General features: G+C 56.5%; 104 protein-coding genes and 6 tRNA genes (2 of these 110 cut by a window edge). 53 read left to right on the forward strand and 57 right to left on the reverse strand.

Going from position 1 to position 115343, the window contains the following annotated elements; translation table 11 throughout:
• Positions 1–1029 carry the 3' portion of an MFS transporter gene (locus HP564_RS07370; RefSeq protein ID WP_371242016.1) on the forward strand. It extends 192 nt beyond the left edge of the window, so only the last 1029 of its 1221 coding nucleotides appear in the window; the start codon falls outside the window, past its left edge; its stop codon occupies positions 1027–1029.
• Between the two features lie 57 nt (positions 1030–1086).
• On the opposite strand, the gene HP564_RS07375 is transcribed toward HP564_RS07370, so the two are convergent.
• Entirely contained in the window at positions 1087–1962 is an 876-nt protein-coding gene (locus HP564_RS07375) for an SMP-30/gluconolactonase/LRE family protein (protein ID WP_371241620.1), read from the reverse strand.
• 263 nt (positions 1963–2225) lie between these two features.
• On the opposite strand from HP564_RS07375, the gene HP564_RS07380 reads away from it, so the two are divergent.
• Positions 2226–2354, forward strand: coding sequence for a hypothetical protein (locus HP564_RS07380; RefSeq protein WP_371241622.1), 129 nt, complete (start codon positions 2226–2228; stop codon positions 2352–2354).
• 73 nt (positions 2355–2427) lie between these two features.
• Here HP564_RS07380 and HP564_RS07385 read toward each other — a convergent pair whose 3' ends face one another.
• From HP564_RS07385 to HP564_RS07400, 4 genes are all read right to left on the reverse strand, one after another.
• Positions 2428–2709, reverse strand: a complete 282-nt coding sequence (locus tag HP564_RS07385; protein WP_371241624.1) for a hypothetical protein — start codon at positions 2707–2709, stop codon at positions 2428–2430.
• 249 nt (positions 2710–2958) lie between these two features.
• On the reverse strand, positions 2959–3762 hold the full coding sequence (locus HP564_RS07390) for a hypothetical protein (protein ID WP_371241626.1): 804 nt from the start codon (positions 3760–3762) through the stop codon (positions 2959–2961).
• A 10-nt stretch (positions 3763–3772) separates the two neighbouring features.
• Positions 3773–4225, reverse strand: a complete 453-nt coding sequence (locus tag HP564_RS07395) for a universal stress protein (RefSeq protein WP_371241628.1) — start codon at positions 4223–4225, stop codon at positions 3773–3775.
• Positions 4226–4231: 6 nt separating this feature from the next.
• Positions 4232–5017, reverse strand: coding sequence for an IclR family transcriptional regulator (locus HP564_RS07400; RefSeq protein WP_371241630.1), 786 nt, complete (start codon positions 5015–5017; stop codon positions 4232–4234).
• Positions 5018–5163: 146 nt separating this feature from the next.
• Here HP564_RS07400 and HP564_RS07405 point away from each other — a divergent pair, with 146 nt between their 5' ends.
• From HP564_RS07405 to ypdK, 3 genes are all read left to right on the forward strand, one after another.
• Positions 5164–6765, forward strand: a complete 1602-nt coding sequence (locus HP564_RS07405) for an MFS transporter (protein ID WP_371241632.1) — start codon at positions 5164–5166, stop codon at positions 6763–6765.
• Positions 6766–6772: 7 nt separating this feature from the next.
• A complete protein-coding gene (locus tag HP564_RS07410) occupies positions 6773–7801 on the forward strand; it encodes an HlyD family secretion protein (protein ID WP_371241634.1) in 1029 nt (342 codons plus the stop codon).
• A gap of 200 nt (positions 7802–8001) precedes the next feature.
• Positions 8002–8073 carry a membrane protein YpdK gene (gene ypdK, locus HP564_RS07415; protein WP_006120362.1) on the forward strand — a complete coding sequence of 24 codons (72 nt, stop codon included), beginning with the start codon at positions 8002–8004 and terminating at the stop codon, positions 8071–8073.
• Positions 8074–8112: 39 nt separating this feature from the next.
• Here ypdK and alaC read toward each other — a convergent pair whose 3' ends face one another.
• On the reverse strand, positions 8113–9348 hold the full coding sequence (gene alaC / locus HP564_RS07420) for an alanine transaminase (protein ID WP_371241636.1): 1236 nt from the start codon (positions 9346–9348) through the stop codon (positions 8113–8115).
• A gap of 122 nt (positions 9349–9470) precedes the next feature.
• Entirely contained in the window at positions 9471–9995 is a 525-nt protein-coding gene (locus HP564_RS07425) for a GNAT family N-acetyltransferase (RefSeq protein WP_371241638.1), read from the reverse strand.
• Between the two features lie 265 nt (positions 9996–10260).
• On the opposite strand from HP564_RS07425, the gene HP564_RS07430 reads away from it, so the two are divergent.
• Both HP564_RS07430 and HP564_RS07435 read left to right on the forward strand, forming a co-directional pair.
• Positions 10261–11949 (forward strand): LytS/YhcK type 5TM receptor domain-containing protein, encoded by a 1689-nt coding sequence (locus tag HP564_RS07430; protein ID WP_371242017.1) that lies wholly within the window; start codon positions 10261–10263, stop codon positions 11947–11949.
• Positions 11946–12671, forward strand: coding sequence for a LytR/AlgR family response regulator transcription factor (locus HP564_RS07435; protein WP_371241641.1), 726 nt, complete (start codon positions 11946–11948; stop codon positions 12669–12671). The genes HP564_RS07430 and HP564_RS07435 overlap by 4 nt, the downstream gene beginning before the upstream one ends.
• A 28-nt stretch (positions 12672–12699) precedes the next feature.
• Here the strand turns inward: HP564_RS07435 and glk are convergent, their stop codons facing one another.
• A complete protein-coding gene (gene glk / locus HP564_RS07440) occupies positions 12700–13665 on the reverse strand; it encodes a glucokinase (RefSeq protein WP_371241643.1) in 966 nt (321 codons plus the stop codon).
• A 157-nt stretch (positions 13666–13822) separates the two neighbouring features.
• On the reverse strand, positions 13823–15475 hold the full coding sequence (locus HP564_RS07445; RefSeq protein WP_371241645.1) for a thiamine pyrophosphate-binding protein: 1653 nt from the start codon (positions 15473–15475) through the stop codon (positions 13823–13825).
• A 217-nt stretch (positions 15476–15692) separates the two neighbouring features.
• Between HP564_RS07445 and mgrA the strand changes: the two genes are divergently transcribed.
• Entirely contained in the window at positions 15693–16682 is a 990-nt protein-coding gene (gene mgrA / locus HP564_RS07450) for an L-glyceraldehyde 3-phosphate reductase (RefSeq protein WP_371241647.1), read from the forward strand.
• 173 nt (positions 16683–16855) lie between these two features.
• The gene (locus tag HP564_RS07455) at positions 16856–17203 is read left to right on the forward strand and encodes a DUF2502 domain-containing protein (RefSeq protein WP_371241649.1); all 348 of its coding nucleotides are present in this window, start codon (positions 16856–16858) and stop codon (positions 17201–17203) included.
• Positions 17204–17257: 54 nt separating this feature from the next.
• Here the strand turns inward: HP564_RS07455 and HP564_RS07460 are convergent, their stop codons facing one another.
• Both HP564_RS07460 and HP564_RS07465 read right to left on the reverse strand, forming a co-directional pair.
• Positions 17258–17839, reverse strand: coding sequence for an NAD(P)H-dependent oxidoreductase (locus HP564_RS07460; RefSeq protein WP_371241651.1), 582 nt, complete (start codon positions 17837–17839; stop codon positions 17258–17260).
• Between the two features lie 135 nt (positions 17840–17974).
• A complete protein-coding gene (locus tag HP564_RS07465) occupies positions 17975–19213 on the reverse strand; it encodes an Nramp family divalent metal transporter (RefSeq protein ID WP_371241653.1) in 1239 nt (412 codons plus the stop codon).
• 368 nt (positions 19214–19581) lie between these two features.
• Between HP564_RS07465 and HP564_RS07470 the strand changes: the two genes are divergently transcribed.
• The 5 genes from HP564_RS07470 to HP564_RS07490 all read left to right on the forward strand — a co-directional run bounded on the left by HP564_RS07470 (position 19582) and on the right by HP564_RS07490 (position 25220).
• On the forward strand, positions 19582–20772 hold the full coding sequence (locus HP564_RS07470; protein ID WP_371241655.1) for a NupC/NupG family nucleoside CNT transporter: 1191 nt from the start codon (positions 19582–19584) through the stop codon (positions 20770–20772).
• A gap of 189 nt (positions 20773–20961) precedes the next feature.
• Positions 20962–22047, forward strand: a complete 1086-nt coding sequence (locus tag HP564_RS07475) for an LLM class flavin-dependent oxidoreductase (protein ID WP_371241658.1) — start codon at positions 20962–20964, stop codon at positions 22045–22047.
• Positions 22047–23027, forward strand: coding sequence for an ABC transporter substrate-binding protein (locus tag HP564_RS07480; protein WP_371241660.1), 981 nt, complete (start codon positions 22047–22049; stop codon positions 23025–23027). The genes HP564_RS07475 and HP564_RS07480 overlap by 1 nt, the downstream gene beginning before the upstream one ends.
• Complete coding sequence (locus HP564_RS07485) at positions 23024–23614, forward strand: cysteine dioxygenase (protein WP_371241661.1); 591 nt, start codon at positions 23024–23026, stop codon at positions 23612–23614. The genes HP564_RS07480 and HP564_RS07485 overlap by 4 nt, the downstream gene beginning before the upstream one ends.
• The gene (locus HP564_RS07490; RefSeq protein ID WP_371241663.1) at positions 23607–25220 is read left to right on the forward strand and encodes a rhodanese homology domain-containing protein; all 1614 of its coding nucleotides are present in this window, start codon (positions 23607–23609) and stop codon (positions 25218–25220) included. The genes HP564_RS07485 and HP564_RS07490 overlap by 8 nt, the downstream gene beginning before the upstream one ends.
• A 108-nt stretch (positions 25221–25328) precedes the next feature.
• On the opposite strand, the gene HP564_RS07495 is transcribed toward HP564_RS07490, so the two are convergent.
• Together HP564_RS07495 and HP564_RS07500 are read right to left on the reverse strand one after the other, a co-directional pair.
• Positions 25329–25404: transfer RNA gene (locus tag HP564_RS07495), tRNA-Ala, on the reverse strand.
• Positions 25405–25449: 45 nt separating this feature from the next.
• Positions 25450–25525: transfer RNA gene (locus HP564_RS07500), tRNA-Ala, on the reverse strand.
• 354 nt (positions 25526–25879) lie between these two features.
• On the opposite strand from HP564_RS07500, the gene HP564_RS07505 reads away from it, so the two are divergent.
• A complete protein-coding gene (locus tag HP564_RS07505) occupies positions 25880–26668 on the forward strand; it encodes a formate/nitrite transporter family protein (protein ID WP_371241665.1) in 789 nt (262 codons plus the stop codon).
• A 110-nt stretch (positions 26669–26778) separates the two neighbouring features.
• The gene (locus tag HP564_RS07510) at positions 26779–27132 is read left to right on the forward strand and encodes a YfeC-like transcriptional regulator (protein ID WP_371241667.1); all 354 of its coding nucleotides are present in this window, start codon (positions 26779–26781) and stop codon (positions 27130–27132) included.
• Positions 27133–27167: 35 nt separating this feature from the next.
• On the opposite strand, the gene gltX is transcribed toward HP564_RS07510, so the two are convergent.
• Positions 27168–28583, reverse strand: a complete 1416-nt coding sequence (gene gltX, locus HP564_RS07515; protein ID WP_371241669.1) for a glutamate--tRNA ligase — start codon at positions 28581–28583, stop codon at positions 27168–27170.
• A gap of 272 nt (positions 28584–28855) precedes the next feature.
• Between gltX and HP564_RS07520 the strand changes: the two genes are divergently transcribed.
• The 5 genes from HP564_RS07520 (at position 28856) to HP564_RS07540 (ending at position 30163) form a co-directional block, all read left to right on the forward strand.
• Positions 28856–28931 (forward strand) — tRNA-Val (locus tag HP564_RS07520).
• A 38-nt stretch (positions 28932–28969) separates the two neighbouring features.
• Positions 28970–29045 (forward strand) — tRNA-Val (locus HP564_RS07525).
• 41 nt (positions 29046–29086) lie between these two features.
• A tRNA-Val gene (locus HP564_RS07530) sits at positions 29087–29162 on the forward strand.
• Positions 29163–29166: 4 nt separating this feature from the next.
• A tRNA-Lys gene (locus tag HP564_RS07535) sits at positions 29167–29242 on the forward strand.
• 588 nt (positions 29243–29830) lie between these two features.
• Positions 29831–30163: a FlxA-like family protein gene (locus HP564_RS07540; protein ID WP_371241671.1), complete on the forward strand. Its 333-nt coding sequence runs from the start codon at positions 29831–29833 to the stop codon at positions 30161–30163.
• On the opposite strand, the gene HP564_RS07545 is transcribed toward HP564_RS07540, so the two are convergent.
• Complete coding sequence (locus HP564_RS07545; RefSeq protein WP_371241673.1) at positions 30160–31080, reverse strand: LysR family transcriptional regulator; 921 nt, start codon at positions 31078–31080, stop codon at positions 30160–30162. The two genes, HP564_RS07540 and HP564_RS07545, sit on opposite strands and share 4 nt — an antisense overlap.
• A gap of 95 nt (positions 31081–31175) precedes the next feature.
• On the opposite strand from HP564_RS07545, the gene HP564_RS07550 reads away from it, so the two are divergent.
• Entirely contained in the window at positions 31176–32189 is a 1014-nt protein-coding gene (locus HP564_RS07550) for a bile acid:sodium symporter family protein (protein WP_371241675.1), read from the forward strand.
• Between the two features lie 27 nt (positions 32190–32216).
• Here HP564_RS07550 and HP564_RS07555 read toward each other — a convergent pair whose 3' ends face one another.
• From HP564_RS07555 to zipA, 3 genes are all read right to left on the reverse strand, one after another.
• Positions 32217–32435, reverse strand: coding sequence for a DUF3820 family protein (locus HP564_RS07555; protein WP_371241677.1), 219 nt, complete (start codon positions 32433–32435; stop codon positions 32217–32219).
• Position 32436: 1 nt separating this feature from the next.
• The gene (ligA, locus tag HP564_RS07560) at positions 32437–34455 is read right to left on the reverse strand and encodes an NAD-dependent DNA ligase LigA (RefSeq protein WP_371241679.1); all 2019 of its coding nucleotides are present in this window, start codon (positions 34453–34455) and stop codon (positions 32437–32439) included.
• A gap of 68 nt (positions 34456–34523) precedes the next feature.
• The gene (gene zipA, locus HP564_RS07565) at positions 34524–35618 is read right to left on the reverse strand and encodes a cell division protein ZipA (protein ID WP_371241681.1); all 1095 of its coding nucleotides are present in this window, start codon (positions 35616–35618) and stop codon (positions 34524–34526) included.
• Between the two features lie 218 nt (positions 35619–35836).
• On the opposite strand from zipA, the gene cysZ reads away from it, so the two are divergent.
• From cysZ to crr, 5 genes are all read left to right on the forward strand, one after another.
• Positions 35837–36604, forward strand: a complete 768-nt coding sequence (gene cysZ, locus HP564_RS07570) for a sulfate transporter CysZ (RefSeq protein WP_371241683.1) — start codon at positions 35837–35839, stop codon at positions 36602–36604.
• A 143-nt stretch (positions 36605–36747) separates the two neighbouring features.
• Positions 36748–37719 carry a cysteine synthase A gene (cysK, locus tag HP564_RS07575; protein WP_371241685.1) on the forward strand — a complete coding sequence of 324 codons (972 nt, stop codon included), beginning with the start codon at positions 36748–36750 and terminating at the stop codon, positions 37717–37719.
• 389 nt (positions 37720–38108) lie between these two features.
• The gene (gene ptsH / locus HP564_RS07580) at positions 38109–38366 is read left to right on the forward strand and encodes a phosphocarrier protein Hpr (protein WP_007889063.1); all 258 of its coding nucleotides are present in this window, start codon (positions 38109–38111) and stop codon (positions 38364–38366) included.
• A gap of 159 nt (positions 38367–38525) precedes the next feature.
• Positions 38526–40253: a phosphoenolpyruvate-protein phosphotransferase PtsI gene (gene ptsI, locus HP564_RS07585; protein ID WP_371241687.1), complete on the forward strand. Its 1728-nt coding sequence runs from the start codon at positions 38526–38528 to the stop codon at positions 40251–40253.
• A 42-nt stretch (positions 40254–40295) separates the two neighbouring features.
• Positions 40296–40799, forward strand: a complete 504-nt coding sequence (crr, locus tag HP564_RS07590) for a PTS glucose transporter subunit IIA (protein ID WP_033753703.1) — start codon at positions 40296–40298, stop codon at positions 40797–40799.
• A 57-nt stretch (positions 40800–40856) separates the two neighbouring features.
• Here the strand turns inward: crr and HP564_RS07595 are convergent, their stop codons facing one another.
• From HP564_RS07595 to HP564_RS07640, 10 genes are all read right to left on the reverse strand, one after another.
• Positions 40857–42221 (reverse strand): ATP-binding protein, encoded by a 1365-nt coding sequence (locus HP564_RS07595; protein WP_371241689.1) that lies wholly within the window; start codon positions 42219–42221, stop codon positions 40857–40859.
• Positions 42218–42898: a response regulator transcription factor gene (locus tag HP564_RS07600; RefSeq protein WP_371241691.1), complete on the reverse strand. Its 681-nt coding sequence runs from the start codon at positions 42896–42898 to the stop codon at positions 42218–42220. Before HP564_RS07600 ends, HP564_RS07595 begins: the two co-directional genes overlap by 4 nt.
• A 152-nt stretch (positions 42899–43050) precedes the next feature.
• Complete coding sequence (gene cysM, locus HP564_RS07605; protein ID WP_371241693.1) at positions 43051–43932, reverse strand: cysteine synthase CysM; 882 nt, start codon at positions 43930–43932, stop codon at positions 43051–43053.
• 75 nt (positions 43933–44007) lie between these two features.
• Positions 44008–45096, reverse strand: a complete 1089-nt coding sequence (gene cysA / locus HP564_RS07610; protein WP_371241695.1) for a sulfate/thiosulfate ABC transporter ATP-binding protein CysA — start codon at positions 45094–45096, stop codon at positions 44008–44010.
• Entirely contained in the window at positions 45086–45961 is an 876-nt protein-coding gene (cysW, locus tag HP564_RS07615; protein WP_371241697.1) for a sulfate/thiosulfate ABC transporter permease CysW, read from the reverse strand. The genes cysA and cysW overlap by 11 nt, the downstream gene beginning before the upstream one ends.
• Positions 45961–46797, reverse strand: a complete 837-nt coding sequence (gene cysT, locus HP564_RS07620) for a sulfate/thiosulfate ABC transporter permease CysT (protein WP_371241699.1) — start codon at positions 46795–46797, stop codon at positions 45961–45963. Before cysT ends, cysW begins: the two co-directional genes overlap by 1 nt.
• Positions 46797–47813, reverse strand: coding sequence for a sulfate ABC transporter substrate-binding protein (locus tag HP564_RS07625; protein ID WP_371241701.1), 1017 nt, complete (start codon positions 47811–47813; stop codon positions 46797–46799). The genes cysT and HP564_RS07625 overlap by 1 nt, the downstream gene beginning before the upstream one ends.
• Before the next feature lie 178 nt (positions 47814–47991).
• Positions 47992–48609 (reverse strand): RpoE-regulated lipoprotein, encoded by a 618-nt coding sequence (locus tag HP564_RS07630; RefSeq protein WP_371241703.1) that lies wholly within the window; start codon positions 48607–48609, stop codon positions 47992–47994.
• A gap of 64 nt (positions 48610–48673) precedes the next feature.
• Positions 48674–49135, reverse strand: coding sequence for a DUF2919 domain-containing protein (locus HP564_RS07635; protein ID WP_371242018.1), 462 nt, complete (start codon positions 49133–49135; stop codon positions 48674–48676).
• Positions 49131–49556 (reverse strand): GNAT family acetyltransferase, encoded by a 426-nt coding sequence (locus HP564_RS07640; RefSeq protein ID WP_371241705.1) that lies wholly within the window; start codon positions 49554–49556, stop codon positions 49131–49133. Before HP564_RS07640 ends, HP564_RS07635 begins: the two co-directional genes overlap by 5 nt.
• Positions 49557–49753: 197 nt before the next feature.
• Here HP564_RS07640 and amiA point away from each other — a divergent pair, with 197 nt between their 5' ends.
• On the forward strand, positions 49754–50632 hold the full coding sequence (gene amiA, locus HP564_RS07645; RefSeq protein WP_371241707.1) for an N-acetylmuramoyl-L-alanine amidase AmiA: 879 nt from the start codon (positions 49754–49756) through the stop codon (positions 50630–50632).
• A gap of 32 nt (positions 50633–50664) precedes the next feature.
• The gene (hemF, locus tag HP564_RS07650; RefSeq protein ID WP_371241709.1) at positions 50665–51567 is read left to right on the forward strand and encodes an oxygen-dependent coproporphyrinogen oxidase; all 903 of its coding nucleotides are present in this window, start codon (positions 50665–50667) and stop codon (positions 51565–51567) included.
• Here the strand turns inward: hemF and maeB are convergent.
• A complete protein-coding gene (maeB, locus tag HP564_RS07655) occupies positions 51562–53841 on the reverse strand; it encodes an NADP-dependent oxaloacetate-decarboxylating malate dehydrogenase (RefSeq protein WP_371241711.1) in 2280 nt (759 codons plus the stop codon). The two genes, hemF and maeB, sit on opposite strands and share 6 nt — an antisense overlap.
• Before the next feature lie 370 nt (positions 53842–54211).
• Between maeB and tal the strand changes: the two genes are divergently transcribed.
• The 3 genes from tal to ampH all read left to right on the forward strand — a co-directional run bounded on the left by tal (position 54212) and on the right by ampH (position 58546).
• Positions 54212–55162, forward strand: a complete 951-nt coding sequence (gene tal, locus HP564_RS07660; RefSeq protein ID WP_371241713.1) for a transaldolase — start codon at positions 54212–54214, stop codon at positions 55160–55162.
• Positions 55163–55231: 69 nt separating this feature from the next.
• On the forward strand, positions 55232–57232 hold the full coding sequence (gene tkt, locus HP564_RS07665) for a transketolase (protein WP_371241715.1): 2001 nt from the start codon (positions 55232–55234) through the stop codon (positions 57230–57232).
• A gap of 144 nt (positions 57233–57376) precedes the next feature.
• Complete coding sequence (gene ampH / locus HP564_RS07670) at positions 57377–58546, forward strand: D-alanyl-D-alanine-carboxypeptidase/endopeptidase AmpH (protein WP_371241717.1); 1170 nt, start codon at positions 57377–57379, stop codon at positions 58544–58546.
• On the opposite strand, the gene HP564_RS07675 is transcribed toward ampH, so the two are convergent.
• From HP564_RS07675 to HP564_RS07690, 4 genes are all read right to left on the reverse strand, one after another.
• Positions 58543–59610 carry a DUF1176 domain-containing protein gene (locus tag HP564_RS07675; protein WP_371241719.1) on the reverse strand — a complete coding sequence of 356 codons (1068 nt, stop codon included), beginning with the start codon at positions 59608–59610 and terminating at the stop codon, positions 58543–58545. The two genes, ampH and HP564_RS07675, sit on opposite strands and share 4 nt — an antisense overlap.
• A gap of 245 nt (positions 59611–59855) precedes the next feature.
• Positions 59856–60434: a GDP-mannose pyrophosphatase NudK gene (gene nudK, locus HP564_RS07680; protein ID WP_371241721.1), complete on the reverse strand. Its 579-nt coding sequence runs from the start codon at positions 60432–60434 to the stop codon at positions 59856–59858.
• 116 nt (positions 60435–60550) lie between these two features.
• Positions 60551–62047, reverse strand: a complete 1497-nt coding sequence (ansP, locus tag HP564_RS07685) for an L-asparagine permease (protein ID WP_371241723.1) — start codon at positions 62045–62047, stop codon at positions 60551–60553.
• A 276-nt stretch (positions 62048–62323) separates the two neighbouring features.
• Positions 62324–62596: a YdgH/BhsA/McbA-like domain containing protein gene (locus HP564_RS07690; protein WP_371241725.1), complete on the reverse strand. Its 273-nt coding sequence runs from the start codon at positions 62594–62596 to the stop codon at positions 62324–62326.
• 257 nt (positions 62597–62853) lie between these two features.
• On the opposite strand from HP564_RS07690, the gene narQ reads away from it, so the two are divergent.
• The 3 genes from narQ (at position 62854) to acrD (ending at position 68527) form a co-directional block, all read left to right on the forward strand.
• Positions 62854–64545, forward strand: coding sequence for a nitrate/nitrite two-component system sensor histidine kinase NarQ (gene narQ, locus HP564_RS07695; protein WP_371241727.1), 1692 nt, complete (start codon positions 62854–62856; stop codon positions 64543–64545).
• Positions 64546–64607: 62 nt separating this feature from the next.
• A complete protein-coding gene (locus tag HP564_RS07700) occupies positions 64608–65240 on the forward strand; it encodes a response regulator (protein ID WP_371241729.1) in 633 nt (210 codons plus the stop codon).
• Between the two features lie 170 nt (positions 65241–65410).
• The gene (gene acrD, locus HP564_RS07705) at positions 65411–68527 is read left to right on the forward strand and encodes a multidrug efflux RND transporter permease AcrD (RefSeq protein WP_371241731.1); all 3117 of its coding nucleotides are present in this window, start codon (positions 65411–65413) and stop codon (positions 68525–68527) included.
• Positions 68528–68624: 97 nt separating this feature from the next.
• On the opposite strand, the gene ypfM is transcribed toward acrD, so the two are convergent.
• Positions 68625–68687 carry a protein YpfM gene (ypfM, locus tag HP564_RS07710; protein ID WP_143806259.1) on the reverse strand — a complete coding sequence of 21 codons (63 nt, stop codon included), beginning with the start codon at positions 68685–68687 and terminating at the stop codon, positions 68625–68627.
• Between the two features lie 383 nt (positions 68688–69070).
• Between ypfM and HP564_RS07715 the strand changes: the two genes are divergently transcribed.
• From HP564_RS07715 to HP564_RS07725, 3 genes are read left to right on the forward strand one after another with little or no spacing between them, the layout of a single operon-like run.
• On the forward strand, positions 69071–69439 hold the full coding sequence (locus tag HP564_RS07715) for an ArsC family reductase (RefSeq protein ID WP_371242020.1): 369 nt from the start codon (positions 69071–69073) through the stop codon (positions 69437–69439).
• 1 nt (position 69440) lies between these two features.
• Entirely contained in the window at positions 69441–70568 is a 1128-nt protein-coding gene (dapE, locus tag HP564_RS07720; protein ID WP_371241733.1) for a succinyl-diaminopimelate desuccinylase, read from the forward strand.
• Positions 70569–70591: 23 nt separating this feature from the next.
• On the forward strand, positions 70592–70780 hold the full coding sequence (locus HP564_RS07725) for a YpfN family protein (protein WP_371241735.1): 189 nt from the start codon (positions 70592–70594) through the stop codon (positions 70778–70780).
• A gap of 48 nt (positions 70781–70828) precedes the next feature.
• Here the strand turns inward: HP564_RS07725 and ypfH are convergent, their stop codons facing one another.
• From ypfH to dapA, 6 genes are all read right to left on the reverse strand, one after another.
• Positions 70829–71509, reverse strand: coding sequence for an esterase (gene ypfH / locus HP564_RS07730; RefSeq protein WP_371241737.1), 681 nt, complete (start codon positions 71507–71509; stop codon positions 70829–70831).
• Positions 71510–71582: 73 nt separating this feature from the next.
• Positions 71583–73556, reverse strand: coding sequence for a tRNA(Met) cytidine acetyltransferase TmcA (locus HP564_RS07735; RefSeq protein WP_371241739.1), 1974 nt, complete (start codon positions 73554–73556; stop codon positions 71583–71585).
• On the reverse strand, positions 73556–74413 hold the full coding sequence (locus HP564_RS07740; protein ID WP_371241741.1) for a neutral zinc metallopeptidase: 858 nt from the start codon (positions 74411–74413) through the stop codon (positions 73556–73558). Before HP564_RS07740 ends, HP564_RS07735 begins: the two co-directional genes overlap by 1 nt.
• Before the next feature lie 125 nt (positions 74414–74538).
• Complete coding sequence (gene purC / locus HP564_RS07745; protein ID WP_371241743.1) at positions 74539–75252, reverse strand: phosphoribosylaminoimidazolesuccinocarboxamide synthase; 714 nt, start codon at positions 75250–75252, stop codon at positions 74539–74541.
• A gap of 132 nt (positions 75253–75384) precedes the next feature.
• Complete coding sequence (gene bamC / locus HP564_RS07750) at positions 75385–76416, reverse strand: outer membrane protein assembly factor BamC (protein ID WP_371241745.1); 1032 nt, start codon at positions 76414–76416, stop codon at positions 75385–75387.
• Positions 76417–76430: 14 nt separating this feature from the next.
• Complete coding sequence (dapA, locus tag HP564_RS07755) at positions 76431–77309, reverse strand: 4-hydroxy-tetrahydrodipicolinate synthase (protein WP_371241747.1); 879 nt, start codon at positions 77307–77309, stop codon at positions 76431–76433.
• 143 nt (positions 77310–77452) lie between these two features.
• Here dapA and HP564_RS07760 point away from each other — a divergent pair, with 143 nt between their 5' ends.
• Both HP564_RS07760 and bcp read left to right on the forward strand, forming a co-directional pair.
• The gene (locus HP564_RS07760; RefSeq protein ID WP_371241749.1) at positions 77453–78031 is read left to right on the forward strand and encodes a glycine cleavage system transcriptional repressor; all 579 of its coding nucleotides are present in this window, start codon (positions 77453–77455) and stop codon (positions 78029–78031) included.
• 143 nt (positions 78032–78174) lie between these two features.
• Positions 78175–78642: a thioredoxin-dependent thiol peroxidase gene (gene bcp, locus HP564_RS07765; protein ID WP_371241751.1), complete on the forward strand. Its 468-nt coding sequence runs from the start codon at positions 78175–78177 to the stop codon at positions 78640–78642.
• A gap of 42 nt (positions 78643–78684) precedes the next feature.
• On the opposite strand, the gene HP564_RS07770 is transcribed toward bcp, so the two are convergent.
• The 3 genes from HP564_RS07770 to HP564_RS07780 form a co-directional block, all read right to left on the reverse strand.
• Positions 78685–80253: a diguanylate cyclase gene (locus tag HP564_RS07770; protein ID WP_371241753.1), complete on the reverse strand. Its 1569-nt coding sequence runs from the start codon at positions 80251–80253 to the stop codon at positions 78685–78687.
• 260 nt (positions 80254–80513) lie between these two features.
• Positions 80514–81122 (reverse strand): DsrE family protein, encoded by a 609-nt coding sequence (locus HP564_RS07775; RefSeq protein ID WP_371241755.1) that lies wholly within the window; start codon positions 81120–81122, stop codon positions 80514–80516.
• Between the two features lie 32 nt (positions 81123–81154).
• Positions 81155–81760 (reverse strand): DsrE family protein, encoded by a 606-nt coding sequence (locus HP564_RS07780; protein WP_371241757.1) that lies wholly within the window; start codon positions 81758–81760, stop codon positions 81155–81157.
• Positions 81761–82483: 723 nt separating this feature from the next.
• Between HP564_RS07780 and HP564_RS07785 the strand changes: the two genes are divergently transcribed.
• Together HP564_RS07785 and arsC are read left to right on the forward strand one after the other, a co-directional pair.
• The gene (locus tag HP564_RS07785) at positions 82484–83947 is read left to right on the forward strand and encodes a M48 family metalloprotease (RefSeq protein WP_371241758.1); all 1464 of its coding nucleotides are present in this window, start codon (positions 82484–82486) and stop codon (positions 83945–83947) included.
• 6 nt (positions 83948–83953) lie between these two features.
• Complete coding sequence (arsC, locus tag HP564_RS07790) at positions 83954–84295, forward strand: arsenate reductase (glutaredoxin) (RefSeq protein ID WP_371241761.1); 342 nt, start codon at positions 83954–83956, stop codon at positions 84293–84295.
• On the opposite strand, the gene hda is transcribed toward arsC, so the two are convergent.
• From hda to upp, 3 genes are all read right to left on the reverse strand, one after another.
• The gene (gene hda, locus HP564_RS07795) at positions 84292–84993 is read right to left on the reverse strand and encodes a DnaA inactivator Hda (protein WP_371242021.1); all 702 of its coding nucleotides are present in this window, start codon (positions 84991–84993) and stop codon (positions 84292–84294) included. The genes arsC and hda overlap by 4 nt on opposite strands.
• 91 nt (positions 84994–85084) lie before the next feature.
• On the reverse strand, positions 85085–86368 hold the full coding sequence (uraA, locus tag HP564_RS07800; protein ID WP_371242023.1) for a uracil permease: 1284 nt from the start codon (positions 86366–86368) through the stop codon (positions 85085–85087).
• A 68-nt stretch (positions 86369–86436) separates the two neighbouring features.
• Positions 86437–87063, reverse strand: coding sequence for a uracil phosphoribosyltransferase (gene upp / locus HP564_RS07805; RefSeq protein ID WP_120457591.1), 627 nt, complete (start codon positions 87061–87063; stop codon positions 86437–86439).
• Positions 87064–87301: 238 nt separating this feature from the next.
• Between upp and purM the strand changes: the two genes are divergently transcribed.
• Both purM and purN read left to right on the forward strand, forming a co-directional pair.
• On the forward strand, positions 87302–88342 hold the full coding sequence (gene purM, locus HP564_RS07810) for a phosphoribosylformylglycinamidine cyclo-ligase (RefSeq protein ID WP_371241763.1): 1041 nt from the start codon (positions 87302–87304) through the stop codon (positions 88340–88342).
• On the forward strand, positions 88339–88977 hold the full coding sequence (purN, locus tag HP564_RS07815) for a phosphoribosylglycinamide formyltransferase (protein WP_371241764.1): 639 nt from the start codon (positions 88339–88341) through the stop codon (positions 88975–88977). The genes purM and purN overlap by 4 nt, the downstream gene beginning before the upstream one ends.
• Positions 88978–89175: 198 nt before the next feature.
• On the opposite strand, the gene pstB is transcribed toward purN, so the two are convergent.
• Genes pstB through HP564_RS07830 form a run of 3 tightly spaced genes read right to left on the reverse strand, consistent with a single transcriptional unit; the run spans position 89176 to position 93668 of the window.
• Positions 89176–89949 carry a phosphate ABC transporter ATP-binding protein PstB gene (pstB, locus tag HP564_RS07820; RefSeq protein ID WP_371242025.1) on the reverse strand — a complete coding sequence of 258 codons (774 nt, stop codon included), beginning with the start codon at positions 89947–89949 and terminating at the stop codon, positions 89176–89178.
• A 6-nt stretch (positions 89950–89955) separates the two neighbouring features.
• Positions 89956–91587 (reverse strand): phosphate ABC transporter permease PstA, encoded by a 1632-nt coding sequence (gene pstA, locus HP564_RS07825; protein WP_371241766.1) that lies wholly within the window; start codon positions 91585–91587, stop codon positions 89956–89958.
• Positions 91584–93668 (reverse strand): ABC transporter permease subunit, encoded by a 2085-nt coding sequence (locus HP564_RS07830; RefSeq protein ID WP_371241768.1) that lies wholly within the window; start codon positions 93666–93668, stop codon positions 91584–91586. The genes pstA and HP564_RS07830 overlap by 4 nt, the downstream gene beginning before the upstream one ends.
• Positions 93669–93819: 151 nt before the next feature.
• On the opposite strand from HP564_RS07830, the gene ppk1 reads away from it, so the two are divergent.
• From ppk1 to HP564_RS07860, 6 genes are all read left to right on the forward strand, one after another.
• Positions 93820–95880: a polyphosphate kinase 1 gene (gene ppk1, locus HP564_RS07835; protein ID WP_371241769.1), complete on the forward strand. Its 2061-nt coding sequence runs from the start codon at positions 93820–93822 to the stop codon at positions 95878–95880.
• 3 nt (positions 95881–95883) lie between these two features.
• Positions 95884–97410 carry an exopolyphosphatase gene (gene ppx, locus HP564_RS07840; RefSeq protein WP_371241770.1) on the forward strand — a complete coding sequence of 509 codons (1527 nt, stop codon included), beginning with the start codon at positions 95884–95886 and terminating at the stop codon, positions 97408–97410.
• A gap of 33 nt (positions 97411–97443) precedes the next feature.
• Positions 97444–98040: a tellurite resistance methyltransferase TehB gene (tehB, locus tag HP564_RS07845; protein WP_371241772.1), complete on the forward strand. Its 597-nt coding sequence runs from the start codon at positions 97444–97446 to the stop codon at positions 98038–98040.
• 124 nt (positions 98041–98164) lie between these two features.
• Positions 98165–98356: a YfgG family protein gene (locus HP564_RS07850; RefSeq protein WP_371241773.1), complete on the forward strand. Its 192-nt coding sequence runs from the start codon at positions 98165–98167 to the stop codon at positions 98354–98356.
• A 123-nt stretch (positions 98357–98479) separates the two neighbouring features.
• Positions 98480–99913 (forward strand): magnesium transporter, encoded by a 1434-nt coding sequence (mgtE, locus tag HP564_RS07855; protein ID WP_371241774.1) that lies wholly within the window; start codon positions 98480–98482, stop codon positions 99911–99913.
• A gap of 415 nt (positions 99914–100328) precedes the next feature.
• On the forward strand, positions 100329–100508 hold the full coding sequence (locus HP564_RS07860) for a DUF2158 domain-containing protein (protein ID WP_371241776.1): 180 nt from the start codon (positions 100329–100331) through the stop codon (positions 100506–100508).
• 16 nt (positions 100509–100524) lie between these two features.
• On the opposite strand, the gene HP564_RS07865 is transcribed toward HP564_RS07860, so the two are convergent.
• The 5 genes from HP564_RS07865 to guaB form a co-directional block, all read right to left on the reverse strand.
• Positions 100525–101304: a DUF3750 domain-containing protein gene (locus HP564_RS07865; RefSeq protein WP_371241777.1), complete on the reverse strand. Its 780-nt coding sequence runs from the start codon at positions 101302–101304 to the stop codon at positions 100525–100527.
• 379 nt (positions 101305–101683) lie between these two features.
• Entirely contained in the window at positions 101684–102547 is an 864-nt protein-coding gene (locus HP564_RS07870) for an ATP-grasp fold amidoligase family protein (protein WP_371241778.1), read from the reverse strand.
• Positions 102544–103794, reverse strand: a complete 1251-nt coding sequence (locus HP564_RS07875) for an oligosaccharide flippase family protein (RefSeq protein WP_371241780.1) — start codon at positions 103792–103794, stop codon at positions 102544–102546. Before HP564_RS07875 ends, HP564_RS07870 begins: the two co-directional genes overlap by 4 nt.
• 742 nt (positions 103795–104536) lie before the next feature.
• A complete protein-coding gene (gene guaA / locus HP564_RS07880; RefSeq protein WP_371241781.1) occupies positions 104537–106117 on the reverse strand; it encodes a glutamine-hydrolyzing GMP synthase in 1581 nt (526 codons plus the stop codon).
• A gap of 71 nt (positions 106118–106188) precedes the next feature.
• Positions 106189–107655, reverse strand: coding sequence for an IMP dehydrogenase (gene guaB / locus HP564_RS07885; RefSeq protein WP_371241782.1), 1467 nt, complete (start codon positions 107653–107655; stop codon positions 106189–106191).
• A gap of 170 nt (positions 107656–107825) precedes the next feature.
• On the opposite strand from guaB, the gene xseA reads away from it, so the two are divergent.
• Genes xseA through HP564_RS07900 form a run of 3 tightly spaced genes read left to right on the forward strand, consistent with a single transcriptional unit; the run spans position 107826 to position 110601 of the window.
• The gene (gene xseA / locus HP564_RS07890; protein ID WP_371241784.1) at positions 107826–109199 is read left to right on the forward strand and encodes an exodeoxyribonuclease VII large subunit; all 1374 of its coding nucleotides are present in this window, start codon (positions 107826–107828) and stop codon (positions 109197–109199) included.
• A gap of 47 nt (positions 109200–109246) precedes the next feature.
• Positions 109247–110260 carry a M4 family metallopeptidase gene (locus tag HP564_RS07895; protein ID WP_371241785.1) on the forward strand — a complete coding sequence of 338 codons (1014 nt, stop codon included), beginning with the start codon at positions 109247–109249 and terminating at the stop codon, positions 110258–110260.
• The gene (locus tag HP564_RS07900; RefSeq protein WP_371241786.1) at positions 110257–110601 is read left to right on the forward strand and encodes a protealysin inhibitor emfourin; all 345 of its coding nucleotides are present in this window, start codon (positions 110257–110259) and stop codon (positions 110599–110601) included. The genes HP564_RS07895 and HP564_RS07900 overlap by 4 nt, the downstream gene beginning before the upstream one ends.
• Positions 110602–110681: 80 nt before the next feature.
• On the opposite strand, the gene HP564_RS07905 is transcribed toward HP564_RS07900, so the two are convergent.
• The 3 genes from HP564_RS07905 to bamB all read right to left on the reverse strand — a co-directional run.
• On the reverse strand, positions 110682–113114 hold the full coding sequence (locus tag HP564_RS07905; protein ID WP_371241788.1) for a glucose/quinate/shikimate family membrane-bound PQQ-dependent dehydrogenase: 2433 nt from the start codon (positions 113112–113114) through the stop codon (positions 110682–110684).
• Between the two features lie 381 nt (positions 113115–113495).
• On the reverse strand, positions 113496–114983 hold the full coding sequence (gene der / locus HP564_RS07910; RefSeq protein WP_371241790.1) for a ribosome biogenesis GTPase Der: 1488 nt from the start codon (positions 114981–114983) through the stop codon (positions 113496–113498).
• A 164-nt stretch (positions 114984–115147) separates the two neighbouring features.
• Positions 115148–115343, reverse strand: partial view of an outer membrane protein assembly factor BamB gene (gene bamB, locus HP564_RS07915; protein ID WP_371241791.1) — the final stretch only. The gene runs 986 nt beyond the window's last position; only the last 196 of its 1182 coding nucleotides appear in the window; the start codon falls outside the window, past its right edge — the gene reads right to left on this strand; the stop codon is at positions 115148–115150.

The following is a 115343-nucleotide window of genomic DNA, read 5'->3' on the forward strand; positions in this document are numbered from 1 at the left end:
GCCTCCTCCCTGGCAGGCAAACTGCAGGAGCGGTTTGGCGTGCGTCGGGTGGCTATCGGTGCAGGCATTCTGATGGCGCTGGGTTTCTGGCTCACCGCGCACGCTGACAACCTGATGATGCTCTATCTCAGCGCGGGCATTATGGTCGGACTGGCGGATGGCGCTGGCTATCTGATGACGCTGTCGAACTGCGTAAAGTGGTTTCCAGAGCGTAAAGGGATGATTTCCGCCTGCGCGATCGGTGCTTACGGACTGGGTAGCCTGGGCTTCAAATTTATCTGCGGCGCACTGTTGGGTGCGGTCGGCCTGGAGCAGACCTTTATTATCTGGGGCGTGGCGGCAATGGCCATGATCATCGTCGGCGCCCTGCTTATGCGTGATGCGCCCGTTCAGCGTGCCGCCGTTCAGTCAGCCCAGCCGTCGCGCGACTACACGCTGGCGCAGTCGGTGCGTCTGCCTCAGTACTGGATGCTGGCCATGATGTTTTTGACCGCCTGTATGAGTGGCCTTTACGTGATTGGCATTGCGAAAGATATCGGCGAAAGCCTGGTGCATCTCAGTACGCAAACGGCAGCCAGCGCGGTCACGGTTATCGCTATCGCTAACCTGAGTGGTCGTCTGGTGCTGGGTGTGTTATCTGACAAAATGGCGCGTATCCGCGTAATTTCACTGGCGCAGATTATTTCACTGACCGGTATGGGCATTCTGCTTTTTACCCGCATGAATGAAACCACCTTTTTCGTATCACTCGCCTGTATCGCCTTTAGCTTCGGCGGCACGATTACCGTTTTCCCGTCGCTGGTCAGTGATTTTTTTGGTCTCAACAACCTGACGAAAAATTACGGTCTGCTCTATCTCGGCTTTGGTATCGGTAGCGTACTTGGCTCGCTGGTGGCCTGGGTGTTTGGCGGCTTTACGGTGACCTTCAGCCTGATCATGACGCTGCTGGTCATGTCACTGTTACTGTCGCTGACCATACGTCTGCCGCAGCGCCAGCCCGCAGCAGAACCCCTCCTGCAGCGCAGCTGAGCCCCACAGGCAGGTCAGGCACCGTGCCAGCACAGTAGCACGGTGCCTGACCGGTTTTTACCCCGGGAAACGCGGTTCCGCGATGCCCGCCACCTCCAGCTCGACGGCAAAAATATCGCCAGACTGCGGGTAGCGTGCCAGCTCTTCCGCCGTACGATCCTCACGTGAACTGGTGATATAGAGCGTTTTCAGATCGGGGCCGCCAAAAGCCACCATCGTCGGCCAGCGCACCGGTAACGCAATCTCATCCACAATCTGTGCAGTGACCGGATCGATTCGCACAACGCGGCCACCGTCGAACTGTGCGGACCAGTAAAAGCCTTCACTGTCCACCGCCGCGCCGTCAGGCAGCCCGCCGTTCGCATCAAACTGGCGAAAAACTTCACGCATGCCCGGCTCACCGTTTTCATCCAGCGGATAGCGATAGAGCACCTTGTTCGGCGTATCGCTGTGATACATCCAGCGCCTGTCAGGAGAAAAAGCCACCCCGTTTGAGATTTTGATATCGCGCGCTTTCACCTCCAGCTCCAGCGAGGGTGTGACGCGACACAGCAGTGCGCCGTTTTTGTCCTGCGGCTCCCACAGACTGCCGCACCAGAAGTTACCCCAGGGATCAACGCGCCCGTCGTTAAAGCGGCTCTTTGCCGCCTCGCCTGGATTATTTGCAATTTTGCGCTGCGGCCTGCCCTGTTCATCCAGCAACCAGACGCCGCTGCGTAACGCAGCGATCACGCCACCCTGCTCACGCAGACCAATACAGCCCACCTCTTCCTGCTGCGGAAAACGCGTCAGTGTGCCGCTGTGCGGGTCAAAGCGATGGATAGCCGGAGCAAGAATATCTACACACCACAGTACCTGTTCGCGCACAGACCAGGTGGGGCACTCCCCCAGTTCTGCCTGTAACGCCAGCACGTTTTTAACTTCACGCTTCATTTTTTCTCCTTGTTAATGCGGTCTCAGCATACTGTAGTCTTAATTTGCCCCGCCGGGTGAAAAGCGGACGCTTGCTTTTCAGAATCATCCTGACGATAATCATTTTTATTCAGTGCATTCCGATAGGTTTAATCAGACACCCTTTATTTTCCAGTATCGCTGAAATATCCTGTAATACCTCTCTAAATAACTCTACATTTGCTGCATCTTCACTCCACTATTCCAGCGTAATGTCATACCCACTGGAAAAGAGGAGGCTGTCTTTGAAGAAACTGGCTAAAACTGCAACCGTTATTGCCGTTATCACTATGCTGAGCGGGTGCATTATCGACAGAGGGCATGACAGAGGATGGCACCACGGTCATCACCATGGCTGGCATCATCACCGCTAAGGGCAAAGATTTCACACAGCATATATAAAAAAAAGGGCGGGATATTACCCGCCCATTTTATTTGGTGTACAGATTAACTTTTTATTGCGTAGTTACACTGGAACCAGCTGGTTTTCAGCCCTGGAATATGGCTGTCTTTCGGGCTCAGCGCCTCAACTTTATCAAATCCCTTATTGCTGCAATAATTCGCCAAATCGAGTTCCAGCGCATCTTTATTTAGTTTTTGCGGATCGTAGCGATACTGCACGGTATTTGAGCTGGGATCTTCATCAACGCGTTCAAATCCCCCTGGTTTATTGACGCTACAGCCCGCCAACAATAACAGCGCTACTGCGCCAACCATTACTGATTTCATTTTGTTTCCTCATCGTGTCGCGGCAGTGTAAGGCCTCATACCAGTGACGGCTATCAGATAACTGCCCGACTTAATACTATAAATGCAAGCTTTTGCCGATTAAATTGATAAGACCAAATGGCTATAGCTATCGAAAAAAGGGTGAGAGGATGGAACCAGACAAAACAGCGTCTGCACCACACCAGGTGAAAATAAAGAAAATAATCTGACCCCCATTGAGCCCGCGCTGAGCGGGCTTTTTTTTGCCTGTCAGCCGGAAAGGGTGACCATTCTACGCAGCAGATTTGCGGCCTGCTTGTCCGGTAATGCGAGGATAGCGCTGTAGAGATCGACTGACATGCCACACATTGATGAGCGATCGACGGCGGCATCCGCGGGCATGTTAAGTTGCTGGAGTTTATCGCCCCACTTCCTGTAAAGCGTAGCGACAATGCGCTGAAGATCCTGCTGGGCCTGCGGCTGATCCACTGGTAAATCCGCGCCGCGGCTGGCCAGCAACAGCTGCTCCATGGCCTCTGCGTCCTGCGCGTTGAGCGCAGGCGACAGCGACGTGGCCAGATTAACGCCGCCGCTCACCTGGGGGAAAAGAAAGCGAAAACAGAGCTGCGGATCGCGCTGGCCGAGCGCCTGCATCGCCTTTACCGAGACGCGAACATAGTTAACGACGGCCGCATCTGGCGCACGCATCAGACGCTGGTTAATGACGTCCGCCAGCCAGCCGCGCAGCTCGCCTACCGCCTGCGCCGGCGCTTCACCGGACCGCACCTTGTGCTGTAACTCTTTTACCAGAAGCTGCCATAACGCAGGCTCCTGAGTTTGTAGCACGCGGTAGCCGGGCGTCTGGGCCAGATAGTCGATGGCTGCCTGCTGTTGCGCGACGCGCTGCTGCTGCGGCTTCAGCCAGCTAAACCAGAGCAGATTGGCCAGCAGCAGCGGCAACAGGAAGAGCAATACGCCCTGCCAGGCGCGCAGCCGGGTCGTTTTAATCAGCACCACGATAAGAAGCGCCAGCAGCGCAAAGGCGGCCAGCGTGACGATCCACAGCGAAGTCATGCGAAGTTATTTAATCCTTGCGAACGTCAATAAGTACCGGGCAGTGCGCACGCTCAATCACTGCTGCGCTCACTGAACCTTTTAACAGGCGATTAAAGGATGAAAGATGGCGACGACCCATAATAATCATTTTGGCCTCAAGCCGCTGCGACTGGGCGACAATAGTCTCGGCGGCTTCACCCGCCACAATGAGTCCGCGCGCCTCGACGCCAGCGCGAAGTAGCGGAGCAAGTGCGTGTCGCACCACCAGCTCGGCGGTGTTTTGCTCATCCTGCGCCACCGCAAAATCTTCCGGATCTTCGCCAGCAGTAATTTCGATCGGCTGGTTACAGGATGAGTAAGCGGGATCGACACAGCAGAGCACCACAACCTGTGCCTGGTGTGCCAGGGCTTCCTCTATTGCCGTTGCGATCACCTTTTGGGCAACCGGGGAGTTATCAACAGCCATCAGCAGGGTTTTCATCAGGATTTATCCTTCAACAGCGGCGATTTTGCCAATTTCGCGTATCAGCTTCTCTTTGCTTTTCAGCATCTCCTCACGGTAAGCGTCTTCATTTTTCTGAAAACGGGACGTGGGCACCAGCAGAGAAACAGAGAAGCGACCAAATAACGTGTCCAGCGCAACCGCCATGGTGGAGATACCTTCCAGCGTTTCGCCGCGATCGTAGGAGAGGCCGGTTTTCCGTACCTCATTGATAAGCGCCATTAACTGTGGGAGCGTCTTGACGGTATTTTCGGTCAGCTCCCGATAGGCTTCGCCAACCATAACGCGGACATCATCGTCACACTCCAGCGCCAGCAGCGCGCGGCCCCCTGAGGTACTGTAAAGCGGCAGGTTCAGCCCCATGCGCGGCACCACGCGTAGCTCGCGTGACGCTACCACATAGTGAATGATGGTGAGCTGTGTGCCGCTGGCCCGCGACAGTGAAACCGTTTCGTTGGTCGCGGCGCACAGGGCTTCCAGCTCAGGGCGAACCAGGTCAACCACGTCGGTATGTACGCTGGAGATCAGTTTCAGCAGCGCCGGGCCAAGCCGCAAACCGCCTGCGCCGCTGCTGCGTACCAGCTGGGCGTTGTCGAGCGCAGCCACGATGCGCTGTACCGTCGAGCGCGGCAGATCAACCGCCTGGGCAATTTCGCCCAGGCTCATACCGCCAGGATGTTCTCCCAGCGCGTTAAGAATGTTTGCCGCACGCGCGATAACCTGAATACCGCCGGTTTTTTCATCCTCGCGGCTGGATGGAAGTTTTGCCATGGGTCGTCCTTTTCAGCTGCCCTACTCTACCGCGAAAAAGGCACAATTTACAGCCTGTACCACATTGCAATACAGCATATCGAAATGTAAAATCGCGTCCTGTATCACATCGCAATACACTGCATCATAATAATGAGAAACCTGCTATGACTGCTCAGCCAACTGCTGCGCCGAGCCTGCATCCTTTTACATTTCGCCTCGCTATGGGACTGGCTGGCGTGCTTATCGCCGCACTGACGTCAGGCCTTAACGATCGCGTTACGGATATCGCACTGGCCGATATCCGCGCGGCCATTGGTGTCAGCTATGACCAGGGCAGTTGGATCGTCTCTGCCTACCAGGCCGCCGAAGTGGCAGCGATGATGATCGCGCCCTGGTTCGCTGTGACCTTTTCACTGCGTCGCTTTTCGCTGGTGGTTTCCACCGGCTTTATGCTGTGCGGCATTCTGCTGCCGCTGGCTCCCTCGCCCGGCAGCTTTATCGCGCTGCGCGTGCTGCAGGGGCTGTTTGGCGGCGCGCTGCCACCGATGCTGATGACCGTCGCGCTGCGTTTTCTGCCGCCGCCGCTGAAGCTTTACGGACTGGGTGGCTATGCGCTTACGGCGACCTTCGGTCCCAACATGGCGGCTTCACTGGCGGCTTTCTGGACGGATGACGTGAGCTGGATGTTTGTATTCTGGCAGGTGGTGCCGCTGATGCTGCTCGCCATGCTGCTGTTTGGCTGGGGCCTGCCGCAGGACCCGCTGCGTCTGGAGCGCTTTAAGCAGATCGATCTGTTCGGCATGATCACCGGATGCAGCGGCATGGCGCTGCTGATCCTGGCGCTGACGCAGGGTGAACGTCTCGACTGGCTGGCGTCACCGCTGTTCACCGCCATGCTGCTGACGGCGCTGCCGCTACTGTTGGTGTTTCTGATTAACGAATGGTTTCACCCGCTACCGCTGTTCCGGCTGCAGATGCTGTCGCGCCGCAACCTGACGCACGGGCTGCTGGCACTGGCAGCGGTGCTGGTGGTCTCGCTGTCCGGCTCTGCGCTGCCCTCTGCCTATTTTGGTCAGGTTGAAGGTTTTCGCACGCTGCAGTTCGCACCGCTGGCGTTGACCGTCGGTCTGCCACAGTTGCTGATTGCGCCGATGGTGGCCGCCGTTCTCAATATCCGCTGGATTGACTGCCGCTGGGTACTGATGACAGGCGTTGCGCTGCTGGTGACCGCCTGCCTGATGGGATCGCAGATCACCAGCGACTGGGCACGGCAGAATTTCTGGACGTTGCAAATTTTGCAGGCGTTTGGTCAGCCGATGGTGATCCTGCCCATTCTGATGAGCGCCACCAGCGTGGTTGCGCCACCTGAAGGCCCTTTTGCCTCGGCGATGTTTAACACCGTACGTGGCTTCTCCAGCATTGCGGCCTCGGTGCTGGTGGAGGTTTTCCTCAGCCATCGTGAAAAGATCCACTCCAGTATCCTGCTGGATCAGGCCGCCAGTCGCCCCTGGCTGATGAGCGCGCCTGACGGTAGCGCTGCCAGCGTCAGCCAGCCGCTGCTGATGGATGGCAGCGTCAGCAGCAGCGAGAATCTGAGCGGCTTTGCCACGCTGGTAAAACATCAGGCCACCGTATTGAGCCTGAGCGACAGCTGGCTGATGCTGATCGCCTTTGCCGCGCTGCTGTTACTGCTTACTGCCTGGCTGCCCCTGCGCGTCTGGCCACCGCAAACCCTGATTCAACCTGCCTCTTCGACATCGAGATAACAAGATTATGCGTGCATTAATAATGAGAAAAACCGTGCTGCTAAGCCTGCTGCTGCTGGTGCTGCTGGGTATGGCCTTTTTTATCTGGTCCGCGATAACCGGTAACGATCACCGCACCAACGATGCCTATGTGAACGCGGACTATACGCTGGTGGCACCAAAAGTGTCTGGCTATATCGCCGAGGTTAAAGTGCAGGATAATCAGCAGGTGAAAGCCGGTGACGTGCTGGCAACCCTGGACGACCGCGACTATCGCGTTGCGCTGGAGAGCGCTGAAGCGGATTTGCAGGTCAGTCAGGCAAAACTGCTCAGCAGCCAGGCGCAGCTTGAGCAGCATACGTCGGCGATTGCGCAGTCGAAAGCGACGCTGGCAGCGAACCAGGCCACGGCGCAATATGCGGGTCAGAACGCCGAGCGCTATAGCCGCCTCTATAAAAGCGGCACCATCGCTGCTGACGATCAGCAAAAGGCGAGCTCGACCCAGCGATCGGCTGCCGCCGCCGTGCGCCAGAGTCAGGCTGCCGTTGAATCGGCAGTGAAACAAACCAGCGTCTTACAGGCAGCGGTTCGCCAGGCGCAGGCGGATGTGGTTGTCGCCCAGGCCAGTGTGGATCAGGCGCGCCTGAATCTCTCCTATACGCGCATCGTTGCGCCAGTGGATGGCATGGTGGGCCAGCGTGCAGTGCGCGTCGGCGCTTATGTTTCTGCGGGAACGCGGCTGCTGGCGGTTGTGCCGCTACAACAAACCTATATCACTGCCAACTACCTGGAGACGCAGCTTAACGACGTTCGCCAGGGACAGCGGGTGCGCGTAACGGTTGATGCGCTGCCGGGCAAAAGCTTCACGGGCCATGTGGACAGCATTGCCCCTGCAACGGGCGCTACGTTTTCAGCAATTTCACCTGACAACGCGACCGGCAACTATACTAAGGTCGTCCAGCGACTCCCGGTCAAAATCGTGCTGGATAAGAACCAGCCCGGCCTGTCACAGCTGCGGGTTGGCATGTCAGCGATCCCTGAGATTGAAGCGCCCTAAAATTGTGATGAATATCTCAAGCTGGGCCTATTTATTTTAGGATCGATTACGCGTACATTAGCGCTCGATCCTGTTCTGAGTGACTCAGAACGACCTGAGAAAATGCCTGAGGCCAGGATGACCTGATGCGTTTTCCTCATTCTGTTTGCGTTGCGCTGGCCTGGGATCGCTATCGTCGTAACCGCTCAGAGGAGTTGTGTGTGAAATACGCCTTGATGGGAATCTCTTTCTTTGTGCTGCTGTGGGTCGGCACATTTGTGCTGATGCTGTAGCATTAGTCAGGGGCGACAGTGCTGTCGCCCCGATGCGTTTTATTCTGCTTCTTCTGTCGCTTTGACGCTGCCCGGCAAAACCCCTTCAGCACGGAACATCGCCTTAATTCCTCGTACCGCCTGACGAATGCGATCGCTGTTCTCTATCAGCGCGAAACGTACATGGGTATCACCGTAGTCGCCAAAGCCGATGCCCGGCGACACGCAGACTTTCGCCTCCTGCAGCAGCTTCTTCGCGAACTCCAGCGAACCGAGATGGGCGTAGCGATCGGGAATTTTTGCCCAGACGTACATCGAAGCTTTAGGATTATCAACCATCCAGCCTGCCTCATGCAGCCCTTTTACCAGCACGTCACGACGACGCTTGTACTGCTCCGCAATGTCACGCACGCACTGCTGATCCCCCTCCAGGGCCGCAATTGCCGCAACCTGCAAAGGCGTAAACGTACCGTAGTCGTGATAGCTTTTGATACGCGCCAGCGCAGAAACCAGCTCTTTGTTGCCGACCATAAAGCCGATACGCCAGCCCGCCATATTGTAGCTTTTGGAGAGAGTAAAAAACTCCACCGCCACGTCACGTGCGCCAGGGACCTGCATAATGGAGGGTGCCTTCCAGCCGTCATAGACGATGTCAGCATAGGCAAGATCGTGGATGACCAGCACGTTGTACTGCTTCGCCAGGGCGATAACCCGCTCGAAAAAGTCCAGCTCCACGCACTGCGCGGTCGGGTTCGACGGGAAGCCGAGGATCATCATTTTTGGTTTAGGGTAGCTTTCGCGGATGGCGCGCTCCAGCTCGGCAAAGAAATCCACGCCAGCCACCAGCGGCACGGAGCGCACCTGGGCTCCGGCGATCACCGCGCCGTAAATATGGATCGGGTAGCTGGGATTGGGTACCAGCACGGTGTCACCGTGATCCAGCGTGGCCAGCATCAGGTGCGCCAGCCCCTCTTTTGAGCCGATTGTCACAATCGCTTCCGATTCAGGATCGATCTCAACCTGATAGCGCTCGGCATACCAGCGTGAAATAGCGCGGCGCAGACGCGGAATACCGCGCGAGGTTGAGTAACCGTGCGTATCCTCCCGCTGCGCCACCTGACAAAGTTTTTCTACGATATGCGGCGGTGTCGCGCCGTCGGGATTACCCATTGAGAGATCGATGATATCTTCGCCGCGCCGACGCGCAGCCATCTTTAGCTCAGCGGTAATGTTAAAGACATAAGGAGGAAGGCGATCGATACGCGAGAAACGACGGGGTGTGCTGTTATCAGCCATAATGTCCTCTTGGATTACGTAAGCGCCCGGACCGTCCGAGCGACGCAGGCCACATTCTCTGTGACCGAAAAAAGAACATATCGCGCTGACGATAAGATTGTCGATAGCAGGAGAACGTTTTTTTAATTATCCGGATTCAGGCGGCCAAGCACCCAGTCGTTCACCCATTGACCTTTTAGCAGATAATTATCCCGTAGCGTGCCTTCGAGAGCAAAACCGTTCTTTTCCAGAATCCGGCGCGATGCCTGATTCCCCTCAACCACCAGCGCTTTCAGCTTATGGAAGCCTGCCGCCAGCAGAAAGTCACATAATCCAGCCAGCGCCTCGCTGCCATACCCCTTGCCACAGTAGCGGTGTAGCAGCATATACCCGACTTCTGCCTGGCGATAAGGCTGCCATTCAGGGCTACAGCCAAACAGGCCGATCGGCTCGCCGCTGTCGCGCAGACGTGCAACCACGCACAGCATATGAAAGCTGGTCACCTGCCAGGGCGCGAGCCGCTCATTAAAGCGCTGGCGTAAATCCTCTTCGTCGGGAATATCGCTCACCCAGGTCATGGTGGCCGCGTCTTCGTGTACCGCGCGAAACAGCCGCCAGTCTTCTGGCTGAAGGGTTTTCAGGGTAAGGCGTGGCGTAATTAACTGCATGAACCGGCTCCAGCTGCGGATAGCCACAATGGCAGTCAGAACATAACAAACTCATCTGTCACTCACCAGTCCGTAACCGGCAAAAATCTGTTCCCTGTTTTGTTACTCAGGCTTCCTCTTTTATTCACATTCGGATAAAGATTGATCCAGAGCAGGATATAGCCGCCTGTCTGTTTTCCCGGCTGGCGCATCGCGATCACATTTTTTATAGTAGGCACCTGACTTATTCATTTTCCCAGGGCTGGCCGTGATCTCCCACTTTGATATGCTTCTGGCGGTGTTTGACCGCGCCGCCCTGATGCTCATCTGCCTCTTTTTCCTGACCCGCACGCGCCTTTTCCGCCAGCTACTGCAAAAAGATGATCACTCGCCGCTGGAAAAAGCCGCCGTTATTGTCATCTTTTCGCTATTTGCGCTCTTCAGCACCTGGTCAGGCATTCACGTTGACGGATCGCTACTTAACGTGCGGGTTATCGCCGTGATGGCGGGCGGCATCTTGTTTGGCCCCTGGGTGGGCGTGATTACCGGGATCATTGCCGGGCTGCATCGCTTTCTGATTGATATCGACGGCGTCACCTCCGTACCCTGCCTTATCACCAGTATTGTGGCTGGCTGTGTTGCTGGCATCATTAACCGGCGCGTGCCGAAAGCGCAGCGCTGGCGCACGGGCATTATCGGCGGCATGCTGTGCGAAGCCCTGACCATGATACTGATTTTGATCTGGGCGAAACCGATGTCGCTTGGGCTGGCTATCGTATCGGAAATTGCGCTGCCGATGATTCTGGGCGCCTCCAGCATCGGCCTGATTGTGCTGCTGGTACAGAGCGTAGAGGGTGAAAAAGAGGCGATCGCCGCCCGCCAGGCGAAGCTGGCGCTGGAGATTGCTAACAAAACCCTGCCGCTGTTTCGTAACGTTAACAGCGACTCGCTGCGCCGCATCTGTGAGATTATTTGTCAGGATATCAACGCTGACGCCGTGGCGATCACTAACAAAACCCGGATTCTGGCCTATGTCGGCTACGGCGAGCACAACTACCAGAACGGTGACGAGGGCATCAGCCCGACCACGGCGCAGGCGATGTCCAGTGGTAAAATCATCATAAAAAATAACGATGAGGCGCATCGCACCAAAGATATTCACTCCATGATTGTGATCCCGCTGCGCGAGAAGGGCAACGTCACCGGCACGCTGAAAATTTACTACCGTCGCGCGCATCGTATTACCGGCTCACTTAAGGAGATGGCTATCGGCCTGTCGCAGCTTATCTCTACCCAGCTGGAGGTGTCGCGCGCTGAGCAGCTGCGTGAGATGGCCAATAAAGCGGAACTGCGCGCGCTGCAGAGCAAAATAAATCCTCATTTTCTGTTTAACGCGCTGAACGCCATTAATTCCTCGATCCGCCTGAATCCCGACACCGCTCGTCAGCTGGTGATCAATCTTTCGCGCTATCTGCGCTACAACCTTGAGCTGAACGATGATGAGACTATCGATATCAAGCGCGAGCTATGGCAGGTGAAAGACTATATCGCTATCGAACAGGCGCGCTTCGGCGACAAGCTGTCGATGATCTACGACATTGATGACGATTTGCATTTTTCTCTGCCCAGCCTGCTGATCCAGCCTCTGGTGGAGAATGCCATTGTGCACGGCATTCAGCCCTGCCGTGGTAAAGGCGTGGTCACGCTAAGCGTGAAGGCGTGCGGCGATCGGGTGCGCATTGCCGTGCGCGACACCGGACCCGGCATCAGCGATGAGGTGATGCGCCGCGTGGCGAGCAATGAGATGCCGGGCAATAAGATTGGCCTGCTGAATGTGCATCACCGCGTCAAACTTCTTACGGGGCAGGGACTGGATATTACCCGGCTGCAGCCTGGCACCGAGATCGCCTTTACCCTGAGCAAAAGCGGCCAGCTTGCTGTCTCGCCGCTTGCCGTCGCGGAGAGCACCTCATGAAAGCCATTATTGTTGAAGATGAATTCCTCGCGCAGCAGGAGCTCAGCTGGATGATCCAGCAGCACAGCCAGATCACCATCGAAGCCTGTTTTGACGATGGACTGGAGGTACTGAAATATCTGCAACAGCACCGCGTCGACGTCATTTTTCTTGATATCAATATTCCGTCTCTGGACGGCATGCTGCTGGCGCAGAACATTCACCAGTTTGCCCAGCGGCCGCTGATTGTCTTTATCACCGCGTGGAAAGAGCATGCGGTAGAGGCGTTTGAACTGGAGGCGTTTGACTATATCCTCAAGCCCTATCACGAGGCGCGCATCGTTACGATGCTGAATAAGCTGGAAGCGGCGGGACAGCAGCAGGCCGTGGCGCAGGTGCCCGCTGCCAGTCCACCGCAAACGGTCAATCTGGTAAAAGATGAGCGTATTATCGTCACGGATATTAACGATATTTATTACGTGGAGGCGCACGAAAAGCTGACGTTTGTCTACACGCGGCGCGAAGCCTATGTCATGTCGATGAGCATCAGCGAGTTCTGCACCCGTCTGCCAGAGCCGGGCTTTTTCCGCTGTCACCGCTCCTACTGCGTCAACCTGAGTAAGATTAGCGAGATAGAGCCGTGGTTTAACAATACCTACCTGCTCAGGCTGCGCGATCTGACCTTTCAGGTGCCGGTCAGCCGCAGTAAGGTCAAGCTTTTCCGCGAGCTGATGCGCCTGTAAAAAACGGCCCGCAGGCCGTTTTAACTGTTTACAGGACGCGTCCCAGCGTCTGACGCAGATGTGCGCCTGCGCCGAGCAGGCCCGGCTGATCGTGCGTGATCATATAGACCGGAATGCGGGAAACATAGTCGCGGAAGCGTCCCTTGTCCTCAAATGCGGCGCGGAAACCAGATGCCTTGAAAAATTCCAGGAAGCGCGGCACGATGCCGCCCGCGATATAGACGCCCCCAAAAGTGCCAAGGTTCAGCGCCAGATTGCCGCCAAACCGCCCCATGATCACGCAAAACAGCGACAGCGCGCGACGGCAGTCAGTACAGCTGTCGGCCAGTGCCCGCTCAGAGACATCTTTTGGCTTCAGGTTTTCCGGCACGCGGTTATCGGCTTTGACGATAGCGCGGTAGAGATTGACCAGACCCGCGCCGGAGAGCACGCGCTCTGCGGAAACATGTCCCAGCTCGGCGCGCAGCACTTCCAGAATCAAATCTTCTTCATCGCTGTTGGCGGCAAAATCGACATGGCCGCCCTCGCCCGGCAGGCTGACCCAACGGCGATCCACATGCACCAGATGGCTGACACCCAGCCCGGTGCCGGCACCGTAGATCGCGATCGGTTTGTCTTTTACCGGCTCGCCGCCGCCAAACTGAATCACATGGTCGGTGGTCAGCATGGGGATAGCCATTGAGACGGCCGTGAAATCGTTAATGATTTCCAGGTGTTCAAAGCCAAGGCTGGCTTTCATTTTGCTGGTGGAAAAAGCCCAGTCATGGTTGGTCATTTCGACCCAGTCTTCCGTAATCGGGCAAGCAATGGCGATGCAGCCGTCTTTCACGTCCTGCTGCTGCTCGCCAAGATAGTGGCGGATGACGGCTTCGAGGCTGTCATAATCAGACGTTGAGAATGTCTGGGCCTGGGAGATGCTGCCGGTTTCCACCTCACACAGGGCGAGTCGTGCGTTTGTGCCGCCGACGTCGCCGACCAGGGCATAGGTTGTCATTCTTTTGTTGCTCCGCTTGGGGTCCCTAAGATGCGGGACACTATAAAAGTCTGCCGGTAAAACAACAACGCTCACCGCGACAAAAGGCGAGCGTTGAAGGTAGTGTGCACAGCCTACCCGTCCGGCAAGAGGCTTTACAGCGGCAACACTCCGAATCTTATCCGCCGTTGCGCTGTGCCAGACAGGCCGTCACCTTACGTAGCAACGGTGGCAGATCGTCTTTATGCATTGTCACTTCCACCAGCGTCAGGCAGGCAGGTGACTGAAGCCGTGCCATCACCTCTTCCAGTTGAACAGATTCCGTTACGCGCCAGCTTTGCGTCTGTCCATGCAGACAAAACGCCTGGGGCAAAGCCGTCCAGTTCCACTGCGCGATGTCATTATAGCGTTGCGTCGCGCCATGAATGGCGCGCTCCACCGTATAGCCCTCATTGTTCAACAGAAAAATAATGGGCCGTTGTCCATCTCGCAACATGGAGCCTAGCTCCTGAATCGTGAGCTGCGCTGAACCGTCACCCACAATCAGAATTACCCGCTGCGCGGGGGCGGCGGTCTGCGCACCGAAGGCTGCGGGTAAAGTATAGCCAATAGAGCCCCACAACGGCTGTACCAGCAGCTGCGCGCCGGGGGGTAAACGCAGCGCGGCTGCGCCAAATGCCGCTGTCCCCTGGTCGGCAAGAATAATGTCGTCCGGCTGGAGAAAGTTTTGCATCAGATGCCAGAAGGCGCGCTGGCTGATTGCCGGTTCGGTGGGGGGAGGGTCAGCCGACGGCAGCGCGGGAGCCTGCGCCCAGTGTTCGCCATAACGGGTGAAAATCGCCACCAGCTCATCCAGCGCATCGGCCATGCTGAGCGGCGCAAAGCGCTTACCCGCGACGCTGGCGGCGGCAGGCTGGATATCGATTAACTGCGTAGCGGGTAGCTGCTGGGTAAAACCTGCGGTCAGGGTATCGGTAAAGCGTACGCCCACACAGATAGTCGCGTCGGCCTGTTCAATCGGTTCACACACGCCGCTTTCGCTGCCTGCAGCCGCATAGGTGCCCACATAGCCCGGATAGTGCTCATCCAGCACGCCTTTGCCCATCAGTAGCGTAGCGCAGGGAATAGCGCGCAGCTGGCGCAGCTGCGCCAGTTTCGCCTGCTGCTGGCAGCGCGCGGCAAGAAAATCAGCCAGAAGCGCTACCCGCCGCGCCCGGGAGAGATGATGTTCTGCAGCCTGGCGGAAGGCGCGACGCATCGGCTCGCTGGAAGGCACCACACCATCAAGGGGAGCGCCGGGAGGAGCGACTTCCGCTTCGGCAACATCTACCGCCATCATCAGGTAACCCGGCTGCCTGTTACGCAGCGCGGTGGTAATGACCCGGTCGATCTCAACCCTGGCATTGTCTGCGCTAAGCTGCGCGGTTGCGGCACTGACTTCACCCGCCATACGCAGAAAATGGCGAAAATCGCCATCACCCAGCGAGTGGTGCACACAGTCACCGCGCTTTTGCGCCTGACTGGCGGGTGCGCCCACGATGTGGATCACCGGCAGATACTCAGCAAAACTACCTGCAATGCCGTTAATGGCGCTCAGTTCGCCCACGCCAAAGGTGGTCAGCAGGGCCGCTGCGCCTCGACAGCGGGCATAGCCGTCCGCAGCGTAGGCGGCATTCAGTTCATTAGCGCACCCCACCCAACCGATTTCTGCATGTGCGATAACGCGATCGAGAAATTGCAGATTGTAGTCGCCGGGTACGCCAAACAGATGCCCTATCCCGACCTCTTTCAGGCGAGCCAGCAGATAATCGCCTACGGTAAAGCGTTGCATATGCCACTCCTCTTATCCGTTGTCTGTTTTGAGTATCCTCTATGCTGCTAAACCAGCATGAAAGCAGCGAAATCCTCTGAACAAAAAAGTGGCAACCTGCCGTTACGATGGCGGATAATTCTGTAATTCTGCGATCGGCAACGCTTTTTGACTGTGTGTAAGCGTATACACTGCTATCCTTCCACGCTAATCTTCTCCTCCGAGACAGGAACGCTCTATGATCTACTGCCCGCATCCAGACCGTTATCAGCAAATGGAGTATCGCCGTAGCGGAAACAGTGGGCTGAAGTTGCCCGCTGTCTCGCTCGGCCTGTGGCATAATTTTGGCGATAACACGCGCGTCGATAACAGCCGCGAGCTGCTGCGACACGCCTTCGATCGCGGTATTACCCATTTCGACCTCGCCAATAATTACGGCCCACCGCCCGGCTCCGCTGAGGAGAATTTTGGGCGTATCCTGCGGGAAGATTTTCACGGCTTTCGCGATGAGCTGGTGATCTCCACCAAAGCGGGTTACACCATGTGGGATGGCCCCTATGGTGACTGGGGTTCGCGGAAGTATCTGATTTCCAGTCTTGACCAGAGCCTGAAACGTATGGGGCTGGAGTATGTCGATATTTTCTATCACCACCGTCCGGATCCCGACACGCCGCTGGAAGAGACCATGCGCGCTCTGGATCAGGTGGTGCGTCAGGGCAAAGCGCTCTATGTGGCGCTCTCTAACTATCCCGCGGATCGGGCGGCTGAGGCGATCGCGATCCTGCGCGATCTGGGTACGCCCTGCCTGATCCATCAGCCGCGCTATTCCCTGTTCGAACGCGCTCCGGAAAACGGGTTGTTTGAAACCCTGGCCGATAACGGCGTCGGCTGTATTGCCTTCTCTCCGCTGGCGGGTGGCGTATTAACCGACCGCTATCTGCAAGGCATTCCAGAGGATTCACGTGTAGCAAGCGGTAGTAAGTTCCTGCGCGAAGAACAGCTTACCCCTGAGAAGATGGAGAAAGTTCGTCAGCTGAATGACATTGCCCACCAGCGCGGTCAGAAACTGGCTCAGATGGCGCTCGCCTGGGTGCTGCGCGATGTGCGCGTCACGTCGGTCCTGATTGGTGCCAGCAAAACTGCACAAATTGACGATGCGGTAGCGATGCTGACCCGCCGTCATTTTACGCTGGCTGAGCTTTCCGCCATTGAAAGTGTGTTGATGTAACCACCGGCTGGTCTGGCTGGTGCCGGGTATTTTTTTCGCCGGAATAGTCTCAATCCTCCTTTTCTTCAGATTTTCCTCACAATTGTCAGCGACACTCTGTTCGCAACACAAGCAATACGCGGGCACCACAGGGCCCGCGCCGCAGTGGTTCCGCCGCTGACAAGGAGAAAAAAATGAAATTTGCTGTTTTTGCTGCTTTGCTGACCTGCCTGTCGCCTTTGGCCATCACTGACGTTCAGGCCGCTGGTGCCTCTATTAACCTGGCACCGGGCGTCACGCTGAATCTGGGAGATCGCGATCGCCATGGTAACTACTGGGACGGAGGACGCTGGCGCGAGCCACGCTGGTGGCACGAGCGCTATCAGTACAATAATCATCGCTGGTGGCGTCATGAAGAGTGGCGTCGTCATCAGCAGTGGGAGCGGGAGCGACGCTGGCACGAGCGGGAACGCCGCCATCACTGGCATGAGGCGAAGCGTCATCACGATCGCCACGATCGTCATGACCACCACCATCACTGATCGCGCAGCAACACCGCCAGCGGTTGCCTTGCAACGCCGGTTACAGGCCAGCCTCTAACCGGCGAACAGCCGCCTTCCCGTCAGCCGCGCCGTTTCCAGATGCGCCTCCGGCGTGTCGGCCTCCGGCAGTAAGATCAGCTCTGAGCTTCTTACCGATGCGCCAACATAGTCGAAAATACCTTCATCGATCTGGGTGCGCATTGCGGCATAGTAGCCACGCCGCGCATAGGTGCGCAGATTTCCCCCGCCGACCCCCAGCAGATGCACCTGTAAACGCCCCAGCTTTTTATTAATTTTGCCGTCCGGCATTTCGTCATAGGCCCAGCCGTGGGTAAATACGCGGTCGATCCACCCTTTCAGCACGCCGGGAAAAGACCACCAGTAGACGGGATAAACCAGCACCAGGGCGTCCGCCCGGTCGATGCGCTGTTGCTCGGCCAGCACATCAGCAGGCGGCGCAGCGCGATGGCGGAACAGCGCCAGATCGGCAGCGCCATAGCGCGGATCAAAGCCTTCTGCCAGCAAATCGGCAACGTCAAAGGTATGCGGCGCACAGATCTCGTCCGTTACCGCGCGGGCAACGGCATGGGTGAAAGAATCACGATCGGGATGGGCCACCACTATCAATGCATGCATATTCTGACTCCTGTGAAAAAAGAGAAAGCGACTGCATATCGAGCGTAGATGAGCGGAGGTAAGCTGCCGGGTCCGCGGCACGTGAGGTTAAAAGCCGAGCTGGCCAGCGTAAATCGGGCCAGCCTTGTGGCAGCGTCAGAGGCCGAGCACTTCTCCAGCCAGCAGATAGCCGTTGAGGGCAACCACCAGCACGACAATCACGCGTCCGGCATTCTGCATCAGACGAGAGTTCACCATCTCGCCCATCAGCGCCCGGTTGCCGGTAAACACCAGCAGTGGCACCAGCGCCAGCGCAATTCCAAAGCTGAGCAAGACCTGGCTCATCACCAGAATGCGCGTCGGATCCCAGCCCGCCATGATGACAATGAATGAGGGTAGCATGGTGACTACGCGACGTACCCACAGCGGAATATGGAAGCGAATAAAACCCTGCATGACCACCTGACCCGCCAGCGTGCCAACGACGGTAGAGGAAAGCCCTGCAGCGACCAGACTCAGCCCAAACACGGTTGCGGCCGCATGGCCGAGCAGCGGCGTCAGCGTCAGATAAGCCTGATCGAGTTCGGCAATACCGCTGTGGCCACTAAAGTGGAAGGCAGCGGCAGCGGTTGCCATCATCGCCAGATTAACAAAACCCGCAATGGTCATGGCTATCGCTACATCCAGCTTGGTTGAAGAGTAACGCTGGCTTTTATTGCCGCTCGCCCCCCCCTGCGTAAGAGCCGAATGCAGATAGATAACGTGCGGCATGATCGTAGCACCCAGCACGCCTGCCGCAAGGAATACCGCATCCGACGTTGGGAGAGAAGGCAGCGCCATGCCTGTCACCAGCTCGCTGACTTTGGGCTGAGAGAAGAAAAGCTCAACGATATAGGCTGCCGCGACAAACAGCAGCAGACCGCCAATAACCAGCTCCAGCGGCTTCTGGCCGCGGCTTTGCAGCATCAGGATCAAGAAGGTTGCCACACCGGTCAGCACCGCCCCCTGTAGCAGAGAGATGCCCAGCAGTAGCTTGAAACCAAGGGCAGCGCCGATAAATTCCGCCAGATCGGTGGCCATAGCGATAATTTCTGCCTGCACCCAGTAGAACCATACTGCCGGGCGCGGGAAGCGATCGCGAATATGTTCTGCAAGGTTTTTACCGGTGGCGATGCCGAGCTTGGCGGACATCAGCTGGATGATCATCGCCATAATATTGGCCCAGACAACGACCCACAGCAGCTTATAGCCGTAGGCGGCCCCCGCCTGGATGTTGGTAGCGAAATTGCCCGGATCGATGTAGCCGATGGCGGCGATAAACGCTGGCCCCAGCAGCGCGAGCTTGATTTTTCTGGCTCCGCGAGCGGCACGCTCGGCGGTACGGCTCTCAAACATATTTTTCTACCTGTCTGAACGCGTCACACCATGGCAGCTTATGGCTCGATCGCGGAAAATGAAATGGGATTATCGTTATCGTTGTGATAGATGAAGCTATAAAGTATAGCCATTGCTATAACTCGAGGTAAAGCTACACTTGCTAAAAAAATGTGCAATAACGCTTACTCTAGGCTTTGGATGTATTATAGACAATAAATTTGTGGATATTTGATGTGAATATTTTGTGAACAGGCTGTGACCTGTGAGACTTTTCTGAGAAATGGGGTGATAGCGAATCCTTATAATGTGGATTTGATCTCGTTTTTAAGTAACGCGTTACATAGAATACGCAGCAAATTACAACTCTCCTCAAATTTGGAGCAATCATGTCCCATGTTTTGCACTTTCTTTTAGCACTAGTGGTGGTAGGCGTGCTGGCGTTACTTGTCAGCCATGACCGTAAGAGTATTCGAGTTCGCTACATTGTCCAGCTTCTGGTCATTGAAGTGCTTCTGGCGTGGTTCTTCCTGAATTCCGAAGCCGGACTTGGATTTGTTAAAGGCTTCGCGGGTCTGTTTGATCACCTGCTCAAATATGCGGGTGAAGGCACCAACTTTGTGTTCGGCAATATGAATGACAAAGGCCTCGCGTTCTTCTTCCTCAACGTCCTGTGTCCTATCGTCTTTATCTCTGCCCTGATCGGTATTCTGCAACACTTCCGCATTCTGCCCTGGGTGATCCGCGGCATCGGCACCGTGCTGTCAAAGATCAACGGTATGGGCAAGCTGGAGTCGTTTAACGCCGTGAGCTCTCTGATTCTGGGACAGTCAGAAAACTTTATCGCCTATAAGGATATTCTGGGCAAAATGTCGCAGCGCCGCATGTACACCATGGCCGCAACGGCAATGTCGACCGTTTCCATGTCCATCGTTGGCGCTTATATGACCATGCTGCAGCCTAAGTATGTGGTGGCGGCCCTGGTGCTCAACATGTTCAGCACCTTTATCGTGCTGTCGCTGATCAACCCTTACCGCGTCGACAGCGAAGAAGATTTGCAACTGCAGGATATTCATAAAGGCCAGAGCTTCTTCGAAATGCTGGGCGAATATATCCTTGCAGGTTTCCGCGTGGCGATTATCGTTGCCGCGATGCTGATTGGCTTTATCGCCCTGATTTCCGGTCTGAACGCGCTGTTTGACTTCATCTTCGGCATCAGCTTCCAGGGTGTGCTGGGTTACGTGTTCTATCCCTTTGCCTGGGTGATGGGCGTGCCGGCGCACGAGGCGCTGCAGGTGGGTAGCATCATGGCAACCAAGCTGGTTTCCAATGAGTTTGTGGCGATGATGGATCTGCAAAAAGTGGCGGGCCAGCTGTCACCGCACGCGGAAGGTATTCTCTCTGTCTTCCTGGTTTCCTTTGCCAACTTCTCCTCTATTGGTATTGTGGCGGGTGCCATCAAGGGCCTGAATGAAGAGCAAGGCAACGTGGTCTCGCGCTTCGGCCTGAAGCTGCTTTACGGTTCAACGCTGGTCAGCGTCCTTTCCGCTGCCATCGCCGGACTGGTACTGGCTTTCTGATGCCAGGGGCGAGACAGGTTCTCGCCCTTCTTCTTAATTATTCCTGCTTGTTATAACGCCTGCCTTTTCTGCTGCAGCCGCGCTGTACCGCCCTTCCCCGTTTAGCGCAATTCCTTTGCACAATATCGAATTTCATCTCGCGCCTGCTGCCCCGTAGTTTTTCTGATGACTTCACCTCAGGAGAACAGCATGAGCATTCAATTTCTCGGCATGATCGGCCATCGACTGGCCTCTGAAATCATTCCGGCCAGCGGGCCGCTATTCGATAAACAGTACATCGCCAGTTTTGCCCGCGCCCATGAAGAGGCAGGCTTTGACCGGATTCTGGTGGGTTACTGGTCCGATCAACCCGATGGCTTTTTAGTCACGGCGCACGCTGCTGCCAACACCTCACGCATTAAGTTCCTGCTGGCCCACCGGCCTGGCTTTGTCTCGCCAACGCTGGCGGCGCGCAAGCTGGCTTCGCTCGATCAGCTGACCGAAGGACGTCTGGCGGTGCACATCATCAGCGGCGGCAGCGACAGTGAACAACGCCGCGATGGCGACTTCCTCAGTAAAGCTGAGCGTTATGCGCGCACCGATGAGTTTCTGAGCGTACTGCACAAAAGCCTGACTTCGACAGAACCTTATGACCACCAGGGCGAATTTTACCGCGCTGAGCAGGCGTTCTCCGCCATTAAACCCCTGCAAAGCAAATTGCCGATCTACTTTGGCGGCTCCTCGCCGGAGGCGATTGACGTCGCAGCACGTCATGCAGACGTGTTTGCGCTGTGGGGCGAGCCGCTCCAGGGTGCCGCGGAGACCGTACAGACCGTGCGCGCCGCCGCTAAAAAGCAGGGACGAAACATCAAATTCAACATCTCCTTTCGCCCGATTATCGGCAAGACTGAAAAAGAGGCCTGGGAGCGCGCCGAGCATATCTACGAAACGGCGCAGAAGCAGCTGGCCGAGTCAGGCTACACTTTTGGCCTGCCTAAACCGCAAAGCGTGGGCGCGCAGCGTCTGCTGGCGGCGGCAAACGAAAGCGATCGCCATGACAAAGTGCTGTGGACCGGCGTGACAAAGCTGGTCAGCGGTGGCTATAACTCTACCGCGCTGGTAGGCACGGCGGATCAGGTCTCTGACGCGCTGCTTGATTATTACAACCTCGGTATCGACAGCGTGCTGATCCGCGGCTTCGATCCGCTAAACGATGCCGTGGAGTATGGTCGCGAACTGCTGCCGCTGACGCGGGAAAAAGTTGCTGCGCAGACGCGCGGCAAAAGGAGCGCCTGATGCGTCTCGCCGCCCTGTTTGCCAGCGTTACGCTGGCGTTAAGCCTCACCCACGCCTTTGCTGCGGAAAAAGTCACGCTGCGCCTCGGAGACGTTAAAGGCGATCGCTTTGCCTCGCTGCAGGCGTCCGGCGAGCTGAATAACCTGCCCTACAACCTGAAGCTCACCGCCTTCGACTCTGGCGCGCCGGTGCAGGAAGCGCTGAATGCGGGCGCGCTCGACGTTGGCTTTACCGGCGATCTGCCATTCCTGTTTGTTTATGCTGCGGGCGCGCCGGTGAAGGCCGTTGGCGCGTGGCAGAACAACCCGGACAGCATTGCGCTGCTGACCCGACCTGATGCCAACATTCACCGCCTGCAGGATCTGAAGGGCAAGCAGATTGCGGTTAACCGCGGCGGCTGGGGACACTATCTGATCCTCGGCCTGCTGGAGCGCGCGGGCCTGAAGCCCGATGACGTGACGCTGCGTTTCCTTGGCCCGGTCGATGGCCGTGCCGCGCTGACTTCCGGTGCGGTTGCTGCCTGGGCGCCCTGGGAACCCTATATCGCCACGTCAACGCAGGTAGATGGCACGGTGCGCGTGCCGCAGGGGGGCGGCAGCGGCATTATGTCCGGCTACTCCTATGCGCTGGCGCGTAAAGAGGCGCTGAACGATCCCGAAAAACGTAAGGCGATTGCCGATCTTCTGACCCGCCTGGCAAAGGCGCAGGTGTGGGCCGCACAGCATCCACAGCCGTTTGCGCAGGCGCTGGGCAAATCACTCAATATGCCGACGACCCTCACCCGCAGCTGGATTGACGACGCGCGCATCCGCCCGCTGGTGTTTGATGCGTCTATTATCGCTACGCTGCAAAAATCGGCGGACTTCTTCCATCGCTATCAGGTGCTGCCTGACGCGGTGGACGTCAGCAGCGCCTTTGATTTCAGCCTGGCAAACGGGGCAAATCAGGTGGCGAAGCAGTATCAGGAGAATAAATCGTGAGCGCTCTACAGCATCACCGCCTGCGTGATTTCGTCACGCAGCTTGCTGCCCTGCTCGACCAGCAGCCAGACGAGGCAACAATTCTGACGCACGGCAGCGCGCTGCTCCGCCCGCTGCTACAGCATGATGACTGGCTGGATGACACTTTTACCCAGCCCCATCCGCAGCATTATCAGCAATATCTGCTTTATGCCGACGCGCAACAGCGCTTCTCCGTGGTGAGCTTTGTCTGGGGGCCTGGCCAGCAGACGCCGGTTCATGATCATCGCGTGTGGGGATTGATCGGCATGCTGCGCGGCGCAGAAGTATCACAGGGCTTCAGGTCCGTTAACGGCGATCTGGTCGAGGATGGCGCACCGGTGCGCCTGGAGCCCGGTCAGATTGAGGCGGTGTCGCCGCGCGTCGGCGATATTCATCGCGTCCGTAACGCGTTCGATGACCGCGTCTCTGTCAGCATTCACGTTTACGGCGCCAATATTGGCGCGGTAAAGCGCGCCGTCTACCGTGAAGACGGCAGCGAAAAACCCTTTATTTCCGGCTACAGCAACCGCTATTTACCTAATATCTGGGATCTCTCACATGGCTAATCTTTTTCCTCTGCGCGATGCCGCAGAGATTCAGCAGGCGCTGCGTCAGCAGCAGGAAGTGGCACTGGTCGACGTGCGCGATGAGGCGCTCTATGCGCAAGGGCATCCGCTGTTTGCCATTAATATACCGCTGTCGAAACTGGAGCTGGAGTGGCTGGATCGCCTTCCGCGACGCGATACGGCCATTACGCTGTATGACAACGGTGAGGGCCTGGCACAGGCGGCGGCGGAACGGGCTACGGCGTGGGGCTACAGCAATATCACCCTGCTGAAAGGCGACCTTGCAGGCTGGACCGCTGCGGGAGGCGAGCTGTTTATCGACGTGAACTCGCCCAGCAAAGCCTTCGGCGAGCTGGTGGAACATCATAACCATACGCCATCGCTGGCCGCAGAGGAGGTCGATGCGCTGCTACGCAACAAGGCTGACGTTGTGGTGCTGGACGCGCGCCGTTTTGATGAATACCACACGATGTCGATTCCCGGCGGCATCAGCGTGCCGGGTGGCGAACTGGTACTGCGCGTGCGCGACATTGCTCCCTCACCGGATACCACGGTGATCGTGAACTGCGCGGGACGCACGCGCAGCATTATCGGCACGCAGTCGCTGGTGAATGCCGGGATCCGCAATCCGGTTTATGCGCTACGCAACGGTACGATTGGCTGGACGCTGGCGGGGCTGACGCTGGAGCAGCAGCAGAGCCGTCGCTATGGCGAGACCAGCGAAACCGCGCGTCGCCACGCCGTCGCGCAGGCGCGTCAGGTGGCGGAACAGGCGGGCGTGGCGCGCATTAACGCCGGTACGCTGACGCGCTGGCAGCAGGAGGCACGCACGACTTATCTGTTTGACGTACGCGACGCCGATGAGTACAGCGCCGGGCATCTGCCAGGCAGTCGGCACGTTCCGGGTGGCCAGCTGGTGCAGGAAACCGATCACTACGCCAGCGTGCGCGGCGCGCGTATCGTGCTGGTAGACAGTGACGGCGTGCGCGCCAGTATGACCGCCTCCTGGCTGGCGCAGATGGGCTGGGACGTTGCGGTACTCGACGGCGTGCAGCCGCAGGATTTTAGCGCTACGGGCAGCTGGTCGGCTCAGGTTCCGCCCTCTCCCTCTGCGCAGACGCTTTCCCCACAGCAGCTTGATGAGTGGCTCAGGCAGGGTGATACCCAGGTACTCGATTTCACCACCCGCGCCAATTATGTGAAAAGCCATATTCCCGGAGCCGCCTGGCTGCTGCGCTCGACGCTGCAACAGCGGGGCAACGCCTTGCTGCCCGATGCTGCGCGCTACGTGTTAACCTGCGGTAGCAGTCTGCTGGCGGGGTATGCGGTGGAACAGGTGCAGGTGCTTACCGGCAAGCCGGTTTACGTGCTACAGGGCGGTAATGCGGCCTGGCGCGAGGCGGGTCTCCCGACGGAAGCGGGCGAGAGCAGACTGCTGTCACCCGCGATCGATCGCTACCGTCGTCCCTATGAGGGAACCGATATTGAACCCGCGGTAATGCAGGCCTATCTCGACTGGGAGTATGGTCTGGTGGCGCAACTGGATCGCGACGGCACGCACGGCTTTCGGGTATTACAGCCGCAGGCAGAAAATGTGACGGCGTAAACAGCGCGTGCAAAATCTCAGGCGGCAGCGATGACGCTTTTTTTCAGGCGTGAAAATGCTAACGGAAGAAGGTTCTGGACTCTGCCTGAGAAATCAGGGCTTAGATAATGGTGGAGATAAGCGGGATCGAACCGCTGACCTCTTGCATGCCATGCAAGCGCTCTCCCAGCTGAGCTATACCCCCACATCTGGAATTGTTTTTTCAGTGCCAAACCGTTGGGAAGCGATTTGGTGGAGCTAAGCGGGATCGAACCGCTGACCTCTTGCATGCCATGCAAGCGCTCTCCCAGCTGAGCTATAGCCCCGAACCGAAAAAACCGTCGTGTTACTCGACGGACGGCATAATATGAAACCGTCCCCGGAGTGTCAACGGCAAAATGAAAAAGCGCGTGCGATCGCTGAAAAAGGCGGCAAGTCACGGATTGCGCTGTTTTTTCGCCGGGTTTTAGCTGCTGCCCACCAGCCCGGCAACAAAGCACGGCAATCCGGACTTCTTTCCCCCCTGCACAGGTTAAATTTCAGTTAATCACCCTTTAGGATTTTTCTTGTTTTCCGTTAAAAGCCGTGCAAAACTTAGCCCGCTAACTATGTGGTCCTCGCAAGCCACGCCTTTATACAACACCATTTCTGTCACAATAACTCATAATATTCGAGATACTATGTCGCTGCATTCACCTAAAGAAATCGCTCAGCTGGCGATTCAGGCTGGCGTCACTAAAAGCCGCGCCTCCATTCCGACGTTGCTCATTCTTGGCTTTATGGCTGGCGCTTTTATTGCTACCGGCTTCCTGCTCGATCTGCACGTCATCAATTCACTTCCGGCAGACTGGGGCTCATTCGGCGGTCTGCTGGGTGCAGCCGTCTTCCCGGTGGGCCTGATCCTGACCGTACTGGCGGGTGGCGAGCTGCTGACCGGCAATATGATGACCATGCCAGTCGCCTGGTTCGCACGCCGTATCAGCGGATTTGCCGTAGTGCGTAACTGGTTCTGGGTGACCATCGCCAACTTTATCGGCAGCCTGGCCGTTGCGTGGTTCTTTGGCCACATGCTGGGCATGACCGAAGGTGACTACCTGAAGAAGACTGTCGCTATCGCCAGCGCTAAAGTTAATGCTGACTTTATGCACGCCTTTATTTCCGGTATTGGCTGTAACTGGCTGGTCTGTCTGGCGGTCTGGCTGGCGTTCGCCAGTAAAGATGTGGTGGGCAAAATCTTCGGCATGTGGTTCCCGGTTATGGCGTTTGTTGCCATCGGCTTCCAGCACGTTGTTGCCAACATGTTTATCGTGCCTGCGGCTATTTTTGCGGGCCAGCTGAGCTGGGCAGAGTATCTGCCAAACTTTGCTGCCGTTTTCCTGGGTAATGGCGTAGGGGGTGCGGTTTTTGTTGGCCTCGCCTACTTCCTGGCTTTCCGCCCTTCTGCTGAAGCAGTGAGTTCGGCCCAGTAAGTTTTTTTGCCTTTTGTCACGAGGCAAAAGGCAATTTCCCTATGGGTTACTTTCACACGTAACGATTTGCTGTAATATGTAGAGCTAATGTATTAAACAGGGACAGCATCGTGAAAAAGGAATGGTTAACTCCGGAAGAGCTGGCAAATGAAACGGGTTACAGTCGTCAGACTGTGAATAAATGGATCAAACGTGAAAACTGGACCACAACGCCGAAGCCCGGCGTACAAGGTGGTAAAGCGAGATTGATTCATATTGATGAGCGTGTGAAGAGCTTTATTCAGTCCATGCGTAACCTGAACGAGCCTAACGCCTCCTACACTGCACAACAAAATTCTTTACCTGCGTTACTATTAAGTTCTGTACAGCAAATGACACAAAATGAGCAAGACCTGCTCGCTGCGATGATTCTGCGTGAAGGGATTAGTGGCGTACTGCAAAGGTTGGGAATTAGCGAAGAATAAAAAAACCGGAAGCGTTGTGCTTCCGGTTTTTTTTATCAGGCCTGTGCTTCGCGTTCTGCGATAAAGGCCAGCGCTTTTTCAATGCGCGCCACGCTGCGGCTGCGGCCAATAGCCTCAACGGTGACGTCCAGACCCGGCGACTGACCGGCTCCGGTAACGGCGACACGCAGCGGCATGCCGACCTTGCCCATACCGACTTCCAGTTCATCTGCCGTGCTCTGAATGGCATGGTGCACGTTTTCGGCCGTCCAGTCGGTAATGGCGTTCAGTTTGTCGCGCACGACTTCCAGCGGCTGACGCGCAACCGGGCGCAGGTGTTTCTTCGCCGCATCGGCATCAAACGCATCAAACTCTTCATAGAAGTAACGGCAGGATGCAGCCATCTCTTTCAGCGTCTTGCAGCGTTCACCCAGCAGCGTCACCAGCTTAGCCAGTTCCGGACCGGTGCGGGTATCGATCTTCTGCTGTTCAATGTGCCATTGCAGATGTGTCGCCACATATTCTGGTGCCAGGCTATTAATGTAGTGGTGGTTAAGCCACTGTAGCTTTTCGGTATTAAAGGCGCTGGCCGATTTGCTGACTGCTTCCAGCGTGAACAGCGCTTTCATCTCAGGAACAGAGAAGATCTCCTGATCGCCGTGAGACCAGCCCAGACGTACCAGATAGTTAAGTAGCGCTTCCGGCAGGTAGCCGTCGTCGCGGTACTGCATTACACCAACCGCACCGTGACGTTTAGACAGTTTCTTGCCGTCATCGCCCAGGATCATGGAGACGTGTGCATAAACCGGAACCTGCGCGCCAATGGCTTTAAGGATGTTGATCTGGCGCGGGGTGTTGTTGATGTGGTCTTCACCGCGGATAACGTGGGTAATGCCCATATCCCAGTCGTCGACAACCACACAGAAGTTATAAGTAGGCGAGCCGTCGGTACGGCGGATGATCAGGTCATCCAGCTCCTGATTACTGAATTCAATCGGGCCACGGATCTGGTCGTCAAAGATAACCAAGCCTTCCTGCGGGTTACGGAAACGTACCACGCAAGGTTCATCTGCCGCGTGATGTTCGTGGCTGTCGCGGCAGCGGCCGTCGTAGCGCGGCTTTTCGCCATTCGCCATTTGGGTTTCACGCAGCTGTTCCAGGCGTTCTTTAGAGCAGTAGCATTTATAGGCGGTACCCGCCTCCAGCATTTCGTCGATGACGTTGTTATAGCGATCGAAGCGTTTTGTCTGGTAGTACGGACCTTCGTCCCACTCCAGGCTCAGCCAGTTCATCCCATCCATGATGGCTTCAATGGCTTCCGGCGTTGAACGTTCCAGATCGGTATCTTCGATGCGCAGGACAAATTCACCCTGGTTGTGACGGGCAAAGAGCCAGGAGTAGAGCGCGGTACGAGCGCCGCCAACGTGCAGGTAGCCGGTCGGGCTGGGTGCGAAGCGTGTTTTGATTTTCATTCAGCAGTGCCTTAGATGCGCAGGTTTTGTGTCTGGATGACAAAAAACGGGTTAGACGCGAAAAAACAGTGCGCACATTCTAGCACCTGGCGTTGAATCCTCAATGACTGCGCACGGGCGCAAGCGGCTAAAGCCGCGGGTTTCTGCTAATAAAACCAGCACATTGGCTAAAAGCAGCGCGGGATGACTAATTTTAAAGCGAACGCGCATTTTAGTTTTAAAAAGCGTTGACTCACTTCGAAGGATCCCTATAATGCGACTCCACACAGCGGGGGTGATTAGCTCAGTTGGTAGAGCATCTCCCTTACAAGGAGGGGGTCGGCGGTTCGAGCCCGTCATCACCCACCACTCTCAAGGTGGCCCGCAGTGAACAAGAGATAAGATATGGGTGATTAGCTCAGTTGGTAGAGCATCTCCCTTACAAGGAGGGGGTCGGCGGTTCGAGCCCGTCATCACCCACCATATCTCAGTCAGATGACGCTCTTGTTAAGTAGTACCGAAGTGGGTGATTAGCTCAGTTGGTAGAGCATCTCCCTTACAAGGAGGGGGTCGGCGGTTCGAGCCCGTCATCACCCACCACTTCGGGTCGTTAGCTCAGTTGGTAGAGCAGTTGACTTTTAATCAATTGGTCGCAGGTTCGAATCCTGCACGACCCACCAATTCAGAGAAAAGCGCCTTATGGCGCTTTTTTCGTTTCTGCATGCTGTGAGTCTGCCCCTGTTGGTTTCTCTGCGCCACAGGTTTGATGGGTCGGATGAAAATCCGCGCAGAGACAACTGCATCACCGCCGCGATTCAGGCCGATGCGCAGTCTCACCCGCAGCGAAGCCGGGGATGGGCCGAGGCACTGCCCAGCAACTCTCCGGTTCAGAGAAAAGCGTCTTGTCGGCGCTTTTTATGTTTCTGCCCGCTAAAGCCGGGACCGTTACGTAAAGTCGGTGTGAACACGTTCGTGTGGTCTCGACCGCTGCCGCCCTGCGGCGGACGTTTTACCTCATGCCCCTTGCTTTGCACCTGTAGGTTATTCGGCTGCATGCTTTCAGAAAAAATCTGACCGATCTTTAGCGGCTTTGTAACGGATACGAACGCCCCGCCCCCCTGTTCCGCACCTCTACATCGTTTCGTTACGCAGCATTCATCGCTTTCAAAAAAACTTACGCCGCTTTTTCCGGACTTTAACGTTTTTCTGCCTCAAGTGATCGCTGCCTGAACCGATACTGATCTTGTCTAATTGTAGGGAGAACACCGATGTCAGCAATTTCCGCCTTATCCGGCAGTACCGGCAGCAGCGCCAGCGTGTCGTCGCAGATTTCCGCACTTAACAAACAGATTCAGAACATCACGAAACAGGTAAAAGAGCTGGCAGATAACCAGGAGCTAACCGACGAACAGAAATCTGAGATGGAACAGATGTACCAGTCGCAGATTACGATGCTTGAGGCGCAGATTGCCCAGCTTGAGCAGAAACAGACTGAAGCTGCGCAGCAAAGCAGTGAAGCTGAGCAGCAAACCGGAAGCGTGAAGGCGGCCGATGGCATTAATCGCCCGACCGAAAAGAATCAGGTTAACGTTTACATCTAAAAAGCGGGACTGGCTGCGCGTTGTTGCGTCAGCAGCCTGGCCTGCTGACGCACTTCTTGCCAGATCGCTTCAGAGGCGGGCGTCAGCGAGCGGTTTTTCCGCTTGATCAGCATCAGGCTGCGATTGATTTCAGGATAGAGACGACGAACCGTCAGCGCCCTTCCCGCCGGAAGCGGCAATGCCAGCGCAGGCAAAATACTGATACCAATGCCTGCATCCACCATCGGAAACAGCGTCGCCGGATGGCCAATATCCTGCACCACATTAATGTCGATCTGCTGCTGACGCAGCGCCGCGTCAATCAGCACGCGGCTGCCGGACGCGTAATCCTGCAATACCATGTCGCGTCCTGCCAGCATGCGCCAGTGCGCTTTCTCCACCGACGCAAGTGGATCATCACTGCGGCACAACAGCAGAAACGGCTCTTCCAGAACGGGCTGATAGTCGAGATCGTTATCACTAAGTGGACCAATGACAATGCCAAAATCAACCTCTGCATTGCGAACGCTCTGCAATACCACCTGCTGCATCCGATCGCGCAAAATCACCTGAATGTCGGGATAACTCCGCTGGCTGGCCGCCAGGCACTGCGGCATCAGATGAGCTGAGATGGTCTGGCTGGCGGCGATGCGCACCGTACCGCTTCGCTGTTCACCGTAGCTGCGGATGTCGAGCAGCGTAGAGTTCATCTCCTCCAGCAGACTCGCCATACGCGATGCCAGCTGCTGCCCCGCCGCGGTCAGAATGACCTCGCGCGTGGTCCGATCCAGTAGCCGTACCCCAATGACAGCTTCCAGCTCTTTAATACTGTGGCTGACCGCTGACTGACTCAGCCCTATTGCCTGTCCGGCCTGACTGAATCCACCGTGATGGGCTACGGCTACAAAGGTACGCAACTGACGCAGGGTATAATTCATCTAAATGGCTCATAGATTGATGCAATAAATCAATTTTATTTCTAAACCGACTTCACGCACAATCACAGTCTGTTATTTTTAACCGGATTTTAACAATGGGATTTCTGCGACTCGATCCGATGATGATCAAACTGATCATCACCGTGCTGCTGGCAACCTTCCTGCCCGCTAAAGGCGTCTTTGTCGATATTTTTGATTATCTGACCACCGCGGCCATTGCCCTGCTGTTTTTCATGCACGGGGCCAAGCTGTCGCGCGACAAGATCATTGCAGGCAGTAGCCACTGGCGGCTGCACCTGTGGATTATGTTCAGCACTTTTGTGCTGTTCCCGATCATCGGGCTACTGATTGTCTGGTGGCATCCGGTCAGCGTCGGCCCGGAAATCTATACCGGCTTTATCTATCTCTGTATTCTGCCCGCGACCGTCCAGTCTGCCATCGCCTTTACCTCAATGGCAGGCGGCAACGTGGCGGCTGCGGTATGCAGCGCTTCAGCATCGAGTCTGCTGGGCGTCTTTATCTCACCGCTGCTGGTAAATCTGGTCATGGACGTGCATAGCAGCGCACCGACCGACGGTTTTGAACAGGTCGGAAAGATTATGCTGCAGCTGCTGGTGCCCTTTGTGCTGGGTCATCTGTCGCGCCGCTGGATCGCTGGCTGGGTGGAGAGACACCGTAGCCTGATCGGTAAAACCGACCAGACCTCAATTTTGCTGGTGGTCTACTCCGCCTTTAGTGAAGCGGTAGTTAACGGTATCTGGCATCGCGTAGGTATCGATACCCTGCTGTGGATTCTGGCGGGCTGTATTCTGTTGCTGGCTCTGGTGCTGGTCATTAACTTTAGCGCCGCGCGTCTGTTTGGCTTCAGGCGCGCCGATGAAATCGTCGTACTGTTTTGCGGATCGAAAAAGAGTCTGGCGAACGGGGTGCCGATGGCAAATATCCTGTTCCCGGCGAGCACGGTGGGGATTATTGTGCTGCCCTTGATGATCTTCCATCAGGTTCAGCTTATGGTCTGCTCTTTCATTGCGCAGCGCTACAAAACCAGTCATGAGAAGCAGCTGAAGCAGCAGGACGTTAACGCGACCGTGATACAGTCCCAGAAGTAACAAAAAAGCCCGCAGAAGCGGGCTTTTTTACGCATTACGTTTTAGCGGCTTTACCAGCCCTTCCAGCCCTTCAACCTTGATGGCGAGGGTCATTTCCATCAGCTCACCTAAATGACCCGAAGGAAACTCGCCCTTACGCGCAAACCACAGCAGGTAAGGTTCCGGCAGATCGATAAGCAGGCAGCCTTTATATTTACCAAAAGGCATTGTTGTGTTGGCAATTTCAACCAGGAATGCCTTATCCATATCAGGCGTCCAGCAGGCGGATCATTTCGGCTTCGTCAATAACCGTAATACCCAGCTCCTGCGCCTTCACCAGCTTAGAGCCCGCCGCTTCGCCGGCAATCACCAGATCGGTTTTCTTCGACACGCTGCCGCTGACTTTCGCACCCAGCGCGGTCAGCCGGTCTTTTGCCTCATCGCGCGTCAGCTGCGTTAGCGAGCCGGTCAGCACCACGGTTTTACCCGCGAACGGGCTGTCAATTTCCTCGGCCCTGACCACGTTGATGGGCGGCCAGTGCACACCAGACTCCTCAATCAGCTGGCGAATAACGTCGCGATTGCTCTCTTCTTCCATAAAGTTGCGCACGTGCGTCGCCACGACGGTGCCTACATCCTGAACCGCAATCAGCGCGTCAAGATCGGCGTCCATCACTTTCTGCAGCTCGCCAAAATGGTTCGCCAGGTTTGCGGCGGTAGCCTCACCTACTTCGCGGATGCCAAGCGCATAGAGAAAGCGCGCCAGCGTGGTTGATTTAGCCTTCTCCAGCGCATTAACCACATTTTGCGCCGATTTGGGTCCCATACGATCCAGACCCAGCAGCTTTTCTGGCGTCAGCCTGAAAAGATCCGCCGGTGTTTTAACATATTCGGTCTCTACCAGCTGATCGATAATCTTGTCGCCCAGCCCGTCGACATCCATCGCGCGACGGGAGACAAAGTGCTTCAGCGCCTCTTTACGCTGGGCACCGCAAATCAGCCCGCCGGTGCAGCGAGCCACCGCTTCACCTTCTACGCGCTCAACATCGGAGCCGCACACCGGACAGTGGGTAGGGAAAACCACTTCACGCGCGTCGGCCGGGCGCTCCGATGTCACCACGCTGACCACCTGCGGGATCACATCACCCGCGCGGCGAATAACAACCTTGTCGCCAATGCGCAGGCCGAGACGCTCAATTTCATCGGCATTGTGCAGCGTCGCGTTACTGACCATGGCCCCTGCCACCAGTACCGGTTCCAGACGCGCCACCGGCGTCACCGCGCCGGTGCGGCCAACCTGAAACTCCACGTCCCGCACCACGGTCATCTGCTCCTGTGCCGGGAACTTGAACGCCACCGCCCAGCGCGGCGCGCGGGCCACGAAGCCCAGTTGCTCCTGCAATGCCTGCGAGTCAACTTTAATCACCACGCCGTCAATATCAAAACCAAGTTCGGGACGATCGGTTTCAATCTGACGATAGAAGGCCAGCGCCTCTTCAGCACTGTGCACCAGCCTGATGCGATCGCTGACCGGCAGCCCCCACGCCTTAAACTGCTGTAAACGTTCGTAGTGGCTGCCCGGCAGCTCTCCGCCTTCCAGCAGGCCAAAGCCATAGCAGAAGAAGGTCAGCGGACGTTTTGCAGTGATGCGCGGGTCCAGCTGGCGCAGCGAGCCGGCGGCGGCGTTGCGCGGGTTAGCAAATATCTTCCCGTCGGTGCGGCGCGCTTCGTTATTCAGCTTTTCAAAGCCGCGCTGCGTCATAAAGACTTCGCCACGCACCTCCAGCCGAGCCGGAAAATCGTCACCCTTAAGGCGCAGCGGAATGGCACCGATGGTACGAACGTTGGCAGTGATGTTTTCGCCGGTAGTGCCGTCGCCGCGCGTTGCCGCACGCGTCAGCAGGCCATTTTCGTACAGCAGGCTGACCGCCAGACCATCCAGCTTCATTTCACAGCAGTAAGCAATCTCCTCGCTGCTTTTCAGACGATCCTGCACGCGCTTGTTAAAGGCGAGAAAGCCCGCCTCGTCAAAGGTATTGTCCAGTGACAGCATCGGAACTTCATGCCGCACCTGCTCAAATACCGTCAGCGGAGCGGCACCCACGCGCTGCGTTGGCGAGTCCGGCGTAACCAGCTCAGGATGCTGCGCTTCCAGCTCGCGCAGCGTGCGCATCAGCCGGTCATATTCGGCGTCCGGTATCTCGGGCGCGTCCATAACGTGGTACAGATATTCGTGATGGCGCAGCGTAGTGCGCAGTTCGGTGATCTGGTCCTGAACGGATTTCATAGTGCCCCATCAGATAAAAAACCCCCGACAGGCGGGGGTTTGGAGTGATTCAGAATGCGTAGCCTGAATTATTCTCTGGCTTCAGTGACCTCGCGAATGCGGGTCTTATAGGTTTCCAGCTTTTGTGGTGTCATCATGCGACGCTCGTCATCCAGCACCACGCCGCCAACGTCATCAGCAATACGCTGGGCAGATTGCAGCATCAGCTTAAAGTTCTGATTTGCATCGCCGTAAGAGGGCACCATCATAAAGATGGACACGCCCGGTGTAGAAAAATCAGCAGACATTTCATCTGGATTGAACGAGCCAGGCTTCACCATATTCGCCAGGCTGAATAGCACCGGGCCGCTACCCGCAGGGTTGAGATGGCGATGGAAGATATTCATTTCACCGAACTGGAAACCGGCCTGCAAAATACCTTGCAGCAGCGCTTCACCGTTCAGCGAGCCGCCTGTGTGAGCAGCCACATGTAGCACCAGCACCGCCTCTTTCGGCTTACTGGCTGCCTTAGGCGCTTCCTGATGAACAGGTTCAGAGTGTTCTGGCTGTTGATGCACAGGCTGTTGATGCACAGGCTGTTGATGAACTGGCTGTTGGTGAACTGGCGAATGCGGCTCTGGCTCAGCCTGATACTCCGGCTCGCTCTGAACCGCTTCCAGTGGGTCAAGATCCAGTAGCGGATCGGCCTGAATGGGCTGCGCCGGTGCAAAGCGCGGTGCAGGCTCCTGCGGCGCTTTTGCGGTCGGCTGAGCAGGCTGCGGACGCGGCGTCGCAGCCTGCTGCGGGCGCGGAGTCTGAGACTGTGGCGCCAGCAACGGATCGTTTTCTGGCTGCGGCTGCGGACGAACAGCCGGCTGACGCGGCTTTTCTGCCGGTGCGCTAAACGCGGGGGCATCATCCTGCTGATCGTCGTGGAAATTGTCGAAGCGAGGTTCCTGATGCGGGCGCTCCTGGCGCACGCGAACTTCACCGACGCTTTCTGCTTCGTCATCGGTCAGGCTGTCTTCATCTTCGCGCTGTTCACGCTGCTTGAGCCGTTTATGCGGGCGATCGCGGAACACTGACGAGCGCTCTTTACGGCTGGTCCACAGTCCGTGAAGGAGAAGCGCTATAATGGCGATCGCGCCAACAACGATTAATATCAGACGCAAATCCTGCATCATTGTATTCTCTGTTGTTCCAATACCTTGCCACCGCGGCAAACTTTATCCTCTAACTGTATTTGCCCAGCTAAACAAGTGCAAGCTCGTGCAGTATTTTCTGACAAATAAGATAGTCACCCCACGTTTTTTTGCTGCTTTTTCGCGCAATCGCCCCGTGGTCAGGAGAAAAAGCCAGGTTATTATGGTCTCGCCTGATTATTTTCTGGAGAGTTGCCTGTATGGCCCGAGAGAACACTGTCTCACGTTACAACGGTGTGCACTATTTTAGTGAAGGCTGGAAGCTGGTGCGTTTGCCGGGCATTCGGCGTTTCGTTATTGTTCCGCTACTGATTAATATTCTGCTGCTGGGCGGTGCTTTCGTCTGGCTGTTCTACCGTCTGGGCAGCTGGATCCCGCAGCTGATGGCCCACATTCCTGACTGGCTTCAGTGGCTGAGCTATCTGCTCTGGCCGCTGTCAGTCATCTCTATCGTGCTGGTGTTTAGCTACTTCTTTTCTACTATTGCCAACTGGATCGCCGCGCCCTTTTGCGGCCTGCTGGCAGAACAGCTGGAAGGCCGGCTGACCGGCAAACCGCTGCCAGACAGCGGCTGGCTGGCGATGCTCAAAGACGTGCCGCGCATCATGAAGCGCGAGCTGCAAAAGCTTGGCTACTACCTGCCACGCGCCCTTGGCCTGCTGCTGCTCTATTTCATTCCGGGCTTTGGCCAGACGGTGGCTCCCGTGCTGTGGTTTCTGTTTAGCGCCTGGATGCTCTCAGTGCAGTATTGCGACTATCCCTTTGATAACCACAAAGTCAGCTTTCATCAGATGCGCGGGGCATTGCGCCAGCACAAAAGTGCCAATATGCAGTTCGGGGCGCTGGTTAGCCTGTTCACGATGATTCCGATTTTGAATCTGGCTATCATGCCGGTCGCCGTATGTGGCGCGACAGCCATGTGGGTGGATCGCTATCGCGGGCAACTGGGCCGTACTGAGCTACGCTAGCGCATTATCAGCACGCCTTATGCAATTTTTTGCAAGGCTTATTGCGGGGAGACATATAGATATGCGTTTTCTTTCCTTCCGCGTGAAAGCAGAAAGGGTATGCTCTGAGGGTTCCCAATAATTCATACAGTTAAGGACAGGCCATGAGTAAGATCTATGAAGACAACTCGTTGACAATTGGTCATACGCCACTGGTTCGACTGAACCGCATCGGTAACGGCCGCATTCTGGCGAAGGTGGAATCCCGTAACCCGAGCTTCAGCGTTAAATGCCGTATCGGTGCCAATATGATTTGGGACGCAGAGAAACGCGGTATTCTGAAACCCGGCGTTGAGCTGGTTGAACCCACCAGCGGTAATACCGGCATTGCGCTGGCCTATGTTGCTGCCGCGCGCGGCTACAAGCTGACGCTGACTATGCCAGAAACCATGTCCGTCGAACGTCGCAAGCTGCTGAAGGCGTTGGGTGCCAACCTGGTGCTGACCGAAGGGCCAAAAGGCATGAAAGGCGCTATTGCCAAGGCTGAAGAGATTGTAGCCAGCGATCCTGACAAATATGTACTGCTGCAGCAGTTCAGCAACCCGGCTAACCCGGAAATTCACGAAAAAACAACCGGTCCTGAAATCTGGGAAGATACCGACGGCGCGGTAGATGTGTTTATTGCCGGTGTCGGCACGGGCGGCACGCTGACCGGCGTCTCTCGCTATATCAAAAATACTAAAGGCAAGAAAGATCTGATTACCGTGGCGGTGGAGCCAACGGATTCTCCGGTAATTGCCCAGGCTATGGCGGGTGATGAGATCAAACCTGGCCCGCATAAAATTCAGGGTATCGGCGCAGGCTTCATTCCTGGCAACCTGGATCTGAACCTGGTCGATCGCGTTGTGGCTATCACCAATGAAGAAGCCATCAGCACTGCGCGTCAGCTGATGGAAGAAGAAGGTATTCTGGCTGGTATCTCTTCAGGTGCAGCCGTTGCAGCGGCGCTGAAACTTCAGGAAGATGAGTCCTTCGCCAACAAGAATATTGTGGTCATTCTGCCCTCTTCCGGCGAGCGCTACCTCAGCACCGCACTCTTTGCCGACCTTTTTACCGAGAAAGAGCTTCAGCAGTAAGGTCTGCGTCTGAAAATGCCGAAAAAGCACCCGGATGGGTGCTTTTTTGTGGCGCAGATCTCACTTTCATCACCAGCCAGATTGATTTCAGTGACTCGGCTCTGGTATTTAAGCTGCCAATTATTTCGAAGCCTGAAATTAATCAGCCTTTGAAGTGGATCAAGCTGAATCGATTTACGCTTTTGGCGTTGAGGCGAATCACGGCATAATTGGCAGCTGAAGTGCTCGACATGGATTTTGACCCTTCACTGGAGTGACACGCTCATTCAATCAAGCGCATTTATTGGTCAGCGTTACGCTATACCCGCGCACCTACACAGGCTAAAGTTACGGCTCCAGGCTAGACTTTAAGTCCATAACACCAAACCTGATAACGTTGGGGAAACAGAATGTTCCAGCAAGAAGTTACTATCACCGCACCGAATGGTCTTCACACTCGTCCTGCTGCGCAGTTTGTTAAAGAAGCGAAAGCGTTCCAGTCAGAAATCACCGTGACCTCTAATGGCAAATCCGCCAGCGCCAAGAGCCTGTTCAAGCTGCAAACGCTGGGCCTGACTCAGGGCACAGTGGTGACGCTCTCTGCAGAAGGTGAAGATGAGCAACAGGCGGTTGAACATCTGGTTAAACTGATGGCTGAACTGGAGTAATCCACTCAGCTTTTGCTGTATACCGACTCTTTTGCCCCATTGAGTGCAAACATCTTGATCGCGGACAACCTGTCCGCGTTATCACATCCGTAGAGTACAGCTCCCGCGACAATGGCAACGCATTGGGTCAAAGAGCCATCGTGATTAAAAGGTAGGGTTATGATTTCAGGCATTTTAGCATCACCAGGTATCGCTTTCGGCAAAGCTCTGCTGTTGATTGAGGATGAGATCGTCATCAACCGCAAGAAAATTTCTGATGATCAGGTCGAACAGGAAGTAAAACGCTTCCTTGATGGCCGTGCGCAGGCTGCACAGCAGCTGGAAGCGATCAAGGTGAAAGCGGGTGAGACGTTTGGTGAAGAGAAAGCAGCCATCTTCGAAGGCCACATTATGTTGCTGGAAGACGAAGAGCTGGAGCAGGAAATCATCGACCTGATCAAGAAAGATCACGCGTCGGCCGACGCTGCAGCCTACTCCGTGATTGACGGTCAGGCCAAGGCCCTGGAAGAGCTGGACGACGAATACCTTAAAGAGCGCGCCGCTGACGTTCGCGACATCGGTAAGCGCCTGCTACAGAACATTCTGGGTCTGCATATCGTTGACCTGAGCGCTATCCAGGATGAGTCCATTCTGGTCGCAAAAGATTTAACTCCGTCAGAGACGGCGCAGCTGAACCTGAAAAAAGTGCTCGGCTTTATCACCGATCTTGGCGGTCGTACTTCGCATACCTCCATCATGGCGCGCTCGCTGGAGCTGCCGGCCATTGTCGGCACCGGCAACGTGACCACCACAATTAAAAACGGCGATTACCTGATCCTGGACGGCGTTAACAATAAAATTTACGTTAATCCGTCAGAGAGCGAGCAGGAAGAGCTGAAAGCCGTTCAGGCGCAGTATCTGGGCGATAAACATGAGCTGGCGAAGCTGAAAGATCTGCCGGCGATTACGCTGGACGGTCACCAGGTTGAAGTCTGCGCGAACATCGGTACCGTGCGTGACGTCGCAGGTGCAGAACGCAACGGTGCAGAAGGCGTGGGCCTCTACCGCACCGAGTTCCTGTTTATGGACCGCGACTCGCTGCCGACGGAAGAAGAACAATTCCAGGCCTATAAAGCCGTTGCTGAAGCCGTAGGCTCGCAGGCGGTTATCGTGCGTACCATGGATATCGGCGGTGATAAAGATCTGCCTTATATGAATCTGCCGAAAGAAGAGAACCCTTTCCTCGGCTGGCGTGCGATTCGTATTGCTATGGATCGTAAAGAGATTCTGCATGCCCAGCTGCGCGCCATTTTACGCGCTTCCGCGTTTGGTAAGCTGCGCATTATGTTCCCGATGATCATCTCAGTGGAAGAAGTTCGCACATTGAAAGCGGAACTCGACACCCTGAAGGCGCAGCTGCGCGAAGAAGGTAAAGCCTTCGACGAAACCATCGAAGTGGGTATTATGGTGGAAACGCCGGCTTCAGCCGTGATTGCGCGCCACCTGGCGAAAGAAGTCGACTTCTTCAGTATTGGGACAAACGACCTGACCCAGTATACTCTGGCCGTCGATCGTGGTAACGATTTGATTTCTCACCTCTACAATCCGATGACGCCGTCTGTTCTTAACCTGATTAAGCAGGTTATTGACGCGTCTCATGCTGAAGGTAAATGGACCGGCATGTGTGGTGAGCTGGCTGGTGATGAACGTGCTACACTACTGTTACTGGGTATGGGGCTGGACGAATTCAGCATGAGTGCCATTTCAATCCCAGGCATTAAGAAAATTATTCGCAATACTAATTTCGAAGATGCGAAGGCTCTGGCGGAGCAGGCTCTGGCTCAACCTACAGCGGAAGACCTGATGAACCTGGTTAACAAGTTCATTAAAGAGAAAACACTCTGCTGATCCACGAGACGCTGGCCCAACAATACTGTTTAGGAGAAGAATATGGGTTTTCTTGACAAGCTTTTTGGCAATAAATCAGAAAGCACATCTGGGACGATTGATATTGTTGCGCCTCTGTCAGGCGAGATCGTAAACATTGAAGACGTACCGGATGTGGTGTTTGCCGAGAAGATCGTCGGCGACGGTATTGCCATCAAACCAACCGGCAACAAAATGGTTGCGCCGGTTGATGGCACCATCGGTAAGATTTTTGAAACCAACCATGCGTTTTCAATCGAGTCTGACAATGGCATTGAACTGTTCGTACACTTTGGTATTGATACGGTTGAGCTGAAAGGTGAAGGCTTTAAACGTATCGCTGAAGAGGGACAGAAGGTCAAAAAAGGCGACGTGGTGATCGAGTTTGATCTGCCGCTGCTCGAAGAGAAAGCAAAATCTACGCTGACCCCGGTTGTTATCTCCAACATGGACGAGATCAAAGAGCTGGTTAAGCTCTCTGGTCAGGTAACGGTTGGCGAGACGCCGGTTATCCGTATCAAGAAGTAACGGATCCAGCAAACAACAACGGCACCCACTGGGTGCCGTTGTTGTTTCTGCGCAGCCTCAGCCTTGCTGCTGTAACTGCCAGCGCGGCAGGCGAATCGTCAGCTCCAGCCCCCCTTCCGGGCGATTCTCCGCATTCACCTCGCCATGATGCGCCAGCACTACCTTCCGCACGATGGCCAGCCCAAGGCCATAGCCCTTGCCCAGCAGCGGCGAGTTCACCCGTACGAAGGGATCGAAAATGCTGGAAAGTTTCTCTTCATCCACGCCCGGTCCCTGATCGCGCACGCGAATTGCCAGCCACTGCTGCTCAGCCGTTAATTCCACCTCGATATGCTGACCGGGCATAGAGAAACGCAGCGCATTACGCAGCACGTTCTCAACGCCGCGGCGAATCAGCTCGGCGTTGCCGCGCACGGTGAAGTCTGCACTTTCATCCACGCGTAAATCCACTTTAACGCCAGGAATCTGCGCCTCATAGCGCACATCGGTAACCACGGCCTGCACCAGGCCAGTCAGATCAAAATATTGTTCGTCCGGCATGCTTTCATACCCGGCGCGCGACAGCGTCAGCAGCTCGCCGATCATCTTGTCCAGCCGCCGAGCCTCTTCATCAATGCGATCCAGAGAAGCATTAACGCTCTCTGGCGTCTGACGTGCCAGCCCGGTCGCCAGCTGCAATCGCGCCAGCGGCGAACGCAGTTCATGTGAAATATCGTGCAGCAGCTCTTCACGCGCGCGCACCAGCGTATCCAGTCGCTCTACCATGGCATCAAAAGCTTCAGCTACGCTGGAAAGCTCGTCATGCCGCTTGCGCATCATGGGATAGAGACGCACGCTGAGATCGCCATTAGATACGCGTGAAAACCCTTCGCGTAGCTGGCGCATCGGTCGCGTCAGGTTCCACGCCAGCAACAGGCTGAACAGCAGCCCTACCGACCCTGCAAACATAAACATTGGCTCGGGAATATTCAGGATGCGGCGAGGCCTGTTCATTCCCAGTGAACTGTCTTTACGCAGGCCCTTGACGTTGTAGCGCAGTTCATACTCCTTACCGTCCGCGCCCTTCACCCAGCGCACAATCACGTCCGGAAATTTCTTCTGAAACGCAGGGCTAAAGGTTTCTGGCAGTGTCTCAGAGTTGGCCGGGCGCGCATGCTGAATGACAGAGAAGAACTGGCGATCGTTTGGCTCCCAGTCCGCCATCATGTCGTCCAGAGAACTGAGGCCACCGCGCTCCAGTACCGAAACGGCGGAGGCCATCTGTAAATTGACAATGCGGCGAGTGGCGACAATCTCCGGTGGCTCATGGCGATTACCGCCCAGCGTAAAGCCCAGCCAGAGCAGCTGGCTGATAATAATGAACACAATCCAGAAGCCGATAAGGATCTTCCAGAACATGCGGCCGCGATAATTTTGCCTCATCGAATGCGATAACCGATGCTGCGTACCGTTTCAATGTTAACGCTGTCGGCGGTAAGCGCGGCCAGCTTCTGGCGAATATTGCTGATATGAACATCCACGCTGCGGTCATAGGCTTCACGCGGGCGACCTAACCCTTTTTCCGACAGCTCATCTTTCGAGACCACGCGGTCCGGTGAGCGCATCAGCAGATCCAGCAGGTTAAACTCTGAGGCGGTCAGATCAAACGTTTTGCCCTGCCATTCAGTGATACGCGTAGCGGGATTGAGCGTCAGCTCGCCCCATCGCAGCATCTCCTTTTTGTCCGGCTGCGGTGCCTGCTCCTCGAAGCGCCGCAGCACAGCTCGCAGCCGCGCAACCAGCTCGCGTGGATAGCAGGGTTTAGGCATATAATCGTCTGCCCCCATCTCCAGCCCAATCACGCGGTCAATATTGTCGCCTTTGGCGGTCAGCATAATTACCGGTAACCGGCTGTTCTGCCGTACCTGACGCAGCACGTCAATACCGCTCATATCCGGCAGCATAATATCGAGGATCATTGCGGTGTAGTGGCCCGAAAGCGCCCCTTCGATACCCGCGCTGCCTGTTAAAACCAGCTGGGTTTCAAAGCCTTCTGCAATAAGGTACTGGCTGAGCATAGTTCCCAGTTCCAGATCGTCATCAACTAACAAAATTTTCATGGTGTTCTCTCGCCTGAATTGCCGCTATTTTGGCCTGAGCGAGCGCCGGACGCAGCCAGTTTTACGCGTTCCTTACAGACCCCGCGTCAGGCGATACTCCAGATGACTATAGACAAAAGCGGTCCAGCCGTCTGGACCGAGACAGAGAGGCGTTACTGATAAACGCCCGTAGAGAGATAACGATCGCCACGATCGCAGACGATAGCCACAATCACGCTGCCAGGCTGCGCCCGGGCGATACGCAGCGCACCCGCCACGGCACCGCCGGAACTGACGCCGCAGAAGATGCCTTCGCGCCGCGCCAGCGCACGCATCGTCTCTTCTGCTTCACGCTGTCCCATATCGATCACCTCATCTACCAGCTCGGGCCGATAGATGCCCGGCAGGTAGGCCTGGTGCCAGCGGCGGATACCTGGAATGGCACTGCCCTCCTCCGGTTGCAGACCGACAATTTTTACGCTGTCGCTTTGCTCTTTGAGATAGCGACCCACACCGGTAATCGTGCCGGTGGTGCCCATACTGGAAACAAAGTGGGTGAGGCGTCCGGCGCTCTGCTGCCAGATTTCCGGGCCGGTTGTCTGGTAATGTCCCAGCGGATTATCAGGGTTGTTGAACTGGTCAAGCACACGCCCTTCCCCGCGTGCCATCATGCTCAGTGCCAGGTCGCGCGCGCCCTCCATGCCAAGTTCACGACTTACCAGCACCAGCTCCGCACCGTAGGCGCGCATGGCGTCCTGCCGCTCCTTACTCATATTGTCGGGCATCAGCAGCCGAAGCGCATAGCCTTTCATCGCGGCGATCATCGCCAGCGCAATGCCGGTGTTGCCGCTGGTCGCTTCAATCAGGCGATCGCCCGGCGCGATCTCGCCGCGCAGCTCAGCCTGATGGATCATCGACCAGGCAGCGCGGTCTTTGACCGAGCCAGCGGGATTGTTGCCTTCCAGCTTCAGCCAGATTTCACTGCCGTTGGCAGGCGTCAGGCGCTGGAGTGTGATCAGCGGCGTATTACCGATAGTGTTGTGCAGAGTGGTCAAGATGCGTTTCCCGGCGAGCAAAGCGAGCAAAAAAAGGGGCGGATGTTATTCCGCCCGCTGTCGCGTGAGAAAATATCAGGCGCTTTCGGCAAAGGCAACTGCGCGCAGCGGCGTGGTCCCCTGATAGAGCCGTGCCTGCTGCAGTCCCACAAACAGACGCTCACCGCGCACCGGTGCGCTTCTGTCACCCTCAAATACCAGTGAAAAAGGCTCGCTCTGCCAGCCGGTCGGCTGTACCACCAGCTGCCAGAAATGGCCGCGCGGGCTCACTTCCAGAATTTGCACCGGCAGCGGTGTCTCCAGGCTGCTCTGGCGGGAAACGTCAATCTCCCACGGACGCAGGAACAGCTCGACTGCGCCCTGATGCGCTGGCGTATAGCCCAGCGGCCAGTGATGCGCCCCCACATGGAACTGCGAGCCGTGGATCTCGCCGTCGAAGCGGTTGACCTCGCCAAGGAACTCCAGCACGAAACGCGTGGCAGGATCGCGCCAGACCTCGTCCGGGGTGCCCACCTGTTCGATATTGCCCTGGCTCATCACCACCACGCTATCGGCCACTTCCATCGCCTCTTCCTGATCGTGCGTGACGAATACGCTGGTGAATTTCAGCTCTTCGTGCAGCTGGCGCAGCCAGCGACGCAGCTCCTTACGCACCTGCGCATCGAGTGCACCAAACGGCTCGTCGAGCAACAGGATTTGGGGTTCAACCGCCAGCGCGCGAGCCAGCGCGACGCGCTGCTTCTGGCCACCCGACAGCTGTGCCGGGAAACGGTTCGCCAGATGCGCCAGCTGCACCATTTCCAGCAGACGCGTTACGCGCTGTTTAATTTCCGCAGAGGAAGGACGTTCGCGGCGCGGCAGTACCGTCAGGCCAAAAGCGATATTGTCAAACACCGTCATATGACGGAATAACGCATAGTGCTGGAACACAAAGCCTACCTGACGGTCGCGGGCGTGCAGCGTGCTGACGTCTTTGCCGTGAAAGCGAATCTGTCCGCTGTTCTGATGTTCCAGTCCGGCGATAATACGCAGCAGCGTCGTTTTTCCGGAGCCCGAGGGGCCCAGCAGCGCCACCATCTGGCCAGAAGGAATATCCAGAGAGATATCGTTCAATACCGGGGTGCGGCCGAAAGATTTATTGATCTGCTTAATCTCAATGCTCATGGTTTTCCTCCTGTTGCAGGCGATGCTGCTGTTGCTCTAAACGCCACTGCAACACGCTTTTCAGAAACAGTGTCACGATTGCCATCAGGGTCAGCAGCGCGGCAGCGGTAAATGCCCCAACCACGTTGTAATCCTGATGCAGTAATTCAACCTGAAGCGGCAACGTATAGGTTTCGCCGCGTATCGATCCCGACACCACCGAGACCGCGCCAAACTCACCGAGGGTACGCGCGTTGGTCAGCACCACGCCGTACAGCATCGCCCAGCGAATGTTTGGCAGCGTGACGCGGCGGAACATCTGCCAGCCGGATGCGCCAAGCAGCACCGCGGCCTCATCTTCCTGGCTACCCTGACTCAGCATCACCGGCACCAGCTCACGTACAACAAAGGGACAGGTAACGAAAACAGTGGCCAGCACCATGCCCGGCCAGGCGAACATTACCTGAATATTATGCGCGTCCAGCCAGCTGCCGGCGGGTCCGTTAACGCCCCAGAACAGCAGGTACATCAGACCAGCCACTACAGGCGATACCGCGAACGGAATATCGAACAACGTCAGCAGCAGCTGGCGGCCAGGGAAAGTAAAGCGCGTCACCAGCCAGGCCAGCAGCGTGCCGAACACCAGATTCACCGGCACGGTGATCAGCGCCACCAGCACCGTTAACCAGATCGCGTGCAGCATGTCGCTGTCGGCCAGATTCTGGAAGGTTACGCCCAGCCCCATCTTTAACGCTTCGTAGAAGATAGAGACCATTGGCACCACCAGCAGCAGCAGTGAGAAGAGCACGCCAATGCCAATCAGCAGCCACTTGCTCCAGTTCACCGGCTGACGATCGGCCGCGTTAAGGTGAGAAATATCCGCCATTAGTGGCCTCCCAGTCGACGGCCAAAGCGGCTCTGCAGTGTATTAATCGCGAACAGCAGTACCAGCGATGCAGCCAGGATCACTGAGGCGATAGCGCTGGCCGCCGGATAATCGAACTCCTGCAGGCGCACAAAAATCATCAGCGAGGTCACTTCCGTTTTCCAGGCGATATTACCGGCGATAAAAATCACCGCGCCAAATTCGCCAATGCTGCGGGTAAAGGAGAGTGCCGTGCCCGCCAGCAGCGCAGGCGCCACCTCTGGCAATACCACGCGGCGGAAGCTCTGCCACGGCGTCGCCCCTAACGTTTGTGCCGCCTCTTCATATTCCGGACCCAGCTCTTCCAGAACCGGCTGGACGGTACGTACCACAAAAGGAATGCTGGTAAACGCCATGGCAACGGCGATACCGAGCCAGGTGTAGGAAATTTTGATGCCGAACGCGTGGTAAATCCACTCGCCGTACCAGCCGTTCACCGAGAAGAGGCCAGCCAGCGTCAGGCCCGCAACGGCCGTTGGCAGCGCAAAGGGCAGATCAACCAGACCATCCAGCAGCGTGCGCCCCGGAAAACGATAGCGCGTTAAAATCCACGCCATAATCATGCCGAATACAGCGTTAAACAGCGATGCCACGCCAGCTGAAAGCAGCGTCACCTTATAGGCCGCCACCAGCTGCGGATTGCTGATCACTTCCCAGTACTGGGCCAGCGTCATCTGTGACAGCTGCATCAGCAGCGCGCTGATCGGCAACAGCAGAATCAAACAGGTAAACAGCAGGCTGGTTCCCAGGCTGAGACCAAAGCCGGGCAAGACGCGTTTTTGACTCAAGGCAAACATTATCCACGCCCCGCTGATAACAGTTGATCCAGCTCACCGCCGCTGGCGAAGTGCGTCTTCATGACCTTATCCCAGCCACCAAACTGATCTTCAACACGGAACAGCTGCGTTTGCGGGAAGCGCGCTTTGTGCTCGCTCATCAGCTGCGCATTATTGACGCGGTAATAGAAGCTGGTAATGATTTGCTGCGCCTGGGGCGTATAGAGATAGTTGAGATAAGCTTTTGCCGCGTCGGCGGTATGGTTGTGCTCGACGTTTTTATCCACCCAGGCCACCGGGAATTCCGCGAGAATGTCGCTCTTCGGCACCACCACCTCATACTCATCTTTGCCGTACTGGTTGCGGATATTGTTCACTTCCGATTCAAAACTTATCAGCACGTCGCCCAGACCGCGCTCAGCGAAAGTCGTGGTGGCGCCGCGTCCGCCGGTATCAAACACCTCAACGTTCTTCAGAAACTTTGCCATAAAGGCGCGCGTTTTTGCCTCGTCACCGCCGTTGGCTTTGCTGGTTGCGCCCCACGCTGCCAGCCAGGTATAGCGGCCGTTGCCTGAGGTTTTGGGATTAGGGAAAACCAGTTTGACGTTGTCACGGCCCAGATCGGCCCAGTCGTGAATCTGCTTTGGATTGCCTTTGCGCACCAGAAACGCCATGGTGGAGTAAAATGGCGAACTGTTGTTGGGCAGACGGCTTTGCCAGTCAGCAGCGATCAGATTGCCTTTATCGTGCAGCACCTGAACATCAGTGACCTGATTGTAGGTGACAACATCGGCACGCAGCCCCTGCAGGATCGCCAGCGCCTGTTTAGAAGAACCGGCGTGGGACATTTTAATGGTGAGCTTGTCGTCAGGATGGCTGGCATCCCATTGCTTCTCAAATGGCGCATTCAAGGCGGCAAACAGCTCGCGTGCGACATCATACGAGCTGTTAAGCAGTTCGGTGGCATTCGCCGCGCCCGCAAGGCTAAGCGACAAGGCAATACCGCCAACGATATTTTTCATCGTTCTTATGGTCATTGGGCACCCTGAGAAAACATGAGATCCGGCTCACGCCAGCCGTTTGCCCAGTGTATTTATAACCCCGTGAAAAGCAGTAGCGGTTTTATATATCGTTTGATGATTTCAAAGTCGAAAATGGCATAAGCCACTGCAAGAGTTTATGCGCCAGCCGAAAAAGGGGCTGACGCAAATGCCCTTAGCGCTGCCAGATAATTTTGCTTAATTTCCAGCTTTTCAGCACATCATCAGAAGGCATCAGCCCGTCCGGGCCGTGCCAGTCGCCGCTGTAGACATAGGAGAGGTGCTGGCTACCGGGCGCGCGGCATTCAACGTCATGGCGATTAACGCTCCCTGCCAGCTTACAGTTATTGAAGGCTTTGCTGAATTTGTCGCTAAAGGCGTCGCCGATTTTACTACCATCCTGCGCGGCGATAGCGCTGTCCATGACGTCAATGCGCTCAACACTGCTGCGACCGCTGATCTGGAGTTTAACCTGCCCCTCGTCCAGCGCTTGCCAGAAGGCCACTACCTCACCGTTTTCGCTGCGCATTCCCTGACGAAGCTTATAGTTGCCGTCTAAGCCGTCGCTAATTGCGCTTTCGCTCATGGCCGTCGTGCTGCCTACCCCACCGACGCCCTGCTCGGTTGCCGTCAGTGAAGAGCCAAACCAGTTCCACGGTAGCGCCGATGACCAGTGATAGCTCAGCGGGTTATACCAGTTGACTGTCGAATCAGATGAGGTCGCAGAGCCGGAACTGGCGCAGCCGCTCAGCAGCGCGGCCGCCACCAGCAGTGAATAAGGTAAAGCTTTCATTAAAACTCCTGTTAATCCTGTGCCGGACGGCAGAACTCTTTGGAGTCGTCCGGCGCAAAAAAGTTTATTCCGCCAGCTGATGTTCCGGCAGAAAGCAGTCGCGCAGCCTGGCGTTGACCAGCAGCCACAGCAGTGCCAGGCCGTCAAACAGCGTCAGCAGCAGCGGCCACGGCGAAGCGAGCAGATCGCCAGAGACAAACGCCATGCCCTGCCACGCCAGGTTGATTGCCAGCGACAGCACCAGCACCCAGCGCCAGGCCTGCCACAGACGTGGCCAGCGTGCACGGTAGCCGGTCAGCAGCAGGCCGATCAGCGCGGGGGCGCCCAGCGCCAGCCCCAGCCAGAACGTCTGGCGATCGGGATAGAAAAGCCCCAGCAAATCGTTGCCCTGCTGACGCGATGCGCCCGCCATGACCAGCAGAAGCCAGGTGCGCGCCAGTAGCAGCAGGATCGGCCAAAAAAGAAACGGCAGCCGCAGCTGCCCTTTCGCATCATAGTCGTCCGGCAAATATTTCACCGTCTCAATACTCCCGGTCCTCGATCAGCCGCTTGCCGAGCAGTACGGAATCCACCGGCTCATATTCCAGCTTTTCGTAAAACGCCACCACCTGATCGTTCTCTTCACGCACCATCAGGTTTATTTTAGGACAGCCGCGTGCGATCAGTTTTTTCTCCAGCCGATTCATCAGCGCATTGGCAAAGCCACGTCCCTGATAATCGGGATGCACCGCCAGATAATAGGCGGAACCGCGATGGCCGTCATAACCGCCCATCAGCGTCCCGACCACCTCGCCACCCACTTCCGCTACCAGAAACAGATCCGCGTCATGATTCATCTTGCGCTCGATATCGAGTTCCGGATCGTTCCACGGACGTAACAAATCGCAACGCTCCCAGAGCGTCACCACCTCTTCAAAATCTTCCTGGCGGAAAGCGCGAATTTCCATTGTCTTTACCCTGCAATAAGCTCAATTCGCTGATTATCACGCATTCCTGGCCGGGCGCAACCCTGGTTAGCGCAGCGCATAACAAAAAGCGGTGATTTTTCTGTTAGCAACCTGACATACAAAGTAATGGCCTGAAAGGGTTCGTCTCTCGCGATACGTAAAACGTTACGATATAACACTGGGCACAATGACTATCAATGGGCCTGCATATGCAAAAACTCTCACTGCTCAAGCGTCTGACCAACCGTCGACAGCTGCTGCTCTCTGGCCTGGCGCTGGCCATTCTGTCGCCGCGCGCCATTCAGGCCAGGGAAGAAAATGCGCCGCTGCGCGCCAGTTCACGCCACGCAAAGCCTGCACCGCCGCAAAAAAACGGCAAGCGCATCGTGATGATCGACCCCGGCCACGGCGGCATTGACTCCGGTGCGGTGGGCAGCGAAGGCTCGGAAGAGAAGCATGTGGTGCTGGAGATCGCTGACACCGTGCGCCAGCTGCTGCAGGACCATCCCAGTATCGAGGTGCGGCTGACGCGCGACAGCGACCACTTTATTCCGCTTTACCAGCGCGTCGAAATTGCCCATCAGCACGGCGCAAATTTGTTTATGTCCATCCACGCCGATGGCTTTACCAGCCCTGAGGCCAGCGGTGCCTCCGTGTTCGCCCTGTCGAACCGCGGTGCGAGCAGCGCCATGGCGCGCTATTTGTCAGACAAGGAGAACGCGGCGGATAAGGTCGGTGGCGCGAAGGTCGAGCAGCAGGATCACTACCTGAATCAGATTTTGTTCGATCTGGTGCAGACCGATACCATCCGCAACAGCCTGACGCTGGGCAAGCACGTATTAGATCAAATCCGTCCCGTGCATCATCTGCACAGCGAACACACCGAACAGGCGGCGTTTGCCGTGCTGAAATCGCCCTCCATTCCCTCGGTGCTGGTCGAAACCTCTTTTATTACTAACCCGCGCGAAGAGAAGCTGCTTGGCACCACCGCGTTTCGCCGTACCATTGCAACGGCCATCGCGGGCGGCATTACCCGCTACTTCGATGAATACGATCGCCGCAATGGTCAGGTATAATCGCGCCACTTTCTTTACAATGAGCAAACGTCATGCCTGATATATCCCGCGTTAAAGCCTTTCTGCTGAGTCTGCAGGAGACAATCTGTAATCAACTGGCAGCGGCCGACGGCGGTGCGCAGTTTATCGAAGACAGCTGGCAACGTCCGGGCGGCGGTGGCGGTCGCAGCCGCGTGCTGCGCGACGGCGCGGTGTTTGAGCAGGCAGGCGTCAATTTTTCGCATGTTCACGGCGACCAGATGCCTGCCTCAGCGACGGCGCACCGCCCTGAGCTGGCAGGCCGCAGCTTTGAAGCGATGGGCGTGTCGCTGGTGATCCACCCACGCAGCCCCTATGTACCGACCAGCCATGCCAACGTACGTTTTTTTATCGCTGAAAAACCCGGTGCCGATCCGGTCTGGTGGTTTGGCGGAGGCTTCGATCTGACACCCTATTATGGCTTCAGCGAAGATGCCGTGCACTGGCACCAGACCGCGTTCGATCTCTGCCAGCCGTTCGGCGATGAGGTCTATCCGCGCTACAAAAAATGGTGCGACGACTACTTCTACCTGAAGCACCGCGATGAACAGCGCGGCATTGGCGGCATCTTTTTTGACGACCTCAACGCGCCCGATTTTGACACCAGCTTTAGTTTTATGCAGGCCGTGGGCAACGGATTCCTTGACGGCTATCTGCCGATTGTTGAGCGACGCAAGGCGCTGCCGTGGGGTGAGCGTGAGCGTCAGTTCCAGCTCTATCGCCGCGGCCGCTATGTCGAGTTCAACCTGGTGTGGGATCGCGGCACGCTGTTTGGTCTGCAAACCGGCGGCCGCACCGAATCGATTCTGATGTCGATGCCGCCGCTGGTACGCTGGGAATATGACTACCAGCCAGAGCCAGATTCGCCAGAAGCCGCGCTGACGCGCGACTTTTTACCGGTGCGCGACTGGCTATAGCGGCTGGGTTTGTGCCTCAACCACCGCCAGCGCCACCATATTGACGATGCGCCTGACCGAGGCGATGCGCGTCAGCACATGAACCGGTTTGCTGATGCCCATCAGCACCGGGCCGACGGTGACGCCCTCTGACGTAGAGACGCGCAGCAGGTTATAGCTGATACGCGCCGCCTCTACGTTAGGCATAATCAGCAGATTAGCCGCGCCCTTAAGCGGGCTGTCCGGCATCAGCTCGCGGCGAATACTCTCAATCAGCGCCGCGTCACCGTGCATTTCGCCATCCACCTCCAGATCCGGGGCGCGACGCTGAATTATCGCCAGCGCTTCGCGCATCTTGCACGCGCCCGGCGCGCTGGAGGTACCGAAACTCGAATGGGACAGCAGCGCCACGCGCGGCTCAATGCCGAAGCGGCGCACCGTTTCTGCGGCCAGCAGCGTCAGGTCGGCCAGCTGCTCCGCCGTTGGATCCTCGTTAACGTAGGTGTCGGTAATAAAGGTATTACCGCTGGGCAGCAGCAGCGCATTCATCGCGCCCGCCACCTTAACGTCGTCGCGCAACCCGAAAACCCTCTCCACCACGTCATAGTGCTCATGGTAGTCGCCAATGGTGCCGCAGATGAGCGCGTCCGCCTCACCGCGATGCACCATGATGGCCCCAATCAGCGTAGGATTCCCGATCACCGCGCGCTGCGCCTGCTCTGGCGTGACGCCGCGTCGCTTCATCATCTGATAATATTCGTTCCAGTACGCCTTGAAGCGCGGATCGGACTCGTTGTTCACCACGTCGAAATCTTTTCCCGCTTCAATTTTCAATCCCTGTTTTTGCAGGCGCATCGCTATCACGCTGGGGCGGCCAATCAGGATCGGCCGCGCCAGCCCGAGCGTAACCAGCTCCTGCGTCGCGTGCAGTACCCGGACCTCCTCGCCCTCTGCCAGTACCACACGCTTCGGTGCGTTGCGCGCCTGGGAAAAAATCGGCTTCATAAACAGATTGGTTTTATAGACGAACTCGGTGAGCTTCTCGCGGTAAGCGTCAAAATCAACAACAGGACGGGTGGCCACGCCAGAGTCCATGGCGGCGCGCGCAACTGCCGGGGCAATCTGCACAATCAGGCGCGGATCAAAGGGCTTGGGTATCAGATACTCTGGCCCAAAACAGAGATCCTGATCGTCATAGGCTGACGCCACCACATCGTTCTGCTCCGCCTGCGCCAGCGCAGCAATAGCCTGTACCGCCGCCAGCTTCATCTCCTCATTAATGCGGGTAGCCCCCACGTCGAGCGCACCGCGAAAGATAAAGGGAAAGCAGAGCACATTGTTGACCTGATTGGGAAAATCAGAGCGACCGGTGCAGATAATCGCATCGGGACGTACCGCCTTTGCCAGCGGCGGCATAATTTCCGGCTCGGGATTTGCCAGTGCCAGAATCAGCGGGTCACGCGCCATTTTTTTAACCATCTCTGGCGTCAGCACCCGCGGCCCGGAACAGCCGAGAAAGATATCCGCGTTTTCGATCACCTCATCCAGCCGGCGCGCGCCCGTGTCCTCGACGGCATACGCTGCTTTAGTGGGTGTCATATCCGGCTCGCGCTCGCGATAGATTACCCCTTTTGAGTCACATACCACGATATTGTGCTTTTGCATGCCGAGCGCGGTTAGCAGGTTCAGGCAGGCAATCGCCGACGCCCCTGCGCCTGAGACCACCAGCCGCACCTCACTCATCGCTTTACCAACCAGGCGTAATCCGTTGAGCACCGCCGCGGTGCAGATGATCGCTGTGCCGTGCTGGTCGTCGTGAAAAACCGGGATTTTCATGCGCTGACGCAGCTGCTGTTCGATGTAAAAACACTCCGGTGCCTTAATATCCTCAAGGTTAATTCCGCCAAAAGTTGGCTCCAGTGCGGCAATAACGTTGATCAGGCGGTCGGGATCCTGCTCATCAATTTCAATATCAAAGACATCAATTCCGGCAAACTTTTTAAACAGTACGCCCTTGCCTTCCATCACCGGTTTACCTGCCAGCGCGCCGATATTGCCCAGCCCCAGCACCGCGGTACCGTTAGAGATGACGGCGACCAGATTGCCGCGTGCGGTGTATTTATGGGCCGCCAGCGGATCCTCGGCGATAGCGAGACAGGGCGCGGCAACGCCCGGCGAATAGGCCAGCGCCAGATCGCGCTGGGTAGCAAGGGGTTTAGTCGGGGAAACCTGAATTTTGCCTGGCGTAGGATACTGATGAAAATCCAGCGCGCTCTGCTTGAATTGGTCGTCCATTGTCGGTTCCTTGATCAGCTTCTGTGCGCCAGCAGTATAAAAGTTAGCCAGCCAGGAAAACGTTGAGGCGATCGCGATAAAGCCGTTTCGCCTTCGGGGAAAGGCTGGGCGTAAAGTGCGGTTCCCCGGCAGAACCCCCCAGTTCTGCTAATCTTTGAGATGCGCGATTTTCGCCCTCCGGCTCGCTGACAGGATGTTGCAGCACGCTCTCCCTGTTTGACGTCACGCTGTTTTCGCCGTGCGGGGCCCCGATGAGTTCAACCCATCGTAATAATCAGAAAAAGAGTATTTTCATCACCGAACGCCTGATGCACTGTGTTGCAGGGTGAAATCATTCGCAATAAAGAATTGCTCATCAAGGAGTTAAAAGATGAACCAGCTAGACGCATTAAAACAGTTCACTACCGTCGTGGCGGACAGTGGCGATATTGAATCCATTCGCAGCTACCATCCCGAGGATGCCACCACTAACCCTTCACTGATTCTGAAAGCGTCAAGCCTGGAAGGCTACAAGCACCTGATCGACGACGCGGTTGACTATGCGAAGAAGCAAGGCGGCAGCAAAGAGACGCAGATCATCAACGCCAGTGACAAAGTGGCGATTAACCTCGGTATGGAGATCCTGAAAAGCATACCGGGCCGTGTTTCGACCGAAGTGGATGCGCGCCTCTCTTTCGATCGTGGCATGTGTGTGACCAAGGCGGAAAAACTGGTTCGCCTCTATGAAGAGCACGGTATCGACCGCTCACGCATTCTGATTAAGCTGGCGTCAACCTGGGAAGGGATTAAGGCGGCTGAGGAGCTGGAGAAAAACGGCATCCACTGTAACCTGACGCTGCTGTTTTCCTTCGCACAGGCACGTGCCTGTGCTGAAGCAGGTGTTTACCTTATCTCCCCCTTTGTGGGTCGTATTTATGACTGGTATAACAGCCGTAAGCCGCTGGATCCCTATGTGGTGGATGACGATCCGGGCGTGAAATCGGTGCGTCGCATTTATGACTACTACAAAAAGCACCGCTACAGCACCATCATCATGGGCGCGAGCTTCCGCAAGGTTGAACAGATTATCGCGCTGGCCGGCTGCGATCGTCTGACCATCTCCCCGAACCTGCTGGAAGAACTGCAAAACAGCGACGCGCCGGTTGAGCGCAAGCTGGAGCCGTCTACCGAAGGCTTCCACCAGCCCGCGTCGCTTTCTGAAGCCGAGTTCCGCTGGGAGCATAATCAGGATCCCATGGCGGTAGAGAAACTTTCCGACGGCATTCGCCAGTTTGCGGTCGATCAGCAGAAACTCGAGGATGTGCTGGCGGCACGCCTGTAGTTTTTGCCTGTTAAACTTCGTCGGGCGGGCTTTCCCGCCCGCACTTCTGCTCAACGAAGGGAGAACCCTATGTCATCACGCAGAGAGTTGGCGAACGCCATTCGTGCATTAAGTATGGATGCGGTACAGAAAGCAAACTCAGGTCACCCAGGCATGCCAATGGGCATGGCCGATATCGCCGAAGTGCTGTGGCGCGACTTCCTGAAACATAACCCGACCAATCCCGCATGGGCCGACCGCGACCGTTTTATTCTCTCTAACGGCCACGGTTCAATGCTGCTCTATAGCCTGCTGCACCTTACTGGCTACGATCTGCCGATGGAAGAGCTGAAAAACTTCCGCCAGCTGCATTCGAAAACCCCAGGCCATCCGGAGATCGGCTATACGCCAGGCGTTGAGACCACCACCGGTCCGCTGGGCCAGGGCCTGGCGAACGCCGTGGGTCTGGCAATCGCCGAGCGCACGCTGGGTGCGCAGTTCAACCGTCCAGGCCACGATATCGTTGACCACTTTACCTATGTGTTTATGGGCGACGGTTGTCTGATGGAGGGGATCTCGCATGAGGTCTGCTCGCTGGCCGGCACGCTGGGCCTCGGCAAGCTAATTGGCTTCTACGATCACAACGGCATCTCTATTGATGGCGAAACCGAAGGCTGGTTTACCGATGACACCCATAAACGTTTCGAAGCCTATAACTGGCACGTTGTCGGTGAAATCGACGGCCATGACGCCGATGCAGTCAGCCGCGCCATTAAAGAGGCGCAAAGCGTCACCGACAAGCCGTCGCTGATCATCTGCCGCACCATTATCGGCTTTGGCTCGCCTAACAAAGCGGGCAAAGAAGAGTCGCACGGCGCGGCGCTGGGCGACGCAGAAGTGGCGCTGGCGCGTAAAGAGCTGGGCTGGACCGCTGCACCTTTTGAAATTCCGCAGGCGATTTATCAGCAGTGGGATGCCAAAGCGGCCGGTGCCGAGCGCGAGCGTGCCTGGAATGAGAAACTGGCGGCCTACAAACAGGCTCATCCAGAGCTGGCAGAAGAGTATCAGCGCCGCATGAACGGCGAAATGCCGTCGACCTGGGACGCTGAAACGCAAAAATTCATCAACGATCTGCAGGCAAATCCGCAGAAGATCGCCAGCCGTAAGGCATCGCAAAACACGCTGGAGCATCTCGGCTCGCTGCTGCCAGAACTGCTTGGCGGTTCGGCGGATCTGGCACCGAGTAACCTTACCCTCTGGTCAGGCTCGAAGCCTATTAAAGCGGATCCAGCGGGTAACTATATCCACTACGGCGTACGCGAATTTGGCATGACCGCAATTGCCAACGGCATCGCCCATCACGGCGGCTTCGTCCCCTATACCGCCACCTTCCTGATGTTTGTTGAATATGCGCGTAATGCTGCGCGTATGGCGGCGCTGATGAAAGCGCGACAGATCATGGTCTACACCCATGATTCTATCGGCCTTGGCGAAGATGGCCCGACGCACCAGCCGGTCGAGCAGCTTGCCAGCCTGCGGCTGACGCCAAACTTCAGCACCTGGCGCCCCTGTGACCAGGTTGAGACCGCCGTGGCGTGGAAAGCGGCTATTGAGCGTCACCACGGACCTACCGCACTGATCCTGTCGCGTCAGAATCTGTTACAGCCGGAACGTACCGCGGCTCAGGTTGAGAACATCGCTCGCGGTGGCTATATCCTCAAGGACAGCGACGGCACGCCGGATATCATCCTGATTGCTACCGGTTCAGAAGTTGAGATCACGCTGGGCGCAGCGGAGAAACTGACCACCGACGGCCACAAAGTCCGCGTGGTATCCCTGCCCAGCACCGACGTGTTCGACAAGCAGGATAGTGCCTACCGTGAATCGGTGCTGCCCTCAACGGTACGGGCTCGCGTTGCGGTAGAGGCGGGGATCGCCGACTACTGGTTCAAATACGTGGGCATTGATGGCAAGATTGTCGGTATGACAACCTTTGGTGAATCCGCGCCCGCAGGCAAACTCTTCCCGGCCTTTGGCTTTACCATTGAAAACGTGGTGGCGCAGGCAGAGTCCTTACTCAAGCCAGCGTAACAGGTTGGCCTCTTTCGCATTCTGCGAGAGGGGCCTGCCTTCAGAATCAGAAACAGAAAAAAAATCGCGCCCGCCCCTTCACCGCTTACATAAACGCATTACTATAGAATCCTTCTCTGATTCTTTTAGCCGGATGCTTTCCCGTTGAAAAACGCTACCTCCTGTTTACTCGCCCTGATGGTGTCTCTGATGCCCTTCGCAGGCAACGCGCAGATCGCGCCCGATCCGCTGCTCTCTTCACAGATTGTGGATCGTTACGCTGAACACATTTTTTATGGCAGTGGCGCGACCGGTATGGCACTGGTCGCCATTGATGGTAACCAGCGCGTCTTTGCCAGCTTTGGCGAAACCCGGCCGGGTAATAACGTGCGCCCGCAGAAAGACTCCTTAATTCGCATCGCCTCACTGAGTAAACTGCTGACCAGCGAGGTCATGGTGAAGATGGCAGAGCGCGGGCAAATCCGCCTTGACGACCCGCTGAGCAAATACGCGCCGCCGGGCGCACGCGTGCCTACCTATGCGGGTCAGCCAATTCGCCTGATCAATCTTTCTACCCATACCAGCGGCCTGCCGCGCGAGCAGCCCGGTGGCAAACCCCAGCGGCCAGTGTTTGTCTGGCCAACGCGCAGCGAGCGCTGGGAGTGGCTGGCTGGCGCGAAGCTCAAGGCTGCGCCGGGCACCAGTGCTGCTTATTCGAACCTGGGCTACGATCTGCTGGGCGATGCGCTGTCACGCGCGGCAGGGATGCCCTACCCGGCGCTGCTCCAGCAGCTGATCACCCGTCCGCTTGGCATGAAAGACACCACTTTTACCCCATCGCCAGAGCAGTGCAGCCGTCTGATGGTGGCAGAGAAAGGGGCCAGCCCCTGTAACAATACCCTGGCGGCCATCGGCAGCGGTGGCGTCTACTCGACCCCAGAGGATATGGCGCGCTGGATGCAGCAGTTTCTGAACTCTGCCATTAATCCACGTTCACCGCAGGTAGATCGCATGCAGACGCTAATCTACCGTCGCGATCAGCTGACGAAGGTTGAAGGAATGGATGTGCCGGGCAAAGCTGATGCCATTGGCATGGGCTGGGTCTATATGAAACCGAAAAACGGCCGTCCCGGCATTATCCAGAAAACCGGCGGCGGCGGCGGCTTTATCACCTATATGGCGATGGTGCCGCAAAATAACGTGGGCGTCTTTGTGGTGGTCACGCGCTCGCCGCTGACGCGCTTTACCGCCATGAGCGACGGCGTCAACGATATGCTGGCAGAGCTGGTGGGCAATCAGAACGGTTCGCCGATGATGGTTCAGGTCATGCGCTAGGGCGCTCTTTCCGGCGATGACTGCGAAACCCACAGCGTGGGCCAGTCGTCGCTGCTGTGCCAGGCGTCGCAGGTCGACTCTTCCGCATACTCCGCCAGCGTGAAATCGGTGCCATTGAAGCGCCAGCGCGTGGCGGCACCGCAGTCTCCCAGCCCGCGTCCTTTACTGAAGGTATAGAGCAGCCCGGTGCTGGCATCATAGTCAGCGTTGATTAACTCCAGCTGGCGTTCGCCGCGCGGCGGCGTAAACGGCAGCTGAAGGGTAATGCCGCGCGCGACATAAGGTGCGGTGCGCGTCACCTCAAAGGCGAGATCGATAACGTTATAGGCCCCCATTTCACAGCTCACCATCAACAGCGCCTTGCTGTCGGTCAGCGGCGCAATGTTAACTTCGCGCCGCATGGGATCGAGCGAGCAGGTGTCGGTGTTCAGACGCCAGGTGCCATAATCCAGTAGCCCACTGGTTTCGTCACGCGTTAGTGCAGCAGGCGGCACTCCCGCTGGCGGCAGCGTCGGCAGTGGCGGCGGCGGCGGAACATCCCATAGCGCGCGAGAGCCGCGCTTTATCCATGCGCTCATGCCGTTTACTCGGCCCTGAACATCATCCATCAGCAGCAGGGCGGCCTTCAGGCCGTGAAGCGAAATGGCCGCCTGGGCGTTGTAAGTGAGCTGGATAGCGTCGGCATCCATGATTTGTGCCAGAAATTCATCAATCGCGATAGCGTTGCTGGTGGCGAGATGGTGAGGCTCAACCGACCAGTGCTTTAGATCGGGACGCAGCCGACGCTGGTCCAGCAGCAGATTATCCTGGAGCGGCGCGCCGGGCACCTCGCCGCTATAGGCGCTGCCGTAGTCGATGCGCAGCAGCGGCCGGTCGTTGACGCCAGCATGACGCGCAATGGTCATCACCAGTCCTTTATCGCCGGGAATATTGCGCGCCACGCAGAACCCAACGTTATTGCAGGTCACCTGCCAGTCGGAAAACGACTTTTGCAGGGGATCGGCGTTAACGCAGGCGATAAAAAGAAAAGGTAATACCAGCAGTGATTTCGTCCAGGTCGACATCAAGAAAAACGGTCCCCAAAACCTCAGAGTGGAGATGATAGCGCAACGCCTGAACATCAGGTGGGTCGAAACTGAGACCAGGTTCAGAAAGCGCACCTGACTGCTGAAAAAGCATACGATAAGGTCGTGTAGCGCAAAGAAAATCACCGCTTCCATCATCGGTAGCGCACGCGCCAGTCTCAATCGGATTTATCGGACAATGTTTCGCGACGCAGGCGTGAATGCCGGTGCGTCAGCGATTACCCTCAGGCCTTTAGCCAGCCCGCCAGCTGAGCGTGCTGGAGCAACATAATGGTTTTACCGTCACGGATGCGGCCATCCTGCACCATCGCCAGCGCCTCGGGAAAGGCGATTTCCAGCACATCGATATCCTCATCCTCTACCCCACCGCCCGCATTGTCGCGCAGCGATTCGTTGTACTCGGCGGCAAAAAAGTGGAGCAGTTCCGTTACGCCACCAGGTGACATATAGGCTTCATAGAGTTTAGTCACCTCACCTACCGCATAGCCCGTCTCCTCAATCGCTTCTTTGCGAATGCAGACTTCTGGTGAGTCATTATCCAGCAGTCCGGCGCAGGCCTCAATCAGCATGCCGTTCGCGTTGCCGTTAACGTAGGTGGCAATCCGAAACTGGCGCGTCAGCACCACACTGTTTTTCTCACGGTTGTAGAGCAGGATGGTGGCACCATTGCCGCGGTCATACACCTCGCGCTTGTGGCGCACTACCTCGCCCTTTTTGGTAGCAAGTTCATAGGTGTAATTACGCAGGATGAAGTAGTTCCCGGAGAGAAGTTTGTCTTTAATGATATTGATCTTGAACGACATAGTGGCTCCACTACAGACCTGAGGGAGCCTGCCATCATAGGCGGAAGCGCGAGGGAAAACTATCCGAAAGCAGGAATAAAAAAGCCTGCCGTTATCGGGCAGGCTTACAGAAGCCTTTAGCGTGCGGCGTCGTCCGCCAGCGCATGCGGCTGATCGTCGTCATGCAAATGATCGTGCTCGGTCTGTGCGATGGCGTGTACGCGCTTGCGCACGCCAAACCAGCCCAGCACCAGAATTACCGCCAGCACCGGAATCGCGGCAATGGTATAGGTGCCGTTTGGATAATCGAACGCCATCAGCACCAGTACGCTCAGCAAGAACAGCAGCGTCAGCCAGGAGGTCACTGGCGCACCTGGCAGCTTAAAGCTGATGTCATCCGCTTTCCCTTCTTTGATCGCTTTACGCAGACGCATCTGGCAGATCACAATAAAGCCCCACGACGCGATAATGCCCAGCGACGCTACGTTCAGCACGATCTCGAATACCTGTGAAGGCACATAGTAGTTAAGCACCACACCGATAACATAGACCGCAATGGTGACCAGAATACCGGCGTAAGGCACCTGCTGGGTGCTCATTTTTGACATGAACTTCGGAGCAGAGCCGCCCATCGCCATTGAGCGCAGAATACGGCCGGTGGAGTAAAGACCGGAGTTCAGGCTGGACAGCGCCGCACTCAGCACCACGATATTCATGATACTGCCAACGTAGGGTACGCCCAGCTTCGAGAAGAAGGTCACGAACGGACTCTGACCGGCCTGATAGGCGTTCCACGGCAGCAGCAGCACCAGCAGTACCACCGAACCGACATAAAACAGCCCGATACGCCAGATGACGCTGTTGATCGCTTTCGGCAGCATGGTTTCCGGATCTTTGCACTCTCCCGCAGCCGTTCCGACCAGTTCAATAGAGGCAAAGGCAAACACCACCCCCTGCACCAGCACCAGCGCCGGTAACAGACCGTGCGGGAAGAGTCCGCCGTTATCGGTCACCAGATGGATGCCGGTTGCATTGCCGTCCAGCGGTTTACCGGTGCCGAGGAACACCACGCCTACCACCAGGAAGATGGCGATCGCCAGCACTTTCACCAGCGCAAACCAGAACTCCATCTCGGCAAACCATTTCACGCCGATCATGTTCATGGTGCCGACGATAGCCAGCGCGCCCAGCGCGAAGACCCACTGCGGCACATCACCAAATGCGCCCCAGTAGTGCATATAGAGCGCAACAGCGGTGATGTCCACAATGCCGGTCATTGCCCAGTTGACAAAGTACATCCAGCCCGCCACGTAGGCGGCTTTTTCCCCCAGGAATTCGCGCGCATAGGAGACGAAGCTGCCGCTTGAGGGACGATGCAATACCAGTTCGCCAAGGGCCCGCAGGATAAAGAACGAGAAGATACCGCAGACCAGATAGATCAGCGCCAACGCCGGTCCTGCCGCCTGAAGGCGTCCCCCCGCTCCGAGGAACAGGCCGGTGCCAATCGCGCCACCGATAGCAATCATCTGAACGTGACGATTGCCCATCGCTTTTTGGTAGCCGGTGTCATGTGAGTTCAGCCAGCGTCTTTTCGCAGCGCGCATCTCGGCTGCGGTTTTTTTAGTAGATTTCATAGCCTTCCTGTTTGTCCTGACCATCAATCACCGCGAACACAAACGATTGCGTACGCCATGCGAAATGGGGTAAGTCCCCTCTTAATCTGCCTGTGAGTTATAAGTAAAGCGGCAGGGGAAATTACGGCGATGAATCCTACCCGTTCTGCGTGAACGAAGCAAAAGATACCGATGAAGTGCACGAAGTGTTTTGTAATAATCGGGTTTATTGCACAAAAAAAACCGGCCGTTGGCAGGCCGGTAAATGCTACAGGGATGGAAAGAAGAGCTTGAGGGTTAGCGATAAATCTCTGCGGTGCCGCTCCACAGGCTGGAATCGCCCGGGTTATCAACACCAATGACACGGTAGTGACTTGCGCCCATCTCTTCAGCTTTTTGCGACAGCTGACGTGTGGCGTCATCCAGTGAGCCGCGTGCATTTGAGACGGAGACGCTGCCGATACTTTGCAGACCCTGAGCCTGCTCCTGGCTTACCGGTGACGCTGCCAGGGCAGAAAAAGATGCGGTCGCAAGCAGGGCACCCGCCAGAATCACAGTCAGTTTTTTCATAGCATGCTCCTTCATTGACGTTACAGGGTGTTTACTTAATTCTGGTTAGAATTATTAGCGCCGTAATGAAAACCAACATCTGGCTGATGTAAACCTGTGTACTTTTTAAGCGCAGCATTGCGCCTTCTCCTGGGATATGTCAGGAGAGGTTATTTTTTGTGCAGAACGTAACCCATTATGTGTCATCACTCTGGGATCGCCTGGCAGCATCAGGGGGTCTCCTTTATAATCCCCGCACCAAAAACAGGGGTATTGCCGTGATAGTAAAACGTTCTGTGACCCGCAGTCTCGCCCAGGCGCTGAGCGCCATCGTACTGCTGGCACTGCTGACGACCGGGCTGGCGCTGATGACCCTCTCCAGCAGCCTGCGCGACGCGGAGGCGATTAACCTGGCGGGATCGCTGCGTATGCAGAGCTATCGCCTCGCCTGGGACAGCAACAGCGACCCGCAACAGCTCAGGCAGCATTTGCTGGAGTACCAGCAAACGCTGGATAAGCCTGCACTACGCGATCTCGATCGCCCCTGGGTGCCGCGAGAGGTCATCAGTCGTTACCATCATCTGCGCAACGCCTGGCCTGCACTGCAACAGCAGCTGCAACGCAATGACGCGGTGGTCTACCAGCAGCAGGTCGCGAACTATGTCGGCGAGATCGACCGTTTTGTGATGGGATTACAGCGCTACAGCGAAAGAAAAATGGAGCTGGTGGCAGCCAGTAGTCTGCTGGGCGTCATTGCTATTGTGGCACTGGCGTTAGCGGCCATTCGCTTTAGTCGCCGTCAGGTGGTCGGCCCGCTTAATGCGCTGGTGACCGCCAGCCGCTACGTTGAAAGCGGCAACTTTGCTTTTCCTGCGCTGGTCGTGGAGCAGAATAATGAGCTACGGGTGCTGGCCCAGACGTTTAGCGCGATGGCGGCGCGCCTGCATTCGCATCATCAGGCGCTGGCCGGCGCGGTAGAGGAGAAAACGCGCGATCTGCAAGAGGCCAACCGTACCCTGTCGCTGCTCTATGAGATCTCACAGATGCTGTCCGCCAGCCCGCTCAGCGCAGCACGGATTGAAGCCGCCATGACGCAGGTGCAAGAACGCGAAAATCTGCGCGTGCTGGTGCTGGAAAGTGAGCAGGTTCGCTTTTGCGTGGGGGAACGTGAACCGAAATCTCACTGGTATAGCGTCCCGCTGCAGCAGGATGATGAACAGAACGGTACGCTGCGCTGGCAGTGCGAGCGGGGCCAGCCGCGTCAGGCACTGATGCAAAGCCTGGCCAATATGCTGTCGCGCGCCGTCTTCCTCTGGCAAACGCAAAAACAGGTTCAGCAGATGCTGCTGATTGAAGAGCGGGCGACCATCGCGCGTGAGCTACACGATTCACTGGCGCAGGCGCTCTCCTTTATGCGCATTCAACTGACGCTGCTGCGCCGTACCCTGGAGACGCCAGATCCGGCAGCGCAAACCATTATTGCCGACTTTGACCGCACGCTCGCTGACGCATACCGTCAGCTACGCGAACTGCTGGCGACTTTTCGTCTGACCATTGAGCAGGCCGATTTGCTGGCGGCGATGCAGGCGATGATCGCCTCGTTGCAGGAGCAGGTGACGGCTAAAATTAACTTCAGCTATCAGCCGGGGCTGGAAACGCTGGATGCGCAGCAGCAGGTACATCTGTTGCAGATTGCGCGCGAAGCGGTGCTGAACGCTATTCGTCACGCCAGTGCGCAGATCATTAGCGTGCGCTATGAGCGCAACGATAAAGGTGAGCATTTGCTGACTGTTACTGATGACGGCGTCGGCATCGCCAGTACCGATGAGCCGCAGGGCCACTACGGACTGACCACAATGTCGGAGCGCGCCGCAAGACTGTCGGGCGAGCTGAGCATTCAGGCGCAGGCACGCGGCACGCAGGTAGCTCTGCGCTTTCCGCCGCGTCCCGACGTTAATTCATCGCGTTAGAGCTTAACGCGCCCTTGATAACTGTTTTATAAGCGCTTTTGCGTTATTCGCCAGGAGTCGATATGCAACAACCTGTGCTGACGGTAATGATTGTGGATGACCATCCACTGATGCGGCGCGGAATTCGCCAGCTGCTGGCGCTGGAGCCGCGCCTGGAGGTAATTGCTGAAGCCAACAATGGCACCGAGGCGCTGGCCGAAGCCCGTCACCTGTCGCCAGACGTGATCTTGCTCGATCTGAATATGAAAGGGATGTCAGGGCTGGATACCCTGAAGGCGCTGCGCCATGAAGGGATCAGCGCACGTATTCTTATCTTCACCGTGTCGGACGCGCGCAGCGATATAGATACAATGGTGGACGCCGGTGCCGACGGCTATCTTCTCAAGGACAGCGATCCTGAGCTGCTGCCAGGCCAGATCCTTGAGGCGGCACGCGGCGAAAAGGTGTTCAGCGACGCGGTGCGCGAGCACCTTGTCACGCGTCAGCATTGCGCCAGCCCGCTGCGCCAGCTTACCGAGCGCGAGCGCGACGTGCTACAGGAGGTGGCGCGCGGCCTGTCAAATAAAGAGATTGCGGCCACCCTGCATATCTCCGAAGAGACAGTGAAGGTGCATATCCGTAATCTGCTGAAGAAACTCGACGTCCGCTCACGCGTGGCCGCCACCATCCTGTGGCTGGAGAGCCGCCACAGCTAACCTGACGCGAGATTTACACTTCTCCACACTTTCTCCACGATTTCCTAATTTACAGCACGTAGAGTAAGTTTCAGGAGGCGATCTCCGAATGTCCTGCCCGCACGGCCCGTCTATATGGCGGCCTGCATTATGATAATAACGGCGAAACGCTACTGAGGAGTGTCGACTCGATGTCGAATTTTTTCATCGACCGTCCCGTTTTTGCCTGGGTGCTGGCGATTTTAATTAGTCTGTGTGGCGCACTGGCCATTTTTTCTTTGCCCATTGAGCAGTATCCCGACCTTGCCCCACCTAACGTACGTATCACCGCTAACTATCCTGGCGCATCGGCAGAAACGCTGGAAAATACTGTGACCCAGGTCATTGAGCAAAACATGACCGGCATCGACAACCTGATGTATATGTCGTCAAACAGCAGTAACACGGGCCAGGCACAGATCACCCTGACCTTCTCTGCCGGCACCGATCCCGATGAAGCGCGCCAGCAGGTGCAAAACCAGCTTCAGTCAGCGCTGCGTAAGCTGCCGCAGGCGGTTCAGTCTCAGGGCGTGACGGTAAACAAAACGGGCGACAGCAATATTCTGATGGTCGCCTTTGTCTCTACCGACGGCAGCATGGATAAGCAGGATATTGCCGACTATGTCGCCAGTAATATTCAGGATCCGCTCAGCCGCATTGACGGCGTCGGCCAGGTTGACGCCTATGGCTCGCAGTATGCGATGCGCATCTGGCTCGATCCCGCCCGCCTTATCGCCTATTCGCTGACCACCGAAGATGTCGTCAGCGCCATTGAAGCGCAAAATGCGCAGGTCGCTGTAGGCCAGGTGGGGGGGCTGCCTTCCGTCGACAAGCAGGCGCTGAACGCCACCGTCAATGCGCAGTCGCTGCTGCAAACGCCAGAGCAGTTTAAGGCGATTACGCTGCGAACCCATCCCGACGGCTCTGTGGTCACGCTGAGCGACGTCGCGCAGGTGGCGCTGGGTGCCGAAAAGTATGACTATCTCAGCCGCTATAACGGTCAGCCGGCGTCGGGGCTGGGTATCAAACTCGCCTCCGGTGCGAACGAAATGAATACCGATAAACGGGTGCGTCAGCGTATTGAGGCGTTGTCGCATTACTTTCCACACGGGCTGGAAGCCAAAATTGCCTATGAAACCACGCCGTTTGTTAAGGCGTCGATTATCGACGTGGTGAAAACGCTGCTGGAGGCAATCGTACTGGTATTTGGCGTGATGTATTTGTTTATGCAGAATTTTCGCGCCACACTGATTCCGACGATTGCGGTGCCGGTGGTGCTGCTGGGCACCTTTGCGGTGCTCTACGCCTGTGGCTTCAGCATCAATACCCTGACGATGTTCGCCATGGTGCTGGCGATCGGCCTGCTGGTGGATGATGCCATTGTGGTGGTGGAGAATGTTGAACGCATCATGAGTGAGGAAGGTCTTTCGCCACGCGCGGCAACGCGAAAGTCGATGGGCCAGATTCAGGGTGCGCTGGTGGGCATCGCGCTGGTCCTGTCGGCGGTCTTTGTACCGATGGCCTTTTTTGGCGGCACCGTCGGAGCGATCTACCGCCAGTTCTCCATTACCATCGTTTCGGCAATGGTGCTGTCGGTGCTGGTGGCGATGATCCTGACGCCCGCTCTCTGTGCCACGCTGCTGAAGCCGCTGGCGCAAGGAGAACATCACGGACGCCGCGGATTTTTCGGCTGGTTTAACCGTCACTTTAACCGCAGTGCGGATCGTTATGAGCGCGGCGTGGCACGCCTGTTACGTAAAGGGGGCCGCTGGCTGCTGCTCTACCTCGCGATTATCGGCCTGATGGCCTTTCTGTTTATTCGCCTGCCTACGTCATTTCTGCCGCTCGAGGATCGCGGCGTCTTTTTAACCCAGGTGCAGCTGCCGCCGGGATCGACCCTGCAGCAAACCTCAGCCGTGGTCGAAAAGGTGGAAAACTACTATATGACGCAGGAAAAAGAGAATGTGCTGTCGGTCTTTTCAACGATTGGCGCTGGCCCGGGCGGCAACGGTCAGAACGTCGCGCGTCTGTTTGTACGGCTAAAGGACTGGGAGGAACGGCCTGGCTCCGATCGCACCTCTTTCGCCATTATTGAACGCGCCACTCAGGCCTTCCGCGCCATTAAAGAGGGGCGCGTGATAGCCAGTAGCCCACCGGCTATCACCGGCATGGGCAGCTCGTCGGGCTTCGATATGGAGCTTCAGGATCACGCGGGAATCGGCCATACCCGGTTGATGGCCATGCGCGATAAGCTGCTGGAGATGGCGGGCAGTAACCCGTCGCTGTCGCGCGTGCGCCACAATGGCCTGGACGACAGCCCACAGCTACAGATCGATGTCGATCAGCGTAAAGCGCAGGCGCTGGGCGTCTCCATTGAGACCATCAATGATACCCTGACCACGGCCTGGGGCTCGACCTACGTGAACGACTTCCTCGATCGCGGGCGCGTGAAGAAAGTCTATGTGCAGGCAGCGCCCTCCTTCCGCATGCTGCCTGACGACATCAATAAATGGTATGTGCGCAACAGCAGCGGCGGCATGGTGCCCTTCTCTGCCTTTGCCACCAGCCGCTGGGAGACCGGTTCGCCGCGCCTTGAGCGCTACAATGGCTACTCCTCAATTGAGATTGTTGGCGAGGCAGCCCAGGGCGTCAGCAGCGGAACCGCAATGGACGTGATGGAGCAGCTGGTTGGCAAGCTGCCGCTCGGCGTGGGCTTCGAGTGGACCGGCGCCTCCTATCAGGAGAGGCTGTCGGGATCGCAGGCACCGGCGCTCTACGCACTGTCGCTGCTGGTGGTGTTTCTCTGTCTGGCTGCGCTCTATGAAAGCTGGTCTGTTCCCTTCTCGGTCATGCTGGTGGTGCCGCTTGGTGTAGTGGGTGCGCTGATCGCCACCTGGCTACGCGGACTGGAAAATGACGTCTATTTTCAGGTGGGGCTGTTGACGGTGGTTGGACTCTCGGCAAAGAACGCCATTCTGATTGTTGAATTCGCCAGTGAAATGAACAGCAAAGGCACTGAACTCGCTGAGGCAACGCTCTCTGCCTCACGCCAGCGACTGCGGCCAATTCTGATGACGTCACTGGCCTTTATCTTTGGCGTACTGCCGATGGCAATCAGCACCGGTGCCGGTTCCGGCAGCCAGCATGCCGTAGGGACGGGTGTGATGGGCGGCATGATCTCCGCCACGGTGCTGGCGATCTTTTTCGTGCCGCTGTTCTTTGTGCTGGTGCGCCGCCGCTTTCCTCTTAAGGAAAAACCGCACGACTGACTCAAAAGTAAAGGCAGCCACCGAAGTGGCTGCCTTACATTACTGTGTGTGGTCAGAATAACAGCAAAGGAGCGACCTGCTGTTTCTCCGCTGGCAGTTACTTGTTGCGTAACATCGCGGCGATGAATTCTTTCCAGTTCCCCATCTCAGCGTCAATCATATCAACCCTCTCTTATTGTGCTGCCGATTCTACGCTTAACTTTTCCACAGGTGAATACGGTTACACCTGTTTTCACTATCGGCAGAACCGGAGAAAGCTGTAATTTTCTGGATCTGCTGGCTAACGCACAATTCAGCAACACGCTAATCTGGCTGGATAAAAGATGAAAGATCTGGACCAGCCGCTCAAAAAGCCTTCTAAGATAATTCTTAACTGAGTGATGATAACCCGAATGACTGTTACCTGAAAAAATGAAAGCGATTACTCAGATTAGTCCTGGGGACTTTGTGGCGAGTTATTTCACCGCTTTTTCCTTTGCGCCGCTCAGCGCCCGGGTGGTCTGTGATAAACTGCCGCTCTCTTTTTTCTGACGGGGAACCATGATGACAGCGCTGTGGGTGATGTACGGCATAAAAAATTGCGACACCATAAAAAAAGCGCGCCGCTATTTAGAGGCCGCCGACATCAACTATGAATTCCATGATTACCGCGCCAGCGGGCTGAGCGATGCACTGCTGACGCAGTTTATCGATCAGCTAAGCTACCCGACGCTGCTTAATACGCGCGGCACGACCTGGCGCAAGCTATCCGAAGCAGAGCGTGAGGCGGTTACCGATAGCGAAAGTGCCAAAGCGTTAATGCTGACCCATCCCGCCATTATCAAGCGTCCTGTGCTGCGCGCGCCGGACGGCACGCTGCTCGTGGGGTTCACCGAAGCCACGTACCAGGCGTTTATACAGGAGAAGTCATAACATGTTCTGTCCGGTTATCGAACTGACGCAGCAGCTTATCCGCCGCCCTTCACTCAGCCCGGATGACGCAGGCTGCCAGGCTCTGCTGATCGCGCGTCTGGAAGCCATTGGCTTCCACGTTGAGCAGATGCTTATCGACGACACGCTAAACTTCTGGGCCACGCGTGGCCAGGGTGAAACCCTGGCGTTTGCCGGCCACACCGACGTGGTTCCGCCAGGTGATGCCAGCCGCTGGATCAATCCTCCTTTTGAGCCGACCATCCGTGACGGCATGCTGTTTGGCCGCGGCGCGGCGGATATGAAGGGTTCGCTGGCGGCCATGGTCGTCGCTGCGGAACGTTTTGTCGCCGCGCATCCCACCCACCGGGGTCGCCTGGCCTTTCTGATTACCTCTGACGAAGAGGCGAGCGCAAAAAACGGTACGGTCAAAGTCGTTGAACGCCTGATGGCGCGCAATGAGCGCCTCGACTACTGTCTGGTTGGCGAACCCTCCAGTACTGAAGTGGTGGGTGATGTGGTCAAAAACGGCCGCCGCGGCTCTATGACCGCCAATCTGACTATTCACGGCGTGCAGGGCCATGTCGCCTATCCACATCTGGCAGATAATCCGGTGCACCGTGCCATGCCTGCGCTTAACGCGCTGGTGGCGACGGAGTGGGATCGCGGCAATGAGTTTTTCCCCCCCACCAGCATGCAGATAGCCAACGTGCAGGCCGGAACCGGCAGCAACAACGTGATCCCTGGCGAATTCTTTGTGCAGTTCAACTTCCGCTTCAGCACTGAGCTGACCGATCAGATGATTAAAGATCGCGTTGCGGCACTGCTGGACAGCTATCAGCTGCGCTATACCCTGGAGTGGAACGTATCGGGTCAGCCGTTTTTGACGTCACGCGGTAAGCTGGTTGAGGCCGTGGTTAAGGCGGTCTCGCACTATAATGAAATTAAGCCGCAGCTGCTGACCACTGGCGGCACCTCCGACGGGCGTTTTATCGCGCGTATGGGTGCACAGGTCGTCGAGCTCGGCCCGGTGAATGCCACCATTCACAAAATCAATGAGTGCGTGAAGGCTGCCGATCTGCAAACGCTGAGCCGCATGTATCAGCGGATTATGGAACAGCTGGTCGCCTGATCGCGATCGAGAGGAGCAGGCAAATGGAATTTATTAAAGACTACTGGTGGATCCTGGTGATCCTGTTGATGGTTGGCGTGCTGATGAATGTTTATAAAGATCTGAAGCGCATCGATCATAAAAAATACATGGCAAACAAACCCGACCTGCCGCCCCATCGCGACTTTAACGACAAGTGGGACGATGAGGACGACTGGCCGAAAAAGAAATAACACGGCGCCCTGACTCGCGTTAACGCCCTCGCCTGCGCGAGGGCGTTTTTACATCATCATCACATCGTCGTCACCGGGCTTCGCCCCGCTTAACGCCTCATCAAAATAGCGCCTGGGCACGGTATAGTGCAGATGCTTCAACGCCAGCGCCATGCTGCGATCGTCGATGGCATGCGGCAGATCCTCGACGATATCCAGCGTAACGTCGCCGCCCAGCGCGGTCAGTCGCTGTGCCGCCTGTTCAGCGTGCTCCATCGGGATCTGCTCATCATACTCGCCGTGGATCAGGTGGATCGTGGTGCGCGTCGTGGCACTTTCCGGCAGTGTGGCGTAGCGGCCGCTGAACGCCACCACCCGGCCTGCCAAATCGGGCTGCGCCTTCACGCCTTCCAGTACCATGGTGCTGCCCTGCGAAAAGCCGATCAGCGCCGTCGCTTCAGGACGCACGCGGCTTTGATCCTGCCAGTACCGCACCGACTCGACAAACTGCGGCAGCACGGCACTGACTCGCTGCTGTTCGCTCTGATCGTGCTGTGCGATTTCACTGTACCAGTAGTGACCAGGCGCAGGCGCGCCTACCGCAACCACCTGCGCCTGCGGAAACTCGCGTGCAAACCAGCCGCCAAGCTGCGCCATAGCGTGTGGATTATCGCCGACGCCGTGATAGAGCAGGAACAGCTGTTGAGCAGCCGCGCTCGGCTGCTGGACAATAACGTATTGCAGTGTCATATCGACCTCCTGGGATCACTATACGCTGCCCTGCGTAGAGCGCTATCGGGAAAATTTGAACAACATGGTGGATTTATTCCACTTGCTGTTGCAGCTTTTGCGCCTGTGCCGCATCCCACGCGATCAGCGCGGCGGCGGTATCGAGCCGCAGCTGCGCGACCAGTGCCTTGCGGCCTGTCAGTCCCAGCGACTGCGTCAGACGGCTCAGCTCCGCCTGCGGCTCCAGCACGGCTCGTAGCAGCGGCGAGGCCAGATTGCTGGTAAGCACCAGCCGATGCAGAACCGGCAGACTCGCCTCCAGCGGCCGCTGCGCCCAGGCAAATCCCGCTGCCAGCCGCGCATCTTCGTGCGTAAAAGCCAGAGCCATTTCCGGCAGATCCAGCGATATCGCGATCTGTTGACGCAGCTGGGGCCAGTCGCGCGCCAGCCGCTGCGACGCGCGCCGCTGAAGATCGGCGCCGGCGGGCGTCACCGCCCGCATCGCCATCGCCGCATAGCAGCCGCTGCTGGCTTCGCGCTGTGTGCCGATGCGCACCAGCGTAAAGCCGCAGGCGCGCCAGAATGCCCACAGTGCCTCAGTGTAGCCAAAGCTGACCGAAAGAAAATCGACATCCTGCTGCGACTGCGCGGCGGTGACCAGCGCCTGCCCAGTCCCCTGCCTGCGCTGTTCTGCCGCGACAGCAATCCGGCTGATGCGCCGCGAACGCAGCGTTGCCGCTTCGATAAATCCGGCATGGGCAGCCAGCGACTGCGCGACCAGATTGCCGCGCGGACGCCGTCTGCCCGCCCAGACCGCCTGTGCCAGTTCAGGTGGTAATCCTCCCTCCTCGACCAGCCACAGCGTCCCCTGCAATCCCGTCGCTTCACCGCTCAGCCACAGCGTCATGCCAGGCGCATCCATCAGTCGTCGCAGGTCGAGCGGCGAGGTGCGGTAGTGCGCACTGGCCAAAAGCCGGTAGGCGGCCCTGGGCTGTGACGGGTTTGTTTGCCAGGCGTCAGCAGACAGCCGTCGCGGTGCGGCGGGCGACGCAGCGGGCGCAGGTACGGCATCCTCAAACAACAGCGCCTGGTTGAGCCACTGCTCCAGCGGATCCTGGCGTGACCAGCGCAGCGGCTCATCCAGCGTGAAGTAACGTACCCGCTCCAGCCCGGCGCAGAACTTCAGGATAAAGCCGCGCCCGGTCCCCTCATACCCCTGAACCGTGGTGGTCAGTAACACGCGAGAAAAGCGCTCTACCAGTTGAGTCAGTATCGGTGTGGGTATAGCGGCAGCTTCATCCACAATCAGCCATTCCCGTCCCGGCAGCGCGGGCTGCGCCAGAATGGCATCGGGAGCCATAAAGTGAAAATGCTCGCCTGCAAAGTGTGCCAGCACGTCGGTCGCCGCTTTGGCTGGTGCAGTAATCGTCGCGTCAGGCAGCTGCTGCGCCAGCATACCTGCCAGTGCCGACTTGCCCCGACCACGCGGCGCGGTGACGACCGCGATACCCGATGCCATCGTCAGTAGCTGCTGCACAATGGCCTGCTGCTGCTGAGGCGCACCACAGCGCCAGGCTGACCGTGCAGACAGCGGCGTCAGCCGCGCCGCTTCTCCCTGACGCAGCAGCACCACGCTGGGATCGGCAAGCAGCGTCTGCTGCAGATGGCGAATAAAATGTGGCGTGGCGATGGGTTCAGCAACGTCAGCCCAGCGCAGGCTGTCCTCGTCCGGCTGCTCTGCCCAGTGCAACCACGGCGGCGTTAACAGCAGCAGCCAGCTACCGGCGCGTAGCGTACCGGCCAGCGCAGCAAAGGCCTCCGCATGGAAACCGCGCCGCGCATCGAAAATGGCATGGGTGAATTCACGACCAAGCAGCGTTCGTAGTGCCGCTGGCGCGCAGTGCGGAAGAGAGTCAACTGGCGTGTCGCTGACCACCAGCCAGTCACCCTGCAGATCGGCGCGCCATTCGGCAACGCGCGCCAGAGCCCAGGCTGACTCACCGCTGATCACACAGAGCCGCCGGATGCCTGCCTGCTGCATCTGGCGGCTAAGCTGTTCAGCCGTCATCAGTTAGCGGCAAAGGTGTTGCACTGGCCGGGATCGCCGCTGTCGAATCCGCGTTTAAACCAGGTATAGCGCTGCTCTGAAGTGCCGTGGGTGAAACTGTCGGGCACGACGCGGCCCTGGCTGCGCTGCTGCAGACGGTCATCGCCGATGGCCTGTGCAGCGTCCAGTGCCTGTTGCAGATCGCCGGTTTCCAGCCAGTTATCTTTGCTGACATAGTGGCCCCAGACGCCGGCAAAGCAGTCCGCCTGAAGTTCCATTTTCACCGAAAGATGGTTGATTTGGGTCTGGCTCGCGCCCTGCTGCATCTGGCGCACTTTTGGCTCAATACCGAGCAGCTTCTGCACGTGGTGACCCACTTCATGCGCCACTACATAGCCCTGCGCAAACTCCCCACCCGCGCCCAGTTTGGTTTTCATTTCATCGTAAAAGGAGAGATCGATATAGACACGCTGATCTGCCGGACAGTAAAACGGCCCCATCGCCGTCTGGCCGGTGCCGCAGCCCGTCTGGGTCGCACCGCGATACATTACCAGCGTGGGAGCGACATACTCTTTGCCCATCTGCTGGAACAGCTTATTCCAGGTATCTTCCGTTGAGGCCAGAATAACGCGGGTAAATTTCGCCGCCTCATCGTCGTTAGCGCTGACGCGCTGCTGCTGACTGGTCGGTGCAACCTCGCCCCCGGTCAGCAATCCTGTCAGGTCATAACCGTAGTACCCGGCTACCGCCACCACGACTAACAGAATAATGCCGCCCTTGCCGCGCGGGATACGGATCTGCCGTCCGCCACCGTAAGCCGGGCTCTGATCCCGACGGTCATCTACATTGTCGCTCTCGCGACGTCCTTGCCAGCGCATAATCGGCTCCTGATTAAGATAGTCCCTGGTGATTTTAGTTGCGCGGCGAGACAACTACCAGCCTTGCGGCCAAATGAAAAAGGGAAAGCCGTCGCTCTCCCTTTTCTGTTTCAGACAGGTTGAATTTAGTCGAGCTTCACGCCCAGACGCTGCGCTACTTCTTCGTAGGCTTCAATCAGGCCACCGAGACTCTGGCGAAAACGGTCCTTATCCATTTTATCCATTGTCTGTTTGTCCCACAGGCGCGCGCCGTCCGGTGAGAACTCGTCACCCAGCACCACTTCGCCTTTGAACAGGCCAAACTCCAGTTTGAAATCGACCAGAATCAGGCCCGCGTCATCAAACAGTTTGCTCAGCACGTCGTTGGCCTTAAAGGTCAGCTCCTGCATGCGCGCCAGGTTCGCTTTGCTTACCCAGCCAAAGGTTTCACAGTAAGATTCGTTGACCATCGGGTCATGTTTTGCATCGTCTTTGAGAAACAGATCGAACAGCGGCGGATTGAGCACCATCCCCTCTTCCACGCCCAGACGTTTTACCAGCGAACCTGCCGCACGGTTGCGCACGACGCACTCTACCGGCACCATCTCCAGCTTTTTCACCAGCGCTTCGTTATCGGAGAGCAGTGCCTCCATCTGGGTGGGAATACCCGCTTCCTGCAGTTTGGTCATGATGAAATGGTTGAACTTGTTGTTCACCATTCCCTTGCGATCGAACTGCTCGATTCGAGCTCCGTCGCCTGCTGACGTATCATTGCGGAATTCGAGTACCAGCAGATCCGGGTTGTCGGTGCTGTATACGGTTTTCGCTTTACCGCGATACAACTCAGCTCGCTTTTGCATCTTGTTAACTCCAGACTTGAAAATTTCGGGTGTTCTGCAGCGGCGGGCCGCTACGCAATCGTTTACCTTACCGCGCGCTATTATGCCAGAGACGAAAAAAAAAGGCCGGAGAATCTCCGGCCCTGTCGCGATTTATTTGTTGAGTGCCGCCTGGAACACGGCCACCAGCGCATCGTTCTGCGACTGGCTCAGCACGTGGCCTTTGGGATCGATAAACTGCAGGCTGCTGCGGTTATCCAGATCGCCGACCTGCACTTTATAGTCGCCGTTGGGCAGTTCAGGATCTTTCGCACCGACCTCATCCCAGGCGCTGCTGCCCGGCGACTTGTAGGTGACGTTGAGGCTGCCCTGTGAGCGATTGCTGTCGGTTACTTCCATGCCCACACGCTTCATCGCCGCAGGCAGCCGCTGCCATGCGACGTTAAACGGCGTGCGCAGCACCAGTAGCGGCAGGCCGGTATCGTCGGCGCCGCTCTGGACGTCAACGCTGCCGCTGGCGCGGCCCGCCGCAGCGTTTTCGTTGGCAACGTCGATTTTATCCAGACCGGCACTGATGGCATTTAACATCTGCGCAGTGTAGCGCTGGATCTGTACCGGAGAGGTGACCGCTTTATCGAGCTGCTGCAGCTCCAGCAACCGCACCGTCAGCACCTGCTGATAGCTCTGCGACTGCACGCCGATCTGGTAGCGACCGCGATACTGGTTATCTTCATCGGCACGGTTCCACTGCACCCAGTCGGTGGTGAGCTGCTGTCGCGCGTCATCACGCTGCGCCACAGGATAGCGACTGGACTCGACCACTTTGGTTACCTGCGACCAGACAGAGCCACGGTTGCCTTCCAGCATCAGTACGCCAGTATTGCCGGTAAACTGCGTGCGGGTGCCGTTTACCAGCGCCAGCGCCTGAGCCGGAGGACGAATGTCGAGCTGTTTACCCACGTTGCCGCTGACGGCGTGGTGCGGCACATCATAGTCGCCGTGCGCCACCGGCAGGATCATTCCCGCCGGTGCCTGTAAATCGTGCAGTTCGCTGGCCTGTAAATAGGACTCGTCACCGCTTACCTGGCGCTTATAGCGCTGATCGTTTGAGCACGCCGTTAACAACATTGCAGTCGACAGCGCCACGACGGTCGCCACCGTTGAGCGCTTTACAGAATGATTCATTGAAACTCCCTAACTTATCGCAAACCCGCTTTAATCAACGCCTGCTCAACTTTTGGAATGGCCGCTGAAGTCAGCGGCGTCATTGGCAGACGCAGCGTGTCACTGGCGATTAATCCTAACTGCTTCGCTGCCCATTTGACCGGGATAGGATTGGGTTCACAGAAAAGCGTCTGATGCAGATGCATCAGACGCTGATTCAGGCGACGCGCCTCGGCGAAATTCCCCTGCTGCGCCAGGGCGCAAAGCTCTGCCATTTCACGCGCCGCAACGTTGGCCGTAACGGAAATCACGCCTTTGCCACCCAGCTGCATCAGGTCGAGTGCGCTGGCATCGTCGCCACTGACAATAATAAAGTCCTCATCGACCAGTGCTTGGATCTGGCTAACGCGCGATAAGTTCCCGGTTGCCTCTTTGATTCCGATAATATTTTTGATTTCAGCGAGGCGCGCAACGGTTTCCGGCAGCATATCGCAGCCGGTGCGTGAGGGGACGTTATATAACATTTGCGGCAGCGCCGTGCTTTCCGCAATTGCTTTAAAGTGCTGATACAGCCCTTCCTGCGTCGGACGGTTATAGTAAGGCGTGACGGTCAGGCAGCCAACTACGCCGCTGTTTTCAAAACGTCGGGTGAGAGAGATGCCTTCTGCGGTGGCGTTAGCGCCCGTTCCGGCAATCACCGGAATACGCCCGTCCGCCAGTTCCAGCGTCATCATAACCACATCGCCATGTTCTTCATGGCTCAGCGTCGCAGATTCACCGGTGGTGCCGACGGAAACGATCGCCGCGGTGCCGCTGGCGACATGATAATCAATCAGTTTTTTCAGACTCGCACGGCAGACATTACCTTTGTCATCCATTGGCGTAACGAGTGCAACAATACTTCCCGTGAACATTGGCGATCCCCTCGACAAATAAGTGCTTCATGGTACGTTTTACTTCTGCCGGAAAGCAAGCAGGCCACGCCGCTCCTGCGCTTGTCAGCAGTTTTTTTTATGTTTACCTTATAGTTATTAGCGAATGAACAGGAAATCCCACTTTGCCGCAGTCTCAGCCCCACCATTTGGTGATCACCGCACTGGGTGTTGATCGTCCGGGTATCGTCAATACTATTACCCGTCACGTCAGCAGCTGCGGATGCAATATTGAAGACAGCCGTCTCGCCATGCTCGGGGATGAGTTCACCTTTATTATGCTGCTCTCTGGCAGCTGGAACGCTATCACGCTGATTGAATCCACCCTGCCGCTCAAAGGCGCAGAGCTGGAGCTGCTGATCGTGATGAAGCGTACCCGTGCCAGAACACGTCCGCCGATGCCCGCGACGGTCTGGGTTCAGGTCGAAGTACCCGATTCGCCCCACCTTATTGAGCGTTTCACCGATCTGTTCGACAAACACGCAATGAATATTGCCGAACTGGGATCGCGCATCAAACCGGATCAGGCAGATCAAACGCCAACGCTCTATATTCAAATAACGGCGCACAGCCCGGCAGGCGTGGGCGACTCCTCCTTTGAAAAAGCGTTTTATGCCCTGTGCCGCGAGCTGAACGCCGAAGGCACGCTGCGTTTTTACAGTCTCGCCGATGACGACGCGGCGACACTCCCTGCTTCACGCTAAGCTGTAACTGAGCCGGGGCTATTCCTCCACATTACTGAGATCGGGTTATGTGGCGCAATATCCCCTGATGGTAAGAGAACGCCGGGCTTCACCTGTCGGCACTCGTCTTACCCACAGCATAAAGAAAAAAATGGAGAGTAGTGATGAATCCACTGAAAGCCGGTGATACCGCACCGAAATTTAGCTTGCCCGACCAGGATGGCGAACAGGTAAATTTAACCGACTTCCAGGGACAGCGCGTTTTGGTCTATTTCTATCCAAAAGCGATGACGCCGGGATGCACCGTTCAGGCCTGCGGTCTGCGCGATAATATGGATGAAATGAAAAAAGCGGGCGTGGAAGTGCTGGGCATCAGCACCGATAAACCGGAAAAACTGTCACGCTTCGCCGAAAAAGAGCTGCTTAACTTCACGCTGCTATCGGACGAAGATCATCAGGTTTGCGCGGCGTTTGGCGTCTGGGGCGAAAAAACCTTTATGGGTAAAACCTACGACGGCATCCACCGTATTAGCTTCCTGGTGGGACCCGATGGCACCATTGAAAAAGTGTTTGATGACTTCAAAACCTCTAACCACCACGATATCGTGATGGACTACCTGAAGTCCGCCTGATGTTTGCCCGGATGCAGCTTTGCGCCGCATCCGGCTTTCCTGTTACGACGGCCTTCCCGCCACCACCACGCAGTTACGTCCGGCATGTTTAGCCTGATAAAGTGCGTCATCGGCCTGTTTCAGGCTCTGTTCCAGCGGCTGCGTTCTGCCTGGCCAGACGGCAACGCCAGCGGAAATGGTAATGGTTCCCACATCAGCTATCCAGGCGTCAGCGATGCTGGCGCGTACCCGCTCGGCAATGCGGCGAGCCTCTTCAATGTCCGTCAGCGGCAGCAGCATCAGAAACTCTTCACCGCCGTTGCGGCATACGACATCGCTCTGGCGTGCGCAGGCGCTGAGTGCCTGCGCCACCTGCCTGATAACGCGATCGCCTACATCGTGCCCCCAGCTGTCATTGACCCGTTTGAAATGGTCAATATCCAGCGCCAGCACGGCAAACGGCTGGCGCATCGTCTGATAAAAATCGAGTACCGCCCTCAGGCCGCGCCGGTTGAGCAGTTGCGTTAACGGATCGGTCTGCACTTCGGATTTAAGGCGGCCAATCTTATCCTGCACCACGCCAATGCCGGTCAGTAGCGCGCGCTTGACCTGTGCCGCCTCAAAATACCAGGCATGCACGGCACCCAGTTCGCTGGAGACACCTGGCGCATCCATCTGGCGCGCCTTGCGCGCCAGCTGCCAGAGCGGCAGCGCAATCAGTCGCGCCAGGATCACTGCCACCAGCAGCGTCAGCAGCGCAAAAGGCACCGAATGTTTCAGCACCTGCAACAGCAGCCCGGAAAGCGGCTCCAGCGTCACGGCGGTCGGTTTCAGCGCCACCACCGTCCAGCCGGTGGTAGGCACCACGGCATAGCCAGCCAGACGCGGCGGCTCGTCTGCCACCTGAAGCTGCAGCGATCCGCTGGTCTTCTCCTCTTGCCCGTTAAGTAGCGCAGGCAGGGTTTTACCAATCAGCTGGGCGTTCTGGTGGTAAAGCACCTGGCTGGCGCTGTCCAGCACATAGACGCTGGTGCCGTCACGGTAGTACTGCTCGCCGAGCAGCGTATTGAGAATACTTTTCTTTTTCAGATAGATAGTGCCGCCCACGTAGCCAAGATAGCGACCGTCACGGCTCCAGACAGGCCAGGAGACAAAGATGATCAGGTTATTCGCTGCTGAGATGGTGGGCTTGCTGATAACCGGCTGCCGCACGCTCAGCGCTTCACGCGATGCATCGCTGGTCAGATGCATGCCCTGCAACATCAGTGACTCCGGAGAAATTGCCTTCACCACACCGTTTACGTCAACCACTGCTACTGAGTTAAAGCTGCTGGTCTGCTCGCGCAGACGATCGACCTCCCGGCGCAGCAGCGCCGGGTTATCAAAATCGTCGCCAAGCAGCCTGGCGCTGTAGTGCAACTGCGACTGGGCAAGCTGAAAAAAGATTTCGGTGGTCGACGCGAGCTTGGTGGCATAGGCGCGATTTGCCTCCAGCGTGCTGTCGATCAGCGCCATACGCTGCACGCGCCAGGTGGCATACAGCGAATTGGTCAGCGTTACAACAATGCTGACAATGGCAAGAAGTGCGATAAGTGTGCGCAGATCGGTTCTTGGAAGCAGGCGCATTAGCATTGCACGCCCGCTGGAAAAGATAAGTCCATACTGGATTGCCTGAGAGATTTGTTATTTTTAGAAGCGTTGTGCCCTGGTGAGGCAAGATATAAGTGTACACCTTGCCACCGCCGTGAGCACCTCTCCTACCACAGGCAATTGCAGAAATAGAGGGTTTGAAGCGAGTACGAGCCAGTCAGGTCATGTGGATTATCGGACAGAATCCGCAGCGTAACAGAAAAGAAAAGCACAGCGGCACAGGGCCGCTGTGGACTGGCAGTCTATAGCATCAGGAAGGCGTAGCCTTCATTCTGCAACGTCGCCACGGTGGTGCCGCTGGAGAGGGTATGGGTCACACGCTGATCGATCCAGTCACGCTGGAGGTTATGGAAGGCCACCGACTGGTCGCAGATCGATACCTTGACGCCCGCTTTTTTCAGTTCGTCAATCAGCTTGAGATTAGGATTATCCACGCCGTAGGTTTTATGGAACTGCTCATTATTCAGGGCCGCAGGCACCGCATCGCTGTTAATCGATACCACAAATTTCAGCTGATCGAGCGGCACACCTGCGGCGTAGTAAAGGTTGGTGACGCGAGCAACACGCTCCAGCCCAAGGTTCGGCTGGCGAATATCCCCTTCGCTGCGGTTAATCTGGAACACCACCTTGTTGCTCAGGCCTGGTACGGTACCCGGTTTAAAGGCGGGCGTATCGACATAATGAATTTTGCCAAAGCCTTCTATAGCGGGCGTGCTCCAGAAATCCGCTGGCTGCGTCGGGTTACTGGCAAATTTGCCCGTCACTTTTTCATATAATTCCGGCAGCTGTAAGACATTACCACCCACAAACCCGGCTATCGCCGCCACCACAATATAGGCCGCTGGACGCATTATTTTCTCCTGCTTGTTATCTTTAAAAGGGATTACATTTGTAGCCATGCATAACCCTGGTTTTGCAGGGTCGAGACCGTGGTTGGGCTGGAAAGCGCATGAACAACGGATTTATCGATCCAGTCGTTGGGATAGTGGTGGAAGGCTACCGACTGATCGCAGACGGAGACCTTTACGCCCAGCTTATCCAGCTCGCCAATGAGTTTGAGATTGGGATTATCTACGCCGTAAAACTGTTTAAAATGGGCGTTATCCAGCATGGCGGGCGTGGCGTCGCCCGTGACTGAAACGACGAACTTCAGCGCGTCAGCTGGAACGCCGGAGGCGACATAGAGATTGACCACGCGCGCGACGCGCTCCAGGCCAAGATTAACGTCGGTCATTGCCCCATCGCTGCGGGTAATCTGAAAGACAATCTTATTGCTCAGGCCCGCAACCGGTTTAAAAGCGGCATCTGTTTCGTAATGAATTTTTCCGTAGCCGTCGACGGCAGGTGTGCTCCAGAATCCATCGGGATCGCTGGGTTTAGCCGCAAAGTGGTTAACCACTTTTTGATAGAGCGCGCCGCTCTGAGTAACGCCCGCGCCTACCGCACCGCCAATAATGGCAATGAGCGCGTAAGATACAGCTGAACGCATAGATTTTCTCCAGACAACAGCGAGTTGCTGATTCCGATCCTGAATTGGGTGAGCTATCTATACCACAGCCCCGACACGGCAAAAGCCCTGCCGTCTGGCGGTCAACGTTGCGTTACTTTCAAATGAAATTGTTAGCCTTGCTAATCAATAAGCCCTGTCGATGGAGCCGGAAAAAGAGGTCAGAATTGGGTGGATCGGGATAAAAAGCGCGCACCGGGCGGGTCGCGCTGTTTTTTTGTGCTGTATGGACCATTTATTCCTGCTTGTTCTTAATTTGCGAATGAATGACCATAAAAGTTATTAATTTTCGTTTTCTCTCCGCTGCCCTTGCTCTCGCACTTTTTTCAGAGAAAGCCTGGAAAAAAACATGCCACATTCAGTTTTTTTGAGTAAATTTACATATCTTTAATCATAAACGCTGTGGGTGCGGGCATATTGTAAAGCCCCGGGCGGTCCCTTACCCGATGGCTCGCAGTCGTAAACGCCGGTAATATGACGATTGCAGGTCCTGATCATTTAATACGCCTTTTGCATAAGGGTGCCCTCACTCTGCGGCACATGTTCAATTTTTTGCTACAAAAATCCCCTTTTCGCCTTCGTTAATGCCAGAGCTGCCCGTTTCTTTCTTTTTTGGCTCTGGTTAAGATAGGCGCAACGCGTCTGTTGCCCTGACAGTGCACAATGACCTTTCCCGGCCTCAGGGCTTTTCTACAGGATCCAGGCATGTTGAACCGGTTAAAGAAAACGCTACTCGCCGCGCTGCTTCCCACGCTGATTGTCATGCCACAGCTGCCCGCCCGGGCAGACATCAGCGACTCGCTGCCCGACATGGGCACGACGGCAGGCTCAACGCTCTCTATTGGCCAGGAGATGCAGATGGGCGACTTTTATGTGCGCCAGCTGCGGGCCAGCGCACCGCTGATTAACGATCCTCTGCTCAACCAGTACATTAACCAGCTTGGTCAGCGGCTGGTCGCCCATGCTGATTCGGTAAAGACCCCTTTTCACTTTTTCCTGATCCAGAACGACGAACTCAATGCCTTTGCCTTCTTTGGCGGCAACGTGGTGCTGCACGCCTCGCTGTTCCGGTTTAGCGAGAATGAAAGCCAGCTTGCCTCAGTGATGGCGCATGAAATTTCCCACGTTACCCAGCGCCATCTGGCGCGGGCGATGGAAGATCAGAAGCGCAACGCGCCGCTGACCTGGGTTGGTGCACTGGGGTCGATTTTGCTGGCGATGGCTAACCCGCAGGCCGGCATGGCGGCGCTGACCGGCACGCTCGCGGGTACGCAGCAGGGCATTATCAGTTTTACTCAGGGCAACGAGCAGGAAGCGGATCGCATCGGCATCCAGGTGTTGCAGCGTGCCGGATTCAATCCCCAGGCGATGCCCGATTTTTTGCAGAAGCTGGCCGATCAGAGCCGTTTCTCCTCTAAGCCGCCAGAAATTTTACTGACGCACCCGCTGCCGGACAGCCGACTCTCGGATGCGCGCAACCGTGCTAACCAGATGCGTCCGGTGGTGGTGCAGTCTTCGCAGGACTACTACATGGCTAAAGTGCGCGCACTTGGCATGTACGCGACTGGCCGTAATCAGCTTACGGATGCGCTGCTGGATGAATATAGCCGTGGCAACAGCCGGGAGCAGCAGGCTGCGCAGTATGGCAAAGCGATACAGTTTCTCCAGGCGAAAAGTTTTGCCAGTGCGAAAAAGCTGATTGATCCCCTGCTGGCGAAACAGCCTGACAATATCTGGTATCTCGATATCATGACCGACATCGACATCGGCCTGAATCAGCCACAGCAGGCGATCGCCCGGCTGAACAGTGCAGGTGCGGCGAAAAACAGTCCGGTGGTGCAGCTCAACCTGGCAAACGCCTACGTCGAGGCGAAGCAGCCCGCCAGCGCCAGCCGTATACTCAACCGCTACACCTGGTCGCATCCAGACGACACCAACGGCTGGGATCTGCTGGCGCAGGCGTCAGCCCAGCAGGGACTGAATGACGAGGAGATGTCAGCACGCGCCGAGACGCTGGCGCTCAACGGCCAGATCGATCAGGCCATTACCACGCTGAGCAGCGCCAGCGCACAGGTGCCGGTCGGCAGCCTGAAGCAGGCGCGTTACGATGCGCGTATCGATCAGCTGCGCCAGCTGCAAAAGCGATTTAAACAGTATCAAAAGGGATAATCACTGATGGTCACCATTTATCACAATCCGCGCTGTAGCAAGAGCCGTGAAACTCTGAGTCTGCTGGAGAAGCACGGCATCGCACCGGATATTGTGCGCTATCTCGACACTCCGCCAACGCGTGAAACGCTGCAAATCCTGCTGCAAAAACTCAACATGAGCAGTGTGCGCCAGCTCATGCGCATCAAAGAGGATCTCTACCGCGAGCTGCAGCTGGAGCAGGCCAGCGAAAGTGAGCTGCTCGACGCGCTGGCAGCGCATCCAAAACTGCTGGAACGTCCGATCGTCATTAACGGTGCGCAGGCGCGTCTTGGCCGTCCGCCGGAAGCGGTGCTGGAGATCCTTTAAAGACCGAGCGTCTCTTTGACAAAAGGAATGGTGAGTTTGCGCTGGGCGCTAATGGAGGCGCGATCGAGGCGATCCAGCGTCTCAAACAGCGTGCGCATTTCGCGATCGAGGCGTTTCAGCAGGAACCGACCGACATCTTCCGGCAGTTCAAAACCCCGCATCCCGGCGCGCAGCTGTAAGGCCTGAAGTTTATCTTCATCGCTCAGCGGTTGCAGGCGGTAGATCTGGCCCCAGTCAAGGCGCGAGGCGAGATCCGGCAGATTAAGATTGAGCTGACGCGGTGGACGATCGCCGGTAATCAGCAGCCGGGTTTTACCGGTTTCCAGAATGCGGTTATAAAGATTGAAGATGGCCATCTCCCATGCCTCTTCCCCGGCGATGCACTCGATATTGTCGATGCAGACCAGCGCCAGATGCTCCATACCGTCCAGCACGTCAGGTACAAACCAGGTACGCTTATCCAGCGGCACATAGCCGACCGCCTCGCCGCGCGCCGACATCTCCGCGCAGGCGGCATGCAACAGATGACTGCGTCCACCGCCCTCTCGCGACCAGAAATAGAGATAGCTGCCGTGCTGCTGGCTGAGCGCCCCTTTAAGAGCGGCAATAAGCGACGGGTTTTCCCCCGGCCAGAAGCTGGCGAAGGTTTCGTCATCCGGTAAGTAAAGTGGCAGTGACAGTTGTGCCGGCGTGTTCAGAAGCACCTCAAAAGGAACAGGCAAAAAACGGGGCAAGTCTACCACAGTTTTCGCCAGGAAAGCATAACGGGCATCCCTGCCCGGACCGGTCTCAGTGACCGCCCTTTTCGTCGGCATCCAGTACCACTTCTTCCGGACGCAGCAGCGTGATCACGCGGAAAATCAACGCCAGCAGCACGCCAACCAGCGTCGCCAGCGCCATGCCTTTCAGCTCCGCCGCACCAATATGCACCTTCGCCCCGCTTACGCCGATGATCAGGATCACCGAGGTAAGGATCAGGTTTTGTGCCTTGCTGTAATCGACTCTGGATTCAATCAGCACGCGGATACCGGAGGCGCCGATCACGCCGTAAAGCAGCAGCGACACGCCGCCCATCACCGGCACCGGGATCGCCTGGATGGCGGCCGCCAGTTTGCCCACGCACGACAGCAGGATAGCAATAATGGCCGCCCCGCCGATGACCCAGGTGCTGTAGACGCGGGTGATCGCCATGACGCCGATGTTTTCGCCATAGGTGGTATTCGGCGTCGAGCCAAAAAAGCCAGAGATGACCGTTGAGAGGCCATTAGCGAACATAGAGCGATGCAGGCCGGGATCGCGGATCAGATCTTTTTTCACAATGTTGGCCGTGACGACCAGATGTCCGACGTGCTCGGCAATGACCACCAGCGCGGCGGGAAGAATCGTCAGCATTGCCGCCCATTCAAAGCGCGGCGTGTAAAAGGTAGGCAGCGCAAACCAGGGCGCGTTATAGACAGGCGTCCAGTCAACAATGCCCATCGCGAAGGAGAGCGCATAGCCCACAATCACTCCGACCAGAATCGGGATAATGGCAAGAAAGCCGCGAAACAGCACCGAACCAAATACCGTCACGGCGAGCGTTACCAGAGAGATAGTAATGGTGGTGCTGTCAGGACGGGTGCCTTCCGCAGGCAGCAGGCCAGCCATATTGGCCGCCACGCCCGCCAGCTCCAGGCCGATGACCGCAACAATCGCGCCCATGGCCGCCGGTGGAAACATCACATCTATCCAGCCGGTGCCCGCTTTTTTAACAATCAGCGCCACGATGCAGAACAGCACGCCGCACAGAATAAAACCGCCGAGCGCCAGCTCGTAACCGAGCGGCAGCAGCAGCAGCACTGGCGAAATAAAGGCGAAGCTGGAACCAAGATAAGCAGGAATTTTGCCTTTACAGATAAAGAGATAAAGCAGTGTGCCGACGCCGTTGAACAGCAGCACCGTCGCCGGGTTAATGTGAAACAGAATGGGTACCAGCACCGTTGCGCCGAACATGGCGAAGAGATGCTGCAGGCTGAGCGGTATCGTTTGCAGTAGCGGTGGGCGTTCGCTAACGCCAATGGCGCGACGAGTCATCATTTATCCCCTTTAAAGGTTATCTTTTTTTGCCAAAAAAAAGCCGACTCTCTGGTCGGCTGCTTCAGTTACTTGGTTCCGAAAATCTTGTCGCCGGCGTCGCCCAGCCCGGGAATGATATAACCTTTTTCATTCAGTCCATGATCGACGGACGCAGTGTAGAGCTCAACGTCAGGATGCGCCTTCTCCAGCGCAGCGATGCCTTCCGGCGCGGCAACCAGAACCAGCACTTTAATGCTGGTGCAGCCCGCTTTTTTCAGCAGATCAATGGTGGCGATCATTGAGCCGCCGGTTGCCAGCATCGGGTCAACCACCAGCGCAAGACGCTCTTCAATGTTGGAAACCAGCTTCTGGAAATAGGGCACCGGCTCCAGCGTCTCTTCGTCACGATACACCCCGACAACGCTGATACGCGCGCTTGGCACATGCTCCAGCACCCCTTCCATCATCCCCAGACCCGCGCGCAGAATGGGCACGACGGTGATTTTTTTACCTTTAATCTGATCGATTTCCACCGGGCCGTTCCAGCCCTCGATGGTAACGCGCTCGGTTTCCAGATCGGCGGTGGCTTCATAGGTCAGCAGGCTGCCAACCTCAGACGCCAGCTCGCGGAAGCGCTTCGTACTGATATCATGCTCACGCATCAGGCCCAGTTTATGTTTGACCAGCGGGTGTTTGACTTCCACGATCTTCATTGGTGTTCTCCCGGAATGAGTTGAGCTAAAAAAAATCGCGGGATTATACCGCCTTTTCGCAAGCGCGCCATATGTCGTTGCGCAAAGAGGGAAAGTTTTGATCCGTTATTCAAGGATTGATGAAAATCGCCCCGTACGCAATTCTACCTGGCAATGGGGCTCGCAAACGTTTGCCTGCGCTGTTAGAATTGCCGCGCTTTTTGTTAACCACCAACCGCAATCGCGTGGGGATTCCGCAGTGACCGACAAGACCTCTCTCAGCTACAAAGACGCCGGTGTTGATATTGATGCTGGTAATGCTCTGGTTGACCGTATCAAAGGCGTAGTGAAAAAGACTCGCCGCCCGGAAGTTATGGGTGGACTGGGTGGTTTCGGTGCGCTTTGCGCACTGCCGCAGAAATATCGCGAACCGGTACTGGTCTCCGGCACCGACGGCGTCGGCACCAAGCTGCGTCTGGCGATGGATCTGAAGCGCCATGACGCTATCGGCATCGACCTGGTCGCCATGTGCGTGAACGATCTGGTGGTTCAGGGCGCGGAGCCGCTGTTTTTCCTCGACTATTATGCGACCGGCAAACTGGATGTAGAGACCGCCTCCTCTGTCATTACCGGCATCGCCGAAGGCTGTCTGCAGTCAGGCTGTGCGCTGGTCGGCGGTGAAACGGCTGAAATGCCCGGCATGTACCACGGCGAAGACTATGACGTAGCCGGTTTCTGCGTCGGCGTGGTCGAGAAGTCCGAGATCATTGACGGCACTAAGGTGCAGGACGGCGACGTGCTGATCGCGCTGGGTTCCAGCGGCCCGCACTCCAACGGCTATTCACTGGTGCGTAAGATTCTGGAAGTCAGCCAGACCGATCCGCTGACCAAACAGCTGGACGGCAAGCCGCTTGCGGATCACCTGCTGGAGCCGACGCGCATTTATGTGAAAAATATCCTGAGCCTGATCGAGCAGGTAGACGTGCATGCCATTGCTCACCTGACCGGTGGCGGCTTCTGGGAGAACATCCCGCGCGTGCTGCCGGATAACACGCAGGCGATCATTGATGAGAAAAGCTGGGAATGGCCCGCCGTGTTCAGCTGGATGCAGCAGGCCGGTAACGTCAGCCGTCACGAAATGTACCGCACCTTTAACTGCGGCGTCGGTATGGTGATTGCGCTGAGCGCTGCCGAAGCCGATAAAGCAGTGGCGCTGATGCAGGCTGCGGGTGAAAAAGCCTGGAAGATCGGTGTAATCAAGGCATCTGATGCCGAAGAGCGCGTGGTCATTAACGCATGAAAAAGCTGGTTGTGCTGATCTCCGGCAACGGAAGCAATCTTCAGTCCATCCTCGACGCCTGCGCAAGCGGGCGGATTAACGGCAGCGTAGCTGCCGTTTTCAGTAATAAATCGTCAGCTTTTGGTCTGACGCGCGCGCGTGAAGCGGGTGTGCCAGCCTATGCGCTCGCGGCCAGCGATTTCCCCGATCGCGATGCTTTCGATCGCCAGCTGATGCAGGAGATTGACGCCTGTGCGCCCGACCTGGTGGTGCTGGCCGGCTATATGCGCATCCTGAGCAGCGCCTTTGTTGCGCACTATCACGATCGCCTGCTGAATATCCATCCTTCTCTGCTGCCGAAATATCCTGGTCTGCACACCCATCGTCAGGCGCTGGCAAACGGCGACGCCGAACATGGTACTTCCGTGCACTTTGTCACCGACGAGCTGGACGGTGGCCCGGTGATATTACAGGCGCGCGTGCCGGTCTTCTCCGGCGACGACGAAGCGGAAATCACCGCACGCGTGCAGCATCAGGAGCATGCGATCTATCCGCTGGTGATTAGCTGGTTTGTGGACGGTCGTCTGGCGATGCGTGAGGGTAAAGCCTGGCTGGATAATCAGCCGCTGCCGCCGCAGGGTTATGCGGATGACTAGCGAAGGCCAGGTCCAGGCTACCTGAGACTCACGGCGTTAACAGTCCCCTCAACCGCCGTGCAAACCTTTTGCCTGCGTAAGAACGCGTTTTGGCCCGCACCCTGTGCACCTTATCACTGAGATGGAGAGGGCCGGGCTGAACGTGCTGAGTTAGCTTAAGCGAGGTGCGGATACGCTCTGCGACATACGCCTTCGCCGCTAGCCATAGCGCCCGGTAATATAATCCTCAGTGCGGCGACTGCGCGGCGAGGTAAAAATCCGGTCCGTTTCGTCAAACTCTACCACCGTGCCCTGATGCATAAACGCCGTATAATCCGACACGCGCGACGCCTGCTGCATATTGTGCGTCACCAGCACCAGCGTAAAGTGCTGCTTCAGCGTGGTCATCAGCTCCTCAATAACCAGCGTAGAGATGGGGTCCAGCGCCGAGGTCGGCTCGTCCAGCAGCAGCACCTCAGGCTCAATAGCGATAGCGCGGGCGATAACCAGCCGCTGCTGCTGGCCGCTGGAGAGCATCAGCGCATTTTGCCCCAGCTGATCTTTTACCTCACTCCACAGCGCCGCCGCACGCAGCGCGCGTTCGCACGCCTCGTTCAGTACGCGCCTGTCGCGCACGCCCTGCAATCGCAGGCCATATACCACATTTTCATAGATGGATTTGGGAAAGGGGTTGGGACGCTGAAACACCATGCCAACGCGCCGGCGCAACGCTGACAGATCCTGTGACGCCTGCATAATGGCGTGGCTGCCCAGCCATATTTCACCTTCGATGCGGCAGTTGTCCACGACGTCATTCATACGATTAAAGCAGCGCAGCAGCGTCGACTTGCCGCAGCCGGATGGGCCAATCAACGCGGTAATGTGCTTTTCTGGGATCTGGAGCGAAATGTCATGCAACGCCTGACGCTCGCCATACCATAACGAAAGGTGGTTTAGCGTCAGCGCCGCTGCGGGATCAGGCATCATAGTCATCATCTTTTATTGGGTCATCAGGCGGTAGCGTTCGCGTAACCGGTGGCGCAGGGCCATGGCCAGCAGGTTCAGCGACAGGATAATCATTACCAGCAGCAGCGCCGTGGCATAGACCAGCGGACGATCGGCTTCAACGTTGGGGCTCTGAAAGGCGAGATCGTAAATCTGAAAGCCGAGATGCATAAACTTGCGATCGAGATGCAGCCAGGGAAAAACCGCGTCGACCGGCAGTTCCGGCACCATCTTAACGACGCCTACCAGCATCAGCGGCGCGGTTTCACCCGCAGCACGCGCCACCGCCAGGATCAGACCGGTCAGCATCGCAGGCCGCGCCATCGGCAGAACCACATGCCAGAGCGTCTCCGCCTGGGTTGCCCCAAGCGCCAGCGAGCCCTGCCGCAGCGAATCAGGAATGCGCGACAGCCCCTCTTCAGTCGCCACAATCACCACCGGCAGCGTCAGCAGGGCCAGCGTAAGCGCAGCCCACAGCAGCCCCGGCGTGCCGAAGGTCGGATTAGGCAGCGCGCGGGAGAAAAAGAGCTGATCGATCGTCCCCCCCACCAGCCAGACAAAAAAGCCCAGCCCGAACACGCCATAAACAATCGACGGCACCCCCGCCAGATTCACCACTGCAATACGCACCAGCCGCGTCAGGGCGTTGCGACCTGCATACTCATGCAGCCAGATCGCCGCAATCACGCCAAACGGCATAACCACCAGCGACATCAGCAGCACCATCAGTACGGTGCCGAAAATCGCAGGAAATGCGCCGCTGTCGCTTTCCGCCGGGGAGTCGCTGACAAAATGCCAGATTTGACGCAGCGTATGGCCCAGCTTCTGCGGCGTGCTCATGGTATTGGGATACCAGGCCTCTACAATTTGCGCGAGAGGGATAGCGTGCTGGCGATTTTGTGCGTCGCTCAGCATCAGCACATCTCGCTGGCTTGCACGCTGCAGGTCGGCCAGCTGGCTGCTGAGCTGCGCGAATCGACGCTGTAGCGCCGCCTGGTTAGCCTCAAATTCCGACAGCGCCTGGGTGTCAAACTGCTGCTGCTGGCGCAGCCGATCGGCACGCGCGTCCAGCGCCGCCAGCTGATCGTTAAGCCGCGCGAGGTCAACCCGGCGAAGATGATTGATTTTTTGCAGCAGCACCTGCACCTGCTTCATCCGCTGGTGCAGCAGCGCGTTGGGATCGCGTGCCGTCAGCGGCTCGTTATCTTCCCGCAGCCCGGTAAACCAGCCGTAGGCATTGCCGCCGCTGCGCCGCTGTAACACCAGTACCGCCTCAGGCTGGCTCGCTTTCATCGCCTCGCGGGTGTAAAGCACCCGAAAATCGGGCGCATCCCAGTCGCGGTTGCCGGTTTTAATCAGGTAGCGGTGAACCTGAGTAGCCGGCTGTGACCCGCTCTCTGCTGCTGGCGCGGGAAAATGCGGCTGATGTTCCAGGGTTTCGCCCAGCAGCGTGGTCATTTGCCCGTCAGGCTGCGTGAGCGTGTAGAGATCGACGCGCTGCGGCCAGAAGGCACGCATCCCCTGCCACGCCAGCAGCGCAATCAGCAAGGTAAAGGCCAGCAGGCAAACCGCCACCGCCCCTGCGGTCAGCCAGCGCCAGCGATCGTTTTGTCGCATGGCCGTCATGCCTGTCCCTCGTGCTGGCTATAGCGCTGGCGCAGTCGCTGTCGAATCAGCTCCGCCAGCGTGTTGATAATCAGGGTGAACACCAGTAGCAGCAGCGCGCTGAGAAACAAAATGCGGTAGTGTGCGCTGCCCGCCGCGGCTTCCGGCATTTCAATCGCGATATTGGCGGAGAGCGCACGAAGCCCGGAAAAGAGGCCACCGTCACTCTGTGGCGTATTGCCGGTTGCCATCAGGACAATCATGGTCTCCCCCACCGCCCGGCCAAAGCCAATCATCAGCGAGGCAAAGATCCCCGCCGATGCGCCCGGCAACACAACCCGGGTCAGGGTCTGCCACGGCGTCGCCCCCAGCGCCAGCGAGCCCTGCCCCAGCGAGGCCGGCACGCTAAACAGCGCATCTTCTGACAGGGTAAAAATCAGCGGGACCAGCGCAAAGCCCATCGCCAGCCCGGCGACCAGCAGGTTGCGCTGTTCATAGTGCGGCAGCCATTCCGCCGCGTCGCGCATCAGCCATACCGGAATGAGCAGCGTGGCCAGCGTAACGATAAGCAACAGAGGTATCAGCAGCATCACTTCACGCCCCGGCTGTCGCCAGCGTGGCGGTAAATGGTGGCTCAGCGCGCCGCAGATCAGCAGCGTGGCCGCCAGCGTCAGGGGCAGCAGCAAGACGCCCGGCAGCGCCTGACTGATATGCGGAGCCAGCCACAGGCCCGCAATCAGGCCAATCACCACGCTGGGCAGCGCCCCCATCATTTCTATTGCGGGTTTTACCCAGCGGCGCAGGCCAGGCGACATAAACCAGGCGGTGTACATGGCTGCGGCCAGCGCCAGCGGCGTGGCAAACAGCAGTGAGAGCGCCGCCGCCTTGAGCGTGCCCGTCACCATCGGCATAAAGCTGAACTTCGCCTGATAGCTGTCTGCGGCGTTGGTGGACTGCCAGACCCAGCCAGGTGCAGGATAGTTTTCATACCAGATCTTTTGCCAGAAGCTGCGCCAGCTGACGTCCGGCCAGGGGTTGCTGATGCGCAGCAGCTGCCAGTTGCCCGCGCGCTCCAGCAGCAGCGCATCGCCGCGCGGTGAAAAGGTTGCCAGCTCGATACCGGGTGCAAGCTGGCGTTGCAGGATGGGGCCAGGCTGCTTGCTGGCGAAGAGCTTCAGCGTGCCGTCAGCCTCCAGCGTGGCAAAAACGCGGCGCTGCGTTTCCGTGATGATGGCTGCGGTGGGGCTGCTTTGGTGAAAGGTGCGGATTTGGTGCAGGCGAGGCCCTTGCGCGCCAGCGATTGAGAACCACTGTGTGATGCCACGCCCATCCTGGATCAGCAAGCTCTGGCCGCCCGCCAGCAGGTGCAAAGTGCGCGGCGGCTGCGCCAGCTCCACGGTTTCGCGCAGCGTCGCCCGTTCGTCATTGAGCTGCCAGACGCGCAGCCTGTTGCCTTCACTGGTGTAGAGCAGATCGCCCTGCGGTGACAGCAGCAGACGATCTGCCTGCTTCTGCGGCAGGTGAATAAGATGTGGAGCTTGTTGAGCTGCCAGCGTCATGACGCTTACGCCGGCCGCATTCAGCGCGGCAACGCGCCACCTGTTTTCGCCCGACGCCGCCAGCGCCATGATTTTTACCGCGCCGCCAGGCAGCGGCAGCGGCGCTTCACCCAGCGGATAACGCCATGCCCCCTCAACAGGCTGAAGCAGCGTCAGCGCGCCCTGCACGTTCAGCAGCAGCGTGCGGCGATCGGCGCTGCTGACGACCTGCTGCGGGGCCGGACGCAGTATCCACGCAGGCTCAGCAGGCTGCCCATCAAGTGGGATCATGCGCGCCGCGCCGTCACGTCCGATACGCCACCCCTGTTCACCCTGAATCCCTACGGCCAGTGCCGGTTCGCGATCCCACAGCTGCTGCGTGGCCTGCGCATGAAGTGCCGGTCCAGCAAACAGCGGCAGTACCACCCAAATCAACCAGAAAAAGAGCAGCAGCATCAGCAGTAAGATAGCGATACCACAGCACGTCACCAGACGCCGCGTATAGCGGTCGATCGCGCGGCGACGGCGGTCGCTGAAGTTAACAGGTATATGGTTTAGACTCATGCGGCTCTGAATGGGATCGGCAATTAGCCGCTATGTTGCCCGTAGCTGGTTGATAAGACAACTATAGACGTTGGACAAGGTTGCCATACTCTCGCCATAATGATGTCGGACACTGGTTCTTGAAGTCCTGCAAACGCGATATGGAGTCAGAATGGGTCAGGAAAAGCTATATATAGAAAAAGAATTAAGCTGGTTATCCTTTAACGAACGCGTTTTGCAAGAAGCGGCAGACAAAACCAACCCGCTAATTGAACGCATGCGTTTTCTGGGGATCTACTCCAACAATCTTGACGAGTTTTATAAAGTTCGCTTTGCCGATCTCAAGCGGCGCATCCTGATCGGTGAAGAACAGGGTTCACCGGGCCAGCCGCGCCACCTGCTGAAAAAAATCCAGCAGCGCGTGATGAAATCGGAACAGGAGTTTGACGGTCTTTATAATGAGCTGCTGCTGGAGCTGGCGCGTAACCAAATCTTCCTCATTAACGAGCGCCAGCTTTCATCTAACCAGCAGGTCTGGCTACGCCACTATTTCAAGCACGAACTGCGTCAGCACATTACGCCGATTCTGATTAACCATGACACCGATCTCACCGAATTTCTCAAGGATGACTACACCTATCTGGCGGTAGAGATCATTCGCGGCGATGATATCCGCTACGCCCTGCTGGAGATCCCCTCCGACAAAGTGCCGCGTTTCATTAATCTGCCCGCCGAATCGCCGCGCCGCCGCAAACCTATGATCCTGCTTGATAACATTCTGCGCTACTGCCTGGATGATATCTTTAAAGGCTTCTTTGATTATGACGCGCTGAACGCCTACTCCATGAAGATGACCCGCGATGCGGAGTACGATCTGGTTACCGAGATGGAGTCGAGCCTGCTGGAGCTGATGTCCTCCAGCCTGAAGCAGCGTCTGACCGCCGAACCGGTGCGCTTTGTTTATCAGCGCGATATGCCTGATGCGATGGTAGAGCTGCTGCGCAACAAGCTGACCATCTCTAACTACGACTCGATTATTCCCGGTGGCCGCTACCATAACTTCAAAGACTTTATCGGTTTTCCGGACGTGGGCAAAAGCAATCTGGTAAACCGGCCGCTGCCGCAGATCCGCCATATCGGCTTCGACGGTTTCCGCAACGGTTTCGATGCCATCCGCGACCGCGATATTTTGCTCTATTATCCCTACCACACCTTTGAGCATGTGCTGGAGCTGCTGCGCCAGGCGTCGTTCGATCCCAGCGTGCTGGCGATCAAAATCAACATCTATCGCGTGGCAAAACATTCACGCATTATGGATGCAATGATGCATGCCGCCTATAACGGCAAGAAAGTTACCGTGGTTGTGGAGTTGCAGGCGCGCTTTGATGAAGAGGCCAACATTCTGTGGGCCAAACGGCTGACCGAAGCGGGCGTGCACGTGATCTTCTCTGCACCAGGGCTAAAAATTCACGCCAAGCTGTTCCTGATTTCGCGCCGCGAGGGCGAAGAAGTGGTGCGCTATGCCCACATCGGCACCGGCAACTTCAATGAGAAGACGGCGCGCCTCTATACCGACTACTCGCTGCTGACCGCTGACGCCCGCATAACTAATGAAGTGCGTCGGGTATTTAATTTTATTGAAAACCCCTACCGTCCGGTGAGCTTCGAGCACCTGATGGTCTCGCCGCAGAATTCGCGTCAGATGCTTTACCAGCTGATTGATGCCGAAATCGCCAATGCGCAGCAGGGCAATCCCTGTGGCATTACGCTGAAAATTAACAACCTGGTAGACAATGGTCTGGTCGATCGCCTTTACGCCGCCTCGGGCGCGGGCGTGAAGGTCAATCTGCTGGTGCGTGGCATGTGCTCCCTGATCCCTGACCTGCCCGGGATCAGTGAAAATATTCGCGTGATCAGCATCGTTGACCGCTATCTTGAGCACGATCGCGTCTATATTTTCGAAAATGGTGGCGACAAAAAAGTCTTCCTTTCCTCTGCTGACTGGATGACGCGTAACATCGATCACCGCATTGAAGTGGCGGTATCTATCCTCGATCCCCGCGTTAAACAACGTATTCTGGACATTATCGCTATTCTGTTTAGTGATACGGTGAAAGCGCGTATCGTTGATAAAGAGTTGGGGAACCGCTATGTTCCGCGCGGCAATCGTCGTAAGGTCCGCTCTCAACTGGCGATTTATGATTACATCAAGAAACTGGAACAGCCTGAATAATCTATGCCCATTTCTCATAAAAGTACGCCGAGACCGCAAGAATTTGCGGCAATCGACCTCGGCTCAAACAGCTTTCATATGGTCATCGCGCGCGTGGTCGACGGCGCTATGCAGGTGCTGGGTCGTCTCAAGCAGCGTGTGCATCTGGCGGACGGTCTCGACAGTAAAAATCGCCTGAGCGAAGAGGCGATGGAGCGCGGGCTGAGCTGCCTGGCGCTGTTTGCTGAACGTTTGCAGGGCTTTAGCCCCAGTAACGTGACCATTGTCGGCACCCATACGCTGCGCCAGGCGGTGAACGCAGAAGAGTTTCTGCAGCGTGCGGCGGAGGTGATCCCCTACCCTATCGAGGTGATTTCCGGCCATGAAGAGGCACGCCTGATTTTTATGGGCGTGGAGCATACGCAGCCGGAAAAAGGCCGTAAGCTGGTGATCGATATCGGCGGCGGGTCAACCGAGCTGGTCATCGGCGAAAATTTTGAACCTCAGCTGGTAGAGAGTCGCCGCATGGGCTGCGTCAGCTTTTCCCAGCTCTACTTCCCTGACGGGGAGATCAGCCGTGACAACTTCCGGCGCGCACGCCTCGCCGCGACGCAAAAGCTGGAAACGCTGGCGTGGCAGTATCGTCTGCACGGCTGGCAGTATGCGCTTGGCGCGTCAGGCACCATTAAAGCGGCCTGTGAGGTGCTGCTGGCGATGGGTGAGAAAGAGAAAATGATCACGCCTGAGCGCCTGGACATGCTCTATGACGAGGTCATGAAGCATAAGTCGTTCAGCGCGCTAAGCCTGCCGGGGCTGTCGGAAGAGCGCAAGTCGGTATTTGTGCCTGGCCTGGCGATTATCTGTGGCGTGTTTGATGCGCTGGCTATCCGCGAGCTCCGCCTCTCCGACGGCGCGCTGCGTGAAGGCGTGCTGTATGAAATGGAGGGCCGGTTTCGCCATCAGGATATTCGCAGCCGCACGGCACAGAGCCTGGCGAACCACTACGCCATCGACAATGACCAGGCGCGCCGCGTGCTGGACACGACCGACCAGCTCTATGTGCAGTGGCGCGATCAAAACCCTAAACTGGCAAACCCACAGCTGGCGGCACTGCTGAGATGGGCTGCCATGCTGCACGAAGTCGGTCTGACAATTAACCACAGCGGCATGCAGCGCCATTCAGCCTATATCCTGCAAAACACCAACCTGCCCGGTTTTAACCAGGATCAGCAAACGCTGCTGGCTGCGCTGGTACGATTCCACCGCAAAGCCGTCAAGGTAGAAGATCTGCCGCGCGTCACGCTGTTCAAGAAAAAACAGTTTCTGCCGCTGCTGTTCCTGTTGCGCCTTGGCACCCTGCTCAACAATCAGCGTCAGGCCACTACGCGTCCCGATTCGCTCAAACTGACCACCGATGATGGTCACTGGACACTGACTTTTCCGTCAGGCTATTTCAGCCAGAATAATCTGGTACAGCTCGATCTGGAGCGTGAGCAGACCTACTGGAACGAAGTCACCGGCTGGAAGCTGATGCTGAAAGAAGAAGCCTGAGGAGAGGGGCGTTTACGCCCAAAAAAAGACGTCATGATTAAACCTGAACACTACTTTGCCGAAACCTACGGCCTGACGCCGACGCACTCCGAAGTGCTGTCGGCGTTGCCCTTTCTTAACCCGGGCAAAGCGCTCGATCTCGGCTGCGGCAACGGCCGTAACAGCCTCTTTCTGAGCCAGAACGGCTTTGATGTTACCGCCTGGGATCATAACCCCACCAGCCTGGCTCGACTGGAGCAGATTGCCGCACAGGAAGGGATAACCACAATCCATACTGAACAGCGCGACCTCAACCAGACGCGCTTTAACGGTGGCTATACCTTTGTACTCTCCACGGTTGTGATGATGTTTTTGCAGCCGGAAACCATTCCACAGCTGATTGCCGATATGCAGGCAAGCACGGTGAAAAACGGGCATAACCTGATCGTTGCCGCAATGAGCACTGACGATTACCCGTGCCCCCTCGCCTTTCCCTTTACCTTTAAATCGGGTGAGCTGAGCCACTACTACCGCAACTGGCACATCCTCAAGTACAACGAGCACGTCGGCCAGCTGCACAAGCGTGATGAGCAAGGCAATCGCATCAGCTGTCGTTTTGCCACGCTGCTGGCGCAAAAAGCGAGCCTGTAAATCGGGGCCGCTGCGTGCGGCCTAATCCATTTCTGCTCTTTTTTTAATCGGCAATTGATTTCAGCGCAGGGTTGTGACTAAATGTTGCTATCGCCCGACAGGGTCATTACAGGAAACACCCCGCGTGAACAGCGCTATCCCTTCCCGAAGACGTCCTAAAACCAGTTCCTTTACCCGGATCGTTTTACTGATTAGCTTTATCATTCTTGCCAGCCGCCTGATCTTCATCCTGCCTGCTGCCTTTGAGCATCATCAGCAAAAAAAAGCTGCACCAGAATCTGCGCCGATAAGCACGACGCTGCGCGACAGTCGTTAGCAATTAACGTTCTTCATGCACGCCAGCTAAACGCAGCCTGAATAACCGCGTCTTTTTTTGCGCCTGTTTGCGAGGCGAACCGCTACACTTCGTGCTGTAACTTTCAGACACAAGGGACTCGTTATGTCTGCTTCGCATACTCAACGTCTAAATCAAATTCGTCATCGCATTCTGACGCTGCTGCTCAGTGAGCCAGATCTGGTGGATGTGCTGCTGGGAAAATCCACCGAGCATAGCGCTGAACAGCAACGTGAAAATGCGGTCAATCAGTCGATCCTTGAGCAGGATATCGAACAGCTTCACGCTGCTGACCTCGCCGATATCCTCGAAGCCCTGCCCGAAGAGGCGCGACAGGCGCTGTGGCGGCTGGTTCCTGCCTCAAAGCGCGGCCATGTCCTGGTCGAGGCGTCAGAGACCGTCTGGGCCAGCCTGACAGAAGAGATGAGCGATCGCGATATTCTGCGCGCTATCGAACCCCTCGACATTGACGATCAGGTGTGGCTGGCGCGCTACTTGCCTCGCGATCTGACCGGGCGGCTGCTGGCGTCGCTGGAACCTGGCCAGCGGGCGCGTGTTCTGAGCGTGGTCGACTTCGACCGCGATCGCGTCGGGCGCATCATGGATTTCAATATCCTGACGATACGCGCCGATGTGACGCTGGCTACTGTGCAGCGCTACCTGCGTCATAAAAAAACCATGCCAAACGGCACGGATAAAATTTTCGTCACCGATGAAAATAATCTGCTGCTGGGCGAGCTGCCGCTGACCGATATTTTGCTGAATAAGCCGAAAAAACGGGTCGACGAGGTCATGAATACCTCTCCCACGACTTTCCAGCTTGACGATAAAGCCGAAGATGCGGCGGGCGCGTTCGAGCGCTATAACCTCATCTCCGCGGCGGTCATCGATGCAAAAGGCAAACTGATTGGCCGCGTAACAATTGAAGATGTGGTCGATCTGGTTAACGAAGAGAACGAGAGCAATATTCGCCGCATGGGCGGTATCAGTCAGGAAGAGGATGTGTTCGCGCCGGTACGCAAAGCGGTACGTCGACGCTGGGCATGGCTGGCCATAAACTTGTGTACCGCTTTTGTCGCCTCACGCGTGATTGGCCTGTTTGAAGAGACCATCTCGCAGCTGGTTGCACTGGCGACGCTGATGCCTATTGTGGCGGGCATTGGTGGCAACACTGGCAACCAGACCATCACCATGATTGTACGCGCGCTGGCCCTGCACCAGGTTGAGCCGGGCAACTTCTCGTTTCTGATTGTACGAGAACTTGGCGTGGCACTGCTTAATGGCCTGTTCTGGGGCGGCGCGATGGGACTCATTACCTGGCTGATGTACGATAATGTGCAGCTGGGGGGCGTTATGATGCTGGCCATGATGCTGAACCTGCTGCTGGCGGCGCTGATGGGTGTCCTGATCCCGCTTATTATGACTAAACTCAAACGCGACCCGGCGGTTGGCTCCAGCGTGCTGATTACCGCTATCACCGATACCGGCGGCTTTTTTATCTTTCTGGGCCTGGCGACGCTGTTTTTACTGCATCACTGATTCTGTTTTTTCACATTGCGGTCAATGCAGTGCTATGCGCACTGCATTGACCGCAGCATGTCGCGGCGTGATACGGGTTAACGCTGAGATAAAATTTCCCACAGCGATACGCCGCCTGGTGTGCAGGGTCGATTAGTTTTCCCAGCCATGGTAAGCCATCGTGATGATCCCTTCTCCCCGGGTTTCTGTATGGCGTAAAGCCACTGCCCTCTCTTTATCCCGATGCCGTTTTCTTTTCGCTGAGTCAAAAAAGGAAGCAGCTGACAACCAAAGACATTATCCTGGTTTCACGTCAGTCTGCCCCGGGCCACCCGCTGGGCAAATCCTGTGAAAAAACAGAGAAAGCAGCCCTCACAATATTTTTGCAGGCCACGGTCAGGCACCCTACACTTCCTTAAAACCCAGGGAGAAAGCCATGTTTAAAGCAGATGATTTTGTACAGTCAAAAACAGGTGGTCCAAAAATGCTGGTGCTGCGCGTTGAGGGCGATACGTTGTGGTGCGCGCGCGTTGACGATGCAACTAAAAAGGAGATTGAGGTAAAAGCCGACAGCGTCAATCTCTACCATGAAGAGGGCGATTTTGGCGTCTGTTAACGCCTGTGCCGGGCATTCAGCCCGGCGGATTGTCCTGCTGAACGTTTTCGCTGCCAATGCCGCCAATAAACGGCAGTCGCAGACGCAGCGGCGTAAAATCGAGCCCCATATTCAGTCCCAGAACATTGAGTTCAAACCCCTCTTCCGCGCCCAGTGTGACCCCCGCAACCCCCAGCACAGAAACCTGAATGCCGCGTCCGGAAGGTGGCAAACCCACCGGGCGCCACAGGGGACGGTAATCTTTGCCGAGCGCATTGGCGGGCAGATCGAGTTTTAATGCCGGTACTTCCCGCCCGATATGGGCAAGAAAGGTATTGCTGTTTGGTCCCGGCCAGGCGTGATAGGTCTTCGGCCAGGGATAGGAGCGAATGGCCGCTTCGATGTGCGGGATCATCGCCTCCGCGTCTGCTCCACGGTGGCTAACCAGCAGGCGCGGCTTTGCGCCATACCAGTAGCCGTCAGGCAGGTTGCTGTTGTGCCTGACTTTATCGCCGCTGCCCCAGCTGATGACCTCATAGCGGTTGTAGCGTGTTTCGCCCGCACGTTTAAAGATAATCCAGGGGTGCACTGCTACTGCCCCTTTCCAGCCGTACGTTGGCGCAGCATAGACCTGTACGATCGCCTGGTTTACATTGCGGCCCGCATCGGGTGCCAGACCGGATGAATCACGACGTGCCGACCACCAGCCCCCCTGCCCTGAGAGTTCGCCATTGCGCGTTGCCTGCGCCAGACTCGCACCCAGCGACAGCAGGATCACCAGCAAAATGCAAAGGCTCAGCGCCTTCAGTGACAACATAGCGTGGTTCCTCGCGTCAACAGCAAAGAGAAAATCGCCAGCCTGTCTGACGACGGGCTGGCGATAGCGTAAGAAGTGCGTAGTAGTGTAAGCGGAAAGGTAATCCCTGCTCAATGTTAAACCATTTTTAAAAAGCGGCTTCTTTCATAACGTTAAAAAAAGGCACGTTTTACAGCACTAAAGGTATCATTCAGGGCTAATACGGTACGCCCCACTTTTTATCATCCAGGCGTCAGCTGACTTTCAAAAAGCGTTTTAGGGCCAGAAAGGCGTTAATGTCAGCCCGTCGGCAGAGCCTGTAAAAATCCTGATAACCTGACTCTGATGAGAAATAACGACGCGCCTGGCATCAGGGCCAGCATGGCCAGTACGGCTGGAACTACAGTTTGAGCTGGCTTCCTAAAATGACATCCGCTTCCTGCAGGGTTACATCCAGTCCAGCGGAGGGGGTGAATGTCAGCTCGCCAAAAATTACGTCGCCATTAAGCAGGTAGAAGTCAATTCGGACAAACTTAAAGTCAGACGCGAGTTTAATCGCGTATGCCTTCATTTTCATGAAGCCATCAGGCATGGCTGGATAGTCATTTTTACTGATTAACTCAACGGTATCTTCAAAAGGGAGCGGGTTCCAGTTCATGTCAAAATAATAGAACTTAGGCGTTCCTTTTTCTCGCTCTTTACATACCATTACCGCGTAAGGCTTACCGTTGAAGCAGTAAAACTTATAATCGTCGGGAAATCCGCCACGCTCGTTCTCGATAAATTTTTCACATAAAATCTTTCTTTCTATTTTTTTATACTGCGGCTCGACAAAAAGCGAGGAGAAATCCTCTCTCAGCCACTTCCCCAGCTGCCTGTTGGTTTTTTCAGTATCTAACGCCGATTTATCATCACAGATAATGTTGTAGCCTGCGCCATGGTTGCACTTGAGAGCAAACTTTTCCGGCAGAGCATCGTAGTTTATATGTTCAGGGCTATCGTATACGCCATAGAGTTCGTTAAGAATGTCACCACATCCCTTAGACGAAACATACTCCCTGACCTTATATTTATCAGCACACAGTGTATAGATAGCGTTGTTGAACTCATTGAATTTGAGCCACTGTATTTTTTCATTAAAATTGGTTGGATTACTTAAGTTCAACTTCTTTTTAAACTTAATATAGTAGTGTGCTTTAGCACAGGACTCAGGAAAGATACCGGCACTGAGCTTCAGCGCTGACTTAACAGTTTGCTTTATCATTTCAGTTTAAACTCTCGTAATTTGAAAATATTAAGGTGCATTTTGATAATGGTTTTGTTCTTAAAAAAGTAGTTAAGTAACGTGCAGGACAAAATCTCGACAATCAAAAAGCAACAGGCAGCACCATTTATTCCAAATGTACTGATCATTATCCATGACAATGGCACTGTTAACACACAGCATAACGACATCTTTTTCGCCAGATAGTGATATCCAGACTCTTTTATTATATATCGGTAACAGATCGTTCCCAGCGCAGAGAACATCGTACCCATGATAACTACGGGTATTATCCGCACCGCATCCATATATTTATCGCCATACAGCAAATGTATAACCCAGTCGCCCACCAGGTAAAAACCACCCAGCGCAATCAGCGAAAACAAAATGACCAGCCGGTTTATCGTCATCAACAGTTTATCGACGGCGACTTGATTTCTTTCACTGTATATTTTCGAGAAGAAACTGGTGATCAATGATAAAACGATAAACGACCAGGCACTTCCCATCGTTAGCGCTACGCTATAGATCCCCAGTTCGGAGTACGAAATGATTTTGGCCAGAAAGATGCTGGAAATCTGCGTATAGATATCCGCAGAAAGGCTTGATAAAATCAGCGCGCCGCCTGTAGATAACATATGTCGGTTATACAGGCGGCTCCCTCTGCTGACGGACTTCACCTGGGTAGTATAGTTAAAATAAAAAAGTCGCAGAAGATAAGGCACAAGCGGGATAATGATAATTGGCAGCGTGAAGCAGTAAATGGGCATTTTGAAGCTTGAGATAAGATACCTTATTAACAGTGCAATAAGCAGCCCAATAACATTTGTTATGGTGTTTATTTTTGATTTTAACTGGGTGTTATTGTAGATAGAAAAGAAATCCATCACGATGTAGTAAGTGGCAATGCAGTTAGCCACCCCAAACAAAAAGACGATAGCGTCGGTGAAGAAGTATAAATAAACCAGGACCGCGCTCGAAGACAAAAGGAAAAATGCACGCCGTTGATTTTGCGTATGCATTGCCATGGCAATACCGGACCGGGTATTCTCGCTCATTCGTTTGAATATGATGCTCTGTCCGCCAAACCAGGATAAGGTTTGCACAAAGATAAAAAGCGAAGTGGCAATATTTATTTTGCCAAAATTGTCAGGGCCAATGTACTTTGCCATGAGCGAATTAACATATATCAGACCAATGATGTTAATCGACTTTTCCAGCATGATCCATATTGCATTCGAGTACATTTCACTTCTCACATAGACAAAAGTTGTAAACATCGCTATATTAAATTTGTGATCTATCCCTGGTAAAAACCAGCAGTAATGAATTAGCAGTAGATCGTGGCACAATAAAAGAGATTAGCCCGACGGCTTTTTTCTCCTCTGGCTGTTTTTGCATATAATCTATTCAACGCAGAGTGTGGCTGCTTATATAAAAATAGTGAAGCCTTTTTTGTTTGAATCAGAATAGTGACAGCTTATTCCCTGCTATAAGGCCAGCTTATAGCTGCTTTTAATAAACAGTTAGCGCGTAGCGCTTTATTTTTTAGCACCACACGAATGTCAGGATCCAGCTCATCGCGCTTGCCCTCCCTCGGATAAGCTTTATATTAACTTTTTCTGTTTCAAAGGATTATGTGCAGGAAACGGCTTTCCTCATCCTGCACGGTGGTCACTCATCGCCTGCGCTACAGCAACTGGCTGGCATTCCCCCTGGATGAACTGAGGCGCATCGCTTAATAGCGTGCACGGTTCTGTTAAGCCCGGCTAAAGCCAGCAGCACCAGACAAATATGCCCAGCCTGCAACCGTGTTTATCCCTGTCCGCGAGTAACGCGTTGCGCTGGCCCTTATTCCTCTTTTCACCGGCAAAAATAAAGAGGTTATAAGCGGTTTTTTCAATGGATTATTTAAAAAAAAAGCCCGCATTTTGCGGGCTTCGGGTGAGTCGAGCGTGACTGACAGGCCTGCGATGGCCTGAGATCAAATCATTCCCACTCAATGGTCGCAGGCGGCTTACCAGAAATGTCGTAAACCACGCGCGAAATTCCGTTAACTTCATTAATAATGCGGTTCGAGACGCGGCCGAGGAAATCGTACGGCAGATGCGCCCAGTGCGCGGTCATAAAGTCGATGGTCTCTACTGCACGCAGTGAAACAACCCAGTCATATTTACGGCCGTCACCCATTACCCCCACCGAACGCACTGGCAGGAAGACGGTGAAAGCCTGGCTGACTTTGTTATAAAGATCCGCTTTGCGCAGCTCTTCAATAAAGATTGCATCGGCACGACGCAGCAGATCGCAATACTCTTTCTTCACTTCGCCCAGCACGCGTACGCCAAGACCCGGACCCGGGAAAGGATGGCGATAAAGCATGTCGTATGGCAGACCCAGCTCCAGGCCGATCTTGCGCACTTCATCCTTAAACAGCTCTTTCAGCGGCTCGACCAGGCCCAGCTTCATCTCTTTCGGCAGACCGCCCACGTTATGGTGCGACTTGATCACGTGCGCTTTGCCGGTTGCAGAGGCAGCAGATTCAATCACATCAGGATAGATGGTGCCCTGCGCCAGCCATTTTACGTCGGTCAGCTTTGATGCTTCTTCATCGAACACGTCAACGAAAACGCGGCCAATGATTTTACGTTTGGCTTCCGGATCGTTCTCACCGGCCAGTGCGTCAAGGAAACGGGCTTCAGCCGGTACGTGGACGATGTTCAGGCCAAAGTGGTCACCAAACATATCCATCACCTGCTCCGCTTCATTGAGGCGCAGCAAACCGTTGTCGACAAAGACGCAGGTCAGACGCTCGCCGATGGCGCGGTGCAGCAGCATGGCCGTCACGGAAGAATCCACGCCGCCGGAGAGGCCAAGGATCACTTTGTCGTTGCCGACCTGCTCACGCAGACGCTCAACCGCATCTTCAATGATTTTTGCCGGCGTCCACAGCGCTTCACACTCACAGATGTCGAGAACAAAACGCTCCAGCATACGCAGCCCCTGACGGGTATGGGTTACCTCTGGATGGAACTGCACGCCATAGAAACGCTTCTCTTCGTTTGCCATGATGGCAAACGGGCAGGTTTCCGTGCTGGCAACGGTAACGAAGTCAGACGGGATAGCCGTCACTTTATCACCGTGGCTCATCCATACGTCGAGCAGCGGTTTGCCTGCGGCACTGATGGCATCTTCGATGTCGCGGATCAGCGCACTTGAGGTTTTCACCTCAACCTGCGCATAGCCGAACTCACGCTCACTGGAACCTTCGACTTTGCCGCCCAACTGCATCGCCATGGTCTGCATGCCATAGCATACGCCCAGTACCGGCACGCCTGCGTTGAACACATATTCCGGTGCGCGCGGGCTGTCGAACTCCGTGGTGCTTTCCGGACCGCCGGAAAGGATAATGCCGTTAGGGTTGAACTGGCGGATCTGCTCTTCGGTGACATCCCATGCCCAGAGTTCGCAGTACACGCCCAGCTCACGTACGCGGCGCGCGACCAGTTGCGTGTATTGCGAACCAAAATCGAGAATCAGAATGCGATGCTTATGAATATTTTCCGTCGTCATTGAGGCGTTTCCAGAACGGGTAACTTGATAATGAAAGCGCCCGGCCAGGCCGGGCGGTAAAACTAACGGGATCAGGATCCCATACGGTAATTAGGTGACTCTTTCGTGATGGTCACGTCGTGCACGTGGCTTTCGTTGATGCCCGCACCGCTGATGCGAACGAACTCTGCTTTGGTGCGCAGGTCGTTAATGGTCGGGCAACCGGTCAGGCCCATGCAGGAGCGCAGGCCGCCCATCTGCTGGTGAACGATCTCTTTCAGACGGCCTTTATAGGCAACGCGACCCTCAATGCCTTCCGGCACCAGTTTGTCAGCAGCGTTATCGGTCTGGAAGTAGCGGTCAGACGAGCCTTTAGACATTGCGCCCAGCGAGCCCATGCCACGATAGGATTTAAAGGCGCGGCCCTGGTAGAGTTCGATTTCACCCGGAGACTCCTCCGTACCGGCGAGCATTGAGCCAACCATGACGGCAGCGGCACCCGCAGCAATCGCTTTAGCGATATCACCAGAGAAACGGATACCGCCATCGGCAATCACCGGAATGCCCGTACCTTCCAGCGCTTCAACCGCGTCAGAAACGGCAGTAATCTGCGGCACGCCAACGCCAGTCACGATGCGGGTGGTACAGATAGAGCCCGGGCCGATACCCACTTTCACCGCGCTTACGCCCGCGTCTGCCAGCGCCAGCGCGCCTGCACCCGTCGCGACGTTGCCGCCAATAATATCCAGGTCCGGGTATTTGGCACGGGTTTCACGGATGCGTTGCAGCACCCCTTCAGAATGGCCGTGCGAAGAGTCGATCAGCAGCACGTCAACACCGGCAGCCACCAGCGCGTCAACGCGTTCTTCGTTACCTGCACCGGCACCCACTGCGGCACCCACACGCAGACGACCCTGCGCATCTTTACAGGCATTCGGTTTACGTTCAGCTTTCTGGAAGTCTTTTACGGTGATCATGCCGAGCAGATGGAAGCTGTCATCAACCACCAGCGCTTTTTCCACGCGTTTTTCGTGCATTCTTTGCAGAACCACATCGCGTGCTTCACCCTCTTTCACCGTCACCAGACGCTCTTTCGGCGTCATCACTGCCGTGACCGGCTGGGTCAGATCGGTTACAAAGCGCACGTCGCGACCGGTAATGATACCGACCAGCTCATTGCTTTCGTTGACGACCGGATAACCGGCAAAGCCGTTGCGTTCGGTCAGGGCTTTAACTTCAGCCAGCGTGGTAGTCGGCAGGACGGTTTGCGGCTCCGTTACCACGCCACTTTCATGCTTCTTCACCTTACGAACTTCTTCTGCCTGGCGCTCAATTGACATGTTTTTATGAATAAAGCCCAGTCCGCCTTCCTGCGCCAGCGCAATAGCCAGACCCGCTTCGGTCACGGTATCCATCGCAGCAGAGAGCATTGGGATATTGAGGCGGATATTTTTGGTCAGCTGCGTGCTGAGATCGGCCGTGTTAGGCAGAACGGTGGAGTGAGCAGGAACGAGCAGAACGTCGTCGAAAGTAAGGGCTTCTTTAGCGATTCTTAGCATGGCAATATCTCAACCTGGAGGTGAATGAGAACAGATAAAATATTGCCGCGGCATTATACAGGCCGTAATCGTTTGCCTCCAGCTTTATTTGAGAAAAAGTCTTGATCCTCATTGCCAGGCATGTAGTATCGGTTAATTAACCCTCTGATTTATTATTTGATCTCCATCACATGTCGCTACCTCCGAACGCCAATATTTTTACCGTTAGCCGCCTGAATACGACGGTGCGTCAGCTGCTGGAAAATGAGATGGGCTCGGTGTGGCTGAGCGCGGAGATCTCTAATTTTTCTCAGCCCGCTTCCGGCCACTGGTACTTCACCCTGAAAGATGATGGTGCTCAGGTGCGCTGCGCCATGTTCCGTAACAGCAACCGGCGGGTGACGTTTCGTCCTCAGCATGGCCAGCAAATTCTGGTGCGTGCCACCATTACCCTCTATGAACCGCGCGGCGACTATCAGCTGCTTATCGAAAGCATGCATCCCGCTGGTGAAGGCGCGCTGCAACAGCAGTTTGAGCTGCTGAAAGCAAAGCTGGCCAGTGAAGGCCTGTTTGACCAGCAGCACAAACAGCCGCTGCCTGAGCCTGCAAGACAGGTGGGCGTGATTACCTCGGCAACGGGCGCAGCGCTGCACGATGTGCTGCGCGTGCTGCACCGCCGTGACCCCTCGCTACCCGTTGTTGTCTATCCCACGCCGGTTCAGGGTGTGGATGCGCCGGACGCCATTGTGCGCGCCATTACGCTGGCAAATCAGCGTGCAGAATGTGATGTCCTGATTGTCGGACGCGGCGGCGGCTCGCTGGAAGATTTATGGAGCTTTAACGAAGAGCGCGTGGCGCGGGCGATTTTTGCCAGCCGCATTCCCGTGGTGAGCGCCGTGGGTCATGAAACCGACGTGACTATCGCCGACTTTGTCGCTGACCTGCGCGCCCCCACTCCCTCTGCTGCGGCTGAGATGGTAAGCAGAAACCAGACGGAACTACTGCGACAGCTGCTGTCACAGCAACAGCGGCTGGAGATGGCGATGGATTATTATCTGGCGCAGCAGCAACGCCGCTTTACGCGCCTCGATCATCGTTTGCAGCAGCAACATCCCCAGCTGCGCGTTGCCCGCCAGCAAACTACCCTGTTCCGCCTGCAGCAGCGACTGAATGAGGCGATGGAGAATCAGCTACGTCAAACCGCACGCCAGCAGGATCGTCTGACGCAACGTCTGGCCGCACACCAGCCGCAGTCTCGCCTGTTTCAGGCCCGGCGTCAGCTGGAGCAGATGCACTACCGTTTACAGCAAAGCATGGAGAAGCAGCTTAATCAGGATCGACAGCGTTTTGCCGTGCTGGCCGGACAGCTTGAGGCGGTCAGTCCCCTGGCGACGCTGGCGCGCGGCTTCAGCGTGACAACCGATGCCACAGGGCAGGTTGTGAAAAAAACTGCCCAGCTCCAGGGTGGGGATACCCTGCGCACGCGTCTTGACGACGGCTGGGTAGAGAGCCAGGTTACCCATATCGAGCCAGAAAAAAAACGCCGCCGCAAAACGCCCTCCTGAGCAAAGACTATACTTTTTGGCACATTACTTGTGCCAAGGAGTCGGGTATGTCCTACAGCGTTATTCCTCCCTATATTTTACGTAACATTGTCGCTCACGGTTCCACTCATCAACAGGACTATGCGCGCCGCACGCTGATGCACGTTCAGCATCTGATGGCAGAAAACTGGCAAAAGCCGGTTGCGCCGCGAACGGCAGCTGGCGGTCAGGTCGACCGTGAAATTTATGATGCAAAAAATACGCAAAACCTGCCGGGCGAGCTGCTGCTGAGTGAAGGCCAGCCGGAAAGCAGTGACGTCGCCGCAAAAGAGGCGTGGGATTACCTGGGCGTTACCTACGACTTTTTCTGGCAGACCTACCAGCGGAACTCGCTGGATAATCAGGGTCTGAAGCTGCTCGGAACCGTCCATTACGGCAAGGCCTATCAGAACGCTTTCTGGAACGGTCAGCAGATGGTATTTGGCGATGGCGACGGCGAAATTTTTAACCGTTTCACCATTGCTATTGATGTGGTGGCGCATGAGCTGGCGCATGGCGTGACCGAGACGGAAGCGGGCCTGATCTATTTTGAGCAGGCGGGTGCACTCAATGAATCGCTCTCCGACGTATTTGGTTCGCTGGTGAAACAGTATCACCTGAAACAGACCGCAGAGAGCGCTGACTGGATTATTGGTGAAGGTCTGCTGGCGAGCGGGATCAACGGACGCGGCTTGCGATCTATGGCTGAGCCAGGCACCGCTTACGACGATCCTATGCTGGGCAAAGATCCGCAGCCTGCGCATATGGATCACTACATCAAGACGCGGGAAGATAACGGCGGCGTTCACCTTAACTCAGGCATTCCAAACCGCGCCTTCTGCCTGGCTGCAAAAGCGCTGGGAGGTTACGCCTGGGAGCAGGCAGGCTACGCCTGGTACGATACGGTATGTGATAAATCGCTGCCGCAAAACGCCGACTTCAGTACCTTTGCCCGCTTTACTATCCAGCATGCTGAACGTCGTTTCGATCGCCCGGTGGCGCAGTCTATTGAACAGGCGTGGAAGGAGGTTGGCGTGCTATGAGTGCTTTTCCTGAACTGACTGACGATGCGGTGATTGAGGTCGAACGGGAAGGCGGGCTGGCGTTTATTCCCGGCCTGCGCGGCGCGCGGCGCTTTGCGCTGGCTCAGCTGCCTCAGCCGCAGAAGCAGCGCGTCTGTCAGGTTCTGGAGCAGGCGCTGCCGTTAGGCGAACCTGAGGATAAAGCGCCTGAAATCGGGCGCAGTGACCAGCGCTACTTCCGCATTCAAATCAGTTATGCCACTCACCGGGAAATCGGCACCATTGTCCTGCTGATCCCGGAACAGGTGGCACCACCGGAGCTGGAAGCGCTGTGGCGTGACGGCGATAAGGCCGATAACTGACAAACGCGATGTCCGCTCTTATTTGCATGCAAAAAAAAACCCTGCGCTGAGGCGCAGGGTCTGACGATCACGCTTAACCGTTATGGCAACGCGTAAGCTATAACATAGTCGCCGCGATCGGGTGACTGACGCGCACCGCCTGCAGAGATCAGAATGTACTGTTTACCATTTTTCGGTGAAACGTAGCTGATCGGTCCGCCCTGGCTGCCCACCGGCAGACGTGCTTTCCACACCTCTTTACCCGTTGAGCTGTCGAAGGCGCGCAGGTAGTAGTCCTGCGTACCAGCGATAAACACCAGGCCGCCCTGCGTTGCCAGCGTTCCGCCCAGCGTCGGCATACCGATGGGCATCTGCGCGTGCATTTTAATTCCAAACGGTCCGGTATCCTGCACCGTACCTACCGGCACCTGCCAGACGATTTTACGCGTCTTCATGTCGATCGCCGACAGCGTACCAAACGGCGGTGCCTGGCATGGAATGCCCAGCGGAGACATAAAGCGGTTTTTGTTCACCGCATAAGGCGTGCCTTTCAGCGGCACCGCCCCCATACCGGTGTTGATCGCCTCACCGCCGTTGCTGCCGCGCGCAATGTTGCTGGTATCGGCCGGGATCATCTGCACCCACAGGCCGAGGCGCATATCGTTAACGAACATGTACTGGTTGTTCGGATCAAACGACATGCTGCCCCAGTTCATGCCGCCCAGAGAGCCAGGGAAGCTGAGAGATTTGTCGGTATCCGGCACGGTGAACAGGCCGTTATAACGCATCGATTTGAAAGCGATTCGACATGCCAGCTGATCGAACGGCGTCGCTCCCCACATGTCTGATTCAGTCAGCGTCTGGTTGCCGATTTGCGGCATCTCAGTCGAGTGCGGCTGAGTTTTGGTGTACTGCTCATTCGGGATGTGACCCTGCGGCATTGGCAGCTCTTCGACTTTCGTCAGCGGCTTGCCCGTCTCGCGGTCCAGCACAAAGATCATGCCGGTTTTACCGCCAATCACTACCGCTGGTTTGGTGGTGCCATCCTTCATCGGGAAGTCAACCAGACTCGGCTGCATCGGCAGGTCAAAGTCCCACAGATCGTTATGTACGGTCTGGTAAACCCACTTCTCTTTCCCTGTCGTGGCGTCAAGCGCCAGTACCGATGCACCATATTTATGGTCCAGTTCAGTACGGTTTGCCCCCCACAGGTCCACAGATGAGCTGCCCATCGGGATAAACACGGTGTTCATCGCCGGATCGTAGGACATCGGTGCCCAGGAGTTCGGGGTGCTGCGTTTATAGTTCTGGCCCGGCATCAGGACGGCATTGGGATCGACATTGCCTGGGTCAAACGCCCAGCGCTGCTGGCCGGTGATCACGTCAAAACCACGCAGTACGCCGCCAGGCATATCGGTCTGAACGTTATCTGCCACGCGACCGCCCACCACTACCGTGGTGCCCGCCAGGGTTGGCGCGGAAGTCAGCTGATACTTCGGATCCTGCGCTTCACCCAGACCTTCTTTCAGGTTCACCACACCGTGGTTACCGAAGTTTTCACAGAACTCACCGTTGTCGGCGTTGATCGCAATCAGACGCGCATCAATGGTGTTCATCAGAATACGGCGCTGACAGCTATCCCCTGCCGCCAGGTTCGCTGCGGGTACGGGCGTTGAGCCTGGTTTGCTCGGCTGGGTCAGCGGTTTCGTCGCATCAAAGTAAGCCAGGCCACGGCAACGCGGCCAGACATCTGCCTGTGCGTTGATTTCGCGTTTCCAGATCTGCTTACCGCTGTCAGCCTCAACGGCAATCACGTTGTTGTGCGGTGTACAGAGGTAGATGGTGTTGCCGATTTGAAGCGGCGTCTGCTGGTCTTCCGCGCCGTTGCCCGTCGGGCTGATCGGCGTATCACCCGTATGGAACGTCCAGGCAACCTGCAAATCTTTCACGTTATCACGCGTGATCTGGTCAACCGCAGCAAAGCGGTCACCGCCCGGCGTGCGGCCATAGTTGTTCCAGTCCTGCTGCGGTTTGCTTTTATCAACCGGGATCAGCGGCAGCGCTTTACCGGTAATCGCCACGGTCGGATGCGGCTGGAACATCTGCACCAGGGTGCCTACCATACCGACAGCGATTACGGCTGAAAGCACAAAGGAAACTTTTGCCAGCGAAGATTTTCCCTCGCGCTTGCGCAGCGCCGGCCAGGTCAAAAAGGCCAGCAGCATCAGACCTGACGGCACCATCAGGCGCGATACCAGCGGCCAGAACGACCAGCCCGCATCGAACAGTGCCCAAATCAGCGTGCCGACAAAAACCAGAATAAACAGCACAACGGCAGAGGATTTACGGCGGAAAAACTGGATTGCTGAGAGCAGGGTGACAATGCCTGCGATCAGGAAGTACCAGCTTCCACCGAGCGACACCAGTTTGCCGCCTCCGATAGCAAAGAACAGGCCGACTGCCAGCAGCACCAGCCCCAGCAAAATCGACCAGATACCCAATCCTTTGCCGGATCGGGATGATGTTTCAGCCATAACACAAACTCTCCTGAAAAAATAAAGCCTTACCTCACACCAGCCTGACGACAGCGGCTGAGGCATAGCGGCGTCTGACGCACCGGGTACAGCTTTATTTTACTTGGTAATGGTACGGACCCATGTCCGGGTTGCAGGCATTGTGAGCGAGGAAGCATGTAAAATTTTCTGCCCGCGTCGCAATACGGGGCAGGATTGTACCACCTGGTACATAATAAGGTGAACATCTATAACGTGAAGTAAACGTGGCAATAGCATTTTTGCTACAAAATGGGTGTGGCAGGCGACTGCCGCCGAAGCGCGGCAGCGCTATGCCGTGACTGAAGAGCCACTGAACAACTATCAGGGCAAAAAAAAGGGACCTTCCGGTCCCTTTATGGTTTAACGCTTATTTTTCTTCAGGTGCGACAGCAGACGCTTGCGCTTGCGCTGCTGGGTTGGCGTCAGCAGATTGCGTTTACCCGCAAACGGGTTGTCGCCCTCTTTGAACTGAATACGGATTGGCGTGCCCATCACGTTAAGCGAACGACGGAAGTAGTTCATCAAATAACGCTTGTAGGAGTCAGGCAAATCCTTCACCTGGTTTCCGTGGATCACCACGATAGGCGGGTTATAACCACCGGCATGTGCATACTTCAGCTTAACGCGACGGCCGCGCACCAGCGGTGGCTGATGATCCTCTGCTGCCATATTCATAATGCGCGTCAGCATAGAGGTGTTAACACGTTTGGTGGAACAGTCATAGGCTTCCGTAACGGATTCAAACAGATTACCTACGCCGCTACCGTGCAGTGCAGAGATAAAGTGTACGCGGGCAAAGTCGATAAAGCCGAGACGGTAGTCCAGTGTCTCTTTGACTTCCTCTTTGATCTCCTGCGTCAGACCATCCCACTTATTGACCACAATCACCAGCGAGCGCCCGCTGTTCAGGATAAAGCCGAGCAGTGACAGATCCTGATCGGAAATCCCTTCACGCGCGTCGATAACCAGCATCACCACGTTGGCGTCTTCGATTGCCTGCAGCGTTTTGATCACCGAGAACTTCTCTACCGTGTCGGTAATTTTGCCGCGCTTACGCACGCCTGCCGTATCAATCAGGATATACTCGCGGCCGTCACGCTCCATCGGGATATAGATACTGTCGCGCGTCGTGCCCGGCATGTCATAGACCACAACGCGATCTTCACCGAGGATGCGGTTCGTCAGCGTTGATTTGCCGACGTTAGGACGCCCAACAATAGCCAGCTTAATGGGCAGGCCGGTCGGATCGAACGCTTCTTCCTCTTCTTCCGGCGTTTCGCCGTTCTCTTCCGCTGCCAGTGCCGCCCAGTAAGCTTCGTTTTCGTCTTCTTCGGTCACTTCACGCGGATCAACCTCATCCATCCACGGCAGCAGGGCCGTCTCCAGCAGGCTGGTCACGCCGCGACCGTGGGAGGCCGCAATCGCATGAATTTCGCCCAGACCCAGCGAGTAGAAATCCACTACCGCAGAGTCGGGATCGAGCCCGTCGGTTTTGTTGGCGACCAGGAAGGTTGGCTTCTGGCGCGAACGGATATGGTTGGCGATCTGCTTGTCCGCTGGCATCACACCCGCACGTGCATCCACCATAAACAGCACGACGTCGGCTTCTTCGATCGCCAGCAGCGACTGCTCTGCCATACGCGTCTCGACACCCTCTTCGGTGCCGTCGATACCGCCGGTATCAATAACAATAAATTCGCGCCCTTCCACTTCGGCGCGACCATATTTGCGATCGCGAGTCAGTCCGGGAAAATCCGCCACCAGCGCATCACGAGTGCGCGTTAAACGGTTGAACAGCGTGGATTTCCCCACATTGGGACGCCCAACCAGCGCGACCACAGGAATCATAACAGTGCCTCAATAAAAAAATTAATCGCCCGAATGGCGTGATTATAACGGTTTTAACCGCCAGGTTCAGGCTGAAGGCGCTAAGAATATCATGCCTGAATAAAAACGAAACGGCCCCTGACGCGTCAGGAGCCGTTATACGGAAGGCAAATCCTGCTAGCCGGTTAACGCGTTATCGCGTAAACCTCGCCGCCTTTGGCCTGAATGATCAGCTTGTCGCTGGCCACGACCGGCTCAGTCTGGAAGCCATCGCTGTCCACTTTCTGCTGGGCAACAAAACGGCCATCCGTGGTGTTGAGCCAGTGCAGATACCCTTCGCTATCACCCACAACCAGATAGCCGTTGTAGAGCACGGGCGTG

Origin of the sequence: Pantoea sp. KPR_PJ, from assembly GCF_041386365.1 — a bacterium.
In the GTDB taxonomy this organism is placed as follows: Bacteria; Pseudomonadota; Gammaproteobacteria; order Enterobacterales; family Enterobacteriaceae; genus Pantoea.

Excerpts from the sequence above, each read along its gene's own strand:
- HP564_RS07725 (WP_371241735.1), top strand. The coding sequence starts at position 70,592 with ATGGAATTTATTAAAGACTACTGGTGGATCCTGGTGATCCTGTTGATG.
- HP564_RS07675 (WP_371241719.1), bottom strand. The coding sequence starts at position 59,610 with ATGTCGACCTGGACGAAATCACTGCTGGTATTACCTTTTCTTTTTATC.
- HP564_RS07435 (WP_371241641.1), top strand. The coding sequence starts at position 11,946 with ATGAAAGCCATTATTGTTGAAGATGAATTCCTCGCGCAGCAGGAGCTC.
- HP564_RS07740 (WP_371241741.1), bottom strand. The coding sequence starts at position 74,413 with ATGCGCTGGCAAGGACGTCGCGAGAGCGACAATGTAGATGACCGTCGG.
- HP564_RS07735 (WP_371241739.1), bottom strand. The coding sequence starts at position 73,556 with ATGACGGCTGAACAGCTTAGCCGCCAGATGCAGCAGGCAGGCATCCGG.
- HP564_RS07445 (WP_371241645.1), bottom strand. The coding sequence starts at position 15,475 with ATGCAACGCTTTACCGTAGGCGATTATCTGCTGGCTCGCCTGAAAGAG.
- HP564_RS07470 (WP_371241655.1), top strand. The coding sequence starts at position 19,582 with ATGTCCCATGTTTTGCACTTTCTTTTAGCACTAGTGGTGGTAGGCGTG.
- bamC (WP_371241745.1), bottom strand. The coding sequence starts at position 76,416 with ATGAATCATTCTGTAAAGCGCTCAACGGTGGCGACCGTCGTGGCGCTG.
- upp (WP_120457591.1), bottom strand. The coding sequence starts at position 87,063 with ATGAAGATCGTGGAAGTCAAACACCCGCTGGTCAAACATAAACTGGGC.
- HP564_RS07870 (WP_371241778.1), bottom strand. The coding sequence starts at position 102,547 with ATGATAAAGCAAACTGTTAAGTCAGCGCTGAAGCTCAGTGCCGGTATC.
- HP564_RS07375 (WP_371241620.1), bottom strand. The coding sequence starts at position 1,962 with ATGAAGCGTGAAGTTAAAAACGTGCTGGCGTTACAGGCAGAACTGGGG.
- HP564_RS07490 (WP_371241663.1), top strand. The coding sequence starts at position 23,607 with ATGGCTAATCTTTTTCCTCTGCGCGATGCCGCAGAGATTCAGCAGGCG.
- crr (WP_033753703.1), top strand. The coding sequence starts at position 40,296 with ATGGGTTTTCTTGACAAGCTTTTTGGCAATAAATCAGAAAGCACATCT.
- HP564_RS07600 (WP_371241691.1), bottom strand. The coding sequence starts at position 42,898 with ATGAAAATTTTGTTAGTTGATGACGATCTGGAACTGGGAACTATGCTC.
- xseA (WP_371241784.1), top strand. The coding sequence starts at position 107,826 with ATGTCGCTACCTCCGAACGCCAATATTTTTACCGTTAGCCGCCTGAAT.
- purC (WP_371241743.1), bottom strand. The coding sequence starts at position 75,252 with ATGCAAAAGCGAGCTGAGTTGTATCGCGGTAAAGCGAAAACCGTATAC.
- tkt (WP_371241715.1), top strand. The coding sequence starts at position 55,232 with ATGTCATCACGCAGAGAGTTGGCGAACGCCATTCGTGCATTAAGTATG.
- HP564_RS07545 (WP_371241673.1), bottom strand. The coding sequence starts at position 31,080 with ATGAATTATACCCTGCGTCAGTTGCGTACCTTTGTAGCCGTAGCCCAT.
- glk (WP_371241643.1), bottom strand. The coding sequence starts at position 13,665 with ATGACAACCTATGCCCTGGTCGGCGACGTCGGCGGCACAAACGCACGA.
- ptsI (WP_371241687.1), top strand. The coding sequence starts at position 38,526 with ATGATTTCAGGCATTTTAGCATCACCAGGTATCGCTTTCGGCAAAGCT.
- HP564_RS07875 (WP_371241780.1), bottom strand. The coding sequence starts at position 103,794 with ATGTACTCGAATGCAATATGGATCATGCTGGAAAAGTCGATTAACATC.
- HP564_RS07630 (WP_371241703.1), bottom strand. The coding sequence starts at position 48,609 with ATGAAAGCTTTACCTTATTCACTGCTGGTGGCGGCCGCGCTGCTGAGC.
- HP564_RS07465 (WP_371241653.1), bottom strand. The coding sequence starts at position 19,213 with ATGTTTGAGAGCCGTACCGCCGAGCGTGCCGCTCGCGGAGCCAGAAAA.
- HP564_RS07905 (WP_371241788.1), bottom strand. The coding sequence starts at position 113,114 with ATGGCTGAAACATCATCCCGATCCGGCAAAGGATTGGGTATCTGGTCG.
- HP564_RS07690 (WP_371241725.1), bottom strand. The coding sequence starts at position 62,596 with ATGAAAAAACTGACTGTGATTCTGGCGGGTGCCCTGCTTGCGACCGCA.
- HP564_RS07505 (WP_371241665.1), top strand. The coding sequence starts at position 25,880 with ATGTCGCTGCATTCACCTAAAGAAATCGCTCAGCTGGCGATTCAGGCT.
- HP564_RS07390 (WP_371241626.1), bottom strand. The coding sequence starts at position 3,762 with ATGACTTCGCTGTGGATCGTCACGCTGGCCGCCTTTGCGCTGCTGGCG.
- pstA (WP_371241766.1), bottom strand. The coding sequence starts at position 91,587 with ATGACGGCCATGCGACAAAACGATCGCTGGCGCTGGCTGACCGCAGGG.
- HP564_RS07780 (WP_371241757.1), bottom strand. The coding sequence starts at position 81,760 with ATGCGTTCAGCTGTATCTTACGCGCTCATTGCCATTATTGGCGGTGCG.
- HP564_RS07770 (WP_371241753.1), bottom strand. The coding sequence starts at position 80,253 with ATGCTAATGCGCCTGCTTCCAAGAACCGATCTGCGCACACTTATCGCA.
- gltX (WP_371241669.1), bottom strand. The coding sequence starts at position 28,583 with ATGAAAATCAAAACACGCTTCGCACCCAGCCCGACCGGCTACCTGCAC.
- HP564_RS07480 (WP_371241660.1), top strand. The coding sequence starts at position 22,047 with ATGCGTCTCGCCGCCCTGTTTGCCAGCGTTACGCTGGCGTTAAGCCTC.
- HP564_RS07555 (WP_371241677.1), bottom strand. The coding sequence starts at position 32,435 with ATGGATAAGGCATTCCTGGTTGAAATTGCCAACACAACAATGCCTTTT.
- HP564_RS07865 (WP_371241777.1), bottom strand. The coding sequence starts at position 101,304 with ATGTTGTCACTGAAGGCGCTGAGCCTTTGCATTTTGCTGGTGATCCTG.
- HP564_RS07410 (WP_371241634.1), top strand. The coding sequence starts at position 6,773 with ATGCGTGCATTAATAATGAGAAAAACCGTGCTGCTAAGCCTGCTGCTG.
- der (WP_371241790.1), bottom strand. The coding sequence starts at position 114,983 with ATGATTCCTGTGGTCGCGCTGGTTGGGCGTCCCAATGTGGGGAAATCC.
- HP564_RS07830 (WP_371241768.1), bottom strand. The coding sequence starts at position 93,668 with ATGAGTCTAAACCATATACCTGTTAACTTCAGCGACCGCCGTCGCCGC.
- guaB (WP_371241782.1), bottom strand. The coding sequence starts at position 107,655 with ATGCTAAGAATCGCTAAAGAAGCCCTTACTTTCGACGACGTTCTGCTC.
- ligA (WP_371241679.1), bottom strand. The coding sequence starts at position 34,455 with ATGAAATCCGTTCAGGACCAGATCACCGAACTGCGCACTACGCTGCGC.
- HP564_RS07460 (WP_371241651.1), bottom strand. The coding sequence starts at position 17,839 with ATGCATGCATTGATAGTGGTGGCCCATCCCGATCGTGATTCTTTCACC.
- HP564_RS07700 (WP_371241729.1), top strand. The coding sequence starts at position 64,608 with ATGCAACAACCTGTGCTGACGGTAATGATTGTGGATGACCATCCACTG.
- guaA (WP_371241781.1), bottom strand. The coding sequence starts at position 106,117 with ATGACGACGGAAAATATTCATAAGCATCGCATTCTGATTCTCGATTTT.
- dapA (WP_371241747.1), bottom strand. The coding sequence starts at position 77,309 with ATGTTCACGGGAAGTATTGTTGCACTCGTTACGCCAATGGATGACAAA.
- uraA (WP_371242023.1), bottom strand. The coding sequence starts at position 86,368 with ATGACTCGTCGCGCCATTGGCGTTAGCGAACGCCCACCGCTACTGCAA.
- acrD (WP_371241731.1), top strand. The coding sequence starts at position 65,411 with ATGTCGAATTTTTTCATCGACCGTCCCGTTTTTGCCTGGGTGCTGGCG.
- HP564_RS07475 (WP_371241658.1), top strand. The coding sequence starts at position 20,962 with ATGAGCATTCAATTTCTCGGCATGATCGGCCATCGACTGGCCTCTGAA.
- alaC (WP_371241636.1), bottom strand. The coding sequence starts at position 9,348 with ATGGCTGATAACAGCACACCCCGTCGTTTCTCGCGTATCGATCGCCTT.
- cysW (WP_371241697.1), bottom strand. The coding sequence starts at position 45,961 with ATGGCGGATATTTCTCACCTTAACGCGGCCGATCGTCAGCCGGTGAAC.
- arsC (WP_371241761.1), top strand. The coding sequence starts at position 83,954 with ATGGTCACCATTTATCACAATCCGCGCTGTAGCAAGAGCCGTGAAACT.
- hemF (WP_371241709.1), top strand. The coding sequence starts at position 50,665 with ATGCCTGATATATCCCGCGTTAAAGCCTTTCTGCTGAGTCTGCAGGAG.
- HP564_RS07405 (WP_371241632.1), top strand. The coding sequence starts at position 5,164 with ATGACTGCTCAGCCAACTGCTGCGCCGAGCCTGCATCCTTTTACATTT.
- cysK (WP_371241685.1), top strand. The coding sequence starts at position 36,748 with ATGAGTAAGATCTATGAAGACAACTCGTTGACAATTGGTCATACGCCA.
- HP564_RS07715 (WP_371242020.1), top strand. The coding sequence starts at position 69,071 with ATGACAGCGCTGTGGGTGATGTACGGCATAAAAAATTGCGACACCATA.
- mgtE (WP_371241774.1), top strand. The coding sequence starts at position 98,480 with ATGTCTGCTTCGCATACTCAACGTCTAAATCAAATTCGTCATCGCATT.
- purN (WP_371241764.1), top strand. The coding sequence starts at position 88,339 with ATGAAAAAGCTGGTTGTGCTGATCTCCGGCAACGGAAGCAATCTTCAG.
- nudK (WP_371241721.1), bottom strand. The coding sequence starts at position 60,434 with ATGTCGTTCAAGATCAATATCATTAAAGACAAACTTCTCTCCGGGAAC.
- HP564_RS07595 (WP_371241689.1), bottom strand. The coding sequence starts at position 42,221 with ATGAGGCAAAATTATCGCGGCCGCATGTTCTGGAAGATCCTTATCGGC.
- HP564_RS07425 (WP_371241638.1), bottom strand. The coding sequence starts at position 9,995 with ATGCAGTTAATTACGCCACGCCTTACCCTGAAAACCCTTCAGCCAGAA.
- dapE (WP_371241733.1), top strand. The coding sequence starts at position 69,441 with ATGTTCTGTCCGGTTATCGAACTGACGCAGCAGCTTATCCGCCGCCCT.
- HP564_RS07540 (WP_371241671.1), top strand. The coding sequence starts at position 29,831 with ATGTCAGCAATTTCCGCCTTATCCGGCAGTACCGGCAGCAGCGCCAGC.
- ptsH (WP_007889063.1), top strand. The coding sequence starts at position 38,109 with ATGTTCCAGCAAGAAGTTACTATCACCGCACCGAATGGTCTTCACACT.
- maeB (WP_371241711.1), bottom strand. The coding sequence starts at position 53,841 with ATGGACGACCAATTCAAGCAGAGCGCGCTGGATTTTCATCAGTATCCT.
- HP564_RS07385 (WP_371241624.1), bottom strand. The coding sequence starts at position 2,709 with ATGAAATCAGTAATGGTTGGCGCAGTAGCGCTGTTATTGTTGGCGGGC.
- HP564_RS07430 (WP_371242017.1), top strand. The coding sequence starts at position 10,261 with ATGCTTCTGGCGGTGTTTGACCGCGCCGCCCTGATGCTCATCTGCCTC.
- ansP (WP_371241723.1), bottom strand. The coding sequence starts at position 62,047 with ATGAAATCTACTAAAAAAACCGCAGCCGAGATGCGCGCTGCGAAAAGA.
- HP564_RS07640 (WP_371241705.1), bottom strand. The coding sequence starts at position 49,556 with ATGGAAATTCGCGCTTTCCGCCAGGAAGATTTTGAAGAGGTGGTGACG.
- HP564_RS07860 (WP_371241776.1), top strand. The coding sequence starts at position 100,329 with ATGTTTAAAGCAGATGATTTTGTACAGTCAAAAACAGGTGGTCCAAAA.
- tehB (WP_371241772.1), top strand. The coding sequence starts at position 97,444 with ATGATTAAACCTGAACACTACTTTGCCGAAACCTACGGCCTGACGCCG.
- amiA (WP_371241707.1), top strand. The coding sequence starts at position 49,754 with ATGGGCCTGCATATGCAAAAACTCTCACTGCTCAAGCGTCTGACCAAC.
- HP564_RS07395 (WP_371241628.1), bottom strand. The coding sequence starts at position 4,225 with ATGAAAACCCTGCTGATGGCTGTTGATAACTCCCCGGTTGCCCAAAAG.
- zipA (WP_371241681.1), bottom strand. The coding sequence starts at position 35,618 with ATGATGCAGGATTTGCGTCTGATATTAATCGTTGTTGGCGCGATCGCC.
- HP564_RS07625 (WP_371241701.1), bottom strand. The coding sequence starts at position 47,813 with ATGACCATAAGAACGATGAAAAATATCGTTGGCGGTATTGCCTTGTCG.
- tal (WP_371241713.1), top strand. The coding sequence starts at position 54,212 with ATGAACCAGCTAGACGCATTAAAACAGTTCACTACCGTCGTGGCGGAC.
- HP564_RS07550 (WP_371241675.1), top strand. The coding sequence starts at position 31,176 with ATGGGATTTCTGCGACTCGATCCGATGATGATCAAACTGATCATCACC.
- pstB (WP_371242025.1), bottom strand. The coding sequence starts at position 89,949 with ATGACTATGATGCCTGATCCCGCAGCGGCGCTGACGCTAAACCACCTT.
- cysT (WP_371241699.1), bottom strand. The coding sequence starts at position 46,797 with ATGTTTGCCTTGAGTCAAAAACGCGTCTTGCCCGGCTTTGGTCTCAGC.
- HP564_RS07895 (WP_371241785.1), top strand. The coding sequence starts at position 109,247 with ATGTCCTACAGCGTTATTCCTCCCTATATTTTACGTAACATTGTCGCT.
- HP564_RS07775 (WP_371241755.1), bottom strand. The coding sequence starts at position 81,122 with ATGCGTCCAGCGGCCTATATTGTGGTGGCGGCGATAGCCGGGTTTGTG.
- ppx (WP_371241770.1), top strand. The coding sequence starts at position 95,884 with ATGCCCATTTCTCATAAAAGTACGCCGAGACCGCAAGAATTTGCGGCA.
- HP564_RS07455 (WP_371241649.1), top strand. The coding sequence starts at position 16,856 with ATGAAATTTGCTGTTTTTGCTGCTTTGCTGACCTGCCTGTCGCCTTTG.
- ppk1 (WP_371241769.1), top strand. The coding sequence starts at position 93,820 with ATGGGTCAGGAAAAGCTATATATAGAAAAAGAATTAAGCTGGTTATCC.
- mgrA (WP_371241647.1), top strand. The coding sequence starts at position 15,693 with ATGATCTACTGCCCGCATCCAGACCGTTATCAGCAAATGGAGTATCGC.
- bcp (WP_371241751.1), top strand. The coding sequence starts at position 78,175 with ATGAATCCACTGAAAGCCGGTGATACCGCACCGAAATTTAGCTTGCCC.
- cysZ (WP_371241683.1), top strand. The coding sequence starts at position 35,837 with ATGGCCCGAGAGAACACTGTCTCACGTTACAACGGTGTGCACTATTTT.
- ypfH (WP_371241737.1), bottom strand. The coding sequence starts at position 71,509 with ATGACACTGCAATACGTTATTGTCCAGCAGCCGAGCGCGGCTGCTCAA.
- HP564_RS07785 (WP_371241758.1), top strand. The coding sequence starts at position 82,484 with ATGTTGAACCGGTTAAAGAAAACGCTACTCGCCGCGCTGCTTCCCACG.
- HP564_RS07400 (WP_371241630.1), bottom strand. The coding sequence starts at position 5,017 with ATGGCAAAACTTCCATCCAGCCGCGAGGATGAAAAAACCGGCGGTATT.
- HP564_RS07900 (WP_371241786.1), top strand. The coding sequence starts at position 110,257 with ATGAGTGCTTTTCCTGAACTGACTGACGATGCGGTGATTGAGGTCGAA.
- cysA (WP_371241695.1), bottom strand. The coding sequence starts at position 45,096 with ATGAGCATTGAGATTAAGCAGATCAATAAATCTTTCGGCCGCACCCCG.